Source organism: Enterococcus songbeiensis (genome assembly GCF_005405265.1).
Classification (GTDB): Bacteria; Bacillota; Bacilli; order Lactobacillales; family Enterococcaceae; genus Enterococcus_C; species Enterococcus_C songbeiensis.
Map to the genome: position 1 here is coordinate 113714 of NZ_BJDS01000003.1, position 115343 is coordinate 229056.

At 38.7% G+C, this 115343-nt stretch carries 104 protein-coding genes, 1 tRNA gene and 5 pseudogenes (2 of these 110 running past the window's edge); 22 read left to right on the forward strand and 88 right to left on the reverse strand.

The annotated features are described in order from the left end of the window. The 20 genes and pseudogenes from tet(M) to FFM66_RS02555 form a co-directional block, all read right to left on the reverse strand. Positions 1-199: the start of a tetracycline resistance ribosomal protection protein Tet(M) gene (gene tet(M), locus FFM66_RS02450; protein ID WP_000691737.1), read on the reverse strand. 1721 nt of this gene lie to the left of the window's left edge; only the first 199 of its 1920 coding nucleotides appear in the window; its start codon is at positions 197-199; its stop codon lies beyond the left edge, outside the window. Between the two features lie 15 nt (positions 200-214). Further along, positions 215-262: pseudogene (locus FFM66_RS11530) on the reverse strand (hypothetical protein); the annotation flags it as partial. 313 nt (positions 263-575) lie between these two features. Further along, a complete protein-coding gene (locus FFM66_RS02465) occupies positions 576-1505 on the reverse strand; it encodes a conjugal transfer protein (protein WP_000584387.1) in 930 nt (309 codons plus the stop codon). A 16-nt stretch (positions 1506-1521) separates the two neighbouring features. Next, positions 1522-2544 carry a bifunctional lytic transglycosylase/C40 family peptidase gene (locus tag FFM66_RS02470; protein ID WP_000768374.1) on the reverse strand — a complete coding sequence of 341 codons (1023 nt, stop codon included), beginning with the start codon at positions 2542-2544 and terminating at the stop codon, positions 1522-1524. Then, a complete protein-coding gene (locus FFM66_RS02475; protein ID WP_000192390.1) occupies positions 2541-4568 on the reverse strand; it encodes a CD3337/EF1877 family mobilome membrane protein in 2028 nt (675 codons plus the stop codon). The genes FFM66_RS02470 and FFM66_RS02475 overlap by 4 nt, the downstream gene beginning before the upstream one ends. Further along, complete coding sequence (gene tcpF / locus FFM66_RS02480; protein WP_000941001.1) at positions 4565-7018, reverse strand: conjugal transfer ATPase TcpF; 2454 nt, start codon at positions 7016-7018, stop codon at positions 4565-4567. Before tcpF ends, FFM66_RS02475 begins: the two co-directional genes overlap by 4 nt. Beyond that, positions 7002-7397, reverse strand: coding sequence for a conjugal transfer protein (locus tag FFM66_RS02485; protein ID WP_000723886.1), 396 nt, complete (start codon positions 7395-7397; stop codon positions 7002-7004). The genes tcpF and FFM66_RS02485 overlap by 17 nt, the downstream gene beginning before the upstream one ends. A gap of 70 nt (positions 7398-7467) precedes the next feature. Continuing rightward, positions 7468-8493, reverse strand: coding sequence for a hypothetical protein (locus tag FFM66_RS02490; RefSeq protein ID WP_000234705.1), 1026 nt, complete (start codon positions 8491-8493; stop codon positions 7468-7470). Between the two features lie 71 nt (positions 8494-8564). Further along, the gene (locus FFM66_RS02495; protein WP_000421245.1) at positions 8565-9065 is read right to left on the reverse strand and encodes an antirestriction protein ArdA; all 501 of its coding nucleotides are present in this window, start codon (positions 9063-9065) and stop codon (positions 8565-8567) included. A gap of 61 nt (positions 9066-9126) precedes the next feature. Continuing rightward, positions 9127-9888 carry an abortive infection family protein gene (locus FFM66_RS02500; protein ID WP_000494842.1) on the reverse strand — a complete coding sequence of 254 codons (762 nt, stop codon included), beginning with the start codon at positions 9886-9888 and terminating at the stop codon, positions 9127-9129. A gap of 59 nt (positions 9889-9947) precedes the next feature. Beyond that, positions 9948-10169, reverse strand: a complete 222-nt coding sequence (locus FFM66_RS02505) for a hypothetical protein (protein WP_001009054.1) — start codon at positions 10167-10169, stop codon at positions 9948-9950. Further along, positions 10166-10438, reverse strand: a complete 273-nt coding sequence (locus tag FFM66_RS02510) for a hypothetical protein (protein ID WP_000055367.1) — start codon at positions 10436-10438, stop codon at positions 10166-10168. The genes FFM66_RS02505 and FFM66_RS02510 overlap by 4 nt, the downstream gene beginning before the upstream one ends. After that, positions 10435-11619, reverse strand: coding sequence for a MobT family relaxase (gene mobT, locus FFM66_RS02515; RefSeq protein WP_000426691.1), 1185 nt, complete (start codon positions 11617-11619; stop codon positions 10435-10437). Before mobT ends, FFM66_RS02510 begins: the two co-directional genes overlap by 4 nt. Before the next feature lie 181 nt (positions 11620-11800). Next, entirely contained in the window at positions 11801-13204 is a 1404-nt protein-coding gene (locus FFM66_RS02520) for an FtsK/SpoIIIE domain-containing protein (protein ID WP_001130247.1), read from the reverse strand. Positions 13205-13225: 21 nt separating this feature from the next. Continuing rightward, positions 13226-13999 (reverse strand): Mom family adenine methylcarbamoylation protein, encoded by a 774-nt coding sequence (locus FFM66_RS02525; protein ID WP_000185760.1) that lies wholly within the window; start codon positions 13997-13999, stop codon positions 13226-13228. A 9-nt stretch (positions 14000-14008) separates the two neighbouring features. Then, entirely contained in the window at positions 14009-14386 is a 378-nt protein-coding gene (locus FFM66_RS02530; RefSeq protein WP_001234189.1) for a YdcP family protein, read from the reverse strand. 20 nt (positions 14387-14406) lie between these two features. Further along, positions 14407-14721: a YdcP family protein gene (locus FFM66_RS02535; protein ID WP_000421280.1), complete on the reverse strand. Its 315-nt coding sequence runs from the start codon at positions 14719-14721 to the stop codon at positions 14407-14409. A gap of 825 nt (positions 14722-15546) precedes the next feature. Continuing rightward, positions 15547-16307, reverse strand: a pseudogene (locus FFM66_RS02540) (alpha/beta fold hydrolase). Positions 16308-16404: 97 nt separating this feature from the next. Next, the gene (locus FFM66_RS02545) at positions 16405-17409 is read right to left on the reverse strand and encodes an NADP-dependent oxidoreductase (RefSeq protein ID WP_137604925.1); all 1005 of its coding nucleotides are present in this window, start codon (positions 17407-17409) and stop codon (positions 16405-16407) included. A 279-nt stretch (positions 17410-17688) separates the two neighbouring features. Continuing rightward, entirely contained in the window at positions 17689-18258 is a 570-nt protein-coding gene (locus tag FFM66_RS02555; RefSeq protein WP_137604927.1) for a TetR/AcrR family transcriptional regulator, read from the reverse strand. A 414-nt stretch (positions 18259-18672) separates the two neighbouring features. On the opposite strand from FFM66_RS02555, the gene FFM66_RS02560 reads away from it, so the two are divergent. Both FFM66_RS02560 and FFM66_RS02565 read left to right on the forward strand, forming a co-directional pair. Continuing rightward, positions 18673-19695: an LLM class flavin-dependent oxidoreductase gene (locus FFM66_RS02560; protein WP_137604928.1), complete on the forward strand. Its 1023-nt coding sequence runs from the start codon at positions 18673-18675 to the stop codon at positions 19693-19695. A gap of 170 nt (positions 19696-19865) precedes the next feature. Next, entirely contained in the window at positions 19866-20498 is a 633-nt protein-coding gene (locus FFM66_RS02565; protein ID WP_137604929.1) for an NAD(P)H-binding protein, read from the forward strand. A gap of 98 nt (positions 20499-20596) precedes the next feature. On the opposite strand, the gene FFM66_RS02570 is transcribed toward FFM66_RS02565, so the two are convergent. From FFM66_RS02570 to gnd, 3 genes are read right to left on the reverse strand one after another with little or no spacing between them, the layout of a single operon-like run. Next, positions 20597-20905 (reverse strand): nucleotide pyrophosphohydrolase, encoded by a 309-nt coding sequence (locus tag FFM66_RS02570; protein WP_048603264.1) that lies wholly within the window; start codon positions 20903-20905, stop codon positions 20597-20599. Positions 20906-20922: 17 nt separating this feature from the next. Continuing rightward, complete coding sequence (locus FFM66_RS02575) at positions 20923-21576, reverse strand: HAD family hydrolase (RefSeq protein WP_082147230.1); 654 nt, start codon at positions 21574-21576, stop codon at positions 20923-20925. A gap of 31 nt (positions 21577-21607) precedes the next feature. Continuing rightward, positions 21608-22507 carry a phosphogluconate dehydrogenase (NAD(+)-dependent, decarboxylating) gene (gene gnd, locus FFM66_RS02580; protein ID WP_137604930.1) on the reverse strand — a complete coding sequence of 300 codons (900 nt, stop codon included), beginning with the start codon at positions 22505-22507 and terminating at the stop codon, positions 21608-21610. 223 nt (positions 22508-22730) lie between these two features. Here gnd and FFM66_RS02585 point away from each other — a divergent pair, with 223 nt between their 5' ends. After that, the gene (locus tag FFM66_RS02585; RefSeq protein WP_048603261.1) at positions 22731-23573 is read left to right on the forward strand and encodes a MurR/RpiR family transcriptional regulator; all 843 of its coding nucleotides are present in this window, start codon (positions 22731-22733) and stop codon (positions 23571-23573) included. A 69-nt stretch (positions 23574-23642) separates the two neighbouring features. Here the strand turns inward: FFM66_RS02585 and FFM66_RS02590 are convergent, their stop codons facing one another. From FFM66_RS02590 to FFM66_RS02640, 11 genes are all read right to left on the reverse strand, one after another. Then, on the reverse strand, positions 23643-25694 hold the full coding sequence (locus FFM66_RS02590) for a beta-galactosidase (protein WP_137604931.1): 2052 nt from the start codon (positions 25692-25694) through the stop codon (positions 23643-23645). Positions 25695-25709: 15 nt separating this feature from the next. Then, positions 25710-27935, reverse strand: coding sequence for an alpha-galactosidase (locus FFM66_RS02595; protein WP_048603259.1), 2226 nt, complete (start codon positions 27933-27935; stop codon positions 25710-25712). Between the two features lie 45 nt (positions 27936-27980). Next, positions 27981-28427 (reverse strand): DUF3284 domain-containing protein, encoded by a 447-nt coding sequence (locus FFM66_RS02600; protein ID WP_137604932.1) that lies wholly within the window; start codon positions 28425-28427, stop codon positions 27981-27983. Between the two features lie 17 nt (positions 28428-28444). Beyond that, entirely contained in the window at positions 28445-29749 is a 1305-nt protein-coding gene (locus tag FFM66_RS02605) for a PTS sugar transporter subunit IIC (RefSeq protein WP_048603257.1), read from the reverse strand. Between the two features lie 125 nt (positions 29750-29874). Beyond that, on the reverse strand, positions 29875-30912 hold the full coding sequence (locus FFM66_RS02610) for a LacI family DNA-binding transcriptional regulator (RefSeq protein ID WP_048603240.1): 1038 nt from the start codon (positions 30910-30912) through the stop codon (positions 29875-29877). Between the two features lie 111 nt (positions 30913-31023). After that, entirely contained in the window at positions 31024-32163 is a 1140-nt protein-coding gene (locus tag FFM66_RS02615) for an ABC transporter permease (protein ID WP_137604933.1), read from the reverse strand. Then, positions 32164-33258 (reverse strand): ABC transporter permease, encoded by a 1095-nt coding sequence (locus FFM66_RS02620; protein WP_137604934.1) that lies wholly within the window; start codon positions 33256-33258, stop codon positions 32164-32166. An 8-nt stretch (positions 33259-33266) separates the two neighbouring features. Then, positions 33267-34208 (reverse strand): ABC transporter ATP-binding protein, encoded by a 942-nt coding sequence (locus FFM66_RS02625; RefSeq protein WP_048603237.1) that lies wholly within the window; start codon positions 34206-34208, stop codon positions 33267-33269. A 76-nt stretch (positions 34209-34284) separates the two neighbouring features. Then, positions 34285-35412, reverse strand: a complete 1128-nt coding sequence (locus FFM66_RS02630; protein WP_171000779.1) for a sensor histidine kinase — start codon at positions 35410-35412, stop codon at positions 34285-34287. Then, positions 35399-36043 (reverse strand): response regulator, encoded by a 645-nt coding sequence (locus FFM66_RS02635; protein WP_048603235.1) that lies wholly within the window; start codon positions 36041-36043, stop codon positions 35399-35401. The genes FFM66_RS02630 and FFM66_RS02635 overlap by 14 nt, the downstream gene beginning before the upstream one ends. 81 nt (positions 36044-36124) lie before the next feature. Further along, positions 36125-36808 (reverse strand): MerR family transcriptional regulator, encoded by a 684-nt coding sequence (locus tag FFM66_RS02640; RefSeq protein WP_137604936.1) that lies wholly within the window; start codon positions 36806-36808, stop codon positions 36125-36127. Positions 36809-36956: 148 nt separating this feature from the next. On the opposite strand from FFM66_RS02640, the gene FFM66_RS02645 reads away from it, so the two are divergent. After that, on the forward strand, positions 36957-39389 hold the full coding sequence (locus FFM66_RS02645) for an ATP-binding cassette domain-containing protein (RefSeq protein WP_137604937.1): 2433 nt from the start codon (positions 36957-36959) through the stop codon (positions 39387-39389). Positions 39390-39436: 47 nt separating this feature from the next. Here the strand turns inward: FFM66_RS02645 and FFM66_RS02650 are convergent, their stop codons facing one another. Genes FFM66_RS02650 through FFM66_RS02665 form a run of 4 tightly spaced genes read right to left on the reverse strand, consistent with a single transcriptional unit; the run spans position 39437 to position 41789 of the window. Then, positions 39437-40210, reverse strand: a complete 774-nt coding sequence (locus FFM66_RS02650) for an ABC transporter permease (protein WP_048603232.1) — start codon at positions 40208-40210, stop codon at positions 39437-39439. Continuing rightward, complete coding sequence (locus FFM66_RS02655; RefSeq protein WP_048603395.1) at positions 40207-41127, reverse strand: ABC transporter ATP-binding protein; 921 nt, start codon at positions 41125-41127, stop codon at positions 40207-40209. The genes FFM66_RS02650 and FFM66_RS02655 overlap by 4 nt, the downstream gene beginning before the upstream one ends. Before the next feature lies 1 nt (position 41128). Beyond that, positions 41129-41464 carry a DUF1048 domain-containing protein gene (locus tag FFM66_RS02660; protein WP_048603231.1) on the reverse strand — a complete coding sequence of 112 codons (336 nt, stop codon included), beginning with the start codon at positions 41462-41464 and terminating at the stop codon, positions 41129-41131. A 1-nt stretch (position 41465) separates the two neighbouring features. Beyond that, a complete protein-coding gene (locus tag FFM66_RS02665) occupies positions 41466-41789 on the reverse strand; it encodes a PadR family transcriptional regulator (RefSeq protein ID WP_048603230.1) in 324 nt (107 codons plus the stop codon). A gap of 236 nt (positions 41790-42025) precedes the next feature. Here FFM66_RS02665 and FFM66_RS02670 point away from each other — a divergent pair, with 236 nt between their 5' ends. The 4 genes from FFM66_RS02670 to FFM66_RS02680 all read left to right on the forward strand — a co-directional run bounded on the left by FFM66_RS02670 (position 42026) and on the right by FFM66_RS02680 (position 44016). After that, a complete protein-coding gene (locus tag FFM66_RS02670) occupies positions 42026-43285 on the forward strand; it encodes a S41 family peptidase (RefSeq protein ID WP_171000780.1) in 1260 nt (419 codons plus the stop codon). 19 nt (positions 43286-43304) lie between these two features. Next, positions 43305-43661: a DUF4180 domain-containing protein gene (locus FFM66_RS02675; RefSeq protein ID WP_048603227.1), complete on the forward strand. Its 357-nt coding sequence runs from the start codon at positions 43305-43307 to the stop codon at positions 43659-43661. Between the two features lie 35 nt (positions 43662-43696). Beyond that, positions 43697-43858 carry a hypothetical protein gene (locus FFM66_RS11310; protein WP_156171197.1) on the forward strand — a complete coding sequence of 54 codons (162 nt, stop codon included), beginning with the start codon at positions 43697-43699 and terminating at the stop codon, positions 43856-43858. Positions 43859-43934: 76 nt separating this feature from the next. Next, positions 43935-44016: transfer RNA gene (locus FFM66_RS02680), tRNA-Leu, on the forward strand. A 302-nt stretch (positions 44017-44318) separates the two neighbouring features. Here FFM66_RS02680 and FFM66_RS02685 read toward each other — a convergent pair. From FFM66_RS02685 to FFM66_RS02765, 17 genes are all read right to left on the reverse strand, one after another. Beyond that, a complete protein-coding gene (locus FFM66_RS02685; RefSeq protein WP_048603226.1) occupies positions 44319-45020 on the reverse strand; it encodes a DUF554 domain-containing protein in 702 nt (233 codons plus the stop codon). A 217-nt stretch (positions 45021-45237) separates the two neighbouring features. Then, positions 45238-46443 carry an acetate/propionate family kinase gene (locus FFM66_RS02690; protein WP_137604939.1) on the reverse strand — a complete coding sequence of 402 codons (1206 nt, stop codon included), beginning with the start codon at positions 46441-46443 and terminating at the stop codon, positions 45238-45240. Between the two features lie 68 nt (positions 46444-46511). Next, positions 46512-47513, reverse strand: coding sequence for a class I SAM-dependent methyltransferase (locus FFM66_RS02695; protein ID WP_048603224.1), 1002 nt, complete (start codon positions 47511-47513; stop codon positions 46512-46514). A gap of 180 nt (positions 47514-47693) precedes the next feature. After that, complete coding sequence (gene comGG / locus FFM66_RS02700; protein WP_137604940.1) at positions 47694-48053, reverse strand: competence type IV pilus minor pilin ComGG; 360 nt, start codon at positions 48051-48053, stop codon at positions 47694-47696. Then, entirely contained in the window at positions 48025-48480 is a 456-nt protein-coding gene (gene comGF / locus FFM66_RS02705) for a competence type IV pilus minor pilin ComGF (protein ID WP_137604941.1), read from the reverse strand. The genes comGG and comGF overlap by 29 nt, the downstream gene beginning before the upstream one ends. After that, entirely contained in the window at positions 48473-48682 is a 210-nt protein-coding gene (locus FFM66_RS02710) for a hypothetical protein (RefSeq protein ID WP_161526964.1), read from the reverse strand. The genes comGF and FFM66_RS02710 overlap by 8 nt, the downstream gene beginning before the upstream one ends. Positions 48683-48764: 82 nt before the next feature. Then, a complete protein-coding gene (gene comGD, locus FFM66_RS02715; RefSeq protein ID WP_048603220.1) occupies positions 48765-49202 on the reverse strand; it encodes a competence type IV pilus minor pilin ComGD in 438 nt (145 codons plus the stop codon). Continuing rightward, the gene (gene comGC / locus FFM66_RS02720) at positions 49195-49530 is read right to left on the reverse strand and encodes a competence type IV pilus major pilin ComGC (protein WP_137604943.1); all 336 of its coding nucleotides are present in this window, start codon (positions 49528-49530) and stop codon (positions 49195-49197) included. The genes comGD and comGC overlap by 8 nt, the downstream gene beginning before the upstream one ends. After that, the gene (gene comGB / locus FFM66_RS02725; protein WP_137604944.1) at positions 49527-50570 is read right to left on the reverse strand and encodes a competence type IV pilus assembly protein ComGB; all 1044 of its coding nucleotides are present in this window, start codon (positions 50568-50570) and stop codon (positions 49527-49529) included. Before comGB ends, comGC begins: the two co-directional genes overlap by 4 nt. Next, on the reverse strand, positions 50542-51483 hold the full coding sequence (gene comGA / locus FFM66_RS02730) for a competence type IV pilus ATPase ComGA (RefSeq protein ID WP_137604945.1): 942 nt from the start codon (positions 51481-51483) through the stop codon (positions 50542-50544). Before comGA ends, comGB begins: the two co-directional genes overlap by 29 nt. Before the next feature lie 192 nt (positions 51484-51675). Beyond that, positions 51676-52647 (reverse strand): ribose-phosphate diphosphokinase, encoded by a 972-nt coding sequence (locus FFM66_RS02735; RefSeq protein ID WP_048603218.1) that lies wholly within the window; start codon positions 52645-52647, stop codon positions 51676-51678. 95 nt (positions 52648-52742) lie between these two features. After that, entirely contained in the window at positions 52743-54140 is a 1398-nt protein-coding gene (glmU, locus tag FFM66_RS02740) for a bifunctional UDP-N-acetylglucosamine diphosphorylase/glucosamine-1-phosphate N-acetyltransferase GlmU (protein ID WP_048603217.1), read from the reverse strand. Positions 54141-54695: 555 nt separating this feature from the next. Beyond that, positions 54696-55514, reverse strand: coding sequence for a pur operon repressor (gene purR / locus FFM66_RS02745; protein WP_048603216.1), 819 nt, complete (start codon positions 55512-55514; stop codon positions 54696-54698). Positions 55515-55663: 149 nt separating this feature from the next. Further along, positions 55664-56497 (reverse strand): metal ABC transporter permease, encoded by an 834-nt coding sequence (locus FFM66_RS02750; RefSeq protein WP_137604946.1) that lies wholly within the window; start codon positions 56495-56497, stop codon positions 55664-55666. Beyond that, positions 56470-57150, reverse strand: coding sequence for a metal ABC transporter ATP-binding protein (locus tag FFM66_RS02755; RefSeq protein WP_048603392.1), 681 nt, complete (start codon positions 57148-57150; stop codon positions 56470-56472). The genes FFM66_RS02750 and FFM66_RS02755 overlap by 28 nt, the downstream gene beginning before the upstream one ends. 13 nt (positions 57151-57163) lie before the next feature. Further along, on the reverse strand, positions 57164-58108 hold the full coding sequence (locus FFM66_RS02760) for a metal ABC transporter substrate-binding protein (protein WP_048603214.1): 945 nt from the start codon (positions 58106-58108) through the stop codon (positions 57164-57166). A 606-nt stretch (positions 58109-58714) separates the two neighbouring features. After that, positions 58715-59923: an MFS transporter gene (locus FFM66_RS02765; protein WP_137604947.1), complete on the reverse strand. Its 1209-nt coding sequence runs from the start codon at positions 59921-59923 to the stop codon at positions 58715-58717. A 101-nt stretch (positions 59924-60024) separates the two neighbouring features. On the opposite strand from FFM66_RS02765, the gene FFM66_RS02770 reads away from it, so the two are divergent. Next, positions 60025-60414: a winged helix-turn-helix transcriptional regulator gene (locus tag FFM66_RS02770; RefSeq protein WP_281276017.1), complete on the forward strand. Its 390-nt coding sequence runs from the start codon at positions 60025-60027 to the stop codon at positions 60412-60414. An 84-nt stretch (positions 60415-60498) separates the two neighbouring features. Further along, a complete protein-coding gene (gloA2, locus tag FFM66_RS02775) occupies positions 60499-60888 on the forward strand; it encodes an SMU1112c/YaeR family gloxylase I-like metalloprotein (protein WP_137604948.1) in 390 nt (129 codons plus the stop codon). Between the two features lie 255 nt (positions 60889-61143). Here gloA2 and FFM66_RS02785 read toward each other — a convergent pair whose 3' ends face one another. The 4 genes and pseudogenes from FFM66_RS02785 to FFM66_RS02800 form a co-directional block, all read right to left on the reverse strand. Beyond that, entirely contained in the window at positions 61144-62106 is a 963-nt protein-coding gene (locus tag FFM66_RS02785; RefSeq protein WP_137604949.1) for a tRNA dihydrouridine synthase, read from the reverse strand. A gap of 359 nt (positions 62107-62465) precedes the next feature. After that, on the reverse strand, positions 62466-63812 hold the full coding sequence (locus tag FFM66_RS02790; RefSeq protein ID WP_137604950.1) for a hypothetical protein: 1347 nt from the start codon (positions 63810-63812) through the stop codon (positions 62466-62468). Between the two features lie 829 nt (positions 63813-64641). Then, positions 64642-64803: pseudogene (locus tag FFM66_RS02795) on the reverse strand (IS256 family transposase); the annotation flags it as partial. A 7-nt stretch (positions 64804-64810) separates the two neighbouring features. Continuing rightward, complete coding sequence (locus FFM66_RS02800; protein ID WP_010752838.1) at positions 64811-65770, reverse strand: IS30 family transposase; 960 nt, start codon at positions 65768-65770, stop codon at positions 64811-64813. Between the two features lie 202 nt (positions 65771-65972). Here FFM66_RS02800 and FFM66_RS02805 point away from each other — a divergent pair, with 202 nt between their 5' ends. Further along, entirely contained in the window at positions 65973-66332 is a 360-nt protein-coding gene (locus FFM66_RS02805) for a DUF1304 domain-containing protein (protein ID WP_033918653.1), read from the forward strand. A 200-nt stretch (positions 66333-66532) separates the two neighbouring features. Here FFM66_RS02805 and FFM66_RS02810 read toward each other — a convergent pair whose 3' ends face one another. The 8 genes and pseudogenes from FFM66_RS02810 to arsR form a co-directional block, all read right to left on the reverse strand. After that, positions 66533-67702, reverse strand: coding sequence for an IS256 family transposase (locus FFM66_RS02810; protein WP_010752995.1), 1170 nt, complete (start codon positions 67700-67702; stop codon positions 66533-66535). Positions 67703-68227: 525 nt separating this feature from the next. After that, on the reverse strand, positions 68228-68635 hold the full coding sequence (arsC, locus tag FFM66_RS02815) for an arsenate reductase (thioredoxin) (RefSeq protein ID WP_010750094.1): 408 nt from the start codon (positions 68633-68635) through the stop codon (positions 68228-68230). Between the two features lie 2 nt (positions 68636-68637). Next, positions 68638-69720, reverse strand: coding sequence for an arsenite efflux transporter membrane subunit ArsB (gene arsB, locus FFM66_RS02820; RefSeq protein ID WP_070293508.1), 1083 nt, complete (start codon positions 69718-69720; stop codon positions 68638-68640). A 9-nt stretch (positions 69721-69729) separates the two neighbouring features. Beyond that, positions 69730-70770, reverse strand: a pseudogene (gene arsB, locus FFM66_RS02825) (ACR3 family arsenite efflux transporter); the annotation flags it as partial. Positions 70771-70825: 55 nt separating this feature from the next. After that, the gene (gene arsD, locus FFM66_RS02830) at positions 70826-71149 is read right to left on the reverse strand and encodes an arsenite efflux transporter metallochaperone ArsD (RefSeq protein WP_010750091.1); all 324 of its coding nucleotides are present in this window, start codon (positions 71147-71149) and stop codon (positions 70826-70828) included. Positions 71150-71222: 73 nt separating this feature from the next. Next, positions 71223-72950, reverse strand: coding sequence for an arsenite efflux transporter ATPase subunit ArsA (gene arsA, locus FFM66_RS02835; protein ID WP_025480573.1), 1728 nt, complete (start codon positions 72948-72950; stop codon positions 71223-71225). 13 nt (positions 72951-72963) lie between these two features. After that, positions 72964-73329, reverse strand: a complete 366-nt coding sequence (gene arsD / locus FFM66_RS02840) for an arsenite efflux transporter metallochaperone ArsD (protein ID WP_010750089.1) — start codon at positions 73327-73329, stop codon at positions 72964-72966. Then, positions 73307-73657, reverse strand: coding sequence for an As(III)-sensing metalloregulatory transcriptional repressor ArsR (arsR, locus tag FFM66_RS02845; RefSeq protein ID WP_010750088.1), 351 nt, complete (start codon positions 73655-73657; stop codon positions 73307-73309). The genes arsD (FFM66_RS02840) and arsR overlap by 23 nt, the downstream gene beginning before the upstream one ends. A 260-nt stretch (positions 73658-73917) precedes the next feature. Between arsR and cadC the strand changes: the two genes are divergently transcribed. Both cadC and cadA read left to right on the forward strand, forming a co-directional pair. Further along, positions 73918-74277 (forward strand): Cd(II)-sensing metalloregulatory transcriptional repressor CadC, encoded by a 360-nt coding sequence (gene cadC, locus FFM66_RS02850; protein ID WP_002406511.1) that lies wholly within the window; start codon positions 73918-73920, stop codon positions 74275-74277. Continuing rightward, positions 74274-76391 carry a cadmium-translocating P-type ATPase CadA gene (gene cadA / locus FFM66_RS02855; protein WP_070293505.1) on the forward strand — a complete coding sequence of 706 codons (2118 nt, stop codon included), beginning with the start codon at positions 74274-74276 and terminating at the stop codon, positions 76389-76391. Before cadC ends, cadA begins: the two co-directional genes overlap by 4 nt. Before the next feature lie 220 nt (positions 76392-76611). Here cadA and FFM66_RS02860 read toward each other — a convergent pair whose 3' ends face one another. Beyond that, the gene (locus FFM66_RS02860; RefSeq protein ID WP_137604951.1) at positions 76612-77424 is read right to left on the reverse strand and encodes a helix-turn-helix domain-containing protein; all 813 of its coding nucleotides are present in this window, start codon (positions 77422-77424) and stop codon (positions 76612-76614) included. Between the two features lie 161 nt (positions 77425-77585). Here FFM66_RS02860 and FFM66_RS02865 point away from each other — a divergent pair, with 161 nt between their 5' ends. The 3 genes from FFM66_RS02865 (at position 77586) to FFM66_RS02875 (ending at position 80284) form a co-directional block, all read left to right on the forward strand. Continuing rightward, the gene (locus FFM66_RS02865) at positions 77586-78842 is read left to right on the forward strand and encodes a replication initiation factor domain-containing protein (protein WP_137604952.1); all 1257 of its coding nucleotides are present in this window, start codon (positions 77586-77588) and stop codon (positions 78840-78842) included. Between the two features lie 89 nt (positions 78843-78931). Next, on the forward strand, positions 78932-79129 hold the full coding sequence (locus tag FFM66_RS11445; protein WP_002372025.1) for a hypothetical protein: 198 nt from the start codon (positions 78932-78934) through the stop codon (positions 79127-79129). 105 nt (positions 79130-79234) lie between these two features. Then, positions 79235-80284 carry a tyrosine-type recombinase/integrase gene (locus FFM66_RS02875; RefSeq protein ID WP_002406008.1) on the forward strand — a complete coding sequence of 350 codons (1050 nt, stop codon included), beginning with the start codon at positions 79235-79237 and terminating at the stop codon, positions 80282-80284. A gap of 270 nt (positions 80285-80554) precedes the next feature. Here the strand turns inward: FFM66_RS02875 and FFM66_RS02880 are convergent, their stop codons facing one another. The 4 genes from FFM66_RS02880 to FFM66_RS11450 form a co-directional block, all read right to left on the reverse strand. Next, positions 80555-83167 (reverse strand): TrlF family AAA-like ATPase, encoded by a 2613-nt coding sequence (locus tag FFM66_RS02880; protein WP_137604953.1) that lies wholly within the window; start codon positions 83165-83167, stop codon positions 80555-80557. Between the two features lie 38 nt (positions 83168-83205). Beyond that, positions 83206-85923 carry a DEAD/DEAH box helicase family protein gene (locus tag FFM66_RS02885; RefSeq protein ID WP_137604954.1) on the reverse strand — a complete coding sequence of 906 codons (2718 nt, stop codon included), beginning with the start codon at positions 85921-85923 and terminating at the stop codon, positions 83206-83208. A gap of 2 nt (positions 85924-85925) precedes the next feature. Further along, on the reverse strand, positions 85926-87995 hold the full coding sequence (locus FFM66_RS02890; RefSeq protein ID WP_137604955.1) for a site-specific DNA-methyltransferase: 2070 nt from the start codon (positions 87993-87995) through the stop codon (positions 85926-85928). A gap of 96 nt (positions 87996-88091) precedes the next feature. Further along, positions 88092-88442, reverse strand: a complete 351-nt coding sequence (locus tag FFM66_RS11450; protein WP_246038414.1) for a Cro/Cl family transcriptional regulator — start codon at positions 88440-88442, stop codon at positions 88092-88094. Between the two features lie 582 nt (positions 88443-89024). Here FFM66_RS11450 and FFM66_RS02900 point away from each other — a divergent pair. Further along, positions 89025-89936: pseudogene (locus FFM66_RS02900) on the forward strand (site-specific integrase); the annotation flags it as partial. A 713-nt stretch (positions 89937-90649) separates the two neighbouring features. Here the strand turns inward: FFM66_RS02900 and FFM66_RS02905 are convergent. The 10 genes from FFM66_RS02905 to FFM66_RS02950 all read right to left on the reverse strand — a co-directional run bounded on the left by FFM66_RS02905 (position 90650) and on the right by FFM66_RS02950 (position 101445). Continuing rightward, positions 90650-91717, reverse strand: a complete 1068-nt coding sequence (locus FFM66_RS02905; RefSeq protein WP_171000781.1) for a Fic family protein — start codon at positions 91715-91717, stop codon at positions 90650-90652. A 339-nt stretch (positions 91718-92056) separates the two neighbouring features. Continuing rightward, entirely contained in the window at positions 92057-92827 is a 771-nt protein-coding gene (locus FFM66_RS02910; RefSeq protein WP_016173365.1) for an ABC transporter permease, read from the reverse strand. Beyond that, entirely contained in the window at positions 92820-93755 is a 936-nt protein-coding gene (locus FFM66_RS02915; protein WP_016173364.1) for an ABC transporter ATP-binding protein, read from the reverse strand. Before FFM66_RS02915 ends, FFM66_RS02910 begins: the two co-directional genes overlap by 8 nt. Positions 93756-94049: 294 nt before the next feature. After that, complete coding sequence (locus FFM66_RS02920; protein WP_029487387.1) at positions 94050-95711, reverse strand: FAD-dependent oxidoreductase; 1662 nt, start codon at positions 95709-95711, stop codon at positions 94050-94052. A gap of 14 nt (positions 95712-95725) precedes the next feature. Then, positions 95726-96811, reverse strand: coding sequence for an ACR3 family arsenite efflux transporter (arsB, locus tag FFM66_RS02925; RefSeq protein WP_016173361.1), 1086 nt, complete (start codon positions 96809-96811; stop codon positions 95726-95728). Positions 96812-96821: 10 nt separating this feature from the next. After that, a complete protein-coding gene (gene arsB / locus FFM66_RS02930) occupies positions 96822-97880 on the reverse strand; it encodes an ACR3 family arsenite efflux transporter (protein ID WP_016173360.1) in 1059 nt (352 codons plus the stop codon). Positions 97881-97971: 91 nt separating this feature from the next. Further along, the gene (gene arsA, locus FFM66_RS02935) at positions 97972-99699 is read right to left on the reverse strand and encodes an arsenical pump-driving ATPase (protein ID WP_029487386.1); all 1728 of its coding nucleotides are present in this window, start codon (positions 99697-99699) and stop codon (positions 97972-97974) included. A 34-nt stretch (positions 99700-99733) separates the two neighbouring features. Further along, the gene (gene arsD / locus FFM66_RS02940) at positions 99734-100108 is read right to left on the reverse strand and encodes an arsenite efflux transporter metallochaperone ArsD (RefSeq protein ID WP_029487385.1); all 375 of its coding nucleotides are present in this window, start codon (positions 100106-100108) and stop codon (positions 99734-99736) included. Then, a complete protein-coding gene (locus FFM66_RS02945; RefSeq protein ID WP_016173357.1) occupies positions 100086-100433 on the reverse strand; it encodes an ArsR/SmtB family transcription factor in 348 nt (115 codons plus the stop codon). The genes arsD (FFM66_RS02940) and FFM66_RS02945 overlap by 23 nt, the downstream gene beginning before the upstream one ends. Before the next feature lie 187 nt (positions 100434-100620). Continuing rightward, complete coding sequence (locus FFM66_RS02950) at positions 100621-101445, reverse strand: helix-turn-helix domain-containing protein (protein WP_029487384.1); 825 nt, start codon at positions 101443-101445, stop codon at positions 100621-100623. Positions 101446-101663: 218 nt separating this feature from the next. Here FFM66_RS02950 and FFM66_RS02955 point away from each other — a divergent pair, with 218 nt between their 5' ends. Continuing rightward, a complete protein-coding gene (locus FFM66_RS02955) occupies positions 101664-101954 on the forward strand; it encodes a helix-turn-helix domain-containing protein (protein WP_003128904.1) in 291 nt (96 codons plus the stop codon). Between the two features lie 47 nt (positions 101955-102001). Then, positions 102002-103189, forward strand: coding sequence for a tyrosine-type recombinase/integrase (locus FFM66_RS02960; RefSeq protein ID WP_029487383.1), 1188 nt, complete (start codon positions 102002-102004; stop codon positions 103187-103189). Between the two features lie 91 nt (positions 103190-103280). Here the strand turns inward: FFM66_RS02960 and rpsI are convergent, their stop codons facing one another. Both rpsI and rplM read right to left on the reverse strand, forming a co-directional pair. Beyond that, positions 103281-103673 (reverse strand): 30S ribosomal protein S9, encoded by a 393-nt coding sequence (gene rpsI / locus FFM66_RS02965; RefSeq protein WP_048603184.1) that lies wholly within the window; start codon positions 103671-103673, stop codon positions 103281-103283. 15 nt (positions 103674-103688) lie between these two features. Beyond that, the gene (rplM, locus tag FFM66_RS02970; protein WP_053082145.1) at positions 103689-104135 is read right to left on the reverse strand and encodes a 50S ribosomal protein L13; all 447 of its coding nucleotides are present in this window, start codon (positions 104133-104135) and stop codon (positions 103689-103691) included. A 398-nt stretch (positions 104136-104533) separates the two neighbouring features. Here rplM and FFM66_RS02975 point away from each other — a divergent pair, with 398 nt between their 5' ends. Together FFM66_RS02975 and argH are read left to right on the forward strand one after the other, a co-directional pair. Further along, positions 104534-105748 (forward strand): argininosuccinate synthase, encoded by a 1215-nt coding sequence (locus FFM66_RS02975; protein ID WP_137604957.1) that lies wholly within the window; start codon positions 104534-104536, stop codon positions 105746-105748. 99 nt (positions 105749-105847) lie between these two features. Further along, positions 105848-107221 carry an argininosuccinate lyase gene (argH, locus tag FFM66_RS02980; RefSeq protein WP_137604958.1) on the forward strand — a complete coding sequence of 458 codons (1374 nt, stop codon included), beginning with the start codon at positions 105848-105850 and terminating at the stop codon, positions 107219-107221. Between the two features lie 46 nt (positions 107222-107267). Here argH and FFM66_RS02985 read toward each other — a convergent pair whose 3' ends face one another. Both FFM66_RS02985 and FFM66_RS02990 read right to left on the reverse strand, forming a co-directional pair. Next, positions 107268-107735 carry a Dps family protein gene (locus FFM66_RS02985; RefSeq protein WP_048603181.1) on the reverse strand — a complete coding sequence of 156 codons (468 nt, stop codon included), beginning with the start codon at positions 107733-107735 and terminating at the stop codon, positions 107268-107270. 94 nt (positions 107736-107829) lie between these two features. After that, entirely contained in the window at positions 107830-108540 is a 711-nt protein-coding gene (locus tag FFM66_RS02990) for a DUF5105 domain-containing protein (RefSeq protein WP_137604959.1), read from the reverse strand. A gap of 109 nt (positions 108541-108649) precedes the next feature. Here FFM66_RS02990 and FFM66_RS02995 point away from each other — a divergent pair, with 109 nt between their 5' ends. Beyond that, on the forward strand, positions 108650-109342 hold the full coding sequence (locus tag FFM66_RS02995) for an A24 family peptidase (protein ID WP_246038415.1): 693 nt from the start codon (positions 108650-108652) through the stop codon (positions 109340-109342). A gap of 82 nt (positions 109343-109424) precedes the next feature. Here FFM66_RS02995 and rpoC read toward each other — a convergent pair whose 3' ends face one another. Next, entirely contained in the window at positions 109425-113075 is a 3651-nt protein-coding gene (rpoC, locus tag FFM66_RS03000; RefSeq protein ID WP_048603178.1) for a DNA-directed RNA polymerase subunit beta', read from the reverse strand. A gap of 128 nt (positions 113076-113203) precedes the next feature. Beyond that, positions 113204-115343: the 3' portion of a DNA-directed RNA polymerase subunit beta gene (rpoB, locus tag FFM66_RS03005; protein WP_048603177.1), read on the reverse strand. 1478 nt of this gene lie beyond the right edge of the window; the window shows 2140 of its 3618 coding nt (coding positions 1479-3618); its start codon lies beyond the right edge, outside the window — the gene reads right to left on this strand; it ends in the stop codon at positions 113204-113206.

The following is a 115343-nucleotide window of genomic DNA, read 5'->3' on the forward strand; positions in this document are numbered from 1 at the left end:
TTTCCCACTGAAAAGAGGTTATTCCTGTCTGAATTGTAATTCCTCTCTGACGTTCTAAAAGCGTATTATCCGTCCTCGTTGTACCTTTGTCCACGCTTCCTAATTCTGTAATCGCTCCACTGTTATATAATAAGCTTTCTGTTAAGGTAGTTTTTCCTGCATCAACATGAGCTAAAACTCCAATATTAATAATTTTCATGTGATTTTCCTCCATTCAAAAACCCAAAAGGGCATAAAAATCCCAGTGATAAATACTTTTATCACTGGGATTTTTATGCATAACCATAGGTATACAAAGCATACAGATATTCTCTGGATACTTTAGAATCACATGATAAAGGTATTCTTAAACTGGGTACAAAAAACTAAGCCCTCCTAAAAAAGGACATCTAATTATTTGTTCCCGCTATCAAATTGACAGTTTATTTAAGAATACCTTGCCGCATATTTATTAACTCCTTTTAAATAGTCACTTAAATAATAGCACGTAAGAGCATATTTGTAAAGGAATCTCCAATTTTTTATCAAAAAGAGTACATGATTACAAAGTATCTGTAATCATGTACCAATATTTGTTATTTTACAATCTTCCAATTATCTTGTTTTTCTAATATCAACTCAAATTGCGAGATTTGGGTTGCCTTTGTTTCTTGATCTAAATATTTCACAGCGACATTCACGATTACTTGGTTATCTTTTCTGGTAAAGATAGGATTCACCAATTCCTCGAAAACATATTCCTTGTTAATCATAGGTAACACATGATTACTTACATAGTAAGTCAATTCTTTTTCTGTGGCGGTAGGATAGAGCTGGAAGAACGTTTCTAAAAAGCTAGTGATTTCGTCCATCGTTTCTGTATCTACTGTATGGTCACTTTCTAGCTGTTTGGGTTGGTAGTCCGATTTTTGAGGTTTCTTACTCATTGTCGGATTTTTGATAATAACCATATTATCTGATTCATCTATATGGACAACCACATGAAAGCTAGACGATATAGTTTCCTTGTCTTTGTCTTCGGTAATAACTTGTTCAACAGAAAACAGTACCTCAAAGGTGTTCTCATTCACTTGAGAAACCTGCCACACCTGTATATCGTTCACACTAGAACTAGTAGGAATATCCTTACGAATCATTTCTTCATTTAATACCTGCAATTCTTCCGTCAAATAATGGGTCAATTTTTCATTTCGTTTATCAATGGCTTCTTGGGATTGTTGCCACGAAAAGTAGTCTTTCGCAAAGGATTTCACAAAACTTTCTACTTGGTTGGTATCGACAATCTGCTGTTTAATGATTTCTGTTTCACGGACAGTATGAGTGTCAATGGCAGTAAAATTTTTATAGATTCCAAATCCGACACTACCAATCAATAAAACCCATAAAACAAAGGTTAATTTCTTATGCGTGCCAACTTTAATCATCGGAACTTTTCTTTGCTTGCTCGGTTTTTTAGATTTCTTTGGTTTCTCCTTCTTTTCTTTTCGCTCGATTTTTATAATCATTTGATTCATTCCTTTCTTAGTTATGAATAACACGTCTAGCCCCAATCAGATGGTCTTGCCAATAACGACTGCTTAAGTCGCCATAACCGATTGGGTCGCCTGCATGATAAAAGCGATTTCCCTCTAAATATATCGCCACATGAGTCACATATGTGCCTGCATTATAGGTTGAATGAAAGAAGATAAGGTCGCCTGCTTGGGCTTCTTCCATAGAGATTTCTTGCGTAGCGTCATACTGATCTTGGGCGACACGAGGGAGAGAAATGCCAGCTTTGTCATACACCCATTGTATTAAGCCACTACAATCAAAAGAGGTGGTAGGCGACGCCCCTCCAAAGACATAGGGAAACCCTTCGTATTTCAAGGCTTCGTCCATAATGACTTGCACGGTTTCATCATCAAATTCTGTTGGGGAAGTGTCGGTTAGGTATTGTGAAACCAACTGAACATAAAACTGATTTCCATAGTTATATCGCCAACCACCATTCACAGGTATGGCTATGGGATTGGGATAGTCTGCTTTTTGACCACCCGACTTCTCTTTAGAAAACTGTTCGGCTAATTCATAGGTATATTTTTTCCCATGACTCCTCACATAATTTAAAAAGCCACCGCCATAATTATAAGATTGGATAACAGAATCTATATCCACTCCTTGTTGTTCTGCACTGGTTAATAATTCACTGAAATATTTAACCCCTTGTTTGATGGACTCTTCGGTACTCAAACTGTTGGGCGGTAAACCCAAAGATTCGGAACTTTGCATAACATCTTCTGCTGTACCGCCCGATTCCACTTGCATAATGGCTAAGATATAAGAAACATAGTCTTCAATCCCATATTCCTTACCATATTTTTCAATCAACGGACGGTGTGCCAACACTTCTGGTGAAACGGTCACACCGCCTTGTGAAATAGAAGAATCCTTGTTGTTTTCGCCACTGTCCGTATCATCTGCAAAGAAAATGACTAGGAATAATAAGAGAAAAAAGAAGAGAGAGAAGACCACACTACAAATCACTGTTATTTTTAGCTTCATGTTTGTTGTCCTCGCTTATCCGTTCTTTTATTTAGCTTCCTCTGATTGAATTGCTTCGGTGGTGTCTTTTGTTTTTGCTCTTTTTTCAATGGTCGCTGATGATTTTCACGTTTAGTGTTTTGTGACAAAACAGGCGTGACGGTTTGCTGACGCTTGCGAACATGCTGCTGGTTATTCTGAACAGGAGATGATGGGTTTTCTTTTCGTCTTTTTTCTTTTGCTTTATCCAGCTCCAAACGCTTTTGAGCAATGTTCTTTCGTTTTTGCTCCTGCTGGTTCATACGCTGTTGTTTGCGTTGAGCTTTGGTATCTGCCATAGATTGTTTAAAGTCTGTTACATTATGAGTGACATTCTCTTTTCCTTGATGAAGGGCATATTTGACATGGGTTGGTGTCGCCTGTATCTGTTGTTTAGCCTGCTTTCTTTTATTGACTAGACGATTTTTCGTGTCCAATACATGGGCTGTCTTTTCACCTAATCGTTGCCCGATACCGCCTTGTTGCTTTTTCACATTGGAAAGTGCTGTTTCTTTCTTTGGTGTAGTCCGTTCATTTTGACGAGTATGGTTAGCTTTATTGGTTTGATTCTGCTTTGTTGTCATTGTCTTTTGCTTCGTTGACCCTGCTTTTCCACGAAAAATCTTACTCATACTGCGTTGAAATCTTCTGGTTTGTCGATTCATCATTTGACGAGGTCTGCGAAACACTTGTCTGCCCATGTTTTGAGAGTCGTTGCTTTGTAAAGAGAATAGGCTCATTAAATCGCCCAGTTTAAAATAAATCCCTGCAAAGGTCACAATTTGTAAAAACATAATCATGAAAAAGGGAGAACTTGCTGACAGCGAATAAAGCATAGTGGAAATACTAAAGGCAACGGTAATAATCAAGGTAATACCAGCCCTTGTCATAATCACATTAAATAACTTGGTAATGGCATGCCTGCCCATGCCATCAAAACTCGGCAACATACTTAATAGGAAACTGATTGGCAAAAACATAGCGAAAATAATAAATAGCACTTGCGAAAAAATCATGATTCCTGTTAGAAGGAAAACAAAAATCGAGATACCAATATTGAATACAAACAAAAAGAAGACCGTTCCTAATCGGGAAATGGTCTTCGGGAGTGTTAAATAGGTATTGTCATGATCTTCAATTTCTTCAATCACTACATTTTCTCTATCTTCACCATTGTTTGTATCTGGACTGGTAGCCAATAACTTTTCCACACGGTCTTCACCTAAGGTTTCTATATCGGTTGAGCCATATTGAAGTAATAACCACGGTTGCTTGACTTGAACAGAAAATAGGCTATCACGTATCATATCCACACTGTCTTTGCCTTGACTATCCGTATCGGGAAGGACAATCTTTGTCCCAATATCTAAACTGGCAGTGCTCACATCTTTGGAAAAATCATTGATTTTCGCAATATAATCGGGAGCATACGCAATAAAGGAAGCTGATAGAATAAACACCACCACAAAATTTAACACAGCTCGTATAGCTTTGGTCGTTTCTCGTTTCACCAGTCCTGTATAGGCAACGTAGATTCCAACAATCAGAATAAAAAGAAGAAGGAAGCCGACATAAAAACCCGAACTGGAAAAGCCATTCGGTGTAATCCCTGCAATGGTCTGCATGTTCTCACCAATCGCTTGAGACGTTTGACTAATGAAATCCAAGGCGTAGGCTTCTTTGACCAAATAGCCTGTGGCGTTGGAAAGATAAAGAGAAATCGTCCAAATGAAATTGGTAATGGCATACAGTCCATACATCACTGATTGCCCTATGCCGTCACTCCAATTCCACGGCAGCCAGCCCCAGCTATTGTCCACATAATAATCAAGCTGATAATGATTTAAACCATACTTGGAATACTCGTTGCTTGTATCAATGGTTTCATCAACTAAGCCTGTTGCTTGTACTGCATTGCCCAGCGTGCCTAATAAAAGTAAAATAACGCCCACACAAAGGAGCGTTATCCAACTATAGTGAAGAAATTTCTTTTGTTTTTGTGTCATTTTTCCCCCTCATTTCGCACAGGCGGTCTGGTATCAAAGGCATGAAGCAACTCTTCAAAAATCGGGTGAAACTGCATAACCCCTACACGACCATAGATGTCTGAAACTAAACATTGTCCATTTTCTAATTCACGTAAGCGTTTCTGATTGTTTTCATCTTCCTTGTCCACGCCAAAAAATTCTAAGGTCTTTTTGATTTCCACTAGGTCAGTGGAACGAAAGGCGAATTTCAAGCCAATATTATTCTTCATCTTTTCATCTAGTAAATCGTCGGCGTTTTGAGTAACGAAATAGACCCCTGCATTCATGGCACGCCCTGCCCGAACTAAACGCATAGATAGAGCTTTTCCTTGTGCCACTTGTAAAAAACTCCAAGCTTCATCAAGGTCAACAATTTTAAAAATGGAACGGTCAGAGTGGATAAAGTCTAAAGCAAAGGTACTAATGACAATCAGCATTGCCACACTTAATAATTCCATGGTGGTGTATTCTTCAAAAGAGCTATTGGAATCGGGTAAGACCAAATCTGCCACTTGAATAATATTGAGTTGTTTTTCCAAGCTAATGGATTGGGTGACATTGCCATCACTGAATAACAGATGGGCAAAATCATAATCGACAAAGCTTTCGATATGGTCAGCAATACTATTGCTGATGGGTGTATCTTCTTTTCGCAATTCATCAATCACCAATAACAACCCTCGTTGTTCGCTTTGAGTGACACTCCGAATCGCTTTACGCAGGACAGGAAACTTCTCGCTATCTCGGCTGGAAATGCCTGTTAAGAACGTGAGAATATCAATGGCTAGGCTTTCTGAATCTTTCGGGAGTTTTAAGATCACATAAGGGTCAAGTAACCCTTTATTGTCGTTCTCACTCGTGAGATTAACGATATTGATTTCATGGGCAATATCAGGTAAGGTTTCTTTCCATTTGCCACGTTCAGCTTTTGGGTCTACAATGATTGCCTGTCCGCCAAAGAGTACCGAATAATAGACCAGCATATTGTTAGAGAATGATTTTCCGCCACCTAATGAACCAATAAAAGCAGACGCTAACGCATTCGTCACAGAGCCTTTAATTCCTTGACTTGCAAGGCTGGGTTGGAGATAAATATTTCTGCCTGTATCGAGATTGTAACCGACGTAAATACCAGAATTTTCACCAAGCATTTGTGTAGCTCCGAAACCAAGACCAGCCAAAAAATCCGACGTGACATATTGAATATAGTCATTGATATATCGCTTGCTTGAGGGAATAAATTCATTATGCAAGCCTAGCATATCGCCAAAAGGTCGTACTAATTTGATAGACAAATCATCATAAAAATCTTTTACTTCATCACAACGTTGTTTCAACTCGTCCAGATTTTTTGCCGATACCCGTACCACATAGCTTAGTTTGTACATGGATTCTTTGGTTTGGTCTAGGTTGGTTTCTAATTCGTCGACAGATTCTAAAGCGTCCACCACATTGGTACTGGTTTCATTGTCGCTTTCCCATGCGTGACTATCCAAGTCTTTCAATTCTTTCTTTTTGTTGCGAACGGTAGACAGAGCTTTTTTATTAGCAACAATTTCAACATTCATGCTGGTATCAATCGGGAAAGTGAACTGTTGTTGCTGGTAATAAAAAATCTCACTATTGGGGAAATCCAATTCGCCGACGATACTGTTAATCGTAAAATACGCCACATAAGTGGTAGTATCTTCCTGTTCCATCCGTAAGTAGCGTTGCTTTTCTTCGATTAAACAGCGAGTGGGTTTAATAATATCGTATTTCTTTACCAACACTTTTTTATCTTCATATCGTTTGGGTAAATGGTAGTCGTAGTCATCAAAAGGAATCCCTGTTTGACCGTAAAGGTGGGCAATGATATACCCAAAATCATCTTTCCCCAATGGGCGAATGTGAAAGCGTCTGGATAATTTACTTTCTAATAACTGTTCCATTTTAGAAAAGCGTTCGATTTCTGACATAGGCATAGAAACAAAATCGCCCATCAACTTGTGATTCACGCCATGAAAGAATTCCGCAAATGCTTTTTGAATGTCTTTGCCAATATTTTTGACCGATACTTCCTGTTCATTCAGCAAGAGTTTAAAACCAATAAAAAAGCGATAGTCCACTTGATTGTCACCAATCATAGAAACTAACGCTTCGGTCTGTTCATCTATTTTTTCGTAAGCTATCTCTTTTAATCGTCCAGTGATTTCTTTTTTCGATTGTTCCTGTGTCGCTCGAATACTTGATTCGGTTGCTAGTTGCAGGGCATGAATCTTACCATCACGATTTTGGGCAATCAATTGACGGAAATTATCATGAACTTGAACTTTTTCATCGGAACTTAAAAAACTGTAATTATAGGGAATTAATTCATAATAAGCAAATACTTCGCCATCATGATTAAATACGAGATTATCTTCGATATATTTAATGGGGTGTGCCATTTAATTGTTCACTCCTTACAATCGTGATTGATTCATTCATTTTTTCTTTATTTAATCGTATTTGTTTGCCAGCATAGGTTATTTTAGGGCGTAGAGCATAGGTAATAATAGATTTTAAAAATCCATAGGGTTTCTTCCCGTCAAAGGTTTTTTGACACATGAACCAAGTGAGGACAACGGGAATCCCTAAGTATTTGAGTAGTGCTCCGTCAATCAAGGAAAGTGGTGGTAAACTGCCAAAGATTATAACGACAAACAAAGAAACGATAAACCATGTCATTTGTGTAAAGGTTATGGGAAAAGGGAGTTGTAAATCATTAATTGCATAAATCACTTTTTCTACTGACCAAATACTGGTGTAACTTCTTATTTTTTTCATGTCTTCACGTCCTTTCCGTAAAAATAGAAAAAGAGCAATCAAAATAGGTGATTGCTCTATAAAATAATAATTATTTTGTGACTTTTAATTGTTGAAAAATAGTTATTCTGAGTAAATCATCTAAAAGACAGCAGGTATGAAGTAATACCCAATTTAATCTACTGTATTCTGTATAGTCAAAATGAAAGTGTTTCATAAATTTTTGAGCGAATTTTTCTGCTTTTTCGTTAAAACCTTTGAAATCACCATGTCCGATTTTATTTCTCATTTGTCTTAATAATTTTGCTACTTCACTCGAAACCTCTCCATATTTCTTATCAAGATAAGGTATTAGTAATTTGTCAATTTCATTTGTATTCTGATTTGGTTTTAATAATACAAGTTCTAACAAAGTAAAAGTCTTTAAATAATGATTTTGATTATAACTATTATCACTATATATCCCGTTCATAATATAATCTAATTTGTAATAATCGTTTTCCGATTTTAGTATAGAATCAATTCGGTTGCCCATTTTTTTAAGTTCCGTAATGTAGTCGTCTGTAGTCCTGCACCCTTTAAAGTTTGAATCAATTCTAAAACTTAGATTTGATAATATCCTAGTATGCTCTTTAGGATTCATATTACTTGTATAAATGCAGTTCATATGAATACCATTTTGTATATCATGATTTACAAAGTTACTAAAATACATCACTTTTTCAGCGTAATCCTCTTCACAAAAACGACCATCAAAGCAATTGCTTGTCCAATCAAAAAAAGGCATATCCTGATATTCATAGTCAAAGAATAGACATATCATATTATCAACAAGGCATTGAAGACATGACTCAATAGAATCTAAATTATATTTTGTATAGTCTTCAACATTGGCGTGAACGATTTCTTTCAAATAAGATATAGAATATTCTGTTTGAAATGTTTTACCATACCTTTTCAAATTATCTGCCATGTCAACTTTTTGTTGTCGAATTTCTTGTAACATGTCTTCTATAATGCTTTCCTTCCAGTCATCAGAAACATTAGATATATATAGTTTCAATTTATCTGACAATTTTATTTTTGTTATTTTCCCATAAACATCTATTATTACCAATTGAACAATCCTCCTTAATTCAGAACGTATAAAATTATTATAGCAGTATTGCTAGTTTAGAGTAATCCATGTTAATTAGAATACTCAAATACTCCATGAGAGGTGATAAGATAATTTCCCTCTATTTCCATATCACGTCCCAAAGCTTGATAATCAATATAATTTTGTAAATTAGAAGGTACTTCACCAAGTTGTCCTGTTTCTTCCACATAATAACGGGCGACATCTTCCATAGAATCACATTCACTATAACAATGAATATTCTCTTTGTTTTCCAGTAATTCTTCCAAGCTACTAAACCACATGCCTTGAATTTCTTTGAGTTCATTATAAATAGGTGTACCTTCGATTTCTTGAATGGCTTCACATAGACGGTTGATTTCACTAATTGGCGTGTATTCGTCCACATCAAAAGGAAGCTCAAAATCATGTATGGCGTATTCTTCGTAGTTCTCATTTAAACCGATTCTTTCTGCCATTTCTTCCTCATCAATTGGTGGAGTAAACCATGATCCAACTAATTCACCTTCATTATACCGTCCCAAATTTGCCACATAGACTTTCAATTCCAATTCTTATCACATCCTTTTTATAAAATATAGTCAAAAAAAAAGTAGCAATCAGTTAATGACGCTACTTATCAAGGTATCCGCTAATATAATCTGTAACTGTACTTGAAATACCTATTATTAGTTTTGCTTCTCTCTTTCCAATAATATTTGTATTAGGATGTGCAAGTGAATGCCTATTTCTTGCTTCATTAAGAGAGCTAATCATTCCATTTGATGACCTTATCGTTGTCTTCACTATATCAGCAAGTTCAGTAGGTTGAATTTCTTTTTCAATTAATTGTTGTATCCTACTATATAATTTAGATAGATTTTCGTCTCTAGGAACTGTAATTTCATATTTTTTTAGTATTTCAATTAAATATCCATGAAAAGCAGTGTGAACTCTGTCAAAGGCACGTTGATATTCACCATTACTCATGAAAGACTCAGCGTCTTCAATAGCTTGTGAAATCACATCACTAATTTTCAACTGACTAAAGTTAATTACTTCGTAATTCTCTGGAAGTGGTACTAAAATAGTATCCACTAATACATTATCACCTTGTTTATCATATATGGAGCTTGCTGTCTGGGTAAGCAAATCTTTATGACTTTCAAAAAAGTCTAAATCATCAAAAGGAGCTCTTATTTTAAGATAGGTGCAAAGCGTATTCCAATCCCTTTTGTATCCTTTATAATAAGTAAACTCGTTAGTCTCATCTAAAGTTACCTCTGATATTTTCATTTTAGAAACAATCTCGTTACCTCCTTCATAATAATTTGAAGAGCTCTTTCTTTCTAATGTTTTAATTAAAAGAGATTTAAATTGATCATTTGTAAACATATTCATGGATCCTTTCATAACAAAATATATACTTCCTATTTTATCATGAAAAATATCTGTTAAGCACCAATGATTCGGTTAAATAAGTTTAATAACACATCTTTCACGCCAGCTGCATTGAACACAAGTCCGACGGCGATTAAAGCAATAATCAAAAAGCCAATAAGTTTTGAAAATTCTCGTTTAAAACCTAAAAACAGTCCAATGACGACAATCGCTAACAATACCAATGACTGTGCATTATCCAAGAACCAGTTGTACAAATTCTGCCCAAAATTCATGTGATTGTCCTCCTTTCCTTAAGATATTTTTCTCGATAGTAGATATAGCTTTTTACACGCTTTAATAATTGAAAAGGAGTTAAATGCTCTCCATAAACAGTTATTCGACTGGTATAATTCTTATAAAAGCTCACTTTGTAAAAATCATAGGTATAGATGGTATCACCAGCTTGCCGTTTTCCCTCAATAATGAGAGACGTATATTTCCCTGTATTTTGTATATACGCTTGAAACCCTAACTTCTTTAATTCTTCTGTTAAGAGGCTCATGTAATCAAATCCTCCATGCCTAGATGTTGTTGTTCAATTAATTTCTCATGTTTTTCTGTCAGTTTGGCTTCATGAATCATGGTGGAAATAATGGTTGTACCGTTGAGAATATCTAAAATGCTTGCGACTTTTAATGTAGGGGCGACTTGATGATGTAACCAGTTCAATGTTCGTTCAAAAGAATAAGGTTCTGGCTGTATGGTTAGGCGTAATGCTCCACGATTTTTGCCGATAAACCATTCCCAGCGTTCATTGGTTTGCCAATCACTCCGTCGCTTGGTTTCGTCCTTATCGGCAAAGCGAATATAACGATTGATAATCTCAAACGCTGTTTTTTCTGCATTTTGATGTTCCAACAAATCTTTCATGGCTTGAGTGGCTCTGTCGTTTTTCAAACGAATTTCAAAGCGATTCTTTATTTCTGCGTCTTCTAAGGCAATATCATTTTTCACGTATTGCTCATAATCTTTCTCATATATACAGAAATAGACTTCGCTTTTTAATGAGCCAATATAAAGGGTGTTTCCCATGTCTGGTTTTTCATCACGGTGAACCAATTCACCACTGCGATAATTTTTAAAGCTCCGAAAGACGGAAATACATTCTTCCTGTTTACATTTCTTTGCCAATTCTGGAATATTCAAAATCCCTGTTTTATCGTTGATGGCTAAATCCAAGCGTTTGAAAATACCTTTATGTTCCATGCAATCTTGAAAGAAACCATACCAGCTCCGATGTTGAGCCAATAGAAAGTTTTCAAATTGCCGACAGCCTTTTCCTTTCAGTTCTAATAAAACCCCTTTACTTACATCATGAGAGACTAGGACAACAATATCACCGAAACGATAGTGTTCGGGATAAGAATAATAGCCAAAGTCTTCGTGTAGCATATAATCCATATTCAAGCGTAAAACCTCACCGATAATTTGAGACACATCATTGGTAGGGAATCGAATCCGTACATAGTCGAATAACATCTCCAATGGGTTATCGGGATTGAAGCGTTCCAAAGCGTTCAGTAAATCTTCTTTCACCTGTTGAGTAGGGACTGCCTTGCCTGTTTCAATATCCGATAGGTAAGGTCTGGTAATATGAGAAGCAACCGCCAGTTTATTTTGAGAAACGCCATAAGCCAGTCGCTTTTCTTTCAATTCCTTAATCCAAATTTTTTCGTTTTCCATTCGCAAACCTCCAATCTAAAAAAGATGTAAACTATGACCCTTGAGTTTACATCTTTCCTATTTTCCGCAATTCCTTGTACCATCAACATTGGTTGATGAGAATTGCCTGTTTTCAGTTGTATTTGTGCCCCCCTGTTAGGTAGAGGGGGCTAAAGGATTGGCGTGGCTAACGCCACACCAATCAAAGCAAGTCTGAACCTGTACCTTTCACTTCGTGCGGTACAGGCTCAGATTGCTTTTTTTGAATGACTTTTCCTATTTCTCCTAAGAAATCATACCTTTTTGGTACAAGGGGTGTATAAAACTCACTAATCACACTTTTTCCTGTATCCACATAACCTCTTCCCTTGATGGGTTTTAAGAAAAATTGTTTTTGTGTATCGCTTCCAAACATCATACCGAAGCCCATTTCAGACATACGACCCAAAGCCACACGGAAGTTAAAGTTATCTCGAATACCATCACTAAAATATTTTGCGTCTGGACGCTGACAGGCAAGAATTAAAAAGAAGCCTGCTTGTCGTCCGAGCATAACAATTTGTTTGAGTTTATTCATAACTTGTGCACTATCACGACCTAACATATCCATCATCGCCACATATTCATCAAAAATCAGGAAGTTCGCAGGTAGACCAAGATACGCATAATTTTCTCCTGTTTTGTAGTTCGGGTGTTGCTTCATGGTTTCACTACGGGCAATCATATCGTCGTAAAATTGACTAATACATGCCAGCATATCGTCTTTACGGTAATAGACATTATCTATGACCGCTCCTAAGTCTGCCAAATCAGCATTTTTAGGGTCGAGAATATAAAGCTTCGCATTTGTATGCAGGAGAGATTCAATCAATGTGAGAATAAAATAGGATTTTCCACTACCCGTGCCCCCAGCAATTAACATGTGAGGGAGAGAATCAAACTCCCAATAGACCGATTCCATCAATTTGACACGTCCATCTTGAGCTACCACATCTTCAATGCCAATTCGATTGCCAATGGTGTCATAAAGTAGAACATACTCTACATAAGAATCTTTCAACGTTTTTTCCACTAATTCACAATACAAGCCTGTTTCTAGTTTGTTTTCTAAGTGCAAGAGCTGATCTTGATATTTCCCTAAAGTGATTTCTACATGAATATGGATCAGTCCATCTTTCATTCGGTAATACATTTTAGGAAAATGGCGGATTCGTTGTTTGGTTTTCTTGCTGGATAAGTCTTTAAAGAATCCCTCTGATTGAGTTTCTTCGGCTTCATACCAATGGTTTTCTAAAATCATACGAGCTAACTTTTGACGGTGCTCTAACTGTTTTATAGAATCTATGCGATAGTGATAATAGAGCCAGCTGATGAGTCCGCATACAAAAAAAGCAGTGAGAATACTGCTCCAAAAGTATGGCGTATGCAGTTGATAGAAAAATGTATCTAACTGAACTGTTTGCCAATTCACCGATTGTAACGTTCTCCAATGAAAAGGGAGTAGAACGACTAGAAAAACTATCAGCAATGAAATCAGCACAAAATGATAGACCAAGTCCTTATCGTTGGCTTTGATTCGCTTTCCTCTGTCATGAAGCAATGGCATAAAAATCCTCCTTTCCATCTATCAAAATAATTGTGTATTGTAGATACGAGCCTGTTTATCAAAAGTTGGTTGAGAAATGGCTTCATATTTCCGATAAGCGATTCGCTTTTCAAAGCGTAAATCTTTTTCTTTCGGATAATAATGACGTCGATAGAGCGTGTGTCCTAACAGTTTTTTCGCTTCTTTTGTCAACGGATAGAGATAGCGAAACATGCGTCCATTGATTTTCTCAATCCCTTTGTATTCGCAAAATGCCTGGGAAAGCCAATGCTTTTTCTCTACCTGTTCAAAACGAGCATTTTCCTCTAATAAAAGGCGAGCACTTCGAGGGTGTATCTTTTCCCATGACTGTTTATCACGATAGACACTTGTCTTGAAATACCCGCAGTAAAAGAAGTTGGACGCTTGATAGACATAGCCACATTTTCCCTCAATTCCATCTGCCAATGTATATAAAAAATGACAGTCCGTATGTTCTTTCAACCACTTAATTAGAGCTGAAAGAGCTTGACTGCCAAAATAATTGGTTTGATTCATTTCTGGAAGAAAACACATCTTTCCAATTTCTAAATAATCTGTGGTTTGAAGGGAACTGTCGGGAAAGAGTTTGCGTATGGTTTGTAGGGGTTGCGTACCCCAGCCTAATTCCACAACGCCTAATAATTTTTCTTCTGAAAAAATCCCTAGAAAGTATTTACACAATCTAGGGAGTATCTTTGAATAATGGTATTGCCGAATAAAAGAAATGGCTTCATCTTTCGGAATTTCTTTCAAAATCAATGGTGTGTTTGTCATAAGCAACACCTATTTTTCACTTTCGGACGCTTCTTTTTTATATTTCTGATGAGGTTTTGTCTGTCCTTTTAATACAAGATCGTCTGCTTTCACGTACCAATCAACGTCTGCCCCTCGAAAAGTAGCCGTCGCTACGGTATCTGCCACAGGATTGATTAATTCCACTTCTGCGTTGTAGTCAAATTCTTTCAAAGGAACAGAAGCGGGGATACTGACTTGTATCATGCGTCCTTGTCCTTTTGATTTTAAGTCATAGGTACGTTCTTTAATTTCTTCGGAAACCGAACCATCTTCATTTTGAATACGAACCTCACGACGTAAAGCGGAAAATTTCAATGTGCCAAATGTCTGGTCTTTTTCAATCACAATACCTTCTGCTAATCTCATATTTTTTCACCTTTCCTTTCTTAAGCTTTCACCATATCGTCTGCGTGCATAATGTAATTGGTAAATCCTCTATTGCCAATTTTATAACCTTCTGCGGTAATACGTGGGTTGATGAGTCTGACTTTTTCGTCGGATTCAAAATGTTTCTCGCCAGCTTCGGAGGGAAGAATGACAACAATATCATCTGCTCGTTGAATCGTTGAGTATAAATTGTAGCTACGAGAGAGAATAGTTGGTCTGCCATTGACTCGACGTTGTTCAATATTCCCTTCACCAGCATATTCTAATTGACCAAATGTTTTTTCCATATTGGGAATGACATATTTTAATTCCATAAGTGTATCGTTCCTTTCTCACATAAAATATTTTTGGCTTACTTTATTCATTTAAAAATTTGTTAGTATCACAACCTTTCAAAGCATAAAAAATAGACGCTCATTATGAACGTCTATCATTTAAATGAATATTGAGTTTAGAATTCCATTTCGAATTTAATCAGGTCTGCTTAGGTGCAAATACTGCACTTTTATTGCACTTTTTATTTTTTTAAATATAATTTATTCGATTTTATACGTTTCCAAAATCCTTGATATTACAGCATTTTCGCTTATATGCCATACCCTTAAAACAGAGTGGGAATAAAGCAGTAACCTAACTCGGTTACAAAATGTTGATTTAACGGCATTTAGCTCAATATAGAATGGATAAAAGAGCCTGTTTTTATTAGGTTCCCCGCCAAAATCCCGCCAGAGAAATCTGGCGGGATTTTTGATTTAGGCTTTATTTGATGGGATTCTCTATAAAAAGATTAGCAAAAAAAATGACTGGTTTCCGCCACAGAAATAATTATTCTTTACAAAAAATATTCCCACAACCAATCGAATATTGATTAATGAGAATAAAATAGGATTTTCGCCAATTGTGGATATTAATCAGGTATATCAAGCTCTATCTGAGCTTCAGAAAAAAGCATTGTCCCTGGCCGTTTTCAAAATAGGATTTTTCCCAGCCACCGATAGAATGCCCTTCCCGCTAGAAGTATCTACGTAAACTTGTATAGTATTAATATTTCCAAGGACAGCTTCTTTAAAAATTCACTACGTCTAAGAATAACTTTTCATTTGTTTTAAAGTAGCTGCATCTTGATTCTTCGCATTATTTTATTTTAAAAAGAACGTTACTAATTGTGTAAATTCATCTGGATATTGAAACAATGAACCATGCCCAGCGTCTTCATATATTTTGATTTTCGTATTAGGAATTTCCTTGGCTAGCTGATAAGAATTAACCGTTGGGACCATTCGATCATGATCGCCGTTCACTACCAATGTTGATTGGGTGACACTTGATAACTCCAAATGAGAATCTTTTCCCCAGCGGTTGATTGCTTTCAACTGATTATTGTAACTAGAAAGTCGGATATTTCTATCTTTTACAGCGATTCTTTCATGGATTCGACTCAAGTATTCTTGGGCTTTTTGTTTCCCATTTGCTGTTGAAGTAAAAAACAAATAATTTTTTATGTCTTTCCTAGTAAAAATCGAACGTACAAGGTCTTTATTCGTTATTCTTGTTACATCAGATATACCTTGTCCACCTCTCGGACCAGTCCCCACTAAAACCAATTTCCGAGCAAGTTGAGGTTCTTTTACGACTAGCTCTTGAGCAATCATCCCCCCATAGAAAGGCCAAGAAGATCGATTTGATTAACATCTAGAGCATGGATAAATTCCAAGGCATCATCCGCCATTTCAGCAATGGTTCTGGGCACGTTGCCAGTGGACAGTCCTACTCCAACATTATCAAAAACAATGACCCAGTGATTTTTGGCTAATTGGTTTAATACTCGATAATCCCAATTATCCAAAGTTGCGGATAAATGGGGGAGCATTATCAGCGGAATCCCTACTTTCTCTCCCATTTCTCGATAAGCAAATGCATGCTTATTTGTTTCCAAAAAAAGATTGGGGATTGTCAAATAATCCTGTTCCAGAGCATCATTTTTTTCACTTTCTTTTTTAGTCAAATTTAATCACTACCTTACCATTGGGATGCCCATCTCTTACCAGTAGAAGCGCTTCATTGACTTCATCTAGAGTAAATTCATGAGGATCAATTGCTGGAACAATGTTCTCCTTTTCGACAATTTCGGTAATTTTTTGTAGTTGTTGTCCGTTTGCTTGGACAAAAATAAAGTGATAGGTCACATCATGCTGTTTAGCTTTTTTATCTAATTTAGCCCCAGCAACAGCAAACAACCCTTGTTTCCATTTTGGTAAATTTTGCTTAATAGCAAATTGCTTATTAGGACCGGCAATTAGGCTAAGTAACTTACCACCCGGTTTGATGATGGAAAGTTCTCGATCAATTTCTTTTGCTCCCAACGTATCAATGACAAAATCAACCTTATTTAAAACTTCCCAATAATTTTCTTTACGATAATCTAAGTATTGATCGGCTCCCGCTTGGATAATCCGCTCCTTGGCACCGGCATTTCCAGAGACAATTACACGCAAGCCAAGATGTTTTGCAATTGGCACAGCAATTTGACCAAAACTGCCTGATCCACCAGGAATAAAGACAGATTGTCCAGGCTTAGCTTGTAAAATTTCTGTTAGGGCTTGGTAAGCGGTTAGCCCGGTCAACGGAACACCGGCACCTGTCACAAAATCCAGATTTTTAGGTAAGTACCCAATTGCGCCTTGATCCACGGCCACATACTCAGCAAAAGCACCTATCTTATCGATCGGCAATCTGGTATAAACCTTGTCACCTTTTTTAAAATTCGTTACCTCACTGCCGACTTCTTCGATAATTCCCGTCAATTCATTTCCAAGAGTAAAAGGTTTTTCATAGTCCTGGATGAGTTTCACACTCCCTGTGATATTCAAAATTTCTAAGGGATTAACAGCTGCCACTTTGACTTTCACAAGCACCTCATTTTTCGAAATTTTTGGCGTGGGAATATCTGTAACTTCCACATTTATCTCTTTTGAATAACGTTTTATTTGCGCTGCTTTCATTGTTCATTTCTCTCCTTTTAAAGAAACCACCCATGATTCTGCATTGACGGTTTCCAAATTTTTAATCGATTGTTGGATAGTCGATATATCTTCCCCTGAATTTACATAAAGCGTTTCTGGATACCGTGGCATTCTTTTCTAAAATCTTCACCTAATCGATTTTCCCGACGAGCGACTAAAATTAAATTCTTCCTTTTTTCTATAAAGTCTACTGCTATTCCATAGCCAACTCCTGAACTTGCACCGTAATAACCGTGTATTTCATGATTGTCTGACCCTTTATTGTACAAAGGATAATGTTTGCTCAATAATCCGATTTAATTTTTTGATGTTTCTTGTTGTTTTTGATAAAACACGAATACCAACTGAAGCATTATGAAGATAACTAGCCAGTGTTTCGATATCCGTAGCGGCAGATAGTTCATTCTTTTCTTGGGCGAATAAAAGGATATTGAACAGTTGATGTTCTTCGTGGTCAAAATATTTTTGAATTTTCTCCTCTATCAGAGGATCCACGTTCGCTAATTCAGTAGCAGAATTCACAAGGAAGCATCCCGCATGACTTTTTTCATTAATTAAAATCGAAAAAATTATTTTTAATTGTTCATGTATAGTCATTTTTTCAGATAGATTTTCCATGATTGCTTTTTCAAGTGTGGTTTCATATAGATCCAAAGTTAAGAGAAATAAGTTGTGTTTGTCCCCAAAAGTATCGTAAATACTTCGTCTATGAATTCCCATTGCATTGACAAGCTCTTGCATGGATGTATTATTATAGCCTTGTTGCCAAAAGACATGCATGGCTTTCTCCAAAACGACTTCTTCTTCAAATTCTTTACTTCTTCCCAAAATCAAAGCTCCTTTCCTTACGAAAATCCTGTGTTTTATTTTCTAGAACGTTCATTCTAAAAATACCAGAAAAATTTATTTTGTCAATTTACTTGCTCCTGATTTTTAATAAAGTGTGCTATTGTAAATCCCCAACATTATTAGTTGCTTACTAAATCAATCTTGTTTCCCACTAAGAATTAAAAAAGTGCTAGAATCACTGATTCAACAGCATTTCTGGTATACCCGTAATATTGGAGTGGGAATAAAACCCTAATATAATAAGATAGTTTCCTACCAAAAGGGCTGCAAATCTACTCCATACTCCCCCCGAGAACAATTATTCGTCTTTTTGAAAAAATCATGGTAAAATCCTGACAAGTTAAAAATAAAAAACCATCTATTTTAGATAGAGATCAAAGGAGGTCAATTAGTTTGAAAAAAATCGGATTTTTAAGTTTTGGTCATTGGATGAACCAAGGATCACTTGTTAAAACGGCGCAAGATGCCTATTTGCAATCGATTGAATTAGCGGTTGAAGCAGAAAAAATCGGGATCGACGGTGCGTATTACCGGGTCCATCATTTCGCTCCGCAAATCGGTTCTCCTTTTCCGCTGCTTTCAGCAATCGGTGCAAAAACCAGCAAAATCGAAATTGGAACAGGACTTATCGATATGCGTTATGAAAATCCTGCCTACATGGCGGAAAATGCTGGATTGACGGATATTATTACACAAGGAAGAGTCCAATTAGGGGTAGGTCGTGGTTCACCAGAGCAAGTTCTGGACGGTTGGAAATATTTTGGCTATGACTACAGTGAAGAAGAAATCAAAGAAATCACTCGTGAACGAACCCTTGAATTTTTGAAATTGATTGAAGGAAAACCATTTGCGGAACCCAATCCACAGCCAATGTTCCCACAAGGATCTGGAAAATTACGTATCGAACCTTATTCAGAAGGCTTGCGTCAACGAATTTGGTGGGGTGCTGGTTCGCAACAAACTGCTGTTTGGGCCGCACAACAGGGAATGAATTTACAATCTTCTACGTTAGTAAACTATGAATCCAACGAACCGTTCCATATTCAACAAGCCAAGCAACTGCGGGCATATAAAGAAGCATGGAAACAAGCGGGACATGATTTTGAACCAAGAACCCTTGTGACCCGCTCCATTCAGCCAATTACAACAGATTTGGATCGTCGCTTATTCGGTCAAGATGGACAACCTCAACAAGATCAAGTGGGTTATCTGGCTTATCATCGAAACCCAACAATCTTTGGCAAAACCTTTGCCGGAGAACCTGACAAACTGGTTAAAGAATTGGCAGAAGATGAAGCAATCAAAGAAGCAGATACCGTTCTGATTACTATTCCAAACACCTTGGGAGTAGAATACAACATTCATTTGCTGGAAACTCTTGTAAAAGAAGTTGCACCTGATTTAGGCTGGCGCTAAAAACCGGGAATGCTCCGCAAACAAGCCTCATGCACCACTATTTTGTTGGTGCATGAGGCTTGTTTTTTAACAGAATATTGATTCTTCATTTTTAAACCGCCAAATGACACAAATTTCCTTCTTTGCTGTACAGTAGAAGTAGTTTCAAATCAAAAACTGGAGGGAATTCCATGAAAATTTTTGTAGTAGGTGGTTCTGGTCGGGTAGCAGCCGACTTGATTACTGCGCTGAAAGAACAAGGCCATGAGGTGATTGCTGGTGCTCGTCATCCAGAAAAAATCGTTTCTCAGGAAGTCACTGCTGTCCACTTGGATTTGCATGAATCTGTAGAAAAAATTGCCGAAATCATCGGGTCTGTAGACGTCATTTATTTTGTTGCCGGCTCTCGGGGAAATGATTTATTGCAAACAGATGCTTTTGGCGCAGTCAAAACCATGCAAGCCGCTGAAAAAAACGGTGTGTCTCGCTATATCATGCTTAGCTCGATTTTTTCCCTGCAACCGGACGAATGGTATCGTGAAGGCTTAAAGCAGTTGATGGATTATAACATTGCCAAATTTTTTGCCGACAATTACCTAATCACCAACACTTCTTTGGATTACACCATTTTACAGCCTACAGGTCTGACCACTGAAAAAGGAACAGGAAAAATCCATATTGGTGAAGGTTCTGTATCGACGAATCCGATTCCTGATGTAGCCAAAACGCTTGCGGCAATCATCGACCATCCAAATACCAGCAAAAAAGTAATCATGATGCGCAGTGGAGATACTCCAATCCATGATGCCTTAGCTCAGATTTGATTTTTAATACGAATCATAAAAAAATCTGAACATTGCAGAAAGCATGTTGTGCTTTTCTGCATCGTTCAGATTTTTTTTCTTTATTTAGTCCTATCATGTTAGGACTTTTTTCCCCGACTTTTTTCCACCGGATATTTCTGTGCGTTCTTTTGCAATTTTTCTTCAATGATTTCATCGATATCAAAGTTGAGATTGTCCGCCATCATGTACGAATAAATCAGCACATCTGCCAATTCCTCTTTTAAACGCTCTGGATTTTCTTTGGCTTCCTCTGAGGTTTTCCATTGAAACAATTCCAGTAATTCTGCTGCTTCCAAGGAGATAGAAAGGGCCAAATCTTTTTCATTGTGAAATTGCCGCCAGTCCCGTTCTTCGCGGAACTGATTAATTTTTTCCATGCTGTTCATTGTACTCATCTCTTTCTTTACTCTGTCAGATAATTTTCAACGATTTTTAGCGTTGGACCCTCCGCAACAAGATTCAATGAGGCTTTTTTCTCCTGTGAAGGTGGTGCAAAGCTACTGTCAGGTACCAGCAAAACGCCTAAACCGGCTCTAGTCGCAGCTGTTGCACCGATGATGGAATCCTCCACCGCAAGGGCTTCCGTGGGGTGTAATTGACTTTTTGCCAGAGCTGTCAGATACACGGTTGGTGCTGGTTTGTGCTCCATCACTTCATCGCCAAAGGTCATTTCATCAAAATAGTTCAGCAAATCAAAGTGGGTCAGCAAATCCACCGCACGTTTTTTAACAGTTGACGTAGCCAACCCTACTGCTAAATTTTTTTGTTTACAAAAAGCAAGGGTTTCTGCTGCAAAGGGTTTTGCCTTTAAGGTGCCGCTTGCCAACTGACGGTAAATAAATTCTTCTCGTTTCCTGCGGATCTCAGGTACCTTTTCTTTGCCGACGATGGACGCAATATATGCTGCCGTCTGCAACCAGCTACGACCGCTCCAAGAATCAACTTCGGTTTCTGAGATTGGCAGATCATACTGCTTAAAGGTCCACAACCATCCCTCCCGATAAGTCTTTTCTGTATCGACAAGCAAGCCGTCCAAATCAAATATGATTCCCTTAATCACCAAATCCCTGCTTTCTGTTTTTCTATCGTTACTCTTTTTTTGAAACGGCATGCCCGCCGAATTCATTTCTTAAAGCGGCAACGACTTTTCCGGTAAAAGTATCTTCTTCCAATGAACGGTAACGCATCATCAATGAGGTTGCAATGACCGGCACTGCTACTTCTCGCTTCAAGGCTTCTTCGACGGTCCATTTGCCTTCGCCGGAAGAATACATGATTCCTTTGATCTCATCCAGCTGACCATCTTTTTGGAAGGCATTCGCGGCAAGTTCCATCAACCAGCTGCGAATAACTGATCCATGGTTCCACATTTCAGCTACTTTTTCGTTGTTATAATTGTAGGGGCTGTGTTGCAATAAATCAAACCCTTCCCCGATGGCCTGCATCATACCATATTCAATTCCATTATGAACCATTTTCAGGTAATGACCACTACCGGAAGGTCCAGTATACAAATAGCCTTTTTCAGCGGCAATTTTTTTAAATAAGGGTTCAATTACAGGAAAAATCTCTGCTGGTCCACCAATCATGAAATTGCCGTCCTTCAAAGCGCCCGCCATCCCGCCGGAGGAACCAACATCGAAGAAATGGATTTGTTTTGCTGCCAATTCTTCTCCTCTTTTGATGGAATCCTCATAAAAAGAATTTCCTCCATCGATCAAAATATCTCCCGGTTGCAAAAGATCCCCCAATTTTTTTACGGTTTCTTGTGTTGGGGCACCCGCTGGGATCATCACCCAAATGATTCTAGGTGCTGGCAGTTTTGCTACCAGCGTTTGCAAATCTTTTGCTGGTTCTGCGCCTAATTGTTCCGCTTCCTCAACAGCCTTTGCAGTAACATCATAAGCCACTACCTCTACTTGATTGTGCAACATATTCTGGGTCAAATGCAACCCCATTTTTCCTAAACCGATCATCCCTATTTTCATAACTAGTCTCCTTCCCTTTTTTTATTCACTCTCAGTATATGTAATTTATTTACAAAATACAAGTGTAATTATGTATATTTTTTACATATACGTTTTATTTTGTTGTAACTCGTGGTATGATAGGCTTAATAAAAGTCCTTCTATACCTGTTCCAGTCACTTTTTGGTAACAAAAGAAAGAATCAGACTTGAAAATTCAGTGGAAAATAAGAGGAGGAAAACGAATGGGCGCCGCATTTCGAAGTCGTATTAAAAGTTACTATGATGATCTCAGCAAAGGAGATCAGCGATTAGCTGATTACCTTTTAGAAAATTCTAAAGAATCCAGCCGCTACTCCATTCAAGAATTAGCGGAAGCAACCGCCTTATCTACGGCTACGATTTCACGTTTCGCAAAAAAAGTCGGCTACCAGAATTTTCAAGAGTTGAAGCTGACCCTGAATCAAGCCGGAGAAGAAAAAAATGATTTCTTTTTATCCCTGACTGCAGAGGATTCTTATCTGACAATTGCTGAAAAAACCTGCCAAACCAATATTCATTCCATTGAAGCCACTCAGGCGATGTTAACTGAAAAAGATTTACAAAAAACTATGGCGATTTTGTTACAATCAACCACCTGCGGCTTTTTTGGGATGGGGGGCTCTGCTGTCGTTGCGCTAAATGCCTACCATAAATTTTTGCGGATGCCGATTCATTGCTTCCATCACGAAGATTTTCATATTCAATTAATGCAAGCCGCCAAAATGACCAAAGAAGATTGTGCATTAGTCATTTCCCACACCGGACGCAACAAGGATACTATGGAGTTGATGGCTGTTTTGAAAAAAAATGGTGTACCGATTATCGGCATCACCAGCTATGCCGGCTCTCCCGTTGCCCAAGCCAGTGATGTTGCCTTGATTTCAATCTCGGAAGAAACCTTCTACCGTCCCGAAGCAATTTCTTCTGTCGTCTCTCAACTGAGTATTATTGACACACTCTTTTTGATTTATGGAATCAAAATGAAAAGCGCCGCTAAAGAAACCATCAACGAAATCCGCGAAGTCATTCAAGACACGCGGATGTAAAAAAGAGCCGAAATTAAAACGAACCCTAAGAGTTAGATTTTTGGTCTGACTCTTGGGGTTCGCTGTTTTCTATAAAAATTCCTTCCCAATAATCACTTCATAAGGAGCAAGAAGTAATTTTCTTGGTAACTCTGTTTGCTTTTCTGCATCAATCAGTGAACGTGTAATCTCAATCGATTGAATTTCTGTCGAGAAGTTCATAAAAAAGTGATAGCTGGCTGTTTTACTGTAGCGGCTTTGTACGGATACCACAGGTGACATTCGTTTGATCAACGTATTTTTCAATTGTAGTTTCTCAATCAGGTCCCCATAAAAAGCTCTAAGAAAATTGGTATTCGTTCGAGCCGCCAAATAATACGCATCGCCCTTCCCAAAAGCGTGCGTAACAACTGCTGGGGTTCCTTCATAAAATTCTTCATGATACCGTCCCAAAACCTGAGCCTCTTTAATAGCTAAAATAGCTGAATAATCCTTTGTTTGATACATTTTCCCCTGATAATCCAACATATTATGCTCATTTTCGTATAAAGTGTCTAATTCTAAAACATCGATTCCAAATAACGCTTGGAGTTTTTTTGGTAGTCCACCTAAATAAACAAGATCTGTTTCATTGACCATTCCTGTAAAATAACTTGCTATCAAAGTTCCTCCTGCAGCAACATACTCCTGCAATTTTGTCATCGTTTCACCAGTCATCAAATACAACATTGGAGCAATCACTAAATCATACTTAGAAAAATCTTGCGTGACGGAAAGAATATCAACAGAGATATCTTTTTCCCAAAAAATAGAATAGTGTTCTTGCAGTGTTTGGGGGTAACGGCGTGTAGGTCGACCAAAGCCGCCACCACGTTTCAACGCCCAATTGCTCTCCCAGTCAAAAAGGATTGCCACTTTCGATTTTTTTGTTGTACCTTTGACTTCACTCAGTTTTTCCAATCGTTTTCCATATTCGGAAACCTCTTGAAAAACTCTATTTTTTGCAGAACCATCATGCCCAACAACTCCACCATGAAATTTTTCTGAATTTCCACGTGATTGTCGCCATTGAAAATACAAAGTACTGTCTGACCCATGGGCAATTTGCTGCATGGCGCTCAAAATGTGCATGCCTGGTCGTTTTGATTTGTTGAATGGGTGTGAATTAACTTCACTCGGTGTTGATTCCATCACTAAAAATGGTTGTTGTTTCAACGACCAGTATTGATCATGAACATAAGCTGATTTCATTGCCGTTTTTTCTAGTGACTCATAATTATTGTGCCAATCAGGATAACTATCCCAACTGACGATATCTACGTACTTAGAAAACTTTCCATAATCCAATCCTTCTAGTGGAATGAAGTCACGTGTGTCATACCCTTCTGCCATAAAGTTCGTTGTTACCGGTATATTTGGTGTTATCTCCCGTAGTGGTTCAATTTCTGCTTGATAGAAATCAATCGTCCTATCCGTAACAAATCGTTTCCAATCTAAATCCATTCCATGAACTTTATGTTCCCCCAAAGGAGAAGGTGGTAAAACTTGTGCCCAATCTGAATACGTACTTCCCCAAAAGGACATCAACCATGCCTGATTGATCGCTTCAAGAGAGCCATATTTTTTCTGCAACCACTTACGCCAGCTTTCCTGACAATAGGGACAGAAACATTCTCCAGAGTATTCATTGGATACGTGCCACATAGAAAGCGCAGGATGAGAACCATAGCGTTCTGCTAATTTTCGGTTGATTCGTTGAACTTTTTCCCGATAAATAGGCGAAGAATAGCAATGATTGTGTCGAAACCCATGAGTATGCTTTTGTCCCAATGCATCGGTACGATTCACTTCTGGATACGCCTGACTTAACCATTGGGGACGTCCGCCACTCGGAGTTGCCAAAATAATATTTCCACCAAATTCAGAAACCTGATCAAAAATTTCATCCATCCAATCAAAACAAAATTTACCTTCTTCCGGCTCTAGGGCACTCCAAGCAAATACTCCTAGTGTAACCGTGTTGACATGCGCCTGTTGCATCAGCTCGATGTCCTTTTTTAAAATATCCGGATAATCGAGCCATTGATCGGGATTATAGTCGCCGCCATGCAATAAACGATGATCAAGATCAAATCTGACCATTTTATTTTCCTCCCGCTACTTTACTAATTCAATTTGATAAATATAGGACTGAAAGTCTCCCTTGACTTGCGCTTGTTCATGATTTGCTCCGTTAAATTGATACGGTTCTCGAATACCGATCTCCCTTAATACTTGACCGCTAAGTACCTTTCCGTTTACTTGATACTTTTTGTGAGGATTCAAGAAAGGTAGTGGTAAAAAGGCATCTGCTGTTGCATTTGGTTTTGCCAATATACGGTAAAATCCTACAATAGCTTTTCCTTTTTTATGATCGTAAACAGCCCAAGCTACTTCATTTTTATCTCCCGTATTTAGTTGATAGAAAGTGCCAAAAGTCAGCAATTCACGATGTTCCCGATAAAACGCAATCCGGGTACGAATCTCCTGTCCTTCTTCTTGTGAAAGTTTTGTGATATCAAGTTCATACCCTAAAGGACCAAACATTGCGACGTCTTGACGCATTTTTAATGAGGTATTTCGTAAGACTTGATGGTTCGGACTAGCAGAAACATGATTACTAAAAGAGGACAATGGATAAGCCAGCAGTGTTCCCGTTTGAATGGCTAAACGTTCGACTGCATCGCTATCATCGCTTGGCCAAATTTGCGGACTATAAAAAAGAATCCCCAGATCATACCTGCCACCACCACCTGCGCAACCTTCAATCAAGATAGCGGGAAAATCAGTTAGAATTTTGGTGTATAATGCATAGACGCCCAAAATATAGCGATGGAAAAATTCTGTTTGATCAACCTTGTTTTGTTCAAGATACATCGAATAGGCTTCTGTAATATTGCGATTCATATCCCATTTTATATAGTCTAATTTCGTAGCCTGAATAATCTCCTTCATTTGTTTATAAATCGCTTCGACAACTTCCGGATTGGCAAAATCCAACACATATTGTCCACGACCAATCGAAATTCTCTCAAATGGATGTCTTACGACCCACTCTGGATGATTTTGATACAATTGGCTGTCGGGAGAAATCATCTCTGGTTCAAACCAAATACCCAATTGTAGATCTAACTCATGAATTTCAGCAGCAAAAGCCGCAATTCCTTTTGGAAATTTTCGTTTATCTACTACCCAATCTCCGAGAGAACTACGATCATCGTCTCGCTTACCAAACCAACCGTCATCTACTACAAAACATTCCATCCCAAGTTTTTTTCCTGCTTTGGCTAGAGAAACCAGTTTATCATGGGTAAAATCAAAATACGTTGCCTCCCAATTATTGAAAACAATCGGACGCGGTTTTTCTAACCACTGCGGATCAATCACGTGTTGTTCAATAAATGCTGCTGATTCTTGCGCCAAGCCGTTTAGCCCATTATTCGAATATGAAAGCATCGCTTCCGGTGTTTCGAATTCTCCTCCAGGCACCAATTTCCAAGAAAAATAATTTGGTTGAATGCCTAACAACAAACGGGTATTTCCCCATTCATCCACCTCTGCTTGACCTAGGAAGTTCCCGGAGTAAATAAGATGTGCACCATAAACAGCGCCTTGATTGATGGAACTATTTTTTTCTTGCAAGGCGATAAAAGGATTGTGCTGATGCCCGGAAGCCCCCTTCAAAGAAGAAATCGCAACGGTCCCTTGTGCCAATGAATGTCGGGTCAAATGTCGTTCTTTTAGCCATGCGCCTGCGAGGTGCAAGAATTCATAATTGTCTGTCGGCAATTCTAAAACACCGCTCATCATTCGTTGAACTGTTCTGTCTACATTTCCCAAATTCTTAATGACCTGATTTTTAACAATCACACCACTATTCTCAAAAATCGTATAATTAAGCATCAATACTAGGCGTCGTTCTTCGTCAATCAATCGTAATTGGATCGTTTCAGCTTTTCCTTTGTCAGCAAAGGTGGCGGGTTTTGCTAATACTCGTTTTTTCTCATCCGTTATCTGATAGTCACAATAGCGAAAATCCACATACAACGGCGTAGTATTTTCGGTAATCTCAATTGCGCCTTCCCTAAAATCACTACTGCCGTACACTGGGTATTCTTGCAAGTGATCGGCTAAAGTAAATTGTCCATTTTCTTCTGAAAATTTGACCGTTCCGGCTGACTTGTTCTTTTTTTGTGAAAGATAGAAAAGGTCTGTCTCGGAAAGTTCACCGAGGGATTTTCCAAAATACAGATGTCCGATTTGATGATTTGGCATGACATAAAATAGGTAGCTTATCTTGTCATTTTTTAAGTGAAAATATCGATTGTCTGTTACTGTAATCATTCTCTTTACCTCGTCCTTTTGTTTCTTATCAAACAACGGTCAAGGTCAGTGATTTTCTTGACAGAGCTGTTCAATGTATTGCATTCTTTTTTTTATTCCATGATTGTAAATGACTTTGTAAAAAATACTTATAAAAAGAAAACTGAATTGATACCTCGGTTGGTTGAATTCATTGCGTTCCGAATAGCGCACCTCCGCTTTTTCTTTCCCCTGAGAAAATTCATATGTCTGCAAAATAGTTCCTTTGTCATAACTAGTTTCCAGTTGAAGACATTTATCAGGTACTAGCTCAGTGATTCGCATCGCTGCTGGAATAGGTAATTTTTCGGTTTTTGTAAAAATATCATGCTGAATTTCTGATCCTTTCTCCAGTTGGGAAACTGAAGGATCTTTACTTTGAAAAAATTTTTGTTGTTCAGCCAACAGGACTTGATACATTTCTGCCGCAGTTACTTTCGTTTTGAATTTAAAACTCAAGGTATCAATTCTCATCTTCAATTCCTCACTATCTAATTTGTTTCTGCTTGATTTTCAAGTGCTTGAGCTTTTTCCTCTTTCAAATATTCACGATCCATTACCAGCAAGAAAGGTATCCAGATCAAAGTCATTACAACTACTGTTACTAATTGTAAAATCGCTCCCGCAATCGAACCGGTACCTAACCAGCCAGATAAAAAGACGGGTGTCGTCCAAACAACTGTTGCGCCGATTGGTCTTGGAACTAACCCAATGGCAATTGCAAAGTAAGAAATTGCTGTACTTACTAATGGACTGACAATCCACGGAATAAAGGCAATTGGATTTAATACGATTGGCAAACCAAATGTCATTGGTTCAGAAACATTGAAAACAGCTGGTGCAATAATTGTCTTCATCAGTTTTTTCATACGAATCGAACGGGCGATGAAAAATGCCATAGTAACTGAAATACCTAATTGTAATCCTTGATTGACAAATACACCCATGAAAGTTGTATTGATGATATGAGGCAATTGTTCTGCCCCGTTTTTGTAAGCTTCATAATTTTCAATTGCTAGCGCACTCATGATTGGATCGATGACTGCATTCACAACTAATGTCCCATGAATCCCAAACCACCAGAAAAATTGCGTAAAGAAGACTGCTATTAGAACAGCTGGTAACGTGCCGCCTAACCCCATCAATGGTTTTTGTAAAAGTTCATAAACAAAATCAACTGCATTTCCCCATGTTGTAAAAGTAAACAAGTAACGAACGACGTTAAAAAGAAATAACGGTGCAGCACCGGGAATGATTGCAACAAAAGACTCGGAAATCATTGGCGGTACAGAATCCGGCATTTTGATAGTTAATCCAGCAGCACTGATTTTACAATAAATTTCTGTAGCAATAATCGCAGTTAGAATACCAACAAACATTCCTTCCGCCCCTAGCTTAGCAACTGGAATAAATGTACCCATGCTTTCATCTTGACCAAATGGCAACAGTAAAATGAATGAAGACAGTGAAATAGCACCCGCAAAAATTTGTGATTGCTTATAATGTCCTGCCAATTGATACCCAATCCCATAAACAATAAAAACGGCAGAAATACTCATTGTTGCATTACCTATTGGACCAAAGAAATCATTTAGGAAGGTATTCACTGCATCCGGCAAATATTTTGCAAAGCCAAATGTCGTTGGTAAATTCTGGATAATGATCATGATCGAAGCAAACATTGTAGCTGGAAACGCCATCATAAAACCGTCCCGCAAACTTAGCAAATATTTATTGTTTGCGATAATCTGTGCAACCGGAACCATTTTTTCTGATAATTTGTCAATAAATTTCATCGTGTGATTCTCCTTTTTTGTATTGCAAACGTTTACGATTTCATTATATTTGTTTAGTTAATGTTTACACAAGAGACAAATTAAAAAAGTTTACAAAAGATTTAGTAATCTTTGTAAACTTTCTTTCAATCCTTGCTAATTCTACCAACTGATTCTCTTGCTATCAGTTGGCTGGAACAGATAACCGTGATTGGCATGGTTCGTGTACCTAGAATCCGTTCTTTCGCCATATTGACTGCAATACGTCCCATCTCTTGTGCATTCATACGAACTGTCGACAGCGCTGGACTCATATAACGCGCCATCTCAATATCATCAAAACTGATAACAGAGATATCTTCAGGAATACGTAAGCCATGATCGTTGATCGCGCGATAGACACCCACTGCCATTGGATCGCTTGCCACAACAACCGCCGTCGGTCTTGGGTTTAATTGCAACATCTCTTCGGTGAGCTGTAAGCCGCATTCCGGTGTCCAATTTTTTTGAAAACTATGACTGTATTGTTCTAAGTCTTTTAATTTCATCCATTGCCGATACTGTTCTGCCCGTACTTCCTCTTGATAAAAGCTGACATCCCCTATACGATCCACCTTACTACCAACGCCGCCGATAAAAGCTATATTCCGATGTCCATTTTCAAATAATGTATCCAAAATTTCATGGGTTTTCCATGCAAAATCCGTTTGAATACAATCAAATTGTGAATGGTTTTGGTAATTGTCGACTAAAATGATCTGATCGTTATACTTCTTTACTTCTTCAAGTGCATCCGTGTCCATTTCGCCAATCAAAATCACCGCTTTATATTTTTTCAATTGTTGCCAATCCTTTAGCTTATCTCTCATTCGAAACACACGAACGACCTTTAAGCGCCATTTTGCGGCTTCTTTTTCAATTCCTTTGCGAATATGCTGAAAGTACGGATCATCAGATTCACTTTCTTCACTGTGACGAGTAATCAAAGCAATAGAAAGATCATCTCCTACATTGCGACTTCCCCGTAAATTTTTTTCTTTTGAGTAATTTACTTGGTTGGCAATTTCTATCACTCTTTGACGGGTATTTTCATTGATACTGAAGGTTTGATCATTGTTTAATATTCTTGAGACACTGGCAGCTGATACACCAGCCATCTTAGCAATATCACGAATACTTGCCACATCTCCAACTCCTCTGTTTACTGTTTACATTTTAAACAATAAATTGTTTTGCATGAGAAGTCAAGTTAGGAAAAAATAAGCCGCAAAATTTTACAATTTCACGGCTTATTATTAATCAAACACCTCTAAATTTTTTCTCTTCATAAACCCATACGTAGAGATGCTGAAAAAGAGCAGGACAAAGGCAGCTAGGACCAGCAGATTAACAATGATTTGAGAAAAATCAGCGTTATTTTGCAGTTGTTTGATGGCATCTAACACCCAATATTGCGGTGTGATACGGGCGACTTTTTCCATAAACTCCGGCATTACCTCGCTGGGAATCAATGCCCCGGATAAAATACTTGTAACGGTAAATAGAATACTTTGGACACCGGAAGCAAAATTACTGCTGGGGGAATTCACGCCGATTGCAATCGACCAGGCGACAGCAACCAGTCCAAAGACTGCGAGAACCCCAATCAACTGTATCGCAGGTAACCCGATATCGATACGAAATGCCACCGTCATCAATAAAACCGTAAAAACCACTTCAAAAATCATCGCTAGGAAAGCGAAAATCGCCGTGCCCGTGAAATACGCCCCTTTAGAAACTGGTGTTGTCATGAAGCGATGGTAAATTTTATTTCGCCGTTCATTTTGAATGGCATTTGCCCCAAAAACCCCGGATTGATAAAGCAGCATCATGAGCATAAATCCAAGAATCTGGATACTCATTGCTTTGCTTGTCGCATCCTTTTCAAATTGTTCAAATTTGATTGTCGTATCTCCTTTTACAAATTCAAAGGCTTCTTTTTCACTACTGTTAGCCGCAAATTTTGCAATGGCTAATACTTCATTGTAGGTAGTAAGGGCAATATTTTTGATGGAATCAATGGCCTGCCCTTCCTGAAGGGTACGAAACTTCAACGTTGCCAATTCTCCCTCACCAATTTTTTCTGAAAAATCTGCGGGAATCACAAGATTGGCGGTCACAGATTGGGCAGCCAATGACTTGTCACCGGCTTCCTCATCCTTTAATTCCTTCACGGATAACCGTTTCCCAAGCGTTGCAACAAATTGCTGACTGTACTTGGATTGATCCTGATCAACGACCCCTACCGTCAAAGAGTTGGCGATACCTGTATTGCTGTAGATAAAGAAATATAACGCAATACTCATGATAGGAACCCCCAAAAGAAACAGCACCTGCATAGGATGGTTCCGCCAAAGAATAAACCGTTCCCGAATAATCCATAGTATATCCTTCATTTAGAATTCCTCCCTGCGATTTAATACAACCGACATGCCAATATATAAAACCAATGTACTAATCAAACAATAAAGGACACCTTGCCACTGCAACGCATTTTCGGTCCATAAGGCTTCACGAATCGGTCCCATGACCCAACCCATCGGTGAAAAACGCATCATTTCTTCACCAACTGGGAAGTATCCGCCCCCGAGAAAGGCTGCCACTTGAATGATAACTTGAACCAATGCCATGCCCACACCTTTTCCAACCGTTTCTAAAAAGGCGCCCAAAACTAGAAACAACAGCATTAAGGAAGACAAATTGGCAAAGGAGAAGAACCACTGCAAATGCCACGGAACACCGAAGAGAACTTGCGTGATTACCATCAATGCGAAAACCACACACACGCCCAACAAAGCATGTCCAATAAAAGTAGAGTTGATCAATTTTTGTCGACTGACCGGACTGATCAATTCCCGCTGCAATGTTTTTTGTCTGCGACCTTTATCAAACATCTCCAACCCGTTTTGCGACATATACAAAATAAACAATGCAATCATCGCAACGGAATAATATTGGTAGGAGGTTGCCGGTTTCTTCATTTGACTTTGATCGACCACAATGGCTTTGTCCAACTCAGGTGGTAAGTTGAAGAGCTCTTGCGGTGCTACACCAAATTGTTGCGCTCCTTCCATCAGGCGCATCACCTGAAACATCTCCGCCAAATAACTTTTTAAGAGAGTAAATTGTACGTCTGACAGACTTTCGATTTGAACGGTAATATCTTTTTTAATGAGAAAGTAGGCATTTGCCTGCTTTTTCTTCATCGCTGCAACAGCACTTTCTTCATTCGGACTTTCTTCAAAAATAAGTTTGTCCGAATTGATTTCCTGCAAAACAGCTTCAAATTGCGTTCCCATTGCTGCATCATCCACAACATAACGGACCTGAATCTCATCGATTTTATCTTCGATATCGCCGCCATCAAAAGCTCCCTGCAAGACCGAACCTAAAATCAGCATCAGCGTTAACGGAAACACCAAGAAATAAATATAGGTGGCTTTGTCCCGTATTTGCTGGATAAATGTCCGAATAATAATTGGTAAATTCATTTTCTCACCTACTTATCCCTTAAATTGCGTCCGGTCAGATTCAAGAAGACCGTTTCTAAATCGATTCGTTGCTGATCGACACTGTCGACTTCGACCCCTTGTTTAATTAACTGCATCAACAAGCGATTCAATGCATTGCTTTCTACTGACACGGTGACCACCAGTTGTTGTTCCTGTAAGCTTGCTTGGATCACACCGGACTGTTCTTCGATTTCTGCCAAATTCACTGCTTGGGGATTTGCCACTGTGATCGTGATATTTTTTTGGTCTGTCACGAGATTGACTAATTCGGCTTCGGTTCCGGTAGCGATAACCTTGCCGTGATCGATCACAACGATTGTATCCGCCAAGCGCTCTACTTCTTCCATATAGTGGCTGGTATAAATCAAGGTTTTGCCCTCTGCCCGCATTTTTTCAATAGTTTCAAGAATATAATTTCGTGATTGGGTGTCGATTCCTACGGTTGGTTCATCCATAATGACAAATTCCGGTTCGTGAACGATTGCCATAGCAATATTCAAGCGCCGTTGCATCCCGCCGGAAAACGTGGCTGATTTATCTTTCTTCCGTTCCCATAAACCGACTGCTTTTAATGCTTTTTCAGTAGCATCTTTTAATTTTTGTCCCCGTAATCCATACAACCCGCCAAAATAGCGGACATTTTCTTCTGCGCTCAAATCATGATAGATCGCCAGTTCTTGTGGTACTACCCCGATTTTTTTTCGTAAGTCTCGATTTTTTTCGGAAGCTTCTTTGCCAAAAAGTTTGATTTCACCTGCTGTTTTTTTCAATAATCCAGTAATCATATTGATGGTAGTTGATTTTCCAGCGCCGTTTGGTCCCAATAATCCCAAAATTGTTCCCTTATCTACAGAAAAACTCACTTCATCCACTGCTACCTGTGAGCCAAATTTTTTCGTCAGCTGATTGATTTCTACGATACGTTCCATGTTTTCTCCCTCCAAATCTTATCTATATCAAGCATACAAAAAAAAGAGAAACCACACTAGTGTAGTTTCTCATCAGTTAGACATGAGATTTCTCATGTTGTTGGATTGGTAAAATTGTCGTCACGGTAAAATTATGGGAACTGTCGATGAGTAGTTGTCCGGAAAGCATGGCAGTTCGTTCCTCCATCCCCAAAATTCCCAGGCCTTTTTTATATGTCACTGCCTGTTTGCCGTTGTTGCTGACTTCAAATCGTAAAAAACCTTTAAACACATGCAATTTCACCGAAACCTCGGAGGCTTCTGCATATTTTAAAGTGTTGGTCAATGTTTCCTTTAAATTTCCCAACAAGACCTGCCATTGAAAATTGCTCAACTGATCGACTTTTCCAAAATATTGAAAAGAAGTTTTTATCTGATAGCGTTGCATAAAGGTCTGTAATTCCGTTTTAATCCGATTAATATTCAGTGTTTCAACTGGCGGCGCTTCGGAATGAAGGGTTTTACGAATATCGTTGATTCCCTCTCGAGTCGTAGCGATAGCTTGCGCCAACAGTTCTTCTGCTTGTTGAGGATTGGAATGATAAACTGCTTTGGCGGCTTCCATTTGGATCAATCCCCCAGACAATTTATGCCCCAGCTCATCATGGATTTCATGAACCAGACGCTGCCGTTCAGACAAAACCGCTTCTTTTTCCCGAGCTTCGCTGTTCATTACACTTTGTTCAAAAAGAGTCGACAGCCGATTGCGTTCGATTCGCAGCATATCAGAAGAATCGCTTAATCCGCGTTTTTCTTGGGTCAATTTTTCTACCGTCAGATAAACAAAGAACACAAAAACCGTCCATAGCAGTCCACCTAACTGCATGTAGCGATCCGGCAGATAAATGCCATAACTGACTAACAGAATACTGCCGATCATCGCTGAGAAAGGTTGATATTTCCCTAAAACCAGAAAATTGGCTACAGTGCCCGGCAACAGGTAAAACAACCATGTCTGGACAAAAGGTGCTACAAGCGCAATCCCCAATTGGCATCCTAAAAAGACCCACTGATACGTGGGAAAGCTGATGCTCAGTAATAAAAAACTCAACCATAGCAATAATAAAATAATGACTGCTGTCAAAGAACCGGTCACCTGCAAAAACAAAATCCCTACGATACCCAGTACCGTTAAGACACTGATAAAAAGTTTAAAGGTTTTCATCTGCATTCCCTGCTTTGCCGGTCAAATAATAAATCGCTACCTGTGTTCGATGTTCCAACTCTAATTTGTGGAGGATCGTAGACAAGCTGTTATTAATCGTTCCTTCTGTCAAAAAAAGCTGATTGGCGATTTGCTTGTTGCTTAATCCCGCAGCCACCAACCGTGTAATCTCAATTTCTCGAGGAGTCAATTCAGATAAATCGGCACTTTTTTGTTCGGGATGAAATTGTTGCTTGGCTTTTGCCAAGACATCTTGGGACAAAATACTCTGTCCCTTCATCACGGTGCGAATCGCTTGAGTCAACTGCTCCGGTTCGGTATTTTTCAGCAAATAACCGGAAGCTCCGTTTTTTATCCCTTCCACAATGTACTCATCTTCATCAAAGGTTGTTAAAATAATGACTTTTGCAGCGGTCGTTTCAGTAATTTTTTTTGTCGCTTCTACCCCACTCATCCCAGGCATCCGCACATCCATCAGCACGATATCGATGGGTTGTTGCTGACACACCGCCACCGCTTTTTCGCCGCGATCCACACAGGCAACGATCTCAAAATCTGCTTCAATTCCCAATAAAATTTTCAAGCCGCCGGTAATTAGCTCACTGTCGTCTACCAATAATAGTTTGATCATGGCTTTTTTCCCATCTTTGTTTTTCTTTCATTGTATCGAAGTCCAGAGAGTTTGCCAACCGCTTCGCTGACATTCAATCACTCACTCTGCTTGCGCTTTCTTCAACATTTCGCAATACACCATAAAAGCGGCGATTCCTTCCAGTTGCTTTGCCAGTTTCTCATCGATCTTGACTTTGGTTTCCAGAAAGTGATGCTTCAATTTCTGAATCGTTTCCGGTTCTTTATTTGCCAGTAATTTTTTGATTTCTTCAATGGCATAGATCGTCTTTCGCAAGGAAGTGACAATCAATGTTTTTTTGATTTCTTTTTCTTCGTAATACCGATACCCGTTTTCTCCCCGTTGGCTGGTAATCAGCCCCCGTTCCTCCCAGTAGCGAATCGCTGACGTTTCCACCTGAGCCAGTTTTGCCAATTCGCCAATACGTAAACGTTGCTGAGGCAACTGTTCTTGCGGGAGAGAAAGAATAAATGTCCGATTTCGTTGCAGAGCTTCTTCATCAGCCACCAACTGCTTTTGGGCATGGGCAATCAGCCAATAGCTTTCGGAAAATGCCCCTGCTTTTGCAAGACGCATTAACGCATAGGCCGTTGTGATTTCAAATCCTTGCAACAATTTGCGAATCGTCAAAAACGCCTGCCGATGGATTTCTTGGTATCTTCGTTGCCCCCCTACCGTTTTTTTGACTTCCGGCAGCAAGTCAAAGTTTTCATAACGCTTTAAAGTCGTATCACTGACCTTAATCAGTGTTGTCATCTGCTTCATAGTGTAGTCCACTCGTTTCACAACCTTCAAGTAATAGTTTTAAGACCTTTGTCTGATTTTAGCGAAAATATTCCCTTTTTCATAGTATTTAGCAGAAAAAAACTAGAATATTGCTTCAATCTAGTACACTAGAAATGAGGTGAAGAAAATGAAGATTGAAATTCGTAATGCGTATGAAAAAAATCTTAAACACATTGATGTCGATATTCCTAGAAATAAATTCGTAGTGGTTACCGGTCTCTCCGGTTCAGGGAAAACCACACTAGTCAAAGACACCCTCTACATGGAGGCTCAACGACAATACTTGGAAGCCATGAATTTTCAAGGAATCCAAAAACCCAAGGTCGATGCCATCCACCATTTGTCACCGGCAATTTTGATTGATCAAGAAGATCGTAACGAAAATCCCCGCTCTACTCTAGGTACCCAAACTGATCTTTTTACCGACCTGCGAATGATTTTTGAAAAGCTCCACACCCGTGAATGCCCTGCTTGCCACCAGTTGATCACTGCCAGTGAAGCAAAGGAAACGACTGAAAAAAAAGATGGGCAGTTTAAAGTCTTTATGGATTGTCCCAACTGCGGTCATCGAATGGATAAGCTGACCCGTTCCCACTTTTCCTTCAACACAAAAGCTGGTGCCTGCCTCACCTGTCACGGCTTGGGAAAAACGCTGGCAATTAAAGAAGACGTCCTATACGATCCAAAGAAATCCTTGGAAGAGGGTGCCATTACCATGTGGCCTACGGGATACAATGCCTACCAAGCCGATATCTATTACAAATTACTGGCATTTTTAAAACTACCGGTGCCGAAACAACTACCTTTAAAGGATTTCTCTGCTGAACAATGGACCTTGCTAAAAGAAGGAATCACCAATAAAGAATTACTGGAAAATAAAGCTTTGCCAAAAAAAGTCCAAGAGGGTCGTTTTGAAGGAGTCGAAACTAAAATCTGGCAAAAAATCTCAGAAAATAAAGGCGTACCTGCCACATTGGCTCCTTATATCGGCGAAACACTTTGTCCTGCCTGTCAGGGGGAAAAATTGAATCCTGAAAGTCGAGCTGCCACTGTTATGGGTCAATCTTTACCAGTCATCGAAACTTGGGATTTGATTCAATTGATGGACTGGCTGCATAAACTTGATGCTGCCATGTCTGAAGGACAGCAGCAAATGGTACAAAATTACACTGGGGATATGCTAACGAAAATCCAGCGCATTCAACAAGTTGGCTTAGCCTATTTGTCCTTAGATCGTCCCTATACAACCTTGTCCGGTGGAGAAGCACAGCGAATCAAACTGGCAGCGGTTTTAGCTTCTCCCATGACAGAATTGATTTATTTATTGGATGAACCGACGATTGGTCTGCACACGGCAGATACTCAAGGTGTAATCGAAATGATCAAAAAAATTCGTGACCGCCGCAACACGGTGGTAGTCATCGAACATGATGATGCCGTAATCCAGCAAGCTGATTGGATCATTGAAATTGGACCAAAATCCGGCGAAAAAGGTGGAGAGATTCTATTCACCGGTACTTACCAAGACTTGATGAACAATCCCGATTCGCTGACCTATAAAGCCCAACAAAATCGCTACCAGCAAAACAGCCGACAACGCCCAGTTGCCACGGCCGCCTTGACGGTCACAAATGCAACGAGCAATAATTTGAAGAATCTTTCGTTAACGTTACCTGCAAATAGTTTGAGCGTGGTCACTGGTGTTTCCGGTGCTGGAAAATCCAGTTTGGTTTTTGGCGAAATTGCAGAAGCCAACTTGAAAAATACCGCGACAACCCAATGGGACACGCCGTTTCGTCAGTTGGTCACCATCAGCCAAAAACGCCCCACCCGTAACCGCCGTTCGATTATTGCGACCTATTTGGATCTTTTTGATAAAATTCGCGGTCTCTTTGCCAAAGAAGCACAAAAAAAGGGGAAACTCTTCAAAGCTGGAGATTTTTCTTTTAACTCTGGCAACGGTCGCTGCCAAAATTGCCAAGGCTTAGGTACGATTGAAAACAATCAACTCTTCTTCCAAAATGTTGAAGTCACTTGTCCTGAATGTCACGGTACTCGCTATCAGGAAGATATTCTGGCGGTAAAAATCGGTGACTGTTCAATTTTTGACGTCTTGATGATGGATGTGGCTGCGGCCGAGGATTTTCTGGCAAAACAAGGATTGGACACGAAACCTTTGCAGCTTTTAGCAAAAACCAATCTTGATTATGTGACACTTGGACAATCCACCGATACCCTTTCCGGCGGTGAGATGCAGCGGCTGCGGCTGGCGGCAACCATTGCAAAAGAAAAACAGAACAACAATTTATTTCTAATGGATGAACCAACAACCGGAATGCATAAAATCGATGTTTACCATTTTATGACTCTGATCCAACAATTAATCGATGAAGGCAATACATTTATTTTCATTGAACACAATTTAGATGTGATCCGACAAGCCGATTATCTGGTTGAATTAGGGCCAGTTGGTGGTAAAGAAGGCGGGCATTTACTGTTCAGCGGAACGATTCAAGAATTTTTGACAAGCACTACAAAAACAGCCAGTTACTTGCAGTAAAGCAAAACAGCGATCCCCATTTGCAGGACCGCTGTTTTTTTGTTCGTTTAAAAGACTTTTTGGTATTTTCGATAAGATAGGATACCAAAGACCACGACTAACGCAATCAGCCAGATAAAGGCGCTTAACAGATCGCCGTTTTTCAGGGCGATATTTTCCATCAGCAAGCCGCGAGTTGTTTCAACAATCGGTGTCATTGGTTGATGATCGGCAAAAATCGCAATCGGTTTTGCCATCCCACTCGTTGGTACAAATGCTGAGCTGACAAATAGAAGCATAATCAACAGGTAAGAAAAACTACCGGCACTTTCCCAGCTTTTAGCTGAAATCGAAAAGGGAATGGAAATCATTGTCATGGCAAAGGCAAACAGGATGGAAATCAGCAAGAACAACAGCAGATTTCCCGCCGAAAATTCTGGACGAAAGCCCATGATCATTCCCACAACAAAGGTTGTCAGTTCAGACAACAACATGAAAATCACAGAGGCAACGATATGAGAGCCAAGAACAATCCAGCGTTTGATTGGCAAAGTGTGCAAGCGATCTAAGAAGCCGCTGGTTTTATCCATGTTGATCCGCAGAGAAGTATAAGCTGAACCCATGGTCATGGTAATCAACATAAATCCTGGCAAGGCGTAGTTCAAGTAATCCACCGTATTGGTTTCTGTTCCATTTAAACTGATGCTGCCTCCAAATACATAGACAAAAAACAGCAACATAAAAATCGGTGTCCCAAAAACGGTGATCAAAGTATCGGTATTCGTTAGGTTTTGTTTTAAGATCCGCTTCGTTAAAGCAGATAATTGAATTAAAGTTTTCATTTTTTCTCCTTTGTAATCGTTAAGAATATTGTTTCCAGACTGACTTCTTCGGCTTTCAAAGCAGTAATCGTTATCTGATGCTCCACAAACAGTGCCAATACTTGTAACTGATCGCTTTCTTCAATCGTCACACCCGTGGCTTGAGCTTCAAAAGAAATCCCAGCTTGAGTCAACAAGGATACTGCTTGGCTTTGTTGCGCCGCTTCTACTGTAATTTCAACTTTTTTATTGGTATTTTTCTTTAATTCTGCCGGTGTGCCGGTCAACACGATTTCTCCTTTATGCAGAAAAGAAATGTGATCTGACAGACGATCGGCTTCATCCAAATATTGTGTCGTTAGAAAAATGGTTTTGCCGGCGTCACTGATTTCCCGAATGATGCGCCAAATTTCTAAACGATTTTTAGGATCGACACCAGTGGTCGGTTCATCTAGAAAAAGAATTTCCGGATCGCCGACTAGGGACATGGCAATATCCAACCGACGACGCATCCCGCCAGAATAATCTGCCACACGTCGATCAATAAATTCTTCCAAACCAAGTCGTTTCGCTAATTGTCGAATCTCCGCTTTTTCATTTTTTACTCCACGTAACTGGGCAATCAACCGTAGATTCTCGTAGCCGCTAAAAAACATATCTACTGTCGCTTCTTGTGAATTTAAACTAATTAGTTCCCGGACTTCATTGGGCTGTTTGGTGACGGATAGTCCGGCAATGGTGATCTCGCCGCTATCCGGCTGCAAAAGTGTCGTCATCATTTTGATCAGTGTCGTTTTTCCAGCACCATTTTCTCCTAATAGAGTGTAAATCTCCCCTTTTTGGATGGTCATGGAAATATCTTTTAAGACACTGACGTTGCCAAATTGTTTTTTTGCGTGATCAATGGTAATCACTGGTTTTGTCTGAAATGTATTCATTTTATTTTTCGATCCTTTCAAATTCATCTTTTAATTTTTTTCGCGTCTTGCTGTACCATAGCACCTCCGGATATTCTGCCATGATGTCATCCGCAAATTTTACTGGATCGTTGCCGACCAACTCGTTGATAGAACGTCCTTCAGCAGCGCCATCGGCAAACAATTGCAGCAAGTCTTCAAAAATTCCCATAAATTCACTGTTGCCAACAAAATTCATCATGTAGTGATCCAGTGCGGTCAGCGCTTTTTCATAATCGTCAGGCAACTGTGCCTTTGCCTTCACATAAGCTTTGTATCTTTTTTTATCGTTACGCATCGATGTATACCAGTTTTTCATATTAATTCTCCCCTTTTAATTCCTGCAAACGGGCCTCTAAAAATGACCACTTCTCCCAAAATTCTGCCAAATAGAGACGTCCAGCTTCATTCAATGTATAAAATTTTCGCGGCGGTCCCATTTCCGATTTGCGTTTTTCAACTGCCAACAAGCCTTTTTTCTCCAACCGTAATAAAACGGTATACACGGTTCCTTCGACGATATCTTCAAAACCCAGATCAACCAAATAATTGGTGATCTCATAGCCGTAGGTCTCGCCCTTGGCAATTTTTTGAAGTACGATTCCTTCCAAAACCCCTTTAAGTAATTCCGTTAGTCCTTTCATAACTTTTCCTTTCTCAATTGCTATTTTATCTTGCTATCGTACGTAGTAATACTAGGTAGTCTACAAATAAGAAAACTTTTTTCCACTGGTTGACTTAGGTACTTATTATCACTAGGTTCCAGTACATATTAATACTATGTAGCGAGTTCGTCAAGCAGTTTGTTTGAATTTTTTTTAGTTGCCTCCTAAACAACATGCTATAATAAGAAAAACCTTTCTACGATTGGATGATGTCTATGTATGACCAACTAGCGGACGCAATGACTGTTTTTTCAGAGGCCAAGAATATTTTTCCCTATTGGCAAAAGGAGACCATGCGCCAATGGGAGGACTGGTTTGAAGGCTGTTTGCCTCAGATTGTTGAGGGAATGTCGGAAAGAGCTTTTTATTTACACCTGATGAAAGGAACCGCCCAATTAAATGATGGCCACACGACTGTTTATCCGCCACAAGCCTTAGCAAGAACGACCTTTTCCCCCATTAGTTTTTGCTGGATTGAGAATCAGTTATGTATTTCAAAGGCCACCGCGGCTTACCAACAATTTCTTTATCAACCGATTCGTTTGATAAACGGCCTGACACCAGAAGACTTCTTGGCAGAAAAAGTCTTGCCGTATTTTTGGCATGAAAAAATTAATTTTGCTTTGCAGGAATTTACTGATTATGCTTTTTTTATTTTGCAAGAAAACTATACGTTAACTTTTGCCTTAGAATCGATCGAAATCCCCTTTGAATCGGAGTCCCCAAAATTTGTGGAAAGAAATGCTCTCCCGAAAACGGCCAAATGGATTGCAGAAAATTCATCTGCTGCCTTTTATCAACTAGCAGACAAAGCCTATATCCAATTGAAGAATTTTGCTTCAGAAGCAGTTGTTCGCAGTTTTTATGACCAGCTTCCTTGGCTTTCAAAGCAAACGGCTCTCATCTTTGATCTACGAAACAATCCTGGCGGAAATTCTGGGTATGCCGATCAAATTTGCCAAGCCTTCTTTACTGAAAGGTTCCCCGTTGAGGGGGCCTTTCGCCAAGTCATTGATTTGGAAAAATACGCAAACGGCTCCCAACTTCTTCATCAACAGAAAGAAACATGGGAGGCTTCCGAATTAGAGTGCCTGCAAACTTTTCAACATCAGTATTTGGAAAAAAGTGAGGAATACTCCTTTACCCCAGAATATTGTGGAAAATTAGCCGATATGCCGGTAATGATTTTACAAAATGAAGGAACCTATTCTTCTGCAGAAAATTTTTTGATTGCCTTTGATACGCAGCAGCGGGCCACCCTCATCGGAACAGCCAGTGCCGGTTCCACCGGACAACCCGCTTGGATTTCGTTGAAAACGGGCGGTATTTTTCAAATCACAGCAAAAAAGGTTTGTTATCCTGATGGACGTCCCCATCACAATATTGGCGTTTTGCCCCAACGAGTAATCCAAACCGCCCTTGCTGATTACCAGGCCGACCGCGACCCTGCGTTGGAAGAAGCCACGAGAAAATAGTTTTAGAAAGGAAGTTTATATGAATACCCGCATTTATCAAGAAAAAAAGGAAAGAATAGTTTTTGCCGAACCCGAAAAAATCATTCAAGATTCGCAGGGTGCATTAGATCTTGCTTTTTCTCTTTCCTTTGCCCATGATACGAATGCTATTATCTTAAAAAAAGAAGCCTTTACGGAGGATTTTTTTGATCTGCGAACCAAATTAGCGGGTGAAATTTTACAAAAATTTGCCCAATACGCTATTCGTTTAGCCATCGTCGGAGATTTCAGCTCCTATACCAGCAAAGCACTGAAGGACTTTATTTACGAGTGCAACCAAGGCACACAGGTTTTCTTCGTTGCTACTGTTGAAGAAGCCGTCACCCGATTGAAATAAGCGGAACTTATTTACTTTTAAAGGAGCTTGCTATGATGAAAATCGAACTATTTATCGGCATTTTCGCCGTTTTGCTGCTAGGTGTCTCCTTCTTCAGCCTGATTGCTCAAGACGTCCTTACGGCGGTGATCACTGGCGTTTTAGGCCTGATTGCTTTTTTCTATTGGTACCAAAAAAGCAAAAACAAAAAACATTGACTAAACACCAAAAAATCTTTGCAAATTTCAGCTATTTCGATTATCCTATAACATGTGGTCTTGAATGAGGCGACTTGCGGGAATGGCGGAATGGCAGACGCGTGCGCTTCAGGTGCGTATGAGCTTAGCTCGTGTGGGTTCGACTCCCATTTCCCGCATAGGTAAACCCCCATACAGGCAGCTTTTGATAAGCTGTCTGTATGGGGGTTTTTGGTTAGGATAGGTACTTTTTTCAGTTCAAGAACCCAATACAAAATCGTTCCTCTTCAATGAGAAACTTATTTTAACAGCTAGCAAATTACTTCTTGAATTCTTCTAAAATGATTTTATTCTTCTCATTAATTCTATAACAGAAAATTTCCCTATACCCCTCTTCCACTCGATTGACCCCTCAAAATAACAAAGCTTGAAACTGGGATCATGCGGCTACAAAACAGTCCTGCGAACAGATTACCATTGTTTAGAAGGAATAATACTTTAGCATCAAAAAGAAAACCAAAATAATCAAACTAGGTAAAAAATTAGATACACGAATATTGGTCAGTTTAATAAGATTTAATCCAATCGCAATAATCAGAAGTCCACCGATCTGACTGATTCCTGCCACTAAAATAGTCAATAATTCTTGTGGCACATACCTAACGACTATACTAGCAAACAGTGTGATGATTCCTTGATAGATGAAAACCGGCAAACTAGAAAAAAGAACACCGATTCCTAATGAAGCTGTCAGCATAATCGCTAAGAATCCGTCCATAACAGCTTTGGTGTATAGCGTCTGGTTGTCGCCGGAAACGCCGCTTTGGATTGCACCGATGATTCCCATGGAGCCAACTACAAAAATCAATGAACTAGTAACAAATCCTTCCGCAAAATTCCCATTAGATTTTGCAAAATGTTTCTGCAAAAAAAGCCCTAGCCGATTCATGCCATCTTCAATTTTTAACCCTTCACCAATCAAAGCTCCTACGCATAAGCTGATGATAACCAGTGTGAAGGAATCTGTTTTGATCGCCATTTGAAGTCCCAAAGCAATAACGCCGATCCCAATACCTTTCGTGACGGTATCCTTTGTTTGTTCACTAATATTGCGTAGGACAGCCCCTAGCAGACTGCCGCCAATAATTGCCAATCCGTTGACCAACGATCCCAATAAAATCATACTTCCTCATCTCCCGTTGCTAGAATTCTATCATAGCAAGGAAAAATAACAAGAAGACACGGCAAAGAAGTTAAAAAACGTATAAAACGAACGATTTCTCGTCATTTTATACGTTTTTTATGTTGGTAGTTTTCAAAACAACATAGCTCTAAAACTTACATAAGGGTAAAAAAAGCCGTCAACATTCTGGCTATTTCCAAAATAATTTAGTACTAGCTTAATTCAACTTTGCACCAATTCGTTGCACATCTCTGGCAATCATAACTTCTTCGTCAGTTGGAATAACAAACACTTTGACTTGTGAATCAGGAGAAGTGATTTCTGCTTCTTCGCCGTGGATCAAATTATTTACTGTTGGATTTAATTTAATACCGAACCATGTCATTGGTTTCAAGACAGCTTCACGAACGTAAGCAGCATTTTCCCCAACACCGGCTGTAAAGACAATCGCATCTACACCGTTCATAACAGAAATGTATTGTGCGATATATTTACGGATACGGTCTGCATACAATTCGATGGTCAGTTCGGCATCTTCATTGTGGCTGGCAGCCGCTTTTTGAACGTCTCGCATGTCACTGGAAATACCGGACAATCCTAAAATTCCTGATTTTTTATTCAAAATGTCAATCATTTCATTAACATCTTCAATGCCTTCTTTACGCATTAAATAAGGAAGAAGAGAAGCGTCAATGTCCCCAGAACGAGTGCCCATCGTTACACCGGCAAGAGGCGTAAAGCCCATGGATGTATCTACTGATTTTCCGCCCTTCACGGCTGTGATCGAAGCGCCGTTTCCGATATGGCAAGTGATGATTTTGGTTTCTTCTGCTGGTTTATTTAAAAATTGGATTGCCCGTTCTGAAACGTAACGATGGCTAGTTCCGTGAGCTCCGTATTTACGGGCTGCATATTTTTCATAATATTCTTTTGGAATACTGTACATGTAGTTCACTTTTGGCATCGTTGTATGGAAAGACGTGTCAAAAACCGCCACACTGATAATATTTGGTAAAATATGTTTGAAGGCTTTAATTCCCATTGCATTTGCTGGATTATGCAATGGTGCCAATTCTGCTAATTCCTCGATTTTTTCCAGAACATCATCCGTAATAATCGTAGAATCCTTGAAGTATTCGCCACCCGCTACCACCCGGTGACCTACACCGGTAATTTCATCGTAGGAACCTAAAATGTGTAATTCAATCAAGTGATCCAATAACATTTGAACTGCGATTTCATGGTCATCGATGTCAACGACCGTTTCGAATTTTTCTCCCTCGCCATATTTGATCGTAAAGATCGAGTCTTTCAAACCGATTCGTTCAACGATTCCTTTTGCGATAACGGTTTCTTCTGGCATTTGATACAATTGCCATTTCAAACTTGAACTACCTGCATTGATTGCGATTGTTTTAGACATAGTACTCTCCTTCATCCGATTGATTTATTTTGAACCCCTTACGACACCTGTCACGAGGATCTTGCAAGTTATAGATTTGCCGTTTTCCAAGCTTCAAATTCTTTAAAGAATTCCGCTACTTTTGCCGAATCTTTCAATGTGGCAAGTTTTGCCACTAAAACTTCCGCCTGTTTGGCATGTTCGCCTTTTTGCTGCAAAATAATAATGCTTTTTCGAGACACTTCATTTTTGAACAATTCATCTGGCAGTTGAATAATTGCTTGCAGATAGACTTTTTCAATAAAAAGCTGCTTCAATGCCTGACTTTGCTCTGTTTCCAAAAAGTTGCTGGGTACCAAAAAGAACCCGAAACTGTTTTCTTTTACATAATTCATTGCTTGTTCCATCAATAGATGATGGGCAAAACTATGATTTTCCTTTGCTGCCGTCAAAAACTTTTCAGCTTTTTCATCATGGGGATAATAGCCCACAGGCAGATCACTGATAACTGCATCCATTGGATCAATCAACAGCTCTTGCAAACCGTCTTGATGAAACAACTGCACCTCTCCATGGGTCCAATCGCTAGTCGCTGCTGCAACCGCTAAAAGAGTCTCATCGATGTCCACGCCGTATCCCTTCATCCGGTATCCGGCATTTTGCAAATTCAATAAAACTGTCAGCAATAAATTCCCCATGCCAACACTTATATCTAAAACAGTCAGATCCCCTTTTTTAGGATAAAGCTGTTCCAGCAAATAGACAAACAAAAAGCCGATACCATCGGGAGTCAATTGGTGGTTTGGTTGAAGTTGTTCAAATTTCCCGCCCTTTAGTAGCAAAAGTTGGGCCAATTTCCGTATTTCTTCGGCTTCTAATGGGATTTCTTGAAGCTGTTGATAGATGGCTTCGACCTTTTTTACAGTCTCTGCATTGGGAACGCCATCAATTACACGCACTTGAAAATGATCAATCATGTTTTCGGCATTCTCGATATAGGCATCAAGAAAAGATGATTCCAATGCATTTTGTAATAATTGAATCGCTTCGAGGGTCAACTCAAAACTTTTTTCGATTTTTTCTGGAAACATCCCGCACCTCGCTTTGTCTTAGTTATAACAACTTTTATACCTGTTTAATTCTAGCTGATTCGCCACGATTTATCAATTGGTTTCACGGGAAATTTTTTAGAAGTACTCCCTGCATTTTTTCTTTCAAGCCAAAAAACAGCAGCCGAAAAGCACTAATGAAAGGCTTTTCAGTCTGCTGTGTCAGTCATTTTCCAGAACTGTTTTATCTGTGTCTTTTTTTAGCGATTCCTCAAAATAAAAAGTCCCACCGCCATGATCAATCCAAATCAGCAGATTCCCCGCCGTCGTCTGATACCGGACAGCCCCCACATTAAACGTCACTACACCTTTTTCCGGTGGATTTTCCTGCTGTTCATACTCATACCAAAACATTTCTTTAATCGTTTTGGCGATATATAATTTTTTCGTTCGGATTGCAAAGGTAACCGCCAAGCGATGATTTTCCAGGGCGGTCAGTAACAGCATGCTAAATAAAAAAACCAGTAAAACTGCCGAAAACATGATACTGCCTTTAGGTTTTTGGAAAAATCCATTTGCCATAATTAATATCTCCATTAAAGAACCACACTTTGATGTCAATTCCCGTATCTGTTTGATGGAACAAAACTTTTTTAACATCTACCAGCAACGGATGGTACCCGCCATTTTCATTTTTGATAATCATCTCATTTTGTACTTTGATCGTCGTACGAATCACCGAAGGAACCGTATCAACAACATGCGTCTTAAAATTTATTTCAGTAGCGGTACTTTTTTCAAAGGTTCGTTCCTGTAATTCATTTTCTAGCTGGATTAAAAAAACTTCAAACTCCTGTCGGTTCCGCCGCATCAACAATGGGGCGAGCTGCTTGTGGTGCTGAATCGTTCCGTTTGTTAGCAATAAAAAACCGCTGAGAATTAGCAACGCAAATAAACACTCCAACAGTGTAAAACCGCGATGAATTTGGCGCTTCTTTTGGTTACTCAAAGGAAATCACCAACTGATCCGCGGCTGAACGAACCTCGACTTGCTGAATTCGGTGATTTTTTTGAATAACTACTTGATAGGGATGCTCGTATTGAACTTCACGAATCGTGGAACCACCATGATTTGCGTACGCCTTCGTTTCCTCATACATGATTCGTGCAGTACGGGCCTTTTCCAACAACCGATCGCTTTGCGCCAGCATCTTCATCTCCCCCAAAAGATAGAAAAACAAACAACTGCTCAATAATAGGAGAGAAAAAAGTGTTTCCAGCAAAATGAAGCCTTTATTTAACGATTTTTTGATAGTGACCACTCCCAAATTGAAATTTATATTGAATCGTCTGCTGTTGTTTTGGCCAACGAAAAGTGATGGTTCTCATTTCACTGTTATTTCCTTTTCGGGCAGAAAATGCCATTGGTGTGAAAATGTCTACGGTTATCTCGTTAGGAATTGTCAGCTGCGGCAACTGACTTTCCGGCAGTTTCGATGTTCGGAAAAAAATCGCCGTGTTGTCCCAAGTCAACGCAAACTGTGTCTGGATCTTATCAGTAATTGCTACTTGCTGTGTGACTAAAATACTTTTTTCCAATCGAGAAAAAAATTGATCCACTGCCATCATCTGTTGCCATCGCTGTAAAGCAAAAGCGGGCAAGAGTGAAAAAAAACTAAAAATCAATAACACCAGCAACGTTTCTGCAATAGTAAAACCACGTCTAGTCATATTGCTTTTCTTTGGCTATGTTGTATTTTGCTAATTGCTCTGAGGTAATATACCTCTCTTTTTCCAGTTCCTCCGCAGTGGGCTTTGACTTATCTGGGAATTCAATCTGATACAGCTCCATTTGAGTCTCCACCACCTGAATGACTGCCCGCTCACTTTCTTTGTTTGCGACTTTTTGGTGTTTTGCCAAATTTGGAACGAATAACAATACCAGCACGCTGATAATTAGCAATACAATCAGCATTTCTATCAACGTAAATCCAGAATATCTACCTTTTTTCTTATTAAAACTACTCTGTTTTTTTAATGTCCATTGCCATTTTTTCATCCTGAAATTCCTCCCATATTACTGTAAATTGGTAAAAACATCGCGCCATATACGCTGATAATCAGCAACGCAACGATCAGAAAAATAATTGGTTGAATCCACTGCAGCAGGTGTTCCACCCGTTGTAAAAGCAAATCTCGAGTCAATTCGCTATAAATCAATAATTCCTCTCCCAGCTTGCCCTTAGCTTCTCCTTGAAAAACAATCAACGAAAATTCCCGTGTCAAAAATGGGTATTCTGCTAATTTTTCCGAAAGGGATAGGCCATGATGCAAAGTTTGATGCAGTTCAGCAGCCAACTCATTCATGAGAGAATCAGTAATCGTCTGCCTCATTAAAGAAATAATTTCGCGAATCTCTACACCTTGGGTAAATAACTTCCCCCACTCCAAGGAAAAATAAGCTGCCATGTACAACTGATACAACGTTCCAACAAGAGGCAGTCGGCTCCACATGACAGCCTTTGCTAGTGCAGAGCGTCGTCGATTTTGCCGTTGAAAATAAAGTAGACCGATAGTCGAAAAAAGGACTAGTAACCCCAAACTATAAGGGGCGACCCGCAAAAATAAGACGCCGGGATGATCGGCTTTCACCATTTCTGTTGCAAGAAGCTGTGGCAGTAAAAACTGCCGCATACTGAGAAGGACTGTCAGTACAAAGACAATCAATATTAACGGATAGGTCGCAACTTTCCGAAAAGCCTGCTGTTGTTTCCGCCAAAGGGTCAAGTGGGTTTCGATCGTTCGCAATGTCCCACAAACATTGCCATGTTCTTCTGCCAATTGAATCTGAGCAATCTCTTGCGGCGAAAAACCAAGCTGACGAAATCCTTCTGCCAGCGATGCACCGGTCACTAAACAGTGTTGAAATCTCTTAATCAAGTGTTGTTCGATTCTTTGACTGCGATCAATTACGCCTAATGCTTCCTGCAGAGTAAACCCATTTTCCAATAAATCTGCCAACGTTTTAGTAAAAAGCAAGCGTTGGCTCGTCTCCCTACCCCAACTGCTTTTACCCTTCCTTTTGAAAAATTGCTTCATTGATTAGACCCTCTTGATAGATTTTCGTTAACGTTTCCTGCCAATCCGTTTTGATTTCAGGTGACTTTTTAAAATCATAAGCCAATAATCCCGCGGTTTGTCCTTTTTGATCCGGTAATAATCGTTGGTAGATGATACCTGCCAAACAATGATTCAGCTCTTGATTTTTACCGATAAAATCCTGCATACGATCCATTGTTTCTGCTACTCCACGCGCATGAACCGTCGCAAAAACTTTGTGTCCTGTCAGTGCAGCCCGAATCGCTGCCTGTGCCGTCTGTTTATCCCGAATCTCACCAATGATCAAAACATCTGGGCGATGCCGCAAAGAAAGCTGAATCAGCCGATCATAGGTCTGCAGTATTTTTTCATTGGTTTGCAGTTGTAAAAATTGCGGTTCCTCGATTTCCACCGGATCTTCAATGGTAATCACTTGTCCCCGTTCTCTTTTAGCCAAATGATACATCAAGGTTGTCTTACCACTGCCGGTGGGACCGCTAAAAAGATACAGCCCATTGCGTGTCGTTTGTTCCTCAACCATCGTTAGCTGTTGAGGCAGAAAAAAATGCTGACTTTCCTTTAACGGATACAAGAAACGAATCACCAAACTTTCCCGTTGACGATAATCTCCTACAGTGGAAAGTCGCAGTCGTTGAAAGGTTTCCTGTAAAGGATAAGTGATTGCGCCTAATTGAACTTTCCGCTTCTCTCCCACATCCATTGCTCCCAGATATTTAAAGCGGCTGATAAGTTGTTGAGCAATTTCATATGTCGTTTCTTGATAGGACAACAACTGATTATTTTTACGAAAAACAATCCGAACCTCCTCTCCCCATGGATGGATTGCCAAATCCTGCATTCTTTTCTCACGACCAAAACAGATTAATTCATCAGAAAATGTCTGAATATCCATAAACGTCTCCTTTTTTTCCTTCTCTATTGGTAAATACGCGGTTTGAGCAAAATCATTTTTTAGAAAAAACTTTTTCAATAGGAAGAGAAGAAAAAAGAGAAGAAAACTTCCTGGTCTTGGAATACACAGAGAAATCAACACCAAAAAACCCCCAGGCACGCGCCTGAGGGTTTTTGATCCATCAAGAATCTCTTATTGAGGTTTGGTTTCGAAAAGTGGACTTACTGGTTTGTTTTCATGAATTCGTTTGATTGCTTCTCCCATCAAATCGCCAACGCTGATTTCGTCGATTTTTTCTGTTCGACGGTCTTCTGGAAGATAGATTGAGTCAGTAACGACACAACGTTCGATCGCTGAATCTTGGATTCGCTGCAAGGCTGGACCTGATAAAACAGGATGCGTACAAGAAGCATACACACTTTTTGCCCCAGCTTCTTTCAGTGCATTGGCAGCCAGAGTGATCGTGCCAGCTGTATCAATCATGTCATCAATCAAGACACAAATTTTGCCTTCCACATGCCCAATGATGTTCATAACTTCCGCAACATTGGCTTTAGGACGGCGTTTGTCGATGATCGCAATCGGTGATTTCAAAAATTCAGCCAATTTACGAGCGCGGGTCACGCCGCCATGGTCTGGAGATACCACCACTACGTCATCGCCTTTGATTCCTTTTTCTAAGAAATAATTAGCAATAAGCGGAGCCCCCATTAAATGATCAACGGGGATATCAAAAAATCCTTGGATTTGGGCTGCGTGCAGGTCAAGTGTGACCATTCGCGTAGCACCGGCTTTTTCTAACATATTTGCAACTAATTTTGCGGTAATTGGTTCGCGGGAGCGTGCCTTGCGGTCTTGACGAGCATAGCCGTAATAAGGCATGACCACGTTGATTGTTTTTGCACTGGCGCGTTTTAAGGCATCAATCATGATCAATAATTCCATTAAATTATCGTTTACCGGACTGCTGGTTGATTGGATCACATAGACGTGTGCACCACGGATACTTTCCTCGATATTGACTTGGATTTCACCATCGCTGAATTGTTTCACAGTACATTTTCCTAATTCCACACCAACGGCTGCCGCGATTTTTTCTGCCAAAGGACGATTTGAATTCAATGCAAAAATTTTCAATCTTGGATCAAAATAATGATTTGACATGAGAACCTCCACTTTCTTTTCGTACAATAAGAAAACTACTAGTTACTAGCAACTCTTCCTAGTAAATAGTAGTCATTTTTGTCTGAGAAATCAAGTTATTTCCCGTTATTCATAAATGTTTCAGCTAAAAAAGGTAATTTTTTGGCATAGTCTGCTTTGTTTTCTTGACGAACCCGACCGATTGCCATCGCAAATTCAGGAACATCTTGAGTCACCGTCGTGCCGGCAGCAATCGATGTATGAGGCGCTACTTCCACTGGTCCGACTAGGTTTGCGTTAGAACCGATAAAGCTGTGGTCGCCAACGTTCGTATGGTATTTTTGTTTGCCGTCATAGTTCACGAACACCACGCCGCAACCGACATTGATTTCTTTGCCAAGGGTCGCATCCCCAACGTAAGTCAAATGACCCACCTTGGTTCCTTCACCGATTTGGGCATTCTTGATTTCAACAAAGTTTCCGATATGGGCTTTTTCATGAATTTCCGCTTTTGGACGCAGGTGAGCAAACGGACCGACATCCGCACCTTTTTTCACCAGACTTTCCTCAATGATCGATGACTTGATGACTACATCGTCTTCAATTGTGCTGTCAACAATTTGTGATTGCGCCGTGATAACACACCCTTCACCGATTACCGTATTGCCTTTTAAATAAACACCGGGTTCAATGACCGTTTCAGCACCGATTTTGATATCTGCATCAATATAGGTAGCTGCCGGATCAATCAAGGATACACCGTTTAACATGTGTTGATGATTGATTCGTTCTCGCATCAAACGATTGGCCTGTGACAACGCTACTCGATCGTTCACACCAAGGGACTCTTCAAAATTTTTGGTTTGATAGGCCGCAACCGTGTTGCCATTGGCCTTCAAAATTTCAATAATATCCGTCAAATAGTATTCTCCTTGGGCATTGTCTGTATCCAGATGTGCCAAGGCATCAAATAATAGTTCATTGTCGAAACAATATGTACCGGTATTGATCTCCGTCACAGCTGCTTCTTCTGGATTTGCATCTTTTTGTTCCACGATTTTTTCAACAATACCGACGTGATCGCGAATAATACGTCCGTACCCGGTAGGATCCGCCGCATCTGCTGTTAAAATTGTCGCACTGGCGTTTTTTCCTTGATGGTATTCAAAGAGATTGTTCAAGGTCTCCGTCGTCAATAACGGGGTATCTCCGCTGATAACCAGCGTAGTGCCCTTCTTGCCTTTTAGAAAAGGTTCTACCTGCAAGACAGCATGCCCGGTGCCTAATTGTTCTGCCTGCAAGGCATACTGGCTCCGAGTGCCTAGTTGTTCTTTCACTTTATCTGCGCCATGTCCAACCACTGTGATGATTTCCTGAGGCTGTGTTTCTGACACTCGATTGATGATATGCTCCACCATTGGTTTACCACAGACTGGATGTAAAACCTTATATAACTTGGATTTCATACGGGTCCCTTTTCCCGCTGCCAAAATAATTGCAAAACGTGCTGTCACACTGTTCACTCCTTACTCCTTTTTATGAATTAAATTTTCTTTTTAGAAAATTTAATTTGATTGTCGTGCCGCATACCATTCCACTACTCAACTTGTACTTAGAGGAACTGGCATCCTTACTCCTTTTTATGAATTAAATTTTCTTTTCAGAAAATTTAATTTGATTGTCGTGCCGCATACCATTCCACTACTCAACTTGTACTTAGAGGAACTGGCATCCTTACTCCTTTTTATGAATTAAATCTTCTTTTCAGAAAATTTAATTTGATTGTCGTGCCGCATACCATTCCACTACTCAACTTGTATTTAGAGGAACTGGCATCCTTACTCCTTTTTATGAATTAAATTTTCTTTTCAGAAAATTTAATTTGATTGTCGTGCCACATACCATTCCACTACTCAACTTGTATTTAGAGGAACTAGCATCTCTTCACTTTTTTACTGTCTAAGTGTAGCCCAATTCGCAACTGATTGCAACTGCATCAGCCATTAAACAGCCATACCAATTTAGAAAAAAACGCCCAGTTAAGTAATGGACGTTTCGTTTTGCTTTCTTTATTCGGTGAAATAATTTCCCGGCACTACCGAGATTGTTTTTGTCTGAGTATCTACATCCTGTACGTAAAGCAAAGAGGTATATTCCGTAATTGCCCGGGTTCCTTTGAATTTGGCTTCTGCAAAAACCGTCACGCCCACCAAATCACATTCAAATTCTTCAATCAGGCTTTGCATACCGTTGATTGTGCCGCCGCCCTTCATAAAATCATCCACGACTAAGACCCGAGAGCCTCGTTTTAGACTACGTTTGGACAATTCCATTTTTTCGATTCGTTCAGAAGAACCGGAAACATAATTAACACTAACTGTTGACCCTTCAGTAATTTTAGAGTCCCGCCGTACAATCACAAAAGGTACGTTCAAGTAATAGGAAACTGCTTGAGCAATCGGTACGCCCTTTGTGGCTACCGTCATCACCGCATCGATTTTTTGCCCTAGATATTTTGAGGCAATGATTCGTCCCACTTGCCGCAACAAATCAGGCTCTCCCAATAAATCAGATAAATAAACATAGCCGCCTGGCAACAATCGATCTTGTTCCGATAAACGAGCAGCCAACGCCTCAATATAGCGCTTGGCTTCTTCTTTCGGAATCTCAGGAATAAATACCACCCCGCCAGCCGCACCGGGAATCGTTTCTAAAATTCCCGTTCCCCGCTTCTTAAAGGTTTTTTTTGCAATGGCAAGATCCTCACTGATGGAAGATTTCGCAGATTCATAGCGTTTGGCAAAAAAGGTCAATGGAATCAACTCATGAGGATGATCCAATAAATAATGTGTCATGTCGATCAATCGTTCACTACGACGTACTTTCACAAACTTCACTCCTTATTTAATTTTTAGTCGCTTTATTATAAGGCTTTAGAAGGAAAAATTCGAGTGTTTTCCACTTATTTTAAAAAATAGTTCGTAAATTATCTGTGAAAGCGCAAAAAAGAGGCGAAAATCTTCGCCTCTTGTCACTTTTATTGATTGATTCGCTGCTTGCGCTGCACCACAATGATGAGTCGCTTGAATAAATTGACTAGTAAGAACAATGCGATAAACACAAGAGTGATGGTCGCCCCTGGTGGTGTATCCAGATAAAAAGAGCTGGTCAAGCCCCCCAACATTCCGATCAATCCGATCACAATACTGATCAAAATCACCGCATTGAAACTTTTTCCAATCCGCATGCTGATTGCTGCAGGTAAAACGATGATTGCTGAAATCAGCAACGCACCGGCAATCGGAATCATTACCGCAATGGCAACCCCAGTCAACACATTAAAGAGCATCGACATCCCGTGGATAGGTAAACCGTCCACGTGAGCCGTGTCTTCATCAAAGGTCAACACGTACATGGGGCGTTTAAACAAGAAGAATAAAATTTCAGTGACTACAAACAAAATGCCCAACAGAACCACCTGTTGTGTCGTGATAGTCACAATAGAGCCAAACAAGTAGGACTGGATGCTAGTAGCAGAATTGCCACCGCTGAGATTCATCAGCACCAAAGCCAGTGCTAAGCCCCCCGCCATCAAAATTGCAATGGAGATTTCTGCGTAACTGCGATACATCGACTGCAAATATTCTAATAGTATCGCCGCAATAACCACTACAATCAGCGTGGTCAAATTAGGGTTCAAGTTAAAGAAGAAACCTAGTGCCACCCCGGCCAACGAAACATGGGACAAGGTGTCTGCCATCAAGGATTGTCGGCGAATCACTAGAAATACTCCCAGCATCGGTGCAATTCCGGCAATAAAAATGACTGCCAAGAAGGCTTTTCTCATGAATTCAAATGAAAGCAACGCCATTGAGAATCCTCCTTTCGTACCAAGCGAATCTGCCGATCACAATAGGATTTGATGTCTTCATGGTCATGGGTAATCATTAAAATTGATTTACCATGAACGTGAGCACTGTGGCGCAACAACCGATAAAAATCCATCCGTGATTGTTCGTCCATTCCTGTTGTCGGCTCATCCAGAATAAATAAATCCGGGTCGGTTGCGAAGATTCGTGCCAAACTGATTCGCTGTTTTTGCCCGCCGGACAATTCGCCGATTCGTTTATGACGCATCTCCCACATTCCCACTGCGTCCAATGCTCGTTTGACATGAAGATGATCTTTTTCAGTCAAACGTTTGAACCAGTGACCTCTTGGATAGCGTCCTGATCGAACCAATTCCAACACGGTGCTGGGAAAGCCGACATTGAAAGACGCAATTTGTTGGGGAATATATCCGATACTGATTTTTTCCCCCGCCGCATTGGTTTTTGCCAACGTGACCTCCCCTTTAGTAGGCTTCAGCAAGCCAAGTGTCGCCTTGATCAGCGTTGATTTAGCTGCCCCGTTTTCTCCCGTCAGAATGACAAACTCACCATCGTCAACAGAATAAGTGATGTCTTCTAACACCGGTTCGTCATCATAATAAAATGTTAAATCCTTTACATCGATGTAGCGCAATGTTGCGCCTCCTTTAGTTGATACTTTCTTTTAATGCCTCTAAGTTTTCCTGCATGATGGAAAGATAGGTCTTACCATCTTCCATTTGTTGTTTCGTCAAGCTTTCTACTGGATTCAGCACCGCCAATTTCACACCAGTTTCTTTTGAAAGAGTCTCTGCCACTTTGCTGCTGGCATTTTCTTCAAAATAAATCACTTTCACGCCATGATCCTCAACAAAATGTTTTAATTCCGCCAAACGACTTGGTGAAGGTTCCTGATCTGGTGAAATTCCTGCAATCGATTCTTGGGTCAAGCCGTATTGATTGGCTAAATAGCCAAATGCCGCATGCTGAGTGACGAAGGTCTTGTTCGTTGCATTCGCAAAAGCATCCGTGAAGTCTTGATCTAGTTTCTGTAATTTCTCAATATACGCTGCAGCATTTTTTTCAAAGGCCGCTTTTTTATCAGGGAATTTCTCACTTAGTTCATCCCGGATGGTCTCCACTTCTTTGATCGCCATTATCGGGTCTGTCCAAACGTGGGGATCTTTGTCATGATCGTGATCATGGTCTTCCTCTTCATGGTCGTGGTCATGACCGTCGTCTGTCATTTCCAACAAATCGATTTGATCTGCCGCTTCAATGACCAGTGTTTTTTCTTCATCCAGACTATCTTCGATACTTTCGACCCAAGTTTCCATTTCTTCACTATTATACACGAAGGCATCCGCTTGGGAAATTTTTGCGACATCTTTTGCACTTGGTTCATAATCGTGAGGTTCCGTTCCAGCAGGAATCAGCAATTCCACCGTGCCCTCGTCCCCAATTACTTCTTTTGTAAATTCATACATTGGATAAAAAGTTGCAATCGCCTGTAGTTGTCCCTTTTCGGCTGTTTGTCCATTTTCAGCAGTTCCGCAGGCAGTCAATGCAAACCCGCTCAATAAAAGTCCTAAACCCACTAAATATTTTTTCATTTTCTGTCCTCTTTTCGTTTTGATAGATTAAATCGGAAAACTTCCGATTTACCGGCAGGAATTAATGTATCAAACAATTGAGGAAGCGTCAACCGAAATCGGAAAACTTCCGATTTAAACTGGAAATTTCTCGATAAATCGGAAGATATCGGAGCTTCTGTTCATATTAAAGCTCATTTTCATGAAGACCTCAAATAAAATCAAATGGCAGGATGCTATCTAAAATTTGCACCAATTCTTCTGGTGTTTCCTTTTACCTGCTGTTAATTCATTCCTGCAAAAAAAAAAACCAAAAACGCATGGCTCAAAAAACGAATCAAATACCGCTTTTCCTGTTCACCTTACTACTTGATAGTCGTATGAGGGAAGAAATACCGCAATGTGCGTACCTGCATAAACTTTTTTAGTTGGTTCTGAATCTCGACAGAGCTGCGACTGTTACCGGCTCGCAGCTCTCGCTGATCATACTACTAATTTTATTGTTAGCAGTATTACTTGTCTGATCCATTTTCGTAAAGAACCCGTTCGCAGCTGATTTTAAAATAAAATAAACCAAACCGCAAAAGTCAGTTTAATAGCTTTTGCGGTTCGATTTTTTTATGACTGTTACTCTTCACAGCCGGCTGTTTCATTCAAAGAACTCGGCGTTTCGCTTCTTTTCACTTGCACGATCAAAAGAATCGCTAGTAAAACAATTGCCCCACCAAAAATCGGTGTGTAAGCAATGCCCATTTTCCCTGTGACTTGTGCACCAACCGTCGAGCCTAACGTAATTCCGACATTGAAAGCAGCGATATTAAATGCGGAAGCCAACGTAATGTCTTGCGGTACATATTTTTCAGCCAACTGCACAACATATAACTGCAATCCCGGCACGTTCATGAAAGCAAACAGCCCTAAAAGGATCGCTGCCAGCAAACCGAGAAGTGTATTTCCAAGCATGATCGTGATAAACAAGAACAGCAAGGATGCTAGTAAAAGACCAAACATCTTGATCAGTGAAGCAAGTGGTTTTTCATTTGCCAAATGCCCACCGACGGTATTGCCGATTGCGACCATCACGCCATAAACAATCAAAATGATCACGACTGCATTTGCGGAAAAACCAAAATTTTCTAAGATCGGTGAAAGATATGTGTAGGCAGCAAACGTCCCGCCGTAACCGAATGCGGTAATCAAGAAAGACATCACTAACGGTTTATTCGTAAAGATTCGAACAAAACCTTTCAAATCGACTTTGCCAGGAATCGGTAATTGACGCGGAACTAAGAAACTGCTGGCGATCAAACCAAGTAAACCAACTGCTGCGATAAAAATAAAGGACATATTCCATGTTGTTTGTTGACCAATAAATGTTCCCAATGGTACTCCCGTCACAGTTGCGACAGTCAAACCGGTAAACATGATGGCGATCGCACTTGCACGACGCGACGGCGCAACGACATCAGCAGCAACAACTGTTGAAACTGACATAAAGATTCCATGTGCCAATGCTGCTAAAATACGACCCAGTAATAAAATCATAAAGGTTGGGGCAAATGCGGCTAATACATTCCCGCCGATAAATAAAAGCATAATCCCGATCATCAAATTGCGCCGGTTCCACTTGCCGGTCAAAATAGTTAATAACGGGGCGCCGATTGTTACGCCTAACGCGTATAAAGAGACGGTCAAACCTGCTTGTGCGAGTGTGACATCGAAACTTTTGACGATCATCGGCAACAATCCGACGCTGATAAATTCAGTCGACCCGATCGCAAAGGCATTGATTGCGAGAGCCAGTAAAGTTAAGTTTGGTGAGAGTTTCTTTTCCATTTTTTCCTCCAAAAAAATTATTTGTAAGCTACAAGAAGATACTATATACTGTTGATGAACTTTTGATAAGTACCCACTTTTTTGTATCATAGGTACCTTTTATGACTCGTATCAAGGGTTTTAAGGAGGAATTTTTTTTTGAAAATCGTGCATATATGATCGGCGTAGAAGCAACAATGGATGTTATCAGTGGAAAATGGAAACCAATCATTCTTTGTAACCTACGCCATGAACCCATGCGTCCTAGTGATTTGAAACGTGGCATCACCGGCATCAGCCAAAAAATGTTAACACAACAACTCCGCGAATTAGAAGATGACAAAATCATCGACCGGAAAGTATACCAGCAAGTACCGCCAAAAGTTGAATATTCATTAAGCGAATATGGGCGTAGCCTTTCAGATATTTTAGACAGTTTATGCAGTTGGGGTGAACAGCACGTCGCTCATTTGCAAGAAGAAGGACAAGATGTTTATTTGAAGGCAAACTAAAAAGGAGGTGGCAGAAATCTTGTCACCTCCTCTAATTTGATCCAGCATTTAACCGACTTATCATAAAACCGAAAGGATGTTTTTATGTCGAAACCAGATTTTTCCGCGATTCATCACGTCGCTATCATCGTGTCAGATTATCAAAAAGCGCGACATTTTTATGTGGATATCCTCGGCTTACCGATCATTCGCGAAAATTATCGTCCTGAACGAAACGATTATAAATTGGATTTGCAATTAAATGATGCTGAACTAGAAATTTTTGCGGTACAAAATCCGCCGCAACGTCCAAGTTTTCCTGAAGCAGCTGGACTGCGTCATCTAGCGTTCAAAACAACTGATATCGCGGCGACCGTCGCTTACTTAGCGAGTTGCGGCGTTGCATGCGAGCCGTTGCGAACGGATGCCTTTACTGGCGAGAAGATGACCTTTTTCTTCGATCCAGACGGACTGCCCTTAGAATTACACGAATAATTAGTAAAGAGGGCGTGACAGTTCTGACTGAAGCAACGAAACTTGCTCGTCCAGCAGCCTCTCATCCTTTGAAAATTTTGAAACAAGCTAAGCTGATGGATTAGCGCAGTGATGGAACCAAAAATGATTATGACTTATCCCGTGACACGACTGAGATTGATAAACTGACAAACCTATTGATACTTGTCAGTCAAATCGTTGTCTTCAAAACAACCATTCGTCCTCAAAGACTGACTTTTGAGGACGAATGGTTGTTTAATTATTTTTTTCAAACTCTGCTAAAATTGCGCGGACTTCTGCGGTAGTTTTCGTATTCATCAGACGAACACGCAAATCATTCGCTCCAGAAAATCCTTTGACATAAATTTTGAAAAAGCGATGCAAGCCGACAATAGAACGCGGAACTTGCTCCGCATATTTATCTTGCAGATCAAGCTGTAACCGTAATAAATCGATCAAATCTTTTGGCGTATGCGGTTGCGGATTTTTTTCAAAAGCATACGGATTTTTGAAAATCCCGCGGCCAATCATCACACCATCGACCCCATATTTTTCAGCCAATTCCAGCCCCATCTGACGATCCAAAATATCGCCGTTGATCGTGATCAGCGTTTGCGGTGCAAGCGCATCGCGCATTTTTATGATTTGAGGAATCAATTCCCAATGAGCCGCCGCTTTACTCATTTCTTTTCGTGTTCGCAAATGGATCGAAAGATTGGCGATATCTTGTTTCAATAAGTGACCAATCCACTGCTCCATTTCAGCCAGCTCCGTAAAGCCGACCCGTGTTTTCACACTGACTGGCAAGCCCCCCGCCTTCGCCGCTGCGATCAATTCCGCCGCCACTTCAGGACGCAAAATCAATCCGCTGCCTTTGCCTCGTTCGGCAACATTTGGAACCGGACAACCCATATTCAGATCGATTCCCTTAAATCCCATATCCGCCAAAGCAATACTCATTTGACGAAAAAATTCTGGCTTGTCGCCCCAAATATGAGCGACCATCGGCTGTTCATCTTCCGTGAAAACTAACCGTCCACGGACACTTTCGATCCCTTCCGGATGACAAAAACTATCTGAATTCGTAAACTCCGTAAAGAAAACATCCGGTGCTCCCGCTTCTTTCACAACATGACGAAACACGACATCTGTCACATCTTCCATCGGTGCCAATATAAAAAAGGGCTTCGGCAATTCCGCCCAAAAATTACTTGCCATTATGTATACTTCCTCCTAGTTCAGCACTTTTTACCGAAACAACGCTATTATACTAAGCTTTGAAAGAAGAAGCAAAGCGAAAGATTCATATTAGAGCTGAACCTGTTTATCTATTTGACTAGCAATGATAAAAATTAAAATAATCGTAAATAATCTATCGGCTAAATTTCAGTGTAAAAAATGATAATATTTAATCGAATTCTAGTATTTCTTATCCAACACGACTTTCCTGAAACAACCAATCACATCCTAATAATACTGAAAGATTGGACAGAGATAATTATCACTGGATTAACCATTCTACTATTTCTTTTTAATCTCTATTTTGAAGGTTTTAAATAGCTTCATAACTTATGATTCTACTGATTCTCTAGTGATGTCGTATCATGCAACTGAAATTTCTCCAACATTTCCATCAGTAACCTCTTACGCTTATGAACCACCACAAACTTTTGGTATTGCACTTCCCATTGTTTTTCTAGATGAAGTTTTTTCATTGTCTCGTGAATTTCTTCTAAAAGATTTACCACATAGGAATAGTTTTTTCTCTTTCCTTTTTTAGCATAGTAATCAACTTCTTGCCAGTAAAGTGCAAGAATTTCTTGAGGATATTCCTTTATCAGTTGCTTACTATACCGATGATCCTCATCAATAGTACTGTAACTGTAGTAAGAACTGTTTGGATTTTGTAATTTTAAAAGAACCGTAGCTAACTGCCCTCTTTCGATACAAATATCTAGATAATAAGAAGGGTTTTTCTTTTTAATCACTTCAATAAATTGTGGTTCATATTGTGCTAATTCATCTGTCGTTAGCTCTTCTTGACAACGTTCATACCATTTTTTAACATCATTTGTACAGAACATCAGCTTGATTAACATTTCTTTTTGTTTTACTGTCTCTCTTTTTTTCTTGTAATAGTTATACATCTGTTCGGTCATCACATCTATATTCCTCTTTTTCATCAAGGAAAACTGATATAATTTTAATAACGAAGCCTCATCATTTTTTTCTTGATAGTAGGAAAATAAGAATTTGTATAGATCCGTCCAATTATATAAAGATTCATCTAATCCTTTCCAAGCAAGTTGGATAGCTTCGTTTTCTTTTCCTTCTTGTTGATAAAAGGTTGCTAGCTCTACATAATCAGAACTGTACTCCAAATTTTCTTGGAGAACAATTAAATACTTAGTTTTTTCCCCATTTTCTTTATACAGTTGCGCAGCTGCTTTTTTATAATAAGAATTTCCGTACTGTACAAGACAATTCGCTAAATATAAGTTTTCTTCTTTTGTTTGACAAAGTTCAACCGCTACATCCACCAAATTATCCGTGAAACCGCTGTTGTCTATATGAACCTGTTCCATGATTTCATCTAAGATTTTTTTCCTTAGCTTCCAAGAAAAATTCGTTTCTTGTAATAACTCCGCAAGTCGATCTAATTCCAAATACGCATCATATTCATCGTTTTCTGAACCACCTCCGTATTCATTAAATTCATCGATAATATTATAGGCATTTATCCAGGCATTATTTAGTTGTTGCTCAAGAATAAGTAGCTTGTTTTGATTGGGCTTTTCTTTTTGACAAAAAGATAACAATTGCTCTTCTGCTTCTTCATTTTGTGCGACTAGAGTACAGATGAGTTGAATCAATTCTTCTTGATTGAATTTACCGACTAGTTTTTTTGCAGCTTGTTCGTCCAAAGATCTCACTCTTTTCTTTTTTCTTATTATAGCAGATGAAAAATTTCTTTCATCAAAATGTGTAAAGACTGGAATTTTTTATCTTCCAAATTAAATCTGTAGTATTGATTTTAGTTATAAGATTTTTTAAATCAACAAGGAGGTTGAGAATGAGTTATTCGACAATCATTTATATTCGTGAATTTTTGTTCGTATATTTAGCAAATTCTGCCTGAGTGACAGTTTTTTTCAACTCTTGATAATTGCAGTCTTTCACCGTCATCACCTCTTTTCTCCGTCATTTTTTTCATTTGGTGGAGAAAAGTTGCCAATAAAGAAGACACCTTCCCACAATGAGAAAGTGTCTTCTTGAAGTTGTTGATATGAATGGTACTCAATTTCCAAGAAAATCTCCGTCCCATACCGTTATTCGTAAGCGAATAAATTCGCAAAGACTTTGGCAATTAACGTTTTGAAAACGAAAAAGCTAGTTTTGTAAGAAGTTTTTTCTATAGGAATACTTTAATATCAAATATTCTGGAATACTCTTTATACTTCGGCATTGATAAAAAAGCATCTCTATGGACAGTATTTGAACCAATTTGAACCATGATAGATGATAGTTGAATACAAACTTTTTTGCACATATTTTTAAAAATATTTTTCATTATAAAATTCTCTTGCTAAACTATCCGTACACTCTTAGTTTAGTACAACAAATAAATTTTACAATATGGAATACTAAGTAATAATTTGCAGTCAACACAATCCTTGTTTTAAAATAAGTATGTGATGAACAGGTAGCGTCAAGAATTATGTGTAAATGGAAAATCCATTCCGTTAATTACAGTTAAATCATTGACTCTAATGTATCCTGAATTTCTTTAAATCCTTTGTAAATCCTGCCTAAAAATTTTTGGTTATATTGATTAAATTGCGACACTAAAAATCTTTCTAAAGAGTCTTCATTTGGAAATTGTTCTTTTCTTCGAGTATACCGTTTTAATTGTTCTCAAATGTCAAATTAAGCTAGACAAATCGTCCTGACGCACATGACTCAAAAATACTTCCAATGGTGTCTTGTAATGCAGTGATTTTCTGGGAATATGGTTTCTTTTAGAAGCGACACTCTGAATGAATGATTCGGGGACTTCTCTGAAGTCCATTGACTTAGGAAGCCCATCTTTACGAAGCAACCCGTTTGAATGTTCGTTCAGCCCGCGTTGGGAAGGAGTTCCGGGATCAGCAAAAAAGATCTCGATATCATTAGTATTGCTGATCGATTTCCAGTTGGAAAACTCTTTGCCACAATCAAAAGTGATGGTCTTGAAAAGGTGTGGTGGAAAAGTTTGAAACCAATGATTCAATGTAAGTTCAATGTCTTTTGCCTGTCTACCAGCGGGTTTTAAGGTAATGATTGCTTTGGATAGGCGCTCCACTAGCGTAATCACAGCACTTTTGTGCTTCACTCCAACAATTGTGTCACCTTCAAGGTGACCGAATTCTTCATCGAAATTCTGATAGCGGGCGTTTCTTTCGTGAATCGTTCTTTTGTAAGCTTGCTTACCACGTTTCTCTTGGTGTCCATTGGGTTTACGCTTCCCTTTCATTGGCAAATCCAAAATATTGAACTCATTGTTTTTGAACTTCCGATACAAAGTGCGCGCCGAGCAATCAATTATTTTCTCGCCACGACCGATGAGCACATCTGGTGGCCACCCTTGATTGACCATCTTTTGAATGTATCTTGTTTGATCATCAGGCAAGACAATGGGGCGTCTGCCGCAGCGGGATTTGTTTTGCTTGTATTGTTTGTAGTAATCCAGCGCATTCTTTCCCTGTTCCAATGCGTGATAGACATTGTAGATCGTTTGTCGAGAGCGTTTTAGAAGTCCCGCGACTTTGGAAGCGGGTTGGTGTATATGGAAATAAGACTCTATCAATACGAGTTCGTCTGGTGTAAGATGGGTGTAGGCCATTTGTGCTCACTCCTTATAATTCTTTCGACGGAACTATTTTGAGTGTAGCACAAATGGCTTTTTTCAACTGTCTAGCTTAATTTTACAATCGGCGAGTTCAATCCCTTAGATTAAATTGGTGGTTACAAGATATTTTACAACTCACTTAAAATAACGTATAGTTGGATAGTAATCAAAATAAATAGTTAAGAAAGGAGAAAGAATGTCAATTTTATCAACAGTATTGATTGTTTTAGTAGCTTTGGAATTTTTCTATATACTATATTTAGAAACGTTTGCTACAACTTCAGACGCTACAAGTCGAGTATTTAACATGACAAAAGAAGAGTTGAAAAGCAAAGCTTTAAACACGCTTTTTAAAAATCAGGGGATTTATAATGGTTTGATTGGTGTGGGGTTATTATACAGTGTTTTTCTGTCAAGTAATCCAATAGAAATTAGTAGATTACTATTAATTTATATTATTTTAGTGGCATTATATGGCAGTATTACAAGTGATAAAAAAATTATTCTAACCCAAGGTGGTTTAGCAATTTTAGCACTCATTTCAACCTTCTTTTAAAGAAAAAAGCAAAACCACAATCAATTAAGGTTGTGGTTTTTGTTTACCTTGTTTTAATTGAACAGTATTATACTTTTCTTTGTTCAAATAACTTTGAAAATACAAGTTATCTGCATTATCATAATCTGATTTGTCATTAGAGAGATAAAGGTAGCGTCAAGAATTATGTGTAAATGGAAAATCCATTCCGTTAATTACAGTTAAATCATTGACTCTAATGTATCCTGAATTTCTTTAAATCCTTTGTGAATCCTGCCTAAAAATTTTTGGTTATATTGATTAAATTGCGACACTAAAAATCTTTCTAAAGAGTCTTCATTTGGAAATTGTTCTTTTCTTCGAGTATACCGTTTTAATTGTTTATTAAATCCTTCGATTAAGTTCGTTGAATAGATGGTTCGTCTGATAGTGGGAGGAAAATTATAAAATGTGACTATGGCAGGATTCAAGAGCAGATTGACAACTCTTGGATACTGCTTTCCCCATTTTTTGACCATAAAGTCCACTTGAGCCAATGCCTCTTCTTTAGACGTTGCTTGGTAAACCGCTTTGAACTCCTCACAAATTTCTTTTCGATCTCGAATACGCACTTTATGTGCGATATTTCTAGATACATGTACACAGCATTGTTGAAATTGTGCATTCGGATACACACTATGGATACTTTCTTCGATACCACTTAAACCATCGGTTACCACTAATAAAACCTCTTCTAACCCACGGTTTTTAAGATCTTGAAGAACCTCTTTCCAAATATACGCGGATTCTGTTGGGGCGATAGTGAACCCAAGAACTTCTTTGGTTCCATCCAATCGGATACCAATCGTAATGTACACGGCTTCTTTTGAAACGGTTTGTCTCTTCAAAGGAATATGTGTCGCATCCATAAAGATAACGGAATAACTGGCTTCTAACGTTCTTTCTTTAAATGCTAAAACGTCTTCAGACACGAGTTTACTCATGTTGGAGATCGTTTGTGGCGTATAGTGATGCCCATACATTTTTTCAATTAATTCGGAAATTTCAGCCATCGTAATGCCTTTTTGAAATAATTGGATAACGGTCGTTTCTAACGAATCATTGGTTCTCTTATATGCTGGGAGTGTTTGTTGAGAAAATTCGCCATTCCGATCTCTAGGAATAGTTAAATTTAGCTCTCCATATTCTGTTTTAAATGTACGTGAATAATTCCCGTTACGGGAATTTCCTGAATTGAATCCATTTCGATCATATTTTTCGTAGTCTAAAAAAGCAGTTAGCTCTGCTTGTAGAAGTGAATTAATCGCTCGTTCTAAATGATCCCGAAATAATTCATCTAAATCGCCTTTATTGAGTAGTGTTTGCATAATTTCTGTAGTAAAATTAGTCATGAGAAAGTCCTCCTATAAAATTTCGGTGTCGTAACTTTAATTTTACAGAATGGACTTTCTCTTTTTCTACCCTAAATTTCTATTTACACAAAATATTTTACGCTATCATTTGAACCAAAGATGAATGGTAGTTGAATACAATTTTCTTACTAGTTTATCAATCTTTTTTAGAGTTATTCCTCCCCTCTTATTTATTTGAGACCGTATTGATGGCTGGATAGCTGTCTAATAGGGGTTTCAAGGCCAGAATTAGCTAAGCTACTAGATTCTCGAATAATTGTATAAGCCGGTCACACCTACTTAAATGTGATTGAGAAGGTCAAATATAGGGTCAAAAAATACTCGTCAGTATGTCAGATAGATAAATCCAATTTTACGCCAAAAGCAGATTCTTTTCTCTTAAAATAGTAAGAGCCATCGAAGATTTATGTTTCACTTCGCACGGCTTTTACTTTAATTTTCCAATTTATCAAAAGGACATTTTACGTCTTTTTATCTTTTACCGAGATAGATGACAGTTGCTACTTAATCTAGCAAATTCGCTACACGACTTTTTATATCATCTCTAATTTCTCTGAATTTATTAATGATTTCTTCTTCTGTTCCAGTTGCTTTGGCTGGATCTTCCAAATCCCAATGAGCATGCTCAATCCCTTTTGGAATTACTGGACATTTGTCTTTGGCATCACCACATAGCGTAATAATTAGGTCTGCCTGATTAAAATAATCCATATCGATCAAATCAGATGTTTGCGTAGAGATATCTATCCCTTCCTCAGCCATTACTTGAACAGCTCTAGGATTTAACCCATGTTGTTCAATGCCGGCACTTTTAATTTCAAATTCAGCAGTTGGCAAAATAGCTTTTCCATAACCTTCTGCAATTTGACTACGACAAGAATTGCCTGTACATAAAAAGTAAATTTTTCTCATTGTTATTTCCCTCCGATATCAGACAATTCTGATGGATTTTGAATGAACCAATTTTTTGTGCGATTAGATATTTTAACTAACAGTAACATGACTGGTACTTCGACTAAAACGCCAACTACAGTCGCTAACGTAGCGCCGGATTGTAACCCAAATAATGAAATAGCTACTGCAACGGCTAATTCAAAAAAGTTACTTGCGCCGATCATACCTGCTGGTGATGCAATATCATGCGGTAGCTTCCAAAGCTTAGCCCATCCATAAGCGATTGTAAAAATAAGAAAGGTTTGGATAATTAATGGAATCGCGATAAGTAAAATATGCATAGGGTTAGCTAAAATCTTTTCTCCTTGGAAAGAGAAGATAATAATCAATGTTAATAATAACCCCATAATGGTAACCGAATCAAATTTCTTTAAGAAGACATTTTCAAAATACGCTAAGCCTTTATTTTTTATAATTATCACGCGTGTGAAGAAGCCTAATAATAGCGGTACAACCACAAAGAGCAACGTTGATAGTAAGAGTGTCCCCATTGGAACGGCCACATTGTCAACACCTAGTAAGAACGCTACGATAGGTGCGAATAGAAATAGAATAATCAAATCATTGATAGCTACTTGAACCAAGGTATAACCTGCGTCTCCCTTTGTTAAATAACTCCAGACAAAAACCATAGCGGTACATGGTGCTGCGCCGAGAATGACTGCTCCGGCAACATATTCCTTAGCTAGATCCACGGGAATTAGATTTTTGAAGACAACATAAAAGAAGAAGGCTGAAATGGCATACATAGTAAATGGTTTAATCAACCAATTGGTTACACAGGTGATAATTAGTCCTTTGGGTTTCTTTGCTGCACGAGCAATGCTAGTAAAATCAATTTTCAACATCATCGGATAAATCATTAACCAGATTAATATCGCGGTTGGAATAGAGACTTGATAATACTCAAACTTACTTAATGTGTCTGCCACAGCTGGAATAAACTTCCCAATCAACACACCTACTGCCATACATAAAATAACCCATAAAGTCAGATACTTTTCAAAAATCCCTAATCCTTGTTTTTTATTTTCAGCGCTCATTTTTTCCTCCTAGTGGCTTACGCCTTCTTTCGTAAAATATTTTTGCTTAAATTTCAAAGCAACATTTACTAATGCGATGAGTACGGGTACTTCAACTAGTGGACCGATAACGGCTGCAAAAGCTTCCCCCGAATTAATCCCAAAGACGTCTACTGCCACAGCAATCGCTAATTCAAAGTTATTACTTGCTGCGGTAAAAGAGAGCGAAGCTGCGACTGGATAACTCGTGCCCATTTTATTAGAAATGAAGAATGAAACGAAAAACATAATAATAAAGTATAAAAATAATGGAATGGCAATTCTTACAACATCAAGAGGTAATTCAATGACTTTTTCCCCTTTAACAGAAAACATAATCACGATTGTAAGTAACAAAGCAATTAATGTAATTGGACTAATTTTAGGAATGAATTTTGTTTCAAACCACGTTTTCCCTTTGAATTTAAGTAAAAGAAATCTTGAACTAATCCCAGCAATAAAAGGAATTCCTAGATAAATAAAGACACTTTTGGCAATTTCACCCATAGTTATATTTACCGAATGTGTTTCTAAACCTAACCATGTCGGCAAAACAGTCACAAATATATAGGCAAATAGCGAATAGAAAACAATTTGGAAGATCGAGTTAAAGGCAACTAAGCCTGCCGTGTACTCACTATCGCCTTGAGCAAGTTCACTCCAGACAATGACCATCGCAATACATCGAGCAATACCAATCATGATCAGTCCAACCATGTAGTCTGGATAGTCATGAAGAAAAACTACCGCCAGTACGAACATAACAATGGGACCGACGATCCAATTTTGCACTAAGGAAAGCAACAAAACTTTCCAATTCTTGAATACACGCCACATTTCTTCATATTTCACTTTGGTTAAAGGGGGATACATCATCAATATTAGACCGATTGCAATAGGGATAGAGGTTGTACCGACTTCTAAATGGTTAATCATCTTGGGTACGCCGGGTAAGAAATAACCTAGGCCAATCCCTACAGCCATTGCGATAAAAATCCATAAGGTTAGATATCTATCTAATAATGATAATTTATGATAATTTTTTTGTTACTTGATTCACTTATTTCATCTCCAAAGTTTCTAGAATTTATTTTATATCTTCTAACTTCAATCCTGTCAATTCACGTATTTGTTCGATAGTTGGATATTTCCCTTCCAGATAAACTTGTCCATCTACGAGAGTCAGCGGCAATCCTTCTACTCCAGATTCTTTCAATTTTTGATTGACTACTTCACTTCTGACAAAGGCTTGTGGATTCTGTGACAAATTTCTTCTATAGATTCGATTTTCCTCAGACGCATTGACTTCTTTTGTGATTGCCGTAATTGTCAATAACTCCTGATCCACAGAGGGACCACACACGCCGGTAGGACAACACATTGCCGGTTCATAAATTTCAATTTTTCTCATAATTATCATAACCTCCATTTAGATAGATAAGTCCCTTTAAGAAAGAAACTCATCTATCGTAAAAGTAAAACGTTTAGTGGACGAATTCTGCTTCAAAATCAGACACCCATTCAGCCACTGCAAAATGCCCGTTGGATACTTCAGCCACTTTCTCTATCCATTCAATCTCATTGGCTGCCCGAGCTTTTAAAATTACGTTCGATGTGTCTGTCGCATACATACTCTGATTGACTAGCCACCATGTATGAGCAATTTTTGCTCTATCCAAATCCGCATCAAGCCGTAATGATTCATAAACAGGCGTCGTTTCAGGTAAGGTGACCATTAATACTTCAGTTTCAGCCTTATTTTGTAAACGCGGCAACAGTTTTTTGATAGATGCTGGAACTTCACCAGCACTGCGTTCGACCTCTTTTGCATAGCTTTGGGTAGAATCTAATAATAACAATGTATGACCGGTTGGTGCGGTGTCTATCACAACAATCTCATTTTCAGCCTTATCGACAATCTCAGCAAAGGCTCTGAATATGGCAATCTCTTGGGTACAAGGGGAACGCAAATCTTCCTCCACATACGCAACATCATCCGCACTCATCGTTTCTCTTGCTTTGGCTAAAACTTCTTCTTGGTAAGCTTGCAATTCCTTTTCTTCATCAATATGGCTCACAAAAATTTCTTTAGTCTCTGCTAAATAAAGGCTTAAGTGATCGGCCGGATCTGTTGTCGCTAAATGAACTTTCTTGCCAGCTTTTGACAAAGCTTTCGCTATTTGAATCGCAATAGTGGTCTTCCCTACGCCACCTTTACCCATTGTAAAAATAATTTTTTTATCTGTTGCGATAAAATCAGCGACAATCTCACTGAGTGTAGGCAATTCAATCGCTGGATTTGTTTGTTCTGAAATCGGTGGTTGATTCTTATCAAGTAAAGTCCGTAGATTCTGGATACCTGTTACGTTGTACGCTCGTAACGGAACATAGAATTGCTCAAATTTCTTTAATCCTGCGGGCATCTCACTTAAATCTTTTTGTTGTTGGTCGTAAATCGTTTGTGAAATAGGATCATCCGCTGTTTCAAGTAATCCATTAACAATTAATTTTTGGCTAAGAATACCTAGTTGACTTAATTCATCAGACGCTCGAGTCGCCTCGATTATTGCCGCTTTTTGAGGGCGAGTCACTAACATTAGTGTAGTCAATTCTTCTTGGCTTAACGTTTTAACTGCTTCAGCGTACATCTCTTTTTTATCGCCTAAACCAGATAACTGTCCTAGACAAGAAACACCTGTCGTATTTTCATCTAAGTAATTACTCCACGCAGAAGGCAGCTGCAGCATCCTTAATGTATGACCGGTCGGAGCCGTGTCAAAAATGATGTGATCGTAGGCTTCTTCAACAGATTTATCTGTCAAAAAATTTGCAAATTCATTAAAAGCCGCAATCTCCACGGTACATGAACCAGACAGCTGCTCTTCCATGTTTTCTAATGCGCTATCGGGTAGAATCCCTCTGTAAGGACCAACAACACTTTCCTTATATTCAGCTGCGGCCGTCACTGGGTCAAAATTAGCTACTCTCAAATTAGGAATGCTGTCGATCGTTTTTGGTTTATTGGTCAATTCTGTCTGAAATACATCTTGCAGATTCGAAGCAGGATCCGTACTAACCAACATCACCTTCGCGCCATTATCTGCTAAACTTGTCGCTGTCGCACAAGCAACCGTTGTCTTACCCACGCCACCTTTACCAGTAAAAAATAAATATTTTGTCGGATTCAGTTGATTTAATTCATATCGTTGCATATTTACATCTCCCTTAGCAGCAGCCAGATCCGCCACAACAACCGCCTGTCTGTTCAGAATTTTGGTTAACAAATACCAACCCAGTGTAGTTAGAAAGTTCATCTATTGTTGGATACGCACCCATTTTAACAATGGCACCATCTATCACTGTAACTGGCAAGATTTCATTGCCTTTTTCTTGCATCACCTTCAACACAGTCTCATTATTGACAAACGCATCTGGGTCGCTGGTCAAATTGTGACGAGTCGCTTCAATTTGAAAGACTCCCTGTAGCGCTTCAAAAACTGAGGTAATCATGAGCAATGTTTCATCCACTGAGGGACCACAAACACCGGTTGAGCAACACATTGCTGGTTCAAATAGTTCTAATTTTTTCATGTACTTCTTCTCCTTTTTCTACACATTCTTTATTCTGACAGATACACGTTTGCTCGTCATTAGACAGCAGTTGCATCATTGAACCCAAAAATTCTCTGACAAACTCTTCTTGTAACGTATAATGATGCCATTTCCCTTTTTTACTGACTGAAATAATTCCAGCTTGTTCTAGCACCTTCATATGATGAGATAGTGTTGGCTGAGTAAAGTCAAAATGATCCAGTAGATCACATGCACAAAGACTGCCACAAGAAAGAAGATCCACAATCTTCATCCGTTTTGGATCAGCCATAGCCTTTAATAATAATGATGTTTTTTCATAGTTCATAGCTTTTCTCCTTCATATCGATAACTATCTATGTATAAAATATAGATAATCATCTATGTTTTGTCAAATGTTTCTGTCTTTCAGCTCAAATTACTTAGTTACTCTTTTGGGCTCGATTAAACCAAGTTTGAAAATCACTACTCTATAGATTCATCATTCAATCTTTACTGTTCCCTGTATATTCAAATGATAACTTGAATATAATAATAATCTATGATACACTTCATTCAAATATCAATTAGAATAAAGGGGGGAGCTGTATGAAAAACGAAATTTGTGAAATCTCATGTGTTCATGAAGATAAAGTTTTACTAGGAAAAGAAAAGTTACAAACTGAAGATATTTCGAGCTTGAAAAGTGTCTTCAAAATTTTAGCTGATGAGAATCGCTTAAAAATTATCTACGCCCTAAGTTATGAGGATGAATTATGTGTATGTGATATCGCAGCAACTATTGAAGCAAGCGTGGCAACAACCTCACACCATTTATTATCATTGAAAAAGAATGGAATTGTGGTGAGTCGGAAAGTAGGGAAATTGGTTTATTACTCTATCAAGAATGATAAATTTGTCCAACTACTAAATTCCAAACTATATTTAGAAGATGAGGTGCTAGTATGAGTGAAAAAAAACAAGTCTATCGGGTTGAAGGATTGAGCTGTACGAATTGTGCGGCAAAATTCGAAAAAAATGTTTCTCAAATACCAAAAGTTACCGATGCAAAAGTAAATTTTGGTGCCGGAAAAATCTCTATCGAAGGCGAAGCGACTATTGCAGAAATTGAAGCTGCAGGAGCTTTTGAGAATCTGAAAGTTCAGTCCGAACATGATACAGAACCTCGCATTGAAACAAAAGAGCCTTTTGTGAAAAGAAACTGGAACCTATTGGTTTCACTGTTTTTAATTATTTTGGCATTAGTATCTCAAGTAGTTAACGGTGAAGATGCGCTATTAACAGAAGGATTATTTATACTAGCGATTATTATCGGCGGATTTAGTTTGTTTAAAGAAGGATTTTCAGACCTATTTAAATTGGATTTCTCAATGGAATCTCTTATGACAATTGCAATCATTGGTGCTGCAATTATTGGTGAATGGACTGAGGGCTCAATCGTTGTTATCTTATTTGCAATTAGCGAGGCTTTAGAACGATTTTCAATGGATAAAGCAAGACAATCAATACGTTCCCTAATGGATATTGCTCCGAAAGAAGCATTAATTAGAAGAAATAATGTTGAACAAATGATTAATGTTTCAAAAATCGAAGTAGGCGATATTATGATCATTAAGCCTGGACAAAAAATTGCTATGGATGGTCAAGTCATTAAAGGCCATTCCTCAGTGAATCAGGCTGCGATTACCGGTGAATCTGTCCCTATTGAAAAAAATATTAATGATGATATCTTTGCAGGAACGATTAATGAAGAAGGTGCACTTGAAGTCAAAGTAACAAAACATGTAAATGATACGACTATTGCAAAAATTATTCACTTGGTTGAAGAAGCACAGGGTGAACGAGCACCTGCTCAAGCATTTGTCGATAAATTTGCGAAATATTATACACCCACCATTATGGTGATTGCCGCATTAATCGTCATTGTTCCCCCATTATTTTTTAACGGAGATTGGAATACTTGGTTGTATCAAGGGCTCTCTTTATTAGTTGTTGGCTGTCCTTGTTCTTTAGTAATCTCAACACCTGTGTCTATCGTTTCAGCAATTGGAAACTCTGCTAAAAATGGTGTTTTGGTAAAAGGCGGTATTTATCTTGAAGAAATTGGTGGCCTCAAGGCCATTGCCTTTGACAAAACAGGAACATTAACTAAAGGAACACCAACGGTAACAGATTTCACTACAGTTGATTCAAAAGACGAAGAGAAATATTTCTCAATTATTACAGCATTAGAATCATATTCTCAACACCCTCTCGCGTCAGCAATCTTAAAAGAAGCTGATAATAGAGCGATTTCTTATAAATCAGTAGTTGTTGACGAGTTTACTTCAATTACTGGAAAAGGAATACAAGGAAACATTGAGGGAATTACCTATCTTGTAGGGAGTCCAAAGCTTTTTGAATCTATTTTAACAGATAACTCGAAGATTATTGAAACTTACCAAAGACTTCAGCAACAAAGAAAAACAGCGATGCTCTTAGGGACGGATAAACAAATTTTGGCAGTCATTGCGGTAGCTGATGAATTAAGAGAATCAAGTAAAGCAGTCATTGAAAAATTACATGATTTAGGAATCGAGCATACGATAATGCTGACTGGTGATAATGCTACAACTGCTCAGTCAATTGGAAAACAAACAGGTGTAACTGAAATAAAAGGCGATTTGATGCCTCAAGATAAATTAGATTATATTAAATCACTCAAGGAAACCTATGGAAAAGTTGCCATGGTTGGTGATGGTATTAATGACGCGCCAGCATTAGCTGCCTCAACAGTCGGTATCGCAATGGGTGGTGCTGGAACAGATACAGCTTTAGAAACAGCTGATGTTGCTTTAATGGGTGATGACTTACAGAAACTTCCCTTTATTGTTAAATTAAGTCGCCAAACATTGAGAATCATTAAGCAAAATATTACCTTCTCATTGGGAATCAAACTATTAGCATTATTACTTGTAGTTCCCGGCTGGTTAACATTGTGGATTGCTATCTTAGCTGATATGGGGGCAACTATATTAGTTACCTTGAACGGCTTACGACTGATGAAAGTTAAATCTAAATAGACAAGTAGTAGCATAAAAAGAGGAAAGACTAGCGACGGCAGCGCCGTATAAGCTAGTCTTTCCTCTTTTTAATGCTGTTGCAGGACGGCGTAGCCGGACGGCATGGGCAAGCCCCTCTTTCTAACAGGGGGCTAACAAAGAACAGGAAACTGTGACAACTACCCATTTGGGAGTGTCCTAGCAGTGTTTTCTTTGTCACATGCTTATCAATCTTGTCACCTTATTTTGATTGCGGATACGCTGCATTTAACAGGCGTTCTTTCTCGATTTCCATTGCGAATGGAAGATAGAGGTATTGTTCTTCTAATAGGTATAGATTATCTTCTGTGTATTGATAGGAGGCTGTTTCTTTTGAATAGACTAATGGGGCGATTCGAACATCGCCGGTCAATTGATTGATCGAGTATAGAAGGATGGCTTTTTCAACAAGTTTCTTGGGCAAATGTTTCCCAAAATAGGAATAGGATTCTTGATTTGCTAAATAGACGAGTAAGCGATCCATACTAAAGTTGGAGAAGGTAAAGGGCATTATGTGCAGAATATGATTTTGATTATCATGGTGTAAATAGAGTTGCGCTTCTTTACCAAAATTAGTTGAACCAAGGTAAAGTTGCTTTTTCTCATCGATACATTGGAAAGTAAACTGGTCTTGTTCGGTTGGTGGAATGAGGTTTGTAATAAAAAATTCAATCATCCGATCCATTTCTTTTTCACTAACAAGACCGGCTTGTTTCATTTCGTCTACTATCAGTCCTTCAATCTTAGGATCAAGCTTACCAGCCTTTTTTTGAAGCATTTCTAAAATGTATTGATTTTCTTGATCACCATACAAAAGATATTCGTTTGTGACATGACCCACCTCTGCAATTTGGTGAAGGGTTTCGGTTTTTGGAAGGTTAATTCCACGTTCCCAGTTATTGACTGTACTTCGTGGTAAATCACCAATTAGTTTGCCAAATTTCTCCATACTCAACTTTAACTCTTGGCGAATCTGCCGAATTCGATTGCCCACTGCTTGCTTGTCTATCTCCATGAAAAATCCTCCTCATGATAAGTTCTTAAATTCAGTATACGCTTGTACTTAAAAAAAGTCAAAATGTATTGACTTAAAATAAATACAGGCGTACAATCGATTTGTACTTAAAATAAGTCTGATGGTTCTTTGACAATTTAATAGCAGAAGGAGGTTTTTCTATGAACCAAGTCAATCAAAATGATCTCGGGGAAGCCATTCGAGTTTCTCGAGAAGAAAGGGGGTGGACCCAGCGATATTTAGCAGAAAAAGTGGGGATTTCGAGGTCGTTACTATCAAAGGTAGAAAAAGGAACGAGACGATTAAGTGCAGAAAAACTGAATCTTGTATTGGATAGTTTGCAAGAAGAGATTGTTCCAGTTAATCGTGTTTTGATTGATTATCTAACCATTCACTTTTTCTCGAATCAACATTTAAAGTTGATTGAAGAGATTATTGGCATGCCTATTGAACGCTTTGAGGAACTGGATTATGCGCCAAAGGGCTATATTGGGCAATATGTTTGGAATCAAGTAATCACGATTCGGTATTCCATTGATGATACGGTAAAAGGAACCGTAATGGAGTTTTCAGGTCAAGGCTGTAAACATCTTGCCATGCGTTTGAAGACCGCAAAATCAAACTGGCAAGAGTTCTTCCGTAAGGTATTAGATTATCAGGGAAACTTTACACGGATTGATTTTACTTTAGATGATTTTGTGGGGAGTCTCAGCATTCCAGAACTGAAGCGTAAGGTAACACTAGGCCATGTGTGGACCACTTTTCAAGTGAGTGAATCTCATGGCGGTACGGATATCATAAACAATGAATCAAATGGTGAGACCTTGTATTTAGGCTCAAAGAAGAGTCAGTGTCGCTTTTGCTTTTATCAGAAGGATTATGAACAACGAAAGCGACGAGGAATTTCTTTAGAAGAAGCAGAAGTAAAAAATCGCTTTGAACTACGGTATCGAAAAGAGAAAGCGCAAAGCTTGGCAAAGATTATTTCAAAAACCCATGATTTAACCAAACTATTCTTTGAGTTACTTAATGGGGCAATTTGTTTTTATGACCGTGCTCCAAATGATCCAGGTGCAAAAGTCGATGCCAAATGGGCAGCCTTTATTGGCAATCATGGCGCAATCACCATTTCTTTAGAAACAATTCCTCAAAGCTTTGAGAAAAGTATGAATTGGTTAATTCACAGCGTTTCTCCCACCCTCGCATTTATTCAAGAGGTAGATAATCATTTTGATTCAAATTTGATTAACAAGATTATTAGCTGTGGGGAACTTAGTTCAAGGCAGCAAAAAATATTAGAAAATTTGATTGCTGAGCCTGATTATTATCAGGAAGAAGTAGAATTTTATATCCAGTGTCTTCAAAATATGAAGGCAGAAAAAATACACAAAAAAAGCAAAGCACAGCTTACACATTAAAATGTATAAACGTACTCCGCCCTAGACAAGTTGAGTATAGCACATTTCCTTGTGTCAGCCAAAAAACATTTTTGGAAAGGAAATAAACTATGAAAAATACAATAACTACTTATGAATTGCCCTATCTACTTACTAGAGAACAAGCTTCTCATTTTTTAGGGATCGATCCAAAATCTTTTGATAAATTCGTTCGCGCAAACGATGAGTTAGAGCGTTTTATGATAGGAAGACAAGAACGATACACTGTCACTTCCCTCATTAATTTTATTAAGACGCACTCTATCTAGCTAAAATATCGTAGGATGGTTGATTAGATGCTTTTCGCCATGTAGAATGACGGTGTATTCAACTAGCATTTATCAACCATCTTTCAGTGAAAGGATTTGTTATAAATGCCTAGTATAATTAAACGTGGTAACTCATATAGAGCTCAGATCTCACTTTACAATCATGGTCAACATAAGAAATTGACAAAATCATTTAGCTCTAAAAAGGAAGCAACTCGTTGGGCTTTGGAAAATGAATTGGAGAAAGGAAATGGAAAACAATTAGCAGAGCGTACAACAACATTTGCTGACTTCTTTGAAAACTGGATTCATATCATAAAGAAAAACGATGTAAAAGAAACGACTTTTCAAAATTATCAAAGGACTTCTCAAGTGGTGAAGAAATTATTTGGCGATATACAGTTAAAGGATTTGAACGATATTGTAGTACAACGAAAAATAGATAAGTATGCAGAAACTCATTCTCGTAAAACCACTCATGAAGTACTATTGAAAATCAAAACGGCATTACGTGATGCTTATGCTCGTGGCTATCTTGCTACCGATTTTGCAAATTTAGTCAAAACACGAGGGAAAGTTTTAGATAAGAGAAACCGTGCACTTTCTATTACCGAATTAAAGAAACTGCGTACTTATGTCATTAATCATCGAGAAAATGAGTTTAACATTCTTGTACTCCTTGCCTTAGAAACTGGTATGAGACGCGGAGAGCTTTTAGGTATACGTCCCGAAGACCTCTTTGAATATGGTATCCATGTCAGACGTTCCCTTAGTCCAACTTCTGAAGATACCTCGTTAAAAACAAAAAATTCAAGACGAGATATTTCCATTAACCAAGAAGTCTACGATATTCTAAAATCTGTCCCGATTAAAGATAATGGATATTTTTTTGATCCTGACGGCTTTCAACAATCTGCTAAGCTCGCCAGATTACTGAAAAAACTAGATATTCCAAAAACTACCTTCCACGGCCTAAGAGATACTCATGCTTCTTTTCTATTTTCACAAGATATTGATATTGCCTATGTATCAAAACGCTTAGGTCATATCAATATTCAAACAACGCAGAACTATTATCTTGAATTGATGCCAGAAAAAAAGCACCAGCAAGATGCTGATGCTTTAAACCTCTTAAATTCTTTGTCAAATTTATAATTTGAACCAACTTGAACCAAAAAATTCTTGTAAACGTTGATACAATAAGGAATTGATTAACGTTTTGAGAATTGAGATGCTTTACGGGATTTTTTAAGACCTGGTTAGCCCAACCAATTTTTCAAACAGCCTCATGATGCTTTAATAGCAACGATTTAAAAAGAATGAAATACGAAAAGTTTTATTGACTTTCAATTTATTTGAAAACAATGGTGTCAATTTTTTATAACATACTGCGAGCCGAAACCAATATTACTAGAGTAGTTCAAATCAAGATAATTCGTACTTCTCTTCACGTTTCTTAAATGCTTCATTTCCGCCTTCCAAAAGCTCAACTACATGTTCACGGATTCCTCTTTTACTTAAAAAGTCTATCGCATCGTCATTATTTAATGAATTTTCTAGAGGTCCATTTAAATAATCAAACTGAATTTGATTGGCATTAGGATAAAGTTCAGAATGTTGGTTGGCAACAATCACATTTTCAGAATCAGCTCCAACTACAACGTTAGGATTGTGTGTAACTAGTATAATCTGACGATCTCTTTTTTTTGACTTCAAATATTTGGTTAGTTCTACATAAATCGCCCTATTATCAAGGCTATCTTCAGGTTGATCAATGATTACTGGCTTCTCATCTTTGCTAAACTCCAATATTAACGTTAGTATGACAAAAGCCTTCTTTCCTTGTGACATTTGTAAGAAGTTATCCCCGTCATACTTTAGAGTATAGTTCCGACTATACCATTGTCTTTCCAGTATATCCTTGATTAAGTCATTCTGCGTTTTTCCTTGATTATAACTCAAGTCTAAGTTATCGAAAATAGATTTTATTTTACTATCAGAGTTCGCATCAAACGCTTCAATGAATGAATTATTTATACTGTTTCTTCCGTGCAGGTAACCAATTTGTGATTCAAAAGTTATAGGCACAAAGTTCAATTCTATTTCAACCTGATTTGCTTGTACTTTAAATTCCTTTTCTAATTTTTCTCGAAGCCTTTTATAATTATTATACTGTGTAAGTATTTCTTCTTTTTTCTGAATAATTTTCAAATTTAACTTATCTGTTTCTTCTGAAAACATATTGAACTTAGCTAACTTGGCTTCCTCAACCTCAACCTGTTTTGTTAAACTTCTTAGTGTTTCATTAGTTGCAATATTTGCTAGCCCTTTTTTGTATTCACCAGAGGATTCCACGTTTTTTATTTCAATGTTCTGAGTTTCTATTAATCCCTGTTGTTCTTTCTGAAGTTGTAATAATTTAGTTTGCCATGCTAAATTTAATTGTTCTTGTTGATTCAAGATAAAATCCTGCAATTGCTTAGTTAAATCATCTGACAAATCATTAACGTTGATATTTATCTCAACGCTCTCTTGACTTATCTTTTCTAAAACCCTTGAATCCGATTCGGCTTTCTTTTTGCACTCCGTAGCTATCTTTAGCTTATTTCGCTCTGTTTCAAAGGCAAAATTATCCTGATCAGAAAAACTACTGCTTTTTTGCTGTTCTGAAATTAAGGTTTTTAACTTTTGGATTTCTGCCTCTATCCCCTTCTTATCTCCCTCTGGCGAAATCAATGAAGATAATTCATAGTCTAGCCCTTGCCATTCTCGAATTAGATTGCCAACTTTATTTTGAATTGATTGAACATCTTCATCGAACTCAACAATCATCTGATAATTTTCATCATCTGCTTTTACAGTTTCTTCTATCAATTCGTTACGTAATTCATCATTTTCAGCAATACGTATCATGTGATCTTGAGGCAAAAATTCAACATCTCGTAAATTTTCTTCACCTTTATTCTCTTGACCATCTTTCCAAACAACACAAGTATTGCATGTATCTTTAAAAGTAAACATTCCTGAACCAATATTTTCATTCCGTCCCTGAAAATTAGGATTACCTAAAGTTTTAGCTATAGAATTAGTTAACGTTGATTTTCCATTTGACCTACCGCCAATTACTGTATTTAGATTAGGATTAAAATACACCGTTCTCTTCTTAAATAAGCCATCTTGGCCTTTTTGTTCAAAAATAACTTTATCAATTATCTGATAGTCTTTCTTTATGTCTGGATAATCTTTATTCAATGATATTCGGTCTTCAGGTTCAAAAACAATTTGTTTTAAACCATTAAAAGTCAAATCACCCTTTATCCATGAATATTTTAATCCAATATTTTCCAAATTGTGCGCATCTGATCCTTGTAATAACGGTCTTCTATAGGAACAATCTTCCAACCAAAATTTTCTATCACCTATTATGTTATCTCGACTATCAGAAGAGTTTAATACAAAATCTGACTTTCGGGTTATTGTTTCATAATTTGAGCCAGATCTTCCTTTCGTTGTTGCACTACCATGCCCTCTTGATAAAAAACCAAGTAAATATTTACCTTGTAATCCTGAACTTTCTTTTTCTAATTCTTGAATGAGACTATTAAAATGTACAACAGCAGAATTATTGATTTCATCTTTAGATAGCTGACTTAATTTCTTTGATCCACAACCAACTTCAGCTTCCACATTTGCCAAAAAGGTTTTAATAGTGTCATCATCTACTTCATCATCAAAAACGATATGGTAATCATAATTTTGGTCGCTGTTATTGAAATGGCTCAGTCTTATTTCCAGATTTAAGAACGTTTTAACCCCTAATTCATTTAACTTTTTTTTCAGTATGAAGTCTTCATCACAAAACTTAAAGTAATTGGTTAATCCAATTGCTTTAAGACCACTATTAACTACTGCATCTACAAAAGTCTGTTCAACAATACTCCCAGTATTGTCATGGTCAAAATCGTTATTTAAATACGTATAGCAAGAATGCAGATGTAAATCCCACTTATTCCAGGTTGAACCATAATTATCGGTCATTCTTTTTCCCTTCCCATATCGAATTTTTTAAAACCTTCCTAAATCGACAATCCTTCAAATTCTTTACCCAGTGCCACTTGTGCCAACTGTTTCATCGTGCTTCTACCATCATTTATGGTATAGAATTTTAAACCTTTAATTTTTACATCATCTACTTCATCTTCAAAAACAAGCTTACCCTCATTTTCGTTGATATATTGCAACAGATCTTCTTTCCATTGTTCACGTTCCAATAAGTTACCACCTTTTGGCTCAATGAAGACTTGCATGAAATATTCCGCATTTTGCAGATATAAGATAAAATCAGGTTGGAATCCTTCTAAATGAACAACTTGTGGATGTGCTTCAAATTGATGTAGTTTTAACACTTCATTTTTAGCGGATTCACGGTGCATATTTTCATCCATTCGAATCAGATAAACATCATCATATTGTTCCCGTAATTCTCCAACACGTTCAAGAATTCGATCAACTAATTGCTTTTCTGTCATGTTGATAATTGCCGAATCATAGACAAAAGAAGCATCATCAATTACATAACGGTCAACAGTCTGCGGTTTGCCATCTAACACCATTTTGCCAGTATCGTAATTGGGTTTTCGCTTACGATAATCAGAAATATATTCCTTAATCGGATAACCAATAAAGTTGTTTGTGCCCTTCGCTTTGTTATACCCACTTTTGATTTTCAGCGCGACTTCTTGTAAATACAATTCCAATATTTCCAGTTTTTCATCTGCTGTTAAGTCTTTTCGCATAAAAGTCATTGGTACGGTCGCATACAATGTTCTCCCTTTCATGTTCAACCATTTATCACCATAAAATTCTTCTCTTGATTTCAAGTTAGGAAGGAATTTTTTCAAGTTATCAAAGTGGAAAAAGCTTAATCGATTCATTGCTTTGTTCAAAAAACGTTCATCAAGTTGAACAGGAATTTGATGCGTATCTGTATAATCTTCTTGCACGATATTATCCTTATACCCAACTTCCTGTGAAGCAAATCGCCATTTTACGACAATATCATTTTGATTATCTACACCATATTTATCTAGTCCATCATAGTAAGAATCACTCACTTCAATCGTTTGATTGTAATAAACTTTCCCATTCTTCCATACATTCGTCCGCTTAAATGATGGCTTTACTAAAACATCAAGTAACGGATTTTTTGTATCTTCACCAGATGGTAAATTCATTTCATCCAACGCTTCAACTAAATTCTTCAAATACTGGGGCTCGTTAATCGTATGATAGTGAAGAGTTTCTAAAACTAAACTAGGTGTCGCATTCACGTTTTCATCAAACCGACGCTGATAACTTCTTTCACCATCTAATATGAACGGATTGTATCTTGCCCCCCGCCCGATTAACTGTGCTTCTGCCATTGTTGTTTTTTTATCGCCTTTTGTATTTTGAAAATTACTGATACGAACAATATCATATAAATTCAAAACATCCCAGCCTTCTGTTAATTTCGCCACCGCAAACACAACACGATACAAATTAGCAGGACTTTCCAATGTGTTCAGCACTTCATATTGTCCTTTTTCCAACATTCCAGCTCCACGATCGCTATCGTTGGCATTAATGATACGATTAGATGAAAATTCCCGTTTAATCTCTCTGACAATTTGTAGAAGAACTTCATCATTTTTCCGATAATAGTCAAAAGCAATAGATAGTGTTTCACTTTCATCTTCTGACTTCAATGCTTTTTGTCTTGTCAGAAACCCTCGTACAGTTTCAGGTGTTAAACTTTGAATCAGTCCATTGAATTTTCGATTGGCTTCATCTGATGCATCAATTCTTTGAGATTTGAACATAATAACCGGTTTGATTTGCGTGTGATACAATTCCAACGCATAGCGACGACGAAATTCACTAAGTAGGACAACACTTAGCATATTTTCTTCATCAGAGTTTCCAGATTGAATTCGTTTGACGTTTTTTGAGTACCGATCCAAGATAAATTGATCTAATGCGTAACGGTACAACACTTTATCTTTATACTTTTCATAGATATTTTTGTTTTCAAGGTCAATTGTTGCAGTAAACTCTAATAGTCTATTATCCTCTCGTGCGTTTAGGATAATATTGATAGCTTTTTCCCATGACTGCTCAAGTTCCTTTTCTGACTTAGAAGAAGCAGAATAATGGTGCGCCTCATCGCCTAAAATTGTCACCTTATATCGTGCATAATCATCTTTTCCCATTGAGTTTTCACTTTGTGTAAAAATATCTGTCGCAACCATTTGAACAGAAGACAATTTGATGTAGATGGTATTTTTACTTTGTACTCTTGGAAAAGTTTTCACCCGTTCAACTTTAATTCGTTCACCATCAATTTCGATTGTTTCCTGATAAAGGTATTTAGGTGACTGTGGGTTGGTTAAATTATCAATTGTCTTGTTTAAAACACTGTTCGTATTCACGATAAACAAAAAATTTTGATACCCTAGTTCTTGGTACATATACAAAATTAAACCAGCCATGACATCTGTTTTTCCACTACCAGTCGCCATGTTAAATAGCACATGTTTCATATCTCTATATTTAAACGTTTCCGATGCTTGCGAATAATGAAAATATCGCAAAGCATCTGATTGATAACTACGAAATTTATGAACCATATTTTGTTCAAGATAAACAGGTGTTTCCCAGCCCGATTCACTATTCATAAAACTTTTATCTAATGTTTTTAACTCATCTAATAGCGGAAGTGGCAATTTCTTTTTGACGGCTTTTTTCTTTGCCATTTTTATTCACCTCTATCCGCATAAAAAATTTTGTTGAATTCATAATCACTATCAGAAATCAAATCCCGTACGTTTTTATCATCGATTTCCGAATAATTATAATAAAGTTGGTTCTTGTCAATCACTTTAATCAAAATTCGTTTTTGATCGTCGATAGCTTGTTGCCACAAATCATCTTTTTGGATTTCTTCTAAATCCACACGAAAATCAAAATCAGCTGTTTCCATCATTTGTTTAAAGATAGCTTGTAATTCCGTCATGTCTTTTGCATTGACAATCTCTTTGATGAATCCAGTATTTTTCTCCATTAGTTCAAGTGAGATAAACGATCCTCCGCCGTGCCAATTAACATCTCTTGAAATACCACTTTGATCACCTCTCAGAACATTTTGAAGTCTTTCAAGTGATTTAGTCCACTGTTCATCTATTTGCTCCATACCAACAAAATTCCGGTTCATCTTTAATGCCGTTGCTTGTGTAGAAGCCGATCCCATAAAGAAGTCTAATACTAAATCACCTTCTTGGGTTGTCATTTCAATAATATTACCAAGTAATCTTTCTGGCTTTTTACCGTTAGGAAATTCAACCTGACCTTCTTTGTTCACATTTTTCGTTTCACCAACATAATTCCAAAAAGTACCCAACTTTTCTTTTTTATATAAAATTCCATCTATGTCTTCAGTAACATCTTTTAACCATGCAAACAAGCGAAAATTATCACCTTTGTAGAATTGCTCATATAAGAGACCTTTATTTCGTCCCGTTCTTGGAATATATTCTATAGAAACTAAGTTGTTGGGTTCCATCTCCAATTCTCTATACTTCTCCATAACTCTTGGTCTAATCGAACTTTGTGGCATTGCCGTTTGAAAAGCTAATTTTCCGTATCTATTGTATGCTTCTGATTCTGAAATGTTTTCTTCCCGCATAAGCTGAGAAATTGATTTAACTATGAAATTAGTACGTTTGAAAATTTTTATTTCATCACCTGACCCATCCAAAGTGTTCCCTATATAAGTTTTGTCGCCAGCATCAACGAGCACACTTGTATATTTCCAACTAACTCCAGAATTTCTCATTTCTTCAACCAATTGGCCAACTTCCTTGTAATCATAAACGTTATTAAAGATATTAGCTTGCTCATATTGCTTTGCGTAGATCGTTAAAAATTCAACATTTTTTTTCAATCGTTTATCTTCGCCACCACCCGAGGCTCCAGCAATATTCTTAAATAGAACCGACACTGTATTAACATAATTTTCTCTGCCAAACAAAGAATCCATCAGTACTTTTAGATAACTTTGCTCAGTGTCATCAGTTTGTATAACAATGTATCCTGTATCAGACAATAACTCATGTGCTATTTCAAGTCTATTCTTCATAAAGGTAAGCCATGCACCGTGATTGAATCTATCGTTATAATCGAAGCTGTCGTTTCCTGTATTATATGGTGGATCTAAGTAAATCAATTGAATCTTACCAGTATATAGTTCTTTGATTGTGTGAAGGGCTAACAAATTATTCCCTTTTATAATCAGATTATCTTCATTAAAAGTTTTAACTTCTTCCACACCCTCTTTTGTATATCGCTTTGCATTTACCAAAATTTTCTTATCCAGTAGAGTATCAATTTCATCACGTGCAATGACTTCATTTAAAAAAGGTTCATCCGGTTTCAGGCCGTCTCGATCAGTATCTTCCTTAGACATACTCGCTTTCAAAATGGTGTCTTTGTATGGAAAATCCAGTACGACTTCACTTGTTTCATCCAAAAATTTTTCGTTTATAGTCAACCCAATTTTCTTAGAATATTTTGTATAAGAATTTTGCCAGTATTCATCTTGTTCGAACACATCAATTAAATCATTCACTTTGATGACTGTTGAGCCAACAATTTCCATCGTAAACCGTTCTTTTAGTTCATCGTTTAATAATAGTTCTTTTACTAAATCAGCATCGTAACTATCTAAGTCACGAATCACTTTGCTTTTATTGACAACACCATCAATAAAATATCTGTTGTCGAACTTTTCTAATACAGTTCGTATCTCTTGATTCAGCTTTGTTTCCATAACTACCTCCAAAATCTGACATTTTACCACTCAGAAAAATTATACCTCAAAAGTATTGAAAAATTCAGAAAATCAAAATTTTCTGTTTGAGATTATTCACTCTTCAAACCAATCTGCTAATTCATCTACAAAAACTTCACTATACAACTTAATCAACACTGGACATAGTATCTGAATTACTCTGATCAACTCTTCTCCACCAAACATTCCTGTAAAAGATTTATTCGTCAGCTCTTGAGATAAAGTGTTGATTAACTGACTCGTTTCTTGGTCATTGGCAAGTGTATTAATCAATTTACCAACCAGATAGTGGCCATCAAAAATACGATCAGTAAAGAAATCAAATTTAGCAACATCTTCCTTCACCAATTTCTTCAGCGTTTCTTTGTCACTATAATCAAACTCCCCTGATGCATCCATATATTCTAAAATATTTGTGGTAATCACGGCGCTAGCTTCCACCTTTTTCATTTCCGATAATTCGCTTGAAAATGGTAATTGATCAATCTCAACGCCTATTAGTTTTTGGACCTCTTCTTTAATTACATCTTGCTGCAACTCATAGAAATAATCATCAATAAATTCCTCACGTAGATATCCGACTTTATTTTCCCAATCTGAATTTTTAAATTCACCAGTATAAAATTCTTCTTAATCGTAAATAGTCTGCGATATAGCTTTCAATATCTCCAAAATAAAATCGGTCCATAGATTTCCCACTAATACTAGATAATTGGTTAATCACACTTTCAGGAACTAGTGCATATCCTTGAACATACGATCTGATTGTTAGTCTCTTTATCCCCAAGCGATTACCCAACTCCGCAAAGGACAGATTCATACTCTTTTTGATCTCCTTGATTCGTTGCTCACCTTCACTTTATCAGGATGTAATAAACCAAACATAGATTGCTTCCTCCTTGTCATTTTTACCCATTATATCAATCATATAAACAAAAAAGGTGGCCTATTATGCCAATTAAAATCAATGATCTCACCTTACCAAAAGAAAAATTCGAAAAAGGATATCAAGTCGTCAATGTCACTCACTGGCAAAAGGCTGCCGAATACGCAAACTTCAAAATACTACGTAGCTACGTTAATTCTATTTTTGATTGGGCAGAAGAGCTTGAATACATTGAACGGAATAAACTAGAAAAATCGCTCAAACGGATCAACGCTACTAAGAAAAACCAATTACAAGAAGCAAAAAAAGAAGAAGATTTATATCTCTCCTTTGAACAACTTCAAGAGTGGTTAACTGCTGTCCAAAGCGATTATGAAAGTGGACAACTGACTTTACAAGACTATGTATTATTTCTGACTACCTTCTTTTTATCTGATCGCAAATCAGAAACTTACGCCATCAAATGGAAGAACGTGAATTTCACTACCTCCCAGATTACGATTGGCAAAGCCTTAGATAAATTCGGCAATGAAAAAAGCACAAAAGGGAATAAAACGACAATTTTCCATATTCCAAATGAACTAAAGCAATTACTTCAACAGTGGAAAGTCCAACAAAAAGAAGAACTAGCTCAATTTGAAATCGAACAAACCGAAGAGCAGCTACTCTTTACCTTCTTTGATGATAAAGGGAATATCAATCAAAGACTTCATACAGATTATTTGAACTACCGTATGAAATCCATTGAGCGACGACATAAGCACCTTACCCATGCGACTCCACACAAGTTACGGCATACTGGGGCAACTTTAGCCAAACAAGCTGGTGTCGCTCTAGAACAGATTTCTGAAGCATTGACTCACAGCGATACCAACATCACAAGAACTTATGTAAATACACCAAATGTGATTCAAATGCCTATTGGTGAAATTGCCTATCGTAAATTGTCTCAAAAAGAGCCAGACCGGAATGGTGTCAACAATGGTGTCAACTCAAAAAAAGACGCTTCGCAAAGTGAATTGCGAAACGCCTGAAAGCACTGATATGAAGCCGTTTTATTAACGTTTAGAAAATTGTGAAGCTTTACGAGCTTTCTTAAGACCTGGTTGGCAGTTCAACTGTGTTATTTTAAATCAATGAATATCAAAAATGCTGATTTATCAGTATTTTTCGCCTCAAGATTTGTACTGGATTTCAGTCGATTTTAGGCACTCGTAACCACGATTCGTAACCAATTTTGAACGTAAGACAATTTGGTTACGACAAATTCAGAGCATATCAGTATCTACTACACTTCTTTTTTATCTTTCCATTGAAGAAACTGCATGGTAAACCCATGTGGTCTTTTTAACGTTGCAAAGTCAAAGATAAAAGAACAAATCCTCCAAATGTTAGGCGCTCTTTGCGGAGGGGTTCGCCTCAAGCGAATTCCCCTTCGTAAAGAGTTCGCCTTGAACACGAGTGGGCGCTAGCCCGCGAGTGTTGTTTCACCCCCCCTATCTAACAGGGGGGTACAAAAACACGAAAAACAATCGAAAAACTACGTACAAACACTGTTATACCAAGGAAATAAGCACTTATTGACAAGTGTAAACTAATTTAAAAAAGTTCACACTTTGTTTTCACTGGTTTTAGCGAGTTTCAAATAGTGTATTGAGCTAATATTTTTAGTTATGCAAGTTTCAATTAGCCTCATTGAATTTTAAACTACCGATTTTGTGCTTCTATTAATGGCCCGTGAATCGTATTACGATTTGAATTCATTTATTAGCTGATACTTAGTCGAACGGCCTTGCCCGACTTTTTGAATCTTATTCTCTGTTTGTAGCCCAGCCAAGGCCCGTTCTATCGTTCGCTGGCTAATATCCGGCAACAAGTTCTCCATGTCAGCTCTGCTTAGAGGTTCAAAAGACTTCTCTAGTTCTTCTACTACCCGCTCTGCTGGTGTTAGCTCCTGATTGATAATAATCTCGAAACGCTCTGAGAAGTTTTCATAGGCTCGCAAAATGATTCCCACAAGATAGCGAACAAACGGCGTATAGTCTTGTTCATTTTCCAACCATCCCACAGAACTCGCCTGTAACGCTTCATAGTAAGTTTGCTTCGATTCTTCAATCAGCATCTCAATACTGGTGTACTTGCCGACTAAATAGCCCGACTTGTACAGCAACAGCAATGTCAATAAACGAGACATCCGCCCATTTCCATCACTAAATGGATGAATTGAGAGAAAGTCTAAAACAAAGCAAGGAATCAGCAGTAAGGGATCAATCTCAGCCTTCTGAATGGCTTGATTGTATTGGTAGCACAGCTCATCAATTAAATCAGGTGTCAAATATGCAGGCGCTGGTACAAACCGAACTCGCTCGTTACCATCTAAATCTTTTTCCGTAATAACATTATCGCCACTTTTAAACTTACCTTTGTAACTTTTAGCCGAGTAATTATATAGATTTTTGTGTAACGTTAAAATATCGTTGGGCACGACGCGAATATACTCGTAACTATCATGAATCAGTTTCAACACATCTCGATAACCGGCAATTTCTTCTTCATCCCGATTACGAGGTTTTACTTTTTCCGCTACGATTTGCTTCAAGCGGCCATCTGTTGTTGCAATTCCTTCAATTTTGTTGGAAGCCTCTGTACTTTGAATCAAAGCCAAGTCTGTCAGTTTGCCTAAAATCTCTGGTTTTGTGGCAATATACAGTTCTTGTTTCCCCTTATAATCATGAATCTTGGTCAGCATATTTAGCAAATCATGACTAAGAGAGAGCTTTTTCAACTCATGATAATCAAATTCTTTCACCGCCATTCACCTCTTTTCTCCGCCATTTTATCTTATTTGGCGGAGAAAAACAAATAATGGCGGAGAAAACTATATTTCATCATCACATTAGTTTTACTATTCAAATACAAAAAGCCCTAAAAGTATTTCACAAATTCAATTCAAATAAACTAAGTTTTAGTGAGCTTCGATAATCCAATTTCTTTTAACTGGTAGATTTTTTAGGAAAAAGAGTAAATTCTACGTAAGAGCTACAATTAAAGCTCTAAATGTTGATATTGCTTTTATCAGTTGTGACTGATCTTCAAAAAAACAACTATTCGATGTTAATTTGTAGCTTTTAAATGGGATATCATTGTAAAAGCATTAACTTCTTAACCCTCTACCTGTATCGACTAAATAGTAACAAATAGAATAAAGAACAACAATAAATAAAATAAGTATTGTAATCGACATAGCTATTGGTACATCGGTTGTTCCTAAAAATCCATATCTAAACGCTGAGATCATATAAACAATTGGATTTATTTTTGAAACACCTTGCCAGAATGGGGGCAACATCGATATCGCATAAAATACTCCTCCTAGATAAGTTAACGGCTGTAAAACGAAGGTGGGTACGATCGATACGTCGTCATAAGATTGAGCAAAAACACCGTTTATCAAACCAGCTAATGAAAATAATATTGCAGTCATTAATAACGTGAGAATAACAATAATCCATGAATGAACATTAAGTGGCACAAAAAATAAGGAAATAATCGTTACAAGTGATCCTACGAGAATACTTCGTCCTAACCCACCAATAACAAATCCCCAAATGATGATATGTGTTGGTACTGGAGCAACTAATAGCTCTTCAATATTTTTTTGGAACTTTTGAGAGAAAAAAGATGAAGATACATTAGCGTATGAGCTTGTGATTGCTGACATCATAATTAATCCGGGTACGATAAATTCCATATAAGTGAACCCACCCATATCTCCAATTCGGCCACCAATCATTTTCCCAAAAATGATAAAATACAACGATGTCGTTATAACTGGTGGCACCAGAGTTTGTACCCAAATACGTAGATAACGGTTAGTTTCCTTAATAGCAAGACTTTTTAAAGCAGTAAGATAAATATCACGCATTGGTTTCCTCCAAAAATCTTTTTTCTTCGGTGATTTTCAAAAATAACTCTTCTAAACGATTAGATTTATTCCGCATCGATAAAACTTTCATCCCTTGATCACTGAGTTGATTAAAAATATCATTTACTCCTTGATTTCGTTCAACTTCCACTGATAAAGTCAGATCGTCTTCTAAAGAATACGTATATCCTTCTATCTTAGGAACTGCATCATGAGGTGCTAGATCTAAAATAAATGTTTCAAATTGTAATTTGGATAGAAGTTCTTTCATACTAGTATTTTCAATCAATTCTCCTGATTGAATGATCCCTATGTGTCGACAAAGCATTTCAGCTTCTTCCAAATAATGAGTGGTCAAGATAATAGTGGTTCCATTTTCGTTTAATTCTTTTAAGAAGGACCACATTTCACGTCTCAGTTCAATATCCACCCCAGCGGTTGGTTCATCCAAAATTAATAGCTTTGGTTCGTGCATTAGTGCTCGAGCGATCATCAGCCGGCGCTTCATCCCGCCAGAGAGCATCCGAGCACGTTCGTTACGTTTTTCCCATAAATTTGATTGCTTCAAATACTTCTCACTGCGCTTCAATGCTTCTTTTCTCGGAACACCATAATAACCTGCCTGATTCACTACAATTTGTTGAACAGTCTCAAATGGATTGAAGTTGAATTCTTGTGGTACAAGACCAATTTGCTGCTTTGCTCTTTCTAAGTCTTTATCAAGATCGTAGTCGAAAACTTTTACCATTCCAGATGTTTTATTGACAAGAGAAGTAATAATACCAATGGTTGTCGACTTCCCAGCACCATTGGGCCCTAAAAGGGCATAGAAATCACCCTCTTCAACCTGGAGATCAATTCCACGTAATGCCTCAACACCTGTTCCATAGATTTTTTTTAAATTCGTTATTTCAAGTGCATATTCCATATACTTTTTCCTTTCGTAAAACAATTCTTAAATTAGAAGTCGCTCTAACTTTTATACTGTAAAAAGGCATGTGGTCAATTGACCACATGACCTTATTTTTTCTTACTTTGTCTTTCTTTCCTTTTGGCCAATAAATAGAATACCAAAATTAGCGTAATAAAGTTGATAAATATTCCAATACTAATTGGATAATTTAGTAATTTAGCTAGAATAAATGCCAGTGACATCCCAAATAATCTAGCAACGGCTCTCTTTTCTTCAGACATAAATTATATTACCTCAGCAATTTACTATTTAATCAATATTCTCATAAATTTCTTGATAATTTTTGTTTCCTCCGGAAAGATTGTACACGTGTTTGAATCCTTCGTTTAACAGTATATTTTGTGCAGCATTCCCGGTAACACCTTTATTACAGTACGTAATTGTCAAAACATTCTTGTCTAACTCATCGTAGCGTGTCCTCAAATCAGATAATGGAATATGAATAGCTCCTTTAACCTTTGATTTTTCGAATTGCTTTTTGGATCTTGTATCAATTATCTGTAACTTTTCTTTTCTGTGTTGTCGTTCAATTAACTCAATCGGGGACATCAAAGGCGCTCTTCTCTTCACCGCGTTATCTAAGGCCATTCCAGTATAATGAACGGGATCCTTGGTTGTTGAAAATGGTGGTGCATAAGCTAAATCTAAATCAAACAGTTCTTCCGCCAATGCTCCAAAGGAAATAGCCGTAGCAAGCACGTCGATTCTTTTATCTACTCCGTCATAACCGATAATTTGGGCACCCAGAACTCTACCGCTGCTTTTATCTGCTATTGCTTTGATGACCATTTCTTTGCCATCCATGTAATCAGGTTTATTTGGTTTTATATTGTATAAAACGGCAACTTCTAATCCTTCTTTAAGAGCTTCCTTTTCAGTAAGACCCGTTTGTGCAATGGCTAAATCAAAAAAGCGCAAAATACCGGTTCCTAATATTCCTTTAAATCGTAAAGAGCCACCAGTAATTGTGTCACCAGCAATTCTACCCATCTTGTTCGCAGTCGAAGCCAAGGGACGATAGATTGGTTGTTGAGTAATGCGATTGTAGCTTTCTGCTACATCCCCTACTGCATAGACATTTTTCAAATTGGTTTCCATTCTATTGTCTACTTTAATTGCTCCCGTTTTGCCCAACTCTATTCCTATGGTTTGAGCCAATTCTGTATTTGGCCTTACTCCTGTTGCCAATACAAATAAATCGGCTGATAATTCATTCCCTTTTGAAGTCTTAACAGCAGTTAGTTGTTCTTCACCTACTAATTCAACAACCGTTTCTTTTGGCCTAAAATCAATCTGTTGTTTTGCTACTTCGTTCTCTATTCTTATAGCCATATCCCAATCTAAATGAGACATTGGATGGTTGCCTCGTTGCAGTAACGAAACAGCTATTCCTTGTCTCTGTAATTGTTCAGCCATCTCTAACCCAATATATCCAGCACCTACAATAACAGCTTTTTCTACTTTATTAGTCTTAATAAAGTTGTGAATATTTTTACCACTGGAAACATTTTTGATTTGAAATACATTTTCAAATTGTCTATTAGAGAATATAGCCGGTGTATTGTAAATTGAACCTGTTGCAAATACTAATGCATCATAATCATCTGAAAACGACTTTCTAGTAATCAAATTTAGTCCGTAAATACGTTTCTTTTTATGGTCAATACGTTGTACTTCATGCGAAGTATGAATATCTACGTTGTATCTCTTTTTGAACCACTCAGCATTCCGTGGAGTCAATTCATCGAATTTTTCAACTTCTCCTCCAACAGCATATGGAATTCCACAAACAGAATATGAGATGTCGATATCTTTATCATATAGAATGATTTCCGCTTCTTCTGTGTTCCTTCTCGCTTTTGCAGCAACACTTGTTCCTGCTGCAACAGACCCGATGATTATTATTTTCATACTATGCACCCCAACTACTCATATAGATTTTCAATTTGGTTAGTATCACCTGACTTAACAAACCATGACTTAGTATTGTTGGAAATCTTTACTAATAGCAACATGATCGGTACCTCAACTAACACTCCTACAACTGTTGCTAAAGTCGCGCCAGACTGTAGGCCGAAAAGTGAAATCGCAACAGCAACCGCTAGTTCAAAGAAATTGCTCGCACCAATCATTCCAGCTGGTGAGGCAATCTCATGAGGCAACTTCCAAAACCTTGACCACCCATAGGCAATAGTAAAAATTAGTAGCGTTTGAATGGTTAGTGGAATTGCAATTAATAAAATATGAATTGGATTGGCTAATATTTTTTCACCTTGAAAAGAAAAAATAATAATCAACGTTAGCAATAATCCAATGATTGTAACAGAGTCAAATTTCTTTAAAAAGACATCTTCGAAATAGTACTTACCTTTATTTTTTATTATCATTACTCTAGTAACGAAACCTAGAAGTAGTGGCACTACTACAAAAAGAACTGTAGATAATAGCAATGTTCCCATTGGAACAACAACATTGTCCACACCAAGTAGAAACGCTACAATGGGTGCGAATAGAATCAAAATAATTAAATCATTGATCGCTACTTGTACCAGAGTGTATGCTGCGTCACCTTTCGTTAGATAACTCCATACAAATACCATAGCTGTACAAGGTGCAGCACCTAATATAACAGCACCAGCAACGTACTCTTTTGCTAATTCTATAGGTATAAGATTCTTAAAAATCACATAGAAGAAAAAAGCGGATATAGCATACATTGTAAAAGGTTTGATTAACCAGTTTGTCACGCAGGTAACAACTAATCCTTTAGGCTTTTTGGCTGCACTAACAATACTAGTGAAATCAATCTTCAACATCATTGGATAAATCATTAACCATATCAAAATTGCTGTAGGTATTGATACCTGATAATATTCAAACTTACTTAAGGTGTCAGGAACGCTCGGCAAAAATTTTCCAATTAGCACCCCAATAACCATACACACAATTACCCATAACGTCAGATATTTTTCAAAAATACCTAATCCTTGTTTTTCATTCTCTGAACTCATTTATTTCCTCCTAATGGCTTGCGCCTTCTTTCGAAAAATATTTTTGTTTAAATTTTAAAGCAACATTCACTAAAGCAATTAAAACTGGAACTTCGACCAAGGGGCCAATAACCGCCGCAAATGCTTCACCCGAATTGATCCCAAATACACCTACTGCTACGGCTATCGCTAGTTCAAAATTATTACTTGCAGCCGTAAAAGATAACGACGCCGCGATTGGATAACTTGTGCCCATTTTTTTTGAGAGTAAAAATGATACAAAAAACATAATTACAAAATAGAATAGTAGTGGGATAGCAATTCGAACTACATCTAATGGCAACTCAATCACTTTTTCACCCTTTACGGAAAACATTACGATAATTGTAAATAGTAATGCAACCAAAGTTATTGGGCTTATTTTAGGGATAAACTTAGTTTCAAACCATTTTTTCCCTTTCATTTTGATCAAAATAAATCTTGAACTAAAACCTGCAATAAATGGGATTCCCAGATAAATAAAAACGCTTTTGGCAATTTCTCCCATTGTAATATTAATCGTATGTGTCTCTAAACCAAGCCAGTTCGGTAATACTGTGACAAAGATATATGCAAATAATGAGTAAAATACAATTTGAAAAATAGAATTAAATGCTACTAATCCAGCTGTATACTCGTTGTCTCCTTGGGCAAGCTCACTCCAGACGATTACCATAGCAATACATCGAGCAAGCCCAATCATAATTAACCCAACCATATAACTTGGATAGTTGTGCAAAAAGACTACTGCTAAAACAAACATAATAATTGGACCGACAATCCAATTTTGAACTAGTGAAAGTAAGAGTACCTTCCAATCCTTAAAAACACGCCACATTTCTTCATATTTTACTTTTGTAAGTGGTGGGTACATCATCAAAATTAAACCTATTGCAATTGGAATCGAAGTCGTCCCAACTTCTAAATGATTTATTACTTTAGGAATATTGGGAAAAAAATACCCCATTCCTATACCAATTGCCATTGCAATAAAAATCCATAATGTCAAATATCGATCTAGTAAAGACAATTTCTTAGTTACTTGATTCATTTTTCCATCTCCAGCAGAATAAAAAATTTATTTTCCTCAAACGAATAGATGAACCTATATATAGATTGTTATCTATATATAGGTCAAAAAATTAATGAACTAATTTTGCGTCAAAGTTAGGAACCCACTCTGTTACCGCAAAATGCCCATCTGAAAGATCTTTTACTTTATTGATCCACTCAATTTCATTTGTAGCGCGCGCCTTTAATACTTCATTGGACGTATCGGTAGCATACATACTTTGATTGACTAGCCACCAAGTATGAGCAATCTTTGCACGATTCAAATCTTCATCTAAACGCATCGATTCGTACACTGGCGTTGTTTCAGGCAGAGTAACCATCAATACTTCCGTTTCATTGCTATTTTGTAATCTTGGTAATAGCTTTTGAATCGACAATGGCACTTCGCCAGAACTTCTTTCAACTTCTTTGGCATAGCTTTGCGTGGAATCCAAAAGAAGCAATGTGTGTCCTGTTGGAGCGGTATCTATTACCACAATTTCATTTTCTGACTTATCTACAATTTCCGCAAATGCTCTAAATACTGCAATTTCTTGCGTGCAAGGTGAACGAAGGTCTTCTTCGACATAAGCGACATCATCCGCATTCATCGTCAGACGAGCTTTTGAAAGAACCTCTTTTTTGTAAGATTCTAGTTCCTGTTCTTCATCGATATGGCTGATTGAAATTGGCAACTCATTCGAAATAAAAAGATTTAGATGATCGGCAGGATCCGTTGTCGCTAAACGAACTTTTTTACCTGATTGTGCCAATTTTTCTGCGATTTGAATAGCAACAGTTGTCTTGCCAACGCCACCTTTTCCCATCGTAAAAATAATCTTTTTATTCGTTCGAATAAACTCACTCACAATAAAATCTAACGTTGGAAACTCAATCGGTTCCTGTTCATGTTGGTGAACAGCTGGCTGTTGATTACTCAATAAAATTTGAAGCTTATCTATTCCTGCAACGTTATATGGACGAAGTGGAATATAGTACTTTTCTAATTTGCTCAAAGGCTTTGGCATTTCTTCTAGATCACTTTGTTGTTCACCGTAGATTACCTGAGAAATCACATCATCAGGATTATTCAATAATCCGTTAACCACTAGTAATTGATTCTTAATCCCTAATTTCAATAGTTCCTCGGAAGCACGTTCAGCTTCAATTAGTGGTGCTTTTTGCGGTCTGGTCACTAAAATTAAAGATGTTTGGGTTGCATCTGTAAGTGTCTCCACTGCTTTTTCATATATCTCTTTTTTATCACCCAATCCGGATAATTGTCCCAAGCAAGAAACTCCAGTTGTATTTTCATCCAGATAATTATTCCAAGCAGAAGGTAATTGTAGCATTCTTAGCGTATGCCCAGTGGGGGCGGTGTCAAAAATTACATAATCAAATTGCTCTGCAACTTCTTTATCAGTTAAAAAGTTCGCAAACTCGTTAAAAGCAGCAATCTCTACTGTACAAGAGCCTGATAATTGTTCTTCCATATTAACTAGTGCACTATCTGGTAAGATTCCCCGATAAGGACCGACAATACTCTCTTTGTATTCTTCTGCCGCTGTGATTGGATCAAAATTTGCAACTTTCAAATGGCTAATTCCGTCAACCGTAGTCGGTTTATTTGTTAATTTTGTTTGGAAAACATCTTGCAGGTTTGAAGCCGGGTCTGTGCTGACTAGCATAACCTGGTTGCCGTCTTCCGCTAAAGATGTCGCCGTGGCACAAGCCGTAGTCGTTTTCCCAACCCCACCTTTACCTGTGAAAAACAGATATTTAGTTAATTCTATCTTTTTTGGTATATATTGAAGCATTGTATCTCCTCCCTTTCCCTTTTAAAGAGGTCTATTAACAACAGCCTTCGCTCCCATTATTCCCTCCACAGCAGCTACCAGAACTAGCTGATTGAACTACAAAGCGAACCTCTCCATACTTTCCGAATTCCTCTAAGGTTGGATAAGAACCTTCTTTGACAATTTTTCCATCTAATAAGGTTATCGGCAAAATATCATTACCATTTTCTTGAAGCAACTTCAAGATTGTTGGATTTTTGACAAAAGCATCTGGATCACTGGTTAAATTGTGACGAGAAGCGTCAATTGAATCCAGTCCTTCGAAATTTTCAAATACTGAGGTTACCATTAGTAATTCTTCATCAACTGATGGACCGCAGACTCCTGTTGAACAACACATTGCTGGTTCAAATAGCTCCAATTTTTTCATCATTTTTTTCCCCTTTACAATTACAATTTAGTTTATTACAAATGCAATCATCTTTATCAGAAAACAATTGCATCATTGAACCCATAAATTGATCGGCGAAGCTTTCCGTTAATTGATAATGATGCCATATTTTATCCTTAGTCACTGTGACAATCCCAGCCTTTTCTAATACTTTCATATGATGTGAAAGAGTTGGCTGAGTGAAGTCAAAGTGATCTAAGATATCGCAGGCACACAAACTACCGCAAGACAATATATCAATGATTTTTAAACGTTTTGGATCAGCAAGAGCCTTAAGCATTATCGATATTTCATCATAATTCATATCTTCTACTCCTTTACATAGATGGATGTCTATGAATAATATAGATGAACATCTATATATTGTCAATCGCTTCTGTCTTTTTATTTCTTACTTTACTTTGAAACCTTTACTGCAAAAATGTAAATACTACCTATCACTCAAAAAGTAATAGATGGTATTTATCAAGTAATTATACGTATCAACCGCACTATTTCAATTTTAAAAAATAAATTTGCATTCTACTTGCCTCAGATTTAAAAGCCTTGTATATAAAATTCGTAGTATCTTCGTTCTTAACTTCAAATCGTTTTGACTGGCTGTTATAACTATACTCAACAATATTCAATTTTTCCTGCGCACGTTCAAAGCCATAGTAAATAATTCTAGACTTAGTTAAGTCTACACCTAGCATTGGAAAAGCTCGTGTAAAATAATCAATTTCAATTTGATTCCTTAAATCCGGAAAATTATGGTATAGATATTTTTGTCGCTTCGCAAATGTATAAGGCAACAAATGAACTCGGTTGTTCTTAACGTCTACATAGGCATAATAACGTGGTGATGGATCCAATGGGTCATTAGCCGCGGCCGCCGTATAAAGAGAATCTGTTCCTTCAACTTTGGAATACGTTAGATACGGATCATTTCTCTCCACTAACATACCGGAATCCATAATTCCTTGCAGAAACTCCATAATCGTCATTTCATCATAGACATCCACTTTTTGCTGTTTCAAGAATACCAACATTTGTTGTAGAAATGCTGGATTCACTTGTAACTGAAAATGGTCCTTCAATAAATTTGTTAGTACTTCCTCTGGCGTCCCATACAATAGCTCTTCTACCGTCGTCTTACCCAATAAGGCGATTTTTTTTAGTTTATCTTCTTTGGGCAGATTAATTCCTCGCTCCCAATTATTAACTGTGGTTTTGGGAGAATTACTGATTAGCTCACCAAACTGAGCCATACTGTAGCCTAAATCCGTCCTTATTTCACGGATTTTTTTTGCTACTCTTTGTTGATCAACTTTCATAGTCCTCATCACTCCGATATTTTTCTAGTTTAATCATATCAAACTTTCTTAATAATCGAAATACAAAAGTACTTATTTTCGAACTTTATTTTATTGACATTCTATCGAATTGGGTGTACGATAAACAAAAGTACTTTTATAAGTACTTTTGAAATGCCCTTTGAAAACTGAATAGCACCTTTCTTCTTTTCACTTCTAGATCGGAGGTAGATCAATCAATGGCAGTTGAAATTACACTTTCGCCTGATCAAGAGACGAGTTTAAGAGAATATATGTATACCTTAATGGTAGATGAAGTGAGAAACGCACGAATAGCCGTACATTTAGAGAATCGCTATTTATCAAAAAAAGAGACTTGTGAGTATTTAGGTATCGCCAACAACACGCTTGATAAATGGATTGATGCAGGACTTCCCATGATACATCTTTGGGGTGTTGTACGATTCCAGCGAGAAGAGATAGATAAATGGCTAAGGGAGTATTCCAAAGCACAGCAAGGCGCTGTATGATGAGTGTGTAGTGATACTGATATGCCATTTTTGAAAGGAAGATAGAAATGGCAATTAGTCTAATGGAAAATGGCTCGTATAAAGTCAATGTTTATATGGGGGCGGATGCTTCTCGATATGTGGCTTATGCGGACAGCAAACATGAAGCAGAGATTTTAGAAACAGAAGCAAAACTAAAAAAATTGAAAGGAGAAGTGAAAAAGAAGAAAGGTTCTTATACATTCAAAGAGGTTTACCAAATGTGGTGGGATAAGAAATACACCGTTACACAACATCATGAGCAGTCTACTTTGGATCGAACTAAGACTTGCTTTGAGAAGAGAATTCTTCCTTACTTAGGGGATGTTCCGATTAATAAGATTACCTATGACCTATTAGAAGATACCCAAATTTTGTGGGCATTTGGCAATGAGGAAAAAGGCATTAAACCTTATGCTAACTATAAACACTGTGTCTCCTACACCAAACAAGTATTACGCTATGCCCTAGTGAAAGGTTATATCCAAAAGAATCCCTATGATTTGTTGGAGATGCCTGTAAATGCAGACCTAAAGAACAAAAAGGAAAAAAAACGTCAGCAAAAGTACTATTCTAAGGAACTCATCCAACAAGTGTTAACTTTGATGAAGCAAGAATATGGGGTGCGAGACTATACGTTACTTTCTTTGATTTATCAATTAGGGGCAGCCAAAGGAGAAATTTATCCCTTGGTCTGGTCAGATATTGATTTCAAAAACAAGACGATTTCCCTCATGCATAAATTGGTGAAAAATAAAGCTACCGGAAAATACGAACGTGTAAAAGGGATGAAAAACTCCTATCGATTTCGAACGATTCCAGTAGCAGATTCCGTTATTAATCTATTGGCAAAATGGAAAAAGGTTCAATTTAATGAACTTCAACAAGTCAATATTTTTCCAACCGATGATCAATTTATCTTCACTTATACAACTCAAAAGGGAGAACTGAATCAACCTTTGCATCCAGACTACCTTAACAATAAACTTGATGCCCTTTCAAAGAAATTTGACCTTCCAAAAATAACACCCCACGGCTTACGACATACTTTTGTCAGTGACCTTTTAAACAATGGTGTGGATGATTTAATCGTAAAATCTCTAGTCGGTCATGCGGAAACGTCAGAGATTACACGAAATGTTTACGGGCATGTAAATCCAGAAGTTCAGAAAGAAACCGTCAAGCACTTGGAGGATTACCGGCAAAAAACAAGTTGAAAAAAATAGTCGTAACCAAACTCGTAACCAAAATAAAAAAAGCACCTTCCAACTGAATGGAAAGTGCTTGAAATCGTTGGTATAACAACGATTAACGTTTAGAGAATTGAGAAGCTTTACGGGCTTTTTTAAGACCTGGTTTTTTACGTTCAACCATACGTGCGTCACGAGTAAGCAAGCCAGCGCGTTTAAGAGCTAAACGGAAGTCTGGGTCTACTTGTAGCAATGCACGGGCGATGCCGTGACGGATAGCGCCGGATTGTCCTGCGTATCCTCCGCCATTTACGTTTACAAACACATCATAAGCGCCTTTTGTTTCAGTAACGCCAAATGGTTGGTTGATAACTTCACGCAAGTCAGCGTGTGGGATGTATTCTTCAACATCTTTGTTATTTACAGTAATTTTACCAGCGCCAGGTACTAGACGTACACGAGCAACTGCATTTTTACGACGGCCAGTGCCGATATATTGAGCTTGTGCCAATGAAATTCCCTCCTATTAGATTAAGTTTGTGATATCCAAGACTTCTGGTTGTTGTGCAGCATGTGGATGTTCAGCGCCACCATAAACATGTAGCTTCATTCCTTGTTGACGACCTAAAGTATTTTTAGGAAGCATGCCTTTAACAGAAGTTTCGATCAAACGACGAGAATTCTTCGCACGTAATTCACCGGCAGAGACTGATTTCAAGCCTCCAGGGAAATTTGAGTGGCGGTAATAAATTTTATCGCTTGCTTTGTTACCTGTTAATTTAATTTGATCTGCATTGATAACGATCACGAAATCACCAGTATCCACATGAGGTGTGAAAGTTGGTTTATTTTTGCCGCGTAGCACAGAAGCTACAACAGCTGAAAGACGTCCCAACGGAATATCCGTTGCGTCTACTACATACCATTTACGTTCTACTTCGCCTGGTTTGGCCATATATGTTGTACGCAAGATTTTTTCCTCCAATTTCAATTTCGAATGTTTGACAAACACGTGAGTTTCCGGGGCTCTTGTGGGGCAAACAATACCATTTAACATAATACCTTCTACACGCGGTAAAGTCAACGGATTTCTCCGCGTTTTTGGATTTTATCCAGTTTCTCTCCACTAAATTTTTCGTATTTCTTTTTTCTTCTATAATAAATTGATAGTTTTCAGAAATATTTTCAAACCCCTTTAAACTTTCTTAATCAAAATCATGCAATTTTATTGTATATATCGCTATATTTTGTATATTATAGCTAATTTCTACATTTTTTTGTATATTTATTTATAAAACAGTTGATTTTTCATTTTCATTTTGTTACTATATCGTCATCAACTTGATTTACACGCAGAAAGGGCGATTAAGAATGAAAGAAAAAGTGATTTTGGCATACTCTGGAGGACTTGATACCTCTGTTTCAATTAAATGGTTAACAGATGAAGGCTACGATGTAGTGGCTTGCTGCTTAGACATCGGCGAAGGCAAGGATACTGAATTTATTAAAGAAAAAGCACTGCAAGTCGGTGCAGTTGCCTCCTATGCTATTGATGCGAAAGAAGAATTTGCACAGGAATATGCTTTGATTGCTCTGCAAGGACACACCTTCTATGAACAATCCTATCCCTTGGTTTCAGCACTTTCTCGTCCGCTGATTGCAAAAAAATTAGTCGAATTAGCACATACGACAGGCGCTACTACTGTTGCCCACGGTTGTACCGGTAAAGGAAACGACCAAGTTCGTTTTGAAGTAGCCATCAATGCATTGGCACCTGAATTGAAAGTAATTGCACCTGTTCGTGAATGGCATTGGTCTCGGGAAGAAGAAATCGCCTATGCGGAAGCCAAAGGCGTGCCGATTCCTGCAAATTTGGATAATCCTTATTCTATCGACCAAAACATTTGGGGTCGGGCTTGCGAATGCGGCATCTTGGAAAATCCTTGGGCAACGCCGCCAAAAGGAGCGTATGAATTAACCGCTGAATTAGAAGATACACCAGATGTTCCGGATATTTTAGAAATCACCTTCGAACAAGGTGTGCCGGTTGCTTTAAATGGCGAAACCTATACCCTTGCCGAATTGATTATGGAATTAAATCTGATTGCCGGCAAACACGGCATCGGTCGGATCGATCACGTGGAAAATCGTTTGGTGGGAATTAAATCTCGGGAAGTTTATGAATGTCCGGGGGCCATCACTTTGATGAAAGCCCACAAAGAATTGGAAGATCTAACATTTGTTCGGGAAGTTGCTCATTTCAAACCAGTTATCGAACAACAATTGAGCCAAATCATTTATGATGGCTTGTGGTTCAACCCATTGACAGATGCGTTAATCGCCTTTTTGAAAGACACACAGCAATACGTTAACGGTGTGGTACGGGTCAAATTATTCAAAGGTAATGTGATCGTTGAAGGTCGGAAATCAGAAAACAGCTTGTACAGCGAAGAATTAGCAACTTATACTTCTGCTGATACCTTCGATCAAGCAGCGGCAGTTGGCTTCATCAAGCTATGGGGTCTACCAAGCAAAGTTCATTCCGAAGTACAATCAAAACTAAAAGAAGAAACGTTGATTAACTAAACAGGAACGTTTCTACCTGGCAACAGAAGTCATCCGTGATTTGCGGCAGCTTCTGTTTTGCCGTTTTTAAGGAAAATAAAAATCATATGAGGTGGCAGAATGGCAAAATTATGGGGCGGTCGTTTCGACGGCAAAAATGAAGCATGGATCGACGCGTTCGGCGCATCCATCCCCTTCGATCAAAAATTAGCAAAACAAGATATCACCGGCAGCTTGGCTCATGTTAAAATGTTGGCTCATACCGGGATTATTGCTCAAGAGGAAGCACAAATCATCATTGACGGTTTAGAAACATTGCAGGAAAAACTTGCCAACGGTGAATTGACCTTCACCATTGAAAATGAAGACATCCATTTGAATATTGAATCTTATCTTCATCAGGAAATCGGTGCAGTTGCCGGCAAATTACACACTGCCCGCAGTCGAAATGATCAAGTGGCAACAGATATGCACTTGTATCTAAAAGACACGATTCATGAAGTCTTGGAAAAAATCGAGCAATTTCGTGAAGTATTGGTGGCAAAAGCAGAGGAACATGTTTATACAATCATGCCGGGTTATACCCACATGCAGCATGCACAACCGATTTCCTTCGGGCACCATTTGATGGCCTATTACTCCATGCTGACCCGCGACCAACAACGGATGCTGGAAAGCTTGGCACGGGTCGATCTGCTTCCCTTAGGTAGTGCTGCTTTAGCCGGCACGACTTTTCCTATCGATCGGACATTTACCGCAAAAGAGTTGGGCTTTGCCACTAATTACAGCAACAGCTTGGACGCCGTCAGTGATCGAGATTTTATTCTGGAATTTTTAAGCAATGGTTCCCTTTTGATGATGCACCTGTCCCGTTTTTGTGAAGAATTGATTCTTTGGTGCAGTCATGAATTTAAATTTGTTGAGTTGACAGATACCTTTTCTACCGGCAGCTCCATCATGCCTCAGAAAAAAAATCCTGATATGGCAGAATTGATTCGTGGTAAAACCGGCCGCGTTTACGGCAATCTGTTTGGTCTTTTGACCGTAATGAAAGGGTTGCCTCTTGCCTACAATAAAGATTTTCAAGAAGATAAGGAAGGCATGTTCGACACGGCAGAAACAATTTTGACCAGTCTGGAAATCATGGCAGGGATGATCCATACCATGAAGGTCAACGAAGCCCACATGTTGGCATCCACTGAAAAAGATTTCTCCAATGCGACCGAATTAGCCGACTATCTGGCAGGAAAAGGAATTCCGTTTCGTGAAGCCCATGAAATCGTTGGAAAATTAGTCTTGGATTGCATCCACAAAGGTATCTACCTACAAGACATTTCGTTGGAAGATTATCAAGCAATCACCCCGGTAATCGAAGAAGACGTCTATGATAAATTATCCTCCTACAATGCGGTCAAAAACCGTCATTCACTGGGCGGCACTGGCTTTGATCAAGTAGTGGCACAAATTGCCGCAGCAAAAAAAACATTCGCTTAAAAAAAAATCCCGTCAATCTGTAACCAGACTGGCGGGATTTTTTTGTTTAAGCGTCGATTTCGGGTGCTTTACCAAGGTGTGCTTGAATCATCCAAATTCGTTTTTCGATTGCCGTTTTAAAACCGATAAAGATATCTTGGGTTGGATCGTCGCCTTCTTCACCGGAAACTTCGATTCCTTTTTGGTAAAGATCTGCCAAATAGCGATAGCCTTTCACTAATGTTGCTAAGCGTTCTTCCATCGTCCGATCCCAACGTCCTGTTTCATCAGGGATCTTCGTATGTTCAGCCATTTCTTTTAAGGTTGAATAAGGAGAACCATCTAAGGTAATCAAACGTTCAGAAATTTCGTCTAACTGATCGTTCACATCATCCATGAAATCATCCATCATTGGATGTAGGGTTAAGAACCCAGGTCCTCGCATGTACCAATGGGTTTGATGAATGACCATCGACATTTGACTCAGGTCAGCGACCAATTGGTTCAAGACTTCTTTTGTTTGTTCAAATTTCATATCTATCTTCCTCCTTCAATTGTTTCCATTAAAATCATAGTATGAATAACAGAAAAAGTACAACAAAGCGAACTAAGTGAGAAACCTTTTCAATCTAATCTAATTGTTCCTGTACTTCTTTTGCCGTTTCCTCCATTACGGTGGTCATTTCCGCCAACAACGCTTCTTGGTCGGAGACACCGGCAACGAAAGCTAAGTACAAGTTATTCAGTTGTTCAGTCTGTCCGGCAACAATCTGCCATTTGCCCTTTTCCGGTTTCATTTCTAACATCACATTGATGGCTTTGGTTTTTGCCTTGGTTTGGGGAATCGTTTCCTTTAAAAAGCGGACGGTTTCGCTGACGACTTTGTCTTGGTCTTTACTAATGGTTTCGTCAGCCAATAATTCAGTGACTAATTTTTCAGACGTCGCTGCCATCATTCCTGTGAAGTCCAAGCCCTTTACCCCATAAGTCACATGACGAATCGTATCACTGTCATCAATTTCTTTTATTTCGTAGGTGGCTTCTTTCTGCATTTGGTTCAGCAATAGTTCTGCGATTTCTTCTGCCTCGGCTTGAGGGATCTCGCTGTCAGCCAGCAACCCTTCCGTAAAACTTTTTTGAAAAGCTTGCTCATTCGTTTGAAAGGCATTGCTTAGGTCTTCGCCGTCTTGAAAATTCTCAGTAAACTTCTTTTCAGATTTTTGATAAACGAGATGATCCACCAACAAAGCAGCGGCCTCTTTCTCTGGGATTGCGCGGGCACAGCCGCTCAACAGGAACGTAAAACAAAGGATGGGAAATATCAACCAAATTTTTTTCATCGTTTTGCTCTCCTTTCTTCTCTATTATCAAGAAAAAAGTTCTTTTTGTCTAGCAAAGGGCTGGCTCTTGCGTACTTGTTAGTAGTAAAGGAAAGGAGTCTCTTTTTTGATGATAATTTTTCTATTTTTTTGGATTGGCTGTTGTGTCGGTTCGTTCTTCTGTTTGCTGGCACAACGGATTCCTGCAAATCGTTCCGCTATTTTTCCTGCCTCCCACTGTGAAGCATGCGGAACTCCCTTGCTGTGGTATGAATTGATTCCACTACTTTCGATTTTATTTTTACGGTTTCGTTGCCGTCACTGCCACATCCGGCTGTCCTTTTGGTATTTTGGTGCCGAGATTTTTTGCGGGGTATTCTTTTTGTTTTCTCCTTTGACTGCAGGTGTTCTGAGCTGGCTACGTTTTTTCTGGTTACTGGCGACCTTTTTGCTGGCATTGGCAGATCTTTTCTATCAAATCGTGGAACCAAAATTTTTTTATCCTTGTACGCTGATTCTCTGGTTTTTTCAGTGGCAGCAAACTTCTTTTCAGTGGTTGACGATAGGGTATTGTCTATTTCTCAGCGGCTTCGTCTGGCTGTTTTACTCGCAAAAATTTGGCGGTGGCGATCTGTTACTGTTGCTGTCCTGGAGTCCGTGGTTGCCTTTGTATCACTTTTGTCTCTTGCTGCTTTTAGCAAGTCTCTTTGGTTTAGTGCTGTTTAGTTGTTCCTCACTTTTGAAACGTCCGCTAAAGGAGCTGCCCTTCGTCCCCTGCCTGCTGGGAGGCTTGCTGGTGATTTTTCTGCGTTACTCTTTTTAGCTATTCCACTCCATTAATCTGCAGAAATTCTTTCCTCCACAAAAAAAGCGCCGTTGATCTTTCGATCAGCGACGCTTCTTATTTAGTCTTGATTACGCAAGGCATCTTCCGCAGCCATTTGAGCTTCAATGTCTGAAATACTATAAACATTTTCACTTGCAACAGCTACTTCTTTTGGTTCCATATTCCGGTAGCGAGCCATACCAGTTCCGGCTGGGATGATCTTACCGATGATAACATTTTCCTTCAAGCCAAGCAGTGGATCTTTCTTGCCGCGAATCGCAGCGTCAGTCAGGACACGGGTCGTTTCTTGGAAGGAAGCAGCAGATAAGAAGCTGTTTGTTTCCAAGGACGCTTTTGTGATTCCTAACAAGACTGGACGAGAGGTGGCAGGAACACCGCCGGCAATCAAGGTTTGATAGTTACGGTCTTTGAAGTCCGCAATATCTAACAAAGTACCTGGCAAGATATCTGTATCACCTGGGTCCATTACCCGGATTTTACGCAACATTTGACGAACCATTACTTCGATATGCTTGTCGCCGATTTCTACCCCTTGCATCCGGTAAACACGTTGGACTTCTCGCAACAGATAGTTTTCAACAGACAGAACATCACGAACTTGTAGCAATTGTTTTGGATCGATTGATCCTTCTGTCAATGGAGCACCACGATGAATGTAATCACCTTCAGCAACTTTCATACGAGCTGTATAAGGCACTGTGTAGGTACGAGTATCAGTGGTTCCTTTGATGGTTACCTCTTTGCTCCGTGTAGCCGCATCTTCAGAGATGTCGATGACTTCACCAGTAACTTCAGTGATCACCGCTTGCCCTTTCGGATTACGTGCTTCAAAGATTTCTTGAACACGAGGCAGACCTTGTGTGATATCGTCCCCGGCAACCCCGCCGGTATGGAAGGTACGCATGGTCAACTGAGTCCCTGGTTCACCGATTGATTGGGCAGCGATTGTTCCGACTGCTTCACCAACTTCGACTTCATTCCCAGTAGCCAAGTTTCGACCATAACAATGTTTACATACGCCATGTTTAGTATTACATGTGAAGACGGAACGAATTGAAACAGTTTCAATTCCAGCTTCCACGATTTGTTTTGCTAAATCTTCAGTGATAAGTTGATCATTGCCAACAATAACTTCACCGGTTTCTGGATGAATCACTGATTTCCGTGTGTAACGACCCACTAGACGTTCGCCTAATGATTCGATGATTTCATTGCCTTCACGAATTGCTCGGATATCCAACCCGCGGTCTGTGCCACAGTCTTCTTCCCGAATAATTACATCTTGGGCAACGTCAACCAAACGACGAGTCAAGTAACCGGAATCGGCGGTTTTCAACGCAGTATCGGTCATTCCTTTACGAGCTCCGTGAGTAGAGATAAACATTTCCAAGACAGAAAGTCCTTCACGGAAGTTAGAAATGATTGGCAATTCCATGATTTGACCATTAGGAGCCGCCATCAATCCACGCATCCCAGCAAGCTGAGTAAAGTTGGAGATATTCCCACGGGCACCAGAGTCAGACATCATGAAGATTGGGTTTTTCGCATCCAAAGATTCCATCAATTTTTGTTGAATTTCGTCTTTGGCAGCATTCCAAACACCGATTACCCGTTCATAGCGTTCATCATCTGTAATCAATCCACGACGGAATTGTTTCGTGATGGTTTCAACTTGTTTGTGGGAAGTATCGATAATATCATGCTTTTCAGCAAGAACCATAATATCGGCAATCCCTACAGTAATCCCGGCATGGGTAGAATGTTTGTATCCTAAATCTTTCATCCGGTCAAGCATCATTGATGTTTCAGTTACTTTGAAACGTTTGAAGACTTCAGCGATGATATTTCCCAGATTTTTCTTCTTGAATGGTCCAACTAATTCTTGTTCCTTGATAAAAGCAGGAATGTCTGTTCCAGCATCAACAAAGTATTTGTCCGGTGTTTGTACCGTCAAGTTGAAATCAGTTGGTTCATTTAGGTAAGGAAATTCCGGCGGCATAATCGAGTTAAAGATGACTTTACCGACAGTCGTTACCATCAAGCGTGTTTTTTGTTCTTCTGTAAATGGTTTTTCACCCAAGGTTCTTGGATCAACAGCGATTCGAGAATGCAGATGGACATAACCATTGCGCCATGCAGTCACGGCTTCGTCCATGTCCCGGAAGAGCATGCCTTCCCCTTCACGACCGTCTTCTTCCATCGTCAAGTAATAGTTCCCTAGAACCATATCTTGAGAAGGTGTAACAACGGGTTTTCCATCTTTTGGATTCAAAATGTTTTGTGCAGCCAGCATCAGCATCCGTGCTTCTGCTTGTGCTTCTTCGTTCAACGGTACGTGAACCGCCATTTGGTCCCCATCGAAATCGGCATTGTAGGCTTCACATACCAATGGGTGCAAACGGATCGCACGACCTTCAACCAAGACTGGTTCAAAGGCTTGGATACCAAGTCTGTGAAGCGTAGGTGCCCGGTTCAACAGAACTGGATGTTCTCTGATAACATCTTCTAAAACGTCCCATACTTCGTCTTCTTGACGTTCAATCTTGCGTTTGGCATTTTTAATGTTTGAAGCAAGTTCACGAGAAACCAATTCCCGCATAACAAATGGTTTGAACAATTCGATCGCCATTTCTTTTGGCAGACCACATTGATACATTTTTAAGAACGGACCAACAACGATAACGGAACGACCAGAATAGTCTACCCGTTTTCCTAGTAAGTTTTGACGGAAACGACCTTGTTTCCCTTTCAACATATGAGAAAGAGATTTCAACGGACGATTACCTGGTCCAGTCACGGGACGACCACGACGACCGTTATCGATCAACGCGTCTACCGCTTCTTGCAGCATCCGTTTTTCATTTTGTACGATGATATTTGGAGCGTTCAAGTCTAACAAACGTTTCAAACGGTTGTTCCGGTTGATTACCCGACGGTACAAATCATTCAAGTCAGAAGTGGCAAACCGTCCACCTTCTAATTGCACCATTGGACGCAAATCTGGCGGAATAACTGGAATAACATCCATGACCATCCAGCTTGGTTTGTTGCCGGAAGCCCGAAATGCTTCTAAAATATCCAAACGACGGATTGCACGGGTCCGTTTTTGACCTGAAGCAGTTTTTAATTCTTCCTTCAGTTCAGCAACTTCTCCGTCCAAATCAACGGCATCCAACAATTGTTTGATTGCTTCAGCACCCATTGCTGCACTGAATCCTTGACCGTATTGGTCCCGTTTTTCACGGTATTCCCGTTCAGTCAATAGTTGTTTTTTCTCTAAGTTCGTATCGCCGGGTTCAATCACGACATACGACGCAAAATAAATGATTTCTTCCAACGCCCGTGGGCTCATGTCTAAAACAAGACCCATTCGTGAAGGAATACCTTTAAAGTACCAGATATGTGAAACTGGTGCTGCTAATTCAATATGACCCATCCGTTCACGACGGACTTTCGAACGAGTGACTTCCACGCCACAACGGTCACAAACGATTCCTTTATAACGAATCCGTTTGTATTTTCCGCAGGCACATTCCCAGTCTTTCGTTGGACCGAAAATACGCTCGTCGAATAGGCCTTCCCGTTCAGGTTTTAACGTACGATAGTTAATGGTCTCAGGTTTTTTTACTTCCCCGTAAGACCAGCTTCTGATTTTTTCGGGAGAAGCCAAGCCTATTTGCATACTTTCGAATTTATTTACATCGATCAAAAGGGGTTCCCTCCATTTCATTTCATGGCAAGCATCGTGCGCATCATCGTTTTTCCATGGATGGCTCCGCTGGAAAAACGATGGGTGGCACGTTCGTTATGAGCTGGCAAAAATTTTGTCAGTTCCTTCTAGTCTTTTAGATCCTCTGCTGTTTCAATTTCTTGATCCAGCGCTGCTTTATCAGCCTTTGCTTTGTCGGCAGCTTGTTGTTCTAATTCTTTTGCGGATTGTTGTTCAGCAAATTTTGTCAAGGCGTCAACGGTGATCAAATCATCATCGTCATCATCCATGTCCCGCAATTCGATTTCAGCATCATCGATATCCAGCACCCGCATATCCAATCCTAGAGATTGTAATTCTTTCACCAACACGCGGAAGGATTCCGGTACGCCTGGTTTTGGAATTGGTTCCCCTTTGACGATTGCTTCGTAGGTTTTCACCCGACCAACCACGTCATCGGATTTGTAAGTCAAGATTTCTTGCAGCGTATAAGCGGCACCGTAAGCTTCCAATGCCCAAACTTCCATTTCCCCGAAACGTTGTCCACCAAACTGTGCTTTACCACCCAATGGTTGTTGGGTAACTAGCGAGTAAGGTCCAATCGAACGGGCATGCAGTTTGTCATCAACCATGTGGGCCAATTTGATCATGTACATAACACCGACAGAAATTCGTCCGTCAAATGGTTCACCGGTCCGACCATCATATAAAACAGTCTTTGCGTCACTGGCCATGCCAGCTTCTCTTACGGTTTCCCATACATCATCATCCGATGCGCCATCGAAAACTGGTGTCGCAACATGAATACCTAATTGACGAGCAGCCATTCCTAAATGCAATTCCAATACTTGTCCAATGTTCATCCGTGAAGGAACCCCTAATGGATTCAGCATGATATCAACTGGTGTACCGTCTGGCAAGAAAGGCATGTCTTCTTCCGGCATAATGCGGGAAACAACCCCTTTGTTTCCGTGACGTCCAGCCATTTTATCGCCTTCATGGATTTTCCGTTTTTGCACGATGTATACCCGAACCAGCATGTTCACGCCAGGAGATAATTCATCGCCGGCTTCGCGGGTAAAGATTTTAACATCGTGGACGATTCCGCCGCCGCCATGAGGCACGCGTAGGGAAGTATCACGGACTTCGCGGGCTTTTTCACCGAAGATTGCATGCAGCAAACGTTCTTCTGCAGACAATTCAGTGACCCCTTTTGGTGTTACTTTTCCGACTAAAAGATCGCCGTCGTGAACTTCGGCACCGATGCGGATGATCCCCATTTCATCAAGATCTTTCAGGGCATCTTCCCCAACGTTAGGGATTTCACGAGTGATTTCTTCAGGTCCTAATTTAGTGTCACGGGCTTCTGATTCATATTCTTCAATATGGACAGAAGTGTAGACATCATCTTTGACTAAACGACGGCTCATGATGATGGCATCTTCGTAGTTGTATCCTTCCCAAGTCATGAAGGCTACCAAAACGTTTTGTCCAAGAGCCATTTCGCCATTTTCCATGGATGGTCCGTCAGCTAGAGTATCGCCTTTTTCCACTTTTTCGCCATGAGCGACTAGTGGACGTTGGTTGTAGCTGGTTCCGGAGTTGGAACGGCGGAATTTTGTTACAGAGTAAACATCTAATGCACCATTGTCGCGGCGAACGCGAATTTCTGACGCATCGACGTATTCAACGATTCCGTCATGTTTACATAATAGAGCGGCACCTGAGTCATGGGCGGATTTGTATTCCATTCCGGTTCCGACCCAAGGTGATTTAGGATTGATCAACGGTACTGCTTGACGCTGCATGTTGGCACCCATCAAGGCACGGTTGGAGTCATCGTTTTCCAAGAAAGGAATACATGCTGTAGCGACAGCAACAACCTGTTTTGGTGAAACGTCCATATAGTCCACTTTATCAATGGATACTTCCAAGTTTTCTGAGGTTGCACGAGCCATTACGACGTTTTCTGCAAACGAACCATCTTCATTTAACAAGCTGTTTGCTTGGGCAACCACATAATGGTCTTCGATATCAGCAGTCAGATAATCGATTTGATCCGTCACACGACCAGTTTCCCGATCTACACGACGGTATGGTGTTTCAATAAAGCCGTATTTGTTGACTTTCGCATAAGAAGCCAAACTGTTAATCAAACCGATGTTTGGTCCTTCAGGCGTTTCAATCGGACACATCCGGCCATAGTGGGAATAGTGAACGTCTCGGACTTCATATCCGGCACGATCCCGTGTCAATCCACCAGGTCCT

Excerpts from the sequence above, each read along its gene's own strand:
- FFM66_RS02710 (WP_161526964.1), bottom strand. The coding sequence starts at position 48,682 with ATGCTGGCGCAAAGCGATCGGTTGTTGGAAAAGGCCCGTACTGCACGA.
- comGG (WP_137604940.1), bottom strand. The coding sequence starts at position 48,053 with ATGGCAAATGGATTTTTCCAAAAACCTAAAGGCAGTATCATGTTTTCG.
- FFM66_RS02530 (WP_001234189.1), bottom strand. The coding sequence starts at position 14,386 with ATGAGATTAGCAGAAGGTATTGTGATTGAAAAAGACCAGACATTTGGC.
- arsR (WP_010750088.1), bottom strand. The coding sequence starts at position 73,657 with ATGAACTATGAAAAAACATCATTATTATTAAAGGCTATGGCTGATCCA.
- FFM66_RS02950 (WP_029487384.1), bottom strand. The coding sequence starts at position 101,445 with ATGAAAGTTGATCAACAAAGAGTAGCAAAAAAAATCCGTGAAATAAGG.
- FFM66_RS02595 (WP_048603259.1), bottom strand. The coding sequence starts at position 27,935 with ATGATTACAGTAACAGACAATCGATATTTTCACTTAAAAAATGACAAG.
- FFM66_RS02605 (WP_048603257.1), bottom strand. The coding sequence starts at position 29,749 with ATGAAATTTATTGACAAATTATCAGAAAAAATGGTTCCGGTTGCACAG.
- FFM66_RS02915 (WP_016173364.1), bottom strand. The coding sequence starts at position 93,755 with ATGGAATATGCACTTGAAATAACGAATTTAAAAAAAATCTATGGAACA.
- FFM66_RS02625 (WP_048603237.1), bottom strand. The coding sequence starts at position 34,208 with ATGGAACGTATCGTAGAAATCAATCAGCTGACGAAAAAATTTGGCTCA.
- FFM66_RS02650 (WP_048603232.1), bottom strand. The coding sequence starts at position 40,210 with ATGAAAACTTTAATTCAATTATCTGCTTTAACGAAGCGGATCTTAAAA.
- FFM66_RS02805 (WP_033918653.1), top strand. The coding sequence starts at position 65,973 with ATGTCAATTTTATCAACAGTATTGATTGTTTTAGTAGCTTTGGAATTT.
- FFM66_RS02630 (WP_171000779.1), bottom strand. The coding sequence starts at position 35,412 with ATGAAAACCTTTAAACTTTTTATCAGTGTCTTAACGGTACTGGGTATC.
- arsD (WP_010750091.1), bottom strand. The coding sequence starts at position 71,149 with ATGAGAAAAATTGAAATTTATGAACCGGCAATGTGTTGTCCTACCGGC.
- FFM66_RS02920 (WP_029487387.1), bottom strand. The coding sequence starts at position 95,711 with ATGAAAATAATAATCATCGGGTCTGTTGCAGCAGGAACAAGTGTTGCT.
- FFM66_RS02770 (WP_281276017.1), top strand. The coding sequence starts at position 60,025 with ATGACTCGTATCAAGGGTTTTAAGGAGGAATTTTTTTTTGAAAATCGT.
- FFM66_RS02905 (WP_171000781.1), bottom strand. The coding sequence starts at position 91,717 with ATGGCGGTGAAAGAATTTGATTATCATGAGTTGAAAAAGCTCTCTCTT.
- FFM66_RS02735 (WP_048603218.1), bottom strand. The coding sequence starts at position 52,647 with ATGTCAAATCATTATTTTGATCCAAGATTGAAAATTTTTGCATTGAAT.
- FFM66_RS02765 (WP_137604947.1), bottom strand. The coding sequence starts at position 59,923 with ATGGAAAAGAAACTCTCACCAAACTTAACTTTACTGGCTCTCGCAATC.
- FFM66_RS02985 (WP_048603181.1), bottom strand. The coding sequence starts at position 107,735 with ATGAAATTTGAACAAACAAAAGAAGTCTTGAACCAATTGGTCGCTGAC.
- arsD (WP_010750089.1), bottom strand. The coding sequence starts at position 73,329 with ATGAAAAAATTAGAACTATTTGAACCAGCAATGTGTTGCTCAACCGGT.
- FFM66_RS02890 (WP_137604955.1), bottom strand. The coding sequence starts at position 87,995 with ATGGAAACAAAGCTGAATCAAGAGATACGAACTGTATTAGAAAAGTTC.
- FFM66_RS02750 (WP_137604946.1), bottom strand. The coding sequence starts at position 56,497 with ATGGCGTTGCTTTCATTTGAATTCATGAGAAAAGCCTTCTTGGCAGTC.
- FFM66_RS02600 (WP_137604932.1), bottom strand. The coding sequence starts at position 28,427 with ATGAGAATTGATACCTTGAGTTTTAAATTCAAAACGAAAGTAACTGCG.
- gloA2 (WP_137604948.1), top strand. The coding sequence starts at position 60,499 with ATGTCGAAACCAGATTTTTCCGCGATTCATCACGTCGCTATCATCGTG.
- FFM66_RS11310 (WP_156171197.1), top strand. The coding sequence starts at position 43,697 with ATGAAAATCGAACTATTTATCGGCATTTTCGCCGTTTTGCTGCTAGGT.
- FFM66_RS02800 (WP_010752838.1), bottom strand. The coding sequence starts at position 65,770 with ATGGCCTACACCCATCTTACACCAGACGAACTCGTATTGATAGAGTCT.
- FFM66_RS02995 (WP_246038415.1), top strand. The coding sequence starts at position 108,650 with ATGATAATTTTTCTATTTTTTTGGATTGGCTGTTGTGTCGGTTCGTTC.
- FFM66_RS02955 (WP_003128904.1), top strand. The coding sequence starts at position 101,664 with ATGGCAGTTGAAATTACACTTTCGCCTGATCAAGAGACGAGTTTAAGA.
- FFM66_RS02465 (WP_000584387.1), bottom strand. The coding sequence starts at position 1,505 with ATGATTATAAAAATCGAGCGAAAAGAAAAGAAGGAGAAACCAAAGAAA.
- comGB (WP_137604944.1), bottom strand. The coding sequence starts at position 50,570 with ATGAAGCAATTTTTCAAAAGGAAGGGTAAAAGCAGTTGGGGTAGGGAG.
- FFM66_RS02500 (WP_000494842.1), bottom strand. The coding sequence starts at position 9,888 with ATGTTTACAAATGATCAATTTAAATCTCTTTTAATTAAAACATTAGAA.
- comGD (WP_048603220.1), bottom strand. The coding sequence starts at position 49,202 with ATGACTAGACGTGGTTTTACTATTGCAGAAACGTTGCTGGTGTTATTG.
- FFM66_RS02640 (WP_137604936.1), bottom strand. The coding sequence starts at position 36,808 with ATGAAGCAGATGACAACACTGATTAAGGTCAGTGATACGACTTTAAAG.
- FFM66_RS02545 (WP_137604925.1), bottom strand. The coding sequence starts at position 17,409 with ATGAAAGCAGCGCAAATAAAACGTTATTCAAAAGAGATAAATGTGGAA.
- FFM66_RS02760 (WP_048603214.1), bottom strand. The coding sequence starts at position 58,108 with ATGAAAAAATATTTAGTGGGTTTAGGACTTTTATTGAGCGGGTTTGCA.
- FFM66_RS02670 (WP_171000780.1), top strand. The coding sequence starts at position 42,026 with ATGTATGACCAACTAGCGGACGCAATGACTGTTTTTTCAGAGGCCAAG.
- comGC (WP_137604943.1), bottom strand. The coding sequence starts at position 49,530 with ATGAAAAAATGGCAATGGACATTAAAAAAACAGAGTAGTTTTAATAAG.
- FFM66_RS02585 (WP_048603261.1), top strand. The coding sequence starts at position 22,731 with ATGGGCGCCGCATTTCGAAGTCGTATTAAAAGTTACTATGATGATCTC.
- FFM66_RS02535 (WP_000421280.1), bottom strand. The coding sequence starts at position 14,721 with ATGGAATTAAAATATGTCATTCCCAATATGGAAAAAACATTTGGTCAA.
- FFM66_RS02785 (WP_137604949.1), bottom strand. The coding sequence starts at position 62,106 with ATGGCAAGTAATTTTTGGGCGGAATTGCCGAAGCCCTTTTTTATATTG.
- arsD (WP_029487385.1), bottom strand. The coding sequence starts at position 100,108 with ATGAAAAAATTGGAGCTATTTGAACCAGCAATGTGTTGTTCAACAGGA.
- FFM66_RS02880 (WP_137604953.1), bottom strand. The coding sequence starts at position 83,167 with ATGACCGATAATTATGGTTCAACCTGGAATAAGTGGGATTTACATCTG.
- FFM66_RS02945 (WP_016173357.1), bottom strand. The coding sequence starts at position 100,433 with ATGAATTATGATGAAATATCGATAATGCTTAAGGCTCTTGCTGATCCA.
- FFM66_RS02510 (WP_000055367.1), bottom strand. The coding sequence starts at position 10,438 with ATGAGCCTCTTAACAGAAGAATTAAAGAAGTTAGGGTTTCAAGCGTAT.
- mobT (WP_000426691.1), bottom strand. The coding sequence starts at position 11,619 with ATGGAAAACGAAAAAATTTGGATTAAGGAATTGAAAGAAAAGCGACTG.
- FFM66_RS02520 (WP_001130247.1), bottom strand. The coding sequence starts at position 13,204 with ATGCCATTGCTTCATGACAGAGGAAAGCGAATCAAAGCCAACGATAAG.
- FFM66_RS02960 (WP_029487383.1), top strand. The coding sequence starts at position 102,002 with ATGGCAATTAGTCTAATGGAAAATGGCTCGTATAAAGTCAATGTTTAT.
- FFM66_RS02690 (WP_137604939.1), bottom strand. The coding sequence starts at position 46,443 with ATGTCTAAAACAATCGCAATCAATGCAGGTAGTTCAAGTTTGAAATGG.
- FFM66_RS02875 (WP_002406008.1), top strand. The coding sequence starts at position 79,235 with ATGCCTAGTATAATTAAACGTGGTAACTCATATAGAGCTCAGATCTCA.
- FFM66_RS02570 (WP_048603264.1), bottom strand. The coding sequence starts at position 20,905 with ATGAACAGCATGGAAAAAATTAATCAGTTCCGCGAAGAACGGGACTGG.
- comGA (WP_137604945.1), bottom strand. The coding sequence starts at position 51,483 with ATGGATATTCAGACATTTTCTGATGAATTAATCTGTTTTGGTCGTGAG.
- FFM66_RS02590 (WP_137604931.1), bottom strand. The coding sequence starts at position 25,694 with ATGGTCAGATTTGATCTTGATCATCGTTTATTGCATGGCGGCGACTAT.
- FFM66_RS02865 (WP_137604952.1), top strand. The coding sequence starts at position 77,586 with ATGAACCAAGTCAATCAAAATGATCTCGGGGAAGCCATTCGAGTTTCT.
- FFM66_RS02910 (WP_016173365.1), bottom strand. The coding sequence starts at position 92,827 with ATGCGTGATATTTATCTTACTGCTTTAAAAAGTCTTGCTATTAAGGAA.
- tcpF (WP_000941001.1), bottom strand. The coding sequence starts at position 7,018 with ATGGCACACCCCATTAAATATATCGAAGATAATCTCGTATTTAATCAT.
- FFM66_RS02505 (WP_001009054.1), bottom strand. The coding sequence starts at position 10,169 with ATGAATTTTGGGCAGAATTTGTACAACTGGTTCTTGGATAATGCACAG.
- arsB (WP_016173360.1), bottom strand. The coding sequence starts at position 97,880 with ATGAATCAAGTAACTAAGAAATTGTCTTTACTAGATCGATATTTGACA.
- FFM66_RS11445 (WP_002372025.1), top strand. The coding sequence starts at position 78,932 with ATGAAAAATACAATAACTACTTATGAATTGCCCTATCTACTTACTAGA.
- cadA (WP_070293505.1), top strand. The coding sequence starts at position 74,274 with ATGAGTGAAAAAAAACAAGTCTATCGGGTTGAAGGATTGAGCTGTACG.
- FFM66_RS02990 (WP_137604959.1), bottom strand. The coding sequence starts at position 108,540 with ATGAAAAAAATTTGGTTGATATTTCCCATCCTTTGTTTTACGTTCCTG.
- FFM66_RS02665 (WP_048603230.1), bottom strand. The coding sequence starts at position 41,789 with ATGAAAGGACTAACGGAATTACTTAAAGGGGTTTTGGAAGGAATCGTA.
- FFM66_RS02615 (WP_137604933.1), bottom strand. The coding sequence starts at position 32,163 with ATGAAGGATATACTATGGATTATTCGGGAACGGTTTATTCTTTGGCGG.
- arsC (WP_010750094.1), bottom strand. The coding sequence starts at position 68,635 with ATGAGAAAAATTTACTTTTTATGTACAGGCAATTCTTGTCGTAGTCAA.
- FFM66_RS02620 (WP_137604934.1), bottom strand. The coding sequence starts at position 33,258 with ATGAATTTACCAATTATTATTCGGACATTTATCCAGCAAATACGGGAC.
- arsA (WP_025480573.1), bottom strand. The coding sequence starts at position 72,950 with ATGCAACGATATGAATTAAATCAACTGAATCCGACAAAATATTTATTT.
- arsB (WP_070293508.1), bottom strand. The coding sequence starts at position 69,720 with ATGAGCGCTGAAAATAAAAAACAAGGATTAGGGATTTTTGAAAAGTAT.
- FFM66_RS02885 (WP_137604954.1), bottom strand. The coding sequence starts at position 85,923 with ATGGCAAAGAAAAAAGCCGTCAAAAAGAAATTGCCACTTCCGCTATTA.
- cadC (WP_002406511.1), top strand. The coding sequence starts at position 73,918 with ATGAAAAACGAAATTTGTGAAATCTCATGTGTTCATGAAGATAAAGTT.
- FFM66_RS02475 (WP_000192390.1), bottom strand. The coding sequence starts at position 4,568 with ATGACACAAAAACAAAAGAAATTTCTTCACTATAGTTGGATAACGCTC.
- FFM66_RS02470 (WP_000768374.1), bottom strand. The coding sequence starts at position 2,544 with ATGAAGCTAAAAATAACAGTGATTTGTAGTGTGGTCTTCTCTCTCTTC.
- FFM66_RS02685 (WP_048603226.1), bottom strand. The coding sequence starts at position 45,020 with ATGATTTTATTGGGATCGTTGGTCAACGGATTGGCAATTATTGGCGGC.
- FFM66_RS02860 (WP_137604951.1), bottom strand. The coding sequence starts at position 77,424 with ATGGAGATAGACAAGCAAGCAGTGGGCAATCGAATTCGGCAGATTCGC.
- FFM66_RS02635 (WP_048603235.1), bottom strand. The coding sequence starts at position 36,043 with ATGATCAAACTATTATTGGTAGACGACAGTGAGCTAATTACCGGCGGC.
- FFM66_RS02565 (WP_137604929.1), top strand. The coding sequence starts at position 19,866 with ATGAAAATTTTTGTAGTAGGTGGTTCTGGTCGGGTAGCAGCCGACTTG.
- FFM66_RS02485 (WP_000723886.1), bottom strand. The coding sequence starts at position 7,397 with ATGAAAAAAATAAGAAGTTACACCAGTATTTGGTCAGTAGAAAAAGTG.
- FFM66_RS02695 (WP_048603224.1), bottom strand. The coding sequence starts at position 47,513 with ATGTTTCCAGAAAAAATCGAAAAAAGTTTTGAGTTGACCCTCGAAGCG.
- FFM66_RS02975 (WP_137604957.1), top strand. The coding sequence starts at position 104,534 with ATGAAAGAAAAAGTGATTTTGGCATACTCTGGAGGACTTGATACCTCT.
- arsB (WP_016173361.1), bottom strand. The coding sequence starts at position 96,811 with ATGAGTTCAGAGAATGAAAAACAAGGATTAGGTATTTTTGAAAAATAT.
- FFM66_RS02645 (WP_137604937.1), top strand. The coding sequence starts at position 36,957 with ATGAAGATTGAAATTCGTAATGCGTATGAAAAAAATCTTAAACACATT.
- FFM66_RS02660 (WP_048603231.1), bottom strand. The coding sequence starts at position 41,464 with ATGAAAAACTGGTATACATCGATGCGTAACGATAAAAAAAGATACAAA.
- FFM66_RS02655 (WP_048603395.1), bottom strand. The coding sequence starts at position 41,127 with ATGAATACATTTCAGACAAAACCAGTGATTACCATTGATCACGCAAAA.
- FFM66_RS02525 (WP_000185760.1), bottom strand. The coding sequence starts at position 13,999 with ATGACAAACACACCATTGATTTTGAAAGAAATTCCGAAAGATGAAGCC.
- FFM66_RS02675 (WP_048603227.1), top strand. The coding sequence starts at position 43,305 with ATGAATACCCGCATTTATCAAGAAAAAAAGGAAAGAATAGTTTTTGCC.
- arsA (WP_029487386.1), bottom strand. The coding sequence starts at position 99,699 with ATGCTTCAATATATACCAAAAAAGATAGAATTAACTAAATATCTGTTT.
- FFM66_RS02810 (WP_010752995.1), bottom strand. The coding sequence starts at position 67,702 with ATGACTAATTTTACTACAGAAATTATGCAAACACTACTCAATAAAGGC.
- argH (WP_137604958.1), top strand. The coding sequence starts at position 105,848 with ATGGCAAAATTATGGGGCGGTCGTTTCGACGGCAAAAATGAAGCATGG.
- gnd (WP_137604930.1), bottom strand. The coding sequence starts at position 22,507 with ATGAAAATAGGGATGATCGGTTTAGGAAAAATGGGGTTGCATTTGACC.